The sequence below is a fragment of the Microbulbifer aggregans genome, from assembly GCF_020524005.1.
GTDB lineage: Bacteria > Pseudomonadota > Gammaproteobacteria > Pseudomonadales > Cellvibrionaceae > Microbulbifer > Microbulbifer aggregans_A.
Genome location: NZ_JAIVKK010000008.1, coordinates 115344 through 216353 on the forward strand (window position 1 = coordinate 115344; position 101010 = coordinate 216353).

At 57.3% G+C, this 101010-nt stretch carries 79 protein-coding genes and 5 tRNA genes (1 of these 84 cut by a window edge); 29 read left to right on the forward strand and 55 right to left on the reverse strand.

The annotated features are described in order from the left end of the window. On the forward strand, positions 1-163 hold the 3' portion of the coding sequence (locus LC093_RS15135; RefSeq protein WP_226666522.1) for an aminoacyl-tRNA deacylase. 314 nt of this gene lie to the left of the window's left edge; 163 of the gene's 477 nt are visible here — the last part of the coding sequence; the start codon falls outside the window, past its left edge; the stop codon is at positions 161-163. Positions 164-532: 369 nt separating this feature from the next. Then, a complete protein-coding gene (locus LC093_RS15140) occupies positions 533-2023 on the forward strand; it encodes an alkaline phosphatase PhoX (RefSeq protein ID WP_226666525.1) in 1491 nt (496 codons plus the stop codon). Positions 2024-2104: 81 nt separating this feature from the next. Here LC093_RS15140 and tuf (LC093_RS15145) read toward each other — a convergent pair whose 3' ends face one another. From tuf (LC093_RS15145) to LC093_RS15265, 25 genes are all read right to left on the reverse strand, one after another. After that, on the reverse strand, positions 2105-3298 hold the full coding sequence (tuf, locus tag LC093_RS15145; RefSeq protein WP_226666527.1) for an elongation factor Tu: 1194 nt from the start codon (positions 3296-3298) through the stop codon (positions 2105-2107). Positions 3299-3332: 34 nt separating this feature from the next. Further along, positions 3333-5438 carry an elongation factor G gene (fusA, locus tag LC093_RS15150; protein WP_226666536.1) on the reverse strand — a complete coding sequence of 702 codons (2106 nt, stop codon included), beginning with the start codon at positions 5436-5438 and terminating at the stop codon, positions 3333-3335. Between the two features lie 119 nt (positions 5439-5557). Then, on the reverse strand, positions 5558-6028 hold the full coding sequence (rpsG, locus tag LC093_RS15155) for a 30S ribosomal protein S7 (protein ID WP_010130334.1): 471 nt from the start codon (positions 6026-6028) through the stop codon (positions 5558-5560). 115 nt (positions 6029-6143) lie between these two features. Continuing rightward, positions 6144-6518, reverse strand: a complete 375-nt coding sequence (rpsL, locus tag LC093_RS15160; RefSeq protein ID WP_226666538.1) for a 30S ribosomal protein S12 — start codon at positions 6516-6518, stop codon at positions 6144-6146. 232 nt (positions 6519-6750) lie between these two features. Beyond that, on the reverse strand, positions 6751-10980 hold the full coding sequence (rpoC, locus tag LC093_RS15165; protein ID WP_226666540.1) for a DNA-directed RNA polymerase subunit beta': 4230 nt from the start codon (positions 10978-10980) through the stop codon (positions 6751-6753). 137 nt (positions 10981-11117) lie between these two features. Next, a complete protein-coding gene (rpoB, locus tag LC093_RS15170; RefSeq protein WP_226666542.1) occupies positions 11118-15191 on the reverse strand; it encodes a DNA-directed RNA polymerase subunit beta in 4074 nt (1357 codons plus the stop codon). 278 nt (positions 15192-15469) lie between these two features. Beyond that, positions 15470-15838, reverse strand: a complete 369-nt coding sequence (gene rplL, locus LC093_RS15175) for a 50S ribosomal protein L7/L12 (protein WP_226666544.1) — start codon at positions 15836-15838, stop codon at positions 15470-15472. Between the two features lie 80 nt (positions 15839-15918). Further along, on the reverse strand, positions 15919-16413 hold the full coding sequence (gene rplJ / locus LC093_RS15180) for a 50S ribosomal protein L10 (RefSeq protein WP_226666553.1): 495 nt from the start codon (positions 16411-16413) through the stop codon (positions 15919-15921). 280 nt (positions 16414-16693) lie between these two features. After that, positions 16694-17392: a 50S ribosomal protein L1 gene (rplA, locus tag LC093_RS15185; protein WP_226666556.1), complete on the reverse strand. Its 699-nt coding sequence runs from the start codon at positions 17390-17392 to the stop codon at positions 16694-16696. After that, positions 17393-17824, reverse strand: coding sequence for a 50S ribosomal protein L11 (gene rplK / locus LC093_RS15190; protein WP_226666559.1), 432 nt, complete (start codon positions 17822-17824; stop codon positions 17393-17395). Between the two features lie 166 nt (positions 17825-17990). Beyond that, positions 17991-18524 carry a transcription termination/antitermination protein NusG gene (gene nusG / locus LC093_RS15195; protein WP_226666569.1) on the reverse strand — a complete coding sequence of 178 codons (534 nt, stop codon included), beginning with the start codon at positions 18522-18524 and terminating at the stop codon, positions 17991-17993. A 10-nt stretch (positions 18525-18534) separates the two neighbouring features. Further along, the gene (gene secE / locus LC093_RS15200; protein ID WP_226666574.1) at positions 18535-18903 is read right to left on the reverse strand and encodes a preprotein translocase subunit SecE; all 369 of its coding nucleotides are present in this window, start codon (positions 18901-18903) and stop codon (positions 18535-18537) included. 117 nt (positions 18904-19020) lie between these two features. Next, positions 19021-19096 (reverse strand) — tRNA-Trp (locus LC093_RS15205). A 125-nt stretch (positions 19097-19221) separates the two neighbouring features. Continuing rightward, positions 19222-20445: an elongation factor Tu gene (gene tuf / locus LC093_RS15210; protein WP_226666576.1), complete on the reverse strand. Its 1224-nt coding sequence runs from the start codon at positions 20443-20445 to the stop codon at positions 19222-19224. 158 nt (positions 20446-20603) lie between these two features. Continuing rightward, a tRNA-Thr gene (locus tag LC093_RS15215) sits at positions 20604-20678 on the reverse strand. Positions 20679-20783: 105 nt separating this feature from the next. Further along, positions 20784-20857, reverse strand: a tRNA-Gly gene (locus LC093_RS15220). Positions 20858-20941: 84 nt separating this feature from the next. Next, positions 20942-21025: transfer RNA gene (locus LC093_RS15225), tRNA-Tyr, on the reverse strand. A gap of 112 nt (positions 21026-21137) precedes the next feature. Beyond that, positions 21138-21213, reverse strand: a tRNA-Thr gene (locus LC093_RS15230). Positions 21214-21389: 176 nt separating this feature from the next. Continuing rightward, the gene (locus tag LC093_RS15235) at positions 21390-22109 is read right to left on the reverse strand and encodes an SPOR domain-containing protein (protein WP_226666581.1); all 720 of its coding nucleotides are present in this window, start codon (positions 22107-22109) and stop codon (positions 21390-21392) included. Positions 22110-22218: 109 nt separating this feature from the next. Beyond that, entirely contained in the window at positions 22219-22998 is a 780-nt protein-coding gene (locus LC093_RS15240) for a type III pantothenate kinase (protein ID WP_226666587.1), read from the reverse strand. 6 nt (positions 22999-23004) lie between these two features. Beyond that, on the reverse strand, positions 23005-24021 hold the full coding sequence (birA, locus tag LC093_RS15245) for a bifunctional biotin--[acetyl-CoA-carboxylase] ligase/biotin operon repressor BirA (RefSeq protein ID WP_226666592.1): 1017 nt from the start codon (positions 24019-24021) through the stop codon (positions 23005-23007). A gap of 19 nt (positions 24022-24040) precedes the next feature. Further along, complete coding sequence (gene alr, locus LC093_RS15250) at positions 24041-25177, reverse strand: alanine racemase (protein WP_226666594.1); 1137 nt, start codon at positions 25175-25177, stop codon at positions 24041-24043. A 36-nt stretch (positions 25178-25213) separates the two neighbouring features. Then, positions 25214-26404, reverse strand: coding sequence for an ABC transporter permease (locus tag LC093_RS15255; protein ID WP_226666600.1), 1191 nt, complete (start codon positions 26402-26404; stop codon positions 25214-25216). After that, positions 26401-27150 (reverse strand): ATP-binding cassette domain-containing protein, encoded by a 750-nt coding sequence (locus LC093_RS15260; protein WP_226666609.1) that lies wholly within the window; start codon positions 27148-27150, stop codon positions 26401-26403. The genes LC093_RS15255 and LC093_RS15260 overlap by 4 nt, the downstream gene beginning before the upstream one ends. Further along, complete coding sequence (locus tag LC093_RS15265) at positions 27147-28697, reverse strand: alpha/beta hydrolase (protein WP_226666613.1); 1551 nt, start codon at positions 28695-28697, stop codon at positions 27147-27149. The genes LC093_RS15260 and LC093_RS15265 overlap by 4 nt, the downstream gene beginning before the upstream one ends. A 177-nt stretch (positions 28698-28874) precedes the next feature. Here LC093_RS15265 and LC093_RS15270 point away from each other — a divergent pair, with 177 nt between their 5' ends. After that, positions 28875-29831 (forward strand): hypothetical protein, encoded by a 957-nt coding sequence (locus LC093_RS15270; RefSeq protein WP_226666620.1) that lies wholly within the window; start codon positions 28875-28877, stop codon positions 29829-29831. A gap of 415 nt (positions 29832-30246) precedes the next feature. Here LC093_RS15270 and LC093_RS15275 read toward each other — a convergent pair whose 3' ends face one another. The 3 genes from LC093_RS15275 to LC093_RS15285 form a co-directional block, all read right to left on the reverse strand. Then, positions 30247-31161 carry an aldo/keto reductase gene (locus LC093_RS15275; protein WP_226666623.1) on the reverse strand — a complete coding sequence of 305 codons (915 nt, stop codon included), beginning with the start codon at positions 31159-31161 and terminating at the stop codon, positions 30247-30249. 96 nt (positions 31162-31257) lie between these two features. After that, entirely contained in the window at positions 31258-33195 is a 1938-nt protein-coding gene (locus tag LC093_RS15280) for a phytase (protein ID WP_226666637.1), read from the reverse strand. Positions 33196-33367: 172 nt separating this feature from the next. Then, complete coding sequence (locus tag LC093_RS15285; protein WP_226666640.1) at positions 33368-35968, reverse strand: TonB-dependent receptor; 2601 nt, start codon at positions 35966-35968, stop codon at positions 33368-33370. A 197-nt stretch (positions 35969-36165) separates the two neighbouring features. Here LC093_RS15285 and LC093_RS15290 point away from each other — a divergent pair, with 197 nt between their 5' ends. Next, positions 36166-38136: a PhoX family protein gene (locus tag LC093_RS15290; protein WP_226666642.1), complete on the forward strand. Its 1971-nt coding sequence runs from the start codon at positions 36166-36168 to the stop codon at positions 38134-38136. Positions 38137-38229: 93 nt separating this feature from the next. Here the strand turns inward: LC093_RS15290 and msrQ are convergent, their stop codons facing one another. After that, on the reverse strand, positions 38230-38859 hold the full coding sequence (msrQ, locus tag LC093_RS15295) for a protein-methionine-sulfoxide reductase heme-binding subunit MsrQ (protein WP_226666644.1): 630 nt from the start codon (positions 38857-38859) through the stop codon (positions 38230-38232). Further along, positions 38859-39851, reverse strand: coding sequence for a protein-methionine-sulfoxide reductase catalytic subunit MsrP (gene msrP / locus LC093_RS15300; RefSeq protein WP_226666645.1), 993 nt, complete (start codon positions 39849-39851; stop codon positions 38859-38861). The genes msrQ and msrP overlap by 1 nt, the downstream gene beginning before the upstream one ends. 340 nt (positions 39852-40191) lie before the next feature. Between msrP and LC093_RS15305 the strand changes: the two genes are divergently transcribed. After that, on the forward strand, positions 40192-40338 hold the full coding sequence (locus LC093_RS15305; RefSeq protein WP_226666647.1) for a lmo0937 family membrane protein: 147 nt from the start codon (positions 40192-40194) through the stop codon (positions 40336-40338). 33 nt (positions 40339-40371) lie between these two features. Here the strand turns inward: LC093_RS15305 and LC093_RS15310 are convergent, their stop codons facing one another. Beyond that, entirely contained in the window at positions 40372-40980 is a 609-nt protein-coding gene (locus LC093_RS15310) for a MarC family protein (RefSeq protein ID WP_226666649.1), read from the reverse strand. 67 nt (positions 40981-41047) lie between these two features. Between LC093_RS15310 and aceK the strand changes: the two genes are divergently transcribed. Together aceK and LC093_RS15320 are read left to right on the forward strand one after the other, a co-directional pair. After that, positions 41048-42820 (forward strand): bifunctional isocitrate dehydrogenase kinase/phosphatase, encoded by a 1773-nt coding sequence (gene aceK / locus LC093_RS15315; RefSeq protein ID WP_226666650.1) that lies wholly within the window; start codon positions 41048-41050, stop codon positions 42818-42820. Between the two features lie 81 nt (positions 42821-42901). Beyond that, a complete protein-coding gene (locus LC093_RS15320) occupies positions 42902-43414 on the forward strand; it encodes a hypothetical protein (protein WP_226666652.1) in 513 nt (170 codons plus the stop codon). 37 nt (positions 43415-43451) lie between these two features. Here LC093_RS15320 and ppk1 read toward each other — a convergent pair whose 3' ends face one another. After that, positions 43452-45500: a polyphosphate kinase 1 gene (gene ppk1 / locus LC093_RS15325; RefSeq protein WP_226666654.1), complete on the reverse strand. Its 2049-nt coding sequence runs from the start codon at positions 45498-45500 to the stop codon at positions 43452-43454. Between the two features lie 133 nt (positions 45501-45633). Here ppk1 and LC093_RS15330 point away from each other — a divergent pair, with 133 nt between their 5' ends. The 3 genes from LC093_RS15330 (at position 45634) to LC093_RS15340 (ending at position 49124) form a co-directional block, all read left to right on the forward strand. Then, entirely contained in the window at positions 45634-47112 is a 1479-nt protein-coding gene (locus LC093_RS15330) for a Ppx/GppA phosphatase family protein (protein ID WP_226666657.1), read from the forward strand. Continuing rightward, entirely contained in the window at positions 47109-48587 is a 1479-nt protein-coding gene (locus LC093_RS15335; RefSeq protein WP_226666660.1) for a protein adenylyltransferase SelO, read from the forward strand. Before LC093_RS15330 ends, LC093_RS15335 begins: the two co-directional genes overlap by 4 nt. A gap of 114 nt (positions 48588-48701) precedes the next feature. Continuing rightward, on the forward strand, positions 48702-49124 hold the full coding sequence (locus LC093_RS15340; protein WP_226666664.1) for a DUF2147 domain-containing protein: 423 nt from the start codon (positions 48702-48704) through the stop codon (positions 49122-49124). A gap of 362 nt (positions 49125-49486) precedes the next feature. On the opposite strand, the gene LC093_RS15345 is transcribed toward LC093_RS15340, so the two are convergent. From LC093_RS15345 to LC093_RS15370, 6 genes are all read right to left on the reverse strand, one after another. Beyond that, positions 49487-51013, reverse strand: coding sequence for a DHA2 family efflux MFS transporter permease subunit (locus tag LC093_RS15345; RefSeq protein WP_226666666.1), 1527 nt, complete (start codon positions 51011-51013; stop codon positions 49487-49489). A gap of 51 nt (positions 51014-51064) precedes the next feature. Then, positions 51065-52132, reverse strand: coding sequence for an HlyD family secretion protein (locus tag LC093_RS15350; protein WP_226666668.1), 1068 nt, complete (start codon positions 52130-52132; stop codon positions 51065-51067). Continuing rightward, complete coding sequence (locus tag LC093_RS15355; RefSeq protein ID WP_226666673.1) at positions 52125-52574, reverse strand: MarR family winged helix-turn-helix transcriptional regulator; 450 nt, start codon at positions 52572-52574, stop codon at positions 52125-52127. Before LC093_RS15355 ends, LC093_RS15350 begins: the two co-directional genes overlap by 8 nt. Before the next feature lie 227 nt (positions 52575-52801). Beyond that, positions 52802-54181 carry a DUF1329 domain-containing protein gene (locus LC093_RS15360; protein WP_226666675.1) on the reverse strand — a complete coding sequence of 460 codons (1380 nt, stop codon included), beginning with the start codon at positions 54179-54181 and terminating at the stop codon, positions 52802-52804. Positions 54182-54192: 11 nt separating this feature from the next. Further along, a complete protein-coding gene (locus LC093_RS15365) occupies positions 54193-56034 on the reverse strand; it encodes a DUF1302 domain-containing protein (protein WP_226666682.1) in 1842 nt (613 codons plus the stop codon). Positions 56035-56323: 289 nt separating this feature from the next. Then, the gene (locus tag LC093_RS15370; RefSeq protein ID WP_226666684.1) at positions 56324-57361 is read right to left on the reverse strand and encodes an AraC family transcriptional regulator; all 1038 of its coding nucleotides are present in this window, start codon (positions 57359-57361) and stop codon (positions 56324-56326) included. Positions 57362-57638: 277 nt separating this feature from the next. Between LC093_RS15370 and LC093_RS15375 the strand changes: the two genes are divergently transcribed. Both LC093_RS15375 and LC093_RS15380 read left to right on the forward strand, forming a co-directional pair. Next, positions 57639-58763 (forward strand): WD40/YVTN/BNR-like repeat-containing protein, encoded by a 1125-nt coding sequence (locus tag LC093_RS15375; RefSeq protein WP_226666687.1) that lies wholly within the window; start codon positions 57639-57641, stop codon positions 58761-58763. An 11-nt stretch (positions 58764-58774) separates the two neighbouring features. Further along, a complete protein-coding gene (locus LC093_RS15380) occupies positions 58775-61231 on the forward strand; it encodes an efflux RND transporter permease subunit (RefSeq protein WP_226666691.1) in 2457 nt (818 codons plus the stop codon). Between the two features lie 101 nt (positions 61232-61332). On the opposite strand, the gene LC093_RS15385 is transcribed toward LC093_RS15380, so the two are convergent. The 3 genes from LC093_RS15385 to parC all read right to left on the reverse strand — a co-directional run bounded on the left by LC093_RS15385 (position 61333) and on the right by parC (position 65761). Beyond that, the gene (locus LC093_RS15385; RefSeq protein WP_226666694.1) at positions 61333-62418 is read right to left on the reverse strand and encodes a hypothetical protein; all 1086 of its coding nucleotides are present in this window, start codon (positions 62416-62418) and stop codon (positions 61333-61335) included. Continuing rightward, positions 62415-63179, reverse strand: a complete 765-nt coding sequence (locus tag LC093_RS15390) for a hypothetical protein (protein WP_226666698.1) — start codon at positions 63177-63179, stop codon at positions 62415-62417. Before LC093_RS15390 ends, LC093_RS15385 begins: the two co-directional genes overlap by 4 nt. A 332-nt stretch (positions 63180-63511) precedes the next feature. After that, positions 63512-65761: a DNA topoisomerase IV subunit A gene (gene parC, locus LC093_RS15395; protein ID WP_226666702.1), complete on the reverse strand. Its 2250-nt coding sequence runs from the start codon at positions 65759-65761 to the stop codon at positions 63512-63514. A 241-nt stretch (positions 65762-66002) separates the two neighbouring features. On the opposite strand from parC, the gene LC093_RS15400 reads away from it, so the two are divergent. From LC093_RS15400 to LC093_RS15420, 5 genes are all read left to right on the forward strand, one after another. After that, positions 66003-66287: a DUF2214 family protein gene (locus LC093_RS15400; RefSeq protein WP_226666704.1), complete on the forward strand. Its 285-nt coding sequence runs from the start codon at positions 66003-66005 to the stop codon at positions 66285-66287. Between the two features lie 126 nt (positions 66288-66413). Further along, positions 66414-67853 carry a DUF6892 domain-containing protein gene (locus LC093_RS15405; protein WP_226666706.1) on the forward strand — a complete coding sequence of 480 codons (1440 nt, stop codon included), beginning with the start codon at positions 66414-66416 and terminating at the stop codon, positions 67851-67853. Between the two features lie 382 nt (positions 67854-68235). Next, complete coding sequence (locus tag LC093_RS15410) at positions 68236-68688, forward strand: DUF2214 family protein (protein ID WP_226666710.1); 453 nt, start codon at positions 68236-68238, stop codon at positions 68686-68688. 32 nt (positions 68689-68720) lie between these two features. Continuing rightward, entirely contained in the window at positions 68721-69326 is a 606-nt protein-coding gene (locus LC093_RS15415) for an ATP-binding cassette domain-containing protein (RefSeq protein ID WP_226666714.1), read from the forward strand. Then, entirely contained in the window at positions 69323-70120 is a 798-nt protein-coding gene (locus LC093_RS15420; RefSeq protein ID WP_226666717.1) for an ABC transporter permease, read from the forward strand. Before LC093_RS15415 ends, LC093_RS15420 begins: the two co-directional genes overlap by 4 nt. A 118-nt stretch (positions 70121-70238) precedes the next feature. Here the strand turns inward: LC093_RS15420 and LC093_RS15425 are convergent, their stop codons facing one another. The 3 genes from LC093_RS15425 to LC093_RS15435 form a co-directional block, all read right to left on the reverse strand. Beyond that, positions 70239-71291, reverse strand: coding sequence for an NAD(P)-dependent alcohol dehydrogenase (locus tag LC093_RS15425; RefSeq protein WP_226666719.1), 1053 nt, complete (start codon positions 71289-71291; stop codon positions 70239-70241). Between the two features lie 218 nt (positions 71292-71509). Beyond that, positions 71510-73447, reverse strand: a complete 1938-nt coding sequence (locus LC093_RS15430; RefSeq protein ID WP_226666724.1) for an aconitate hydratase — start codon at positions 73445-73447, stop codon at positions 71510-71512. Between the two features lie 15 nt (positions 73448-73462). Then, positions 73463-78898 (reverse strand): DUF748 domain-containing protein, encoded by a 5436-nt coding sequence (locus tag LC093_RS15435; RefSeq protein WP_226666727.1) that lies wholly within the window; start codon positions 78896-78898, stop codon positions 73463-73465. A 364-nt stretch (positions 78899-79262) separates the two neighbouring features. Here LC093_RS15435 and selD point away from each other — a divergent pair, with 364 nt between their 5' ends. Continuing rightward, on the forward strand, positions 79263-81554 hold the full coding sequence (selD, locus tag LC093_RS15440; RefSeq protein ID WP_226666733.1) for a selenide, water dikinase SelD: 2292 nt from the start codon (positions 79263-79265) through the stop codon (positions 81552-81554). Between the two features lie 221 nt (positions 81555-81775). Further along, positions 81776-83089: an NAD(P)/FAD-dependent oxidoreductase gene (locus LC093_RS15445; protein WP_226666736.1), complete on the forward strand. Its 1314-nt coding sequence runs from the start codon at positions 81776-81778 to the stop codon at positions 83087-83089. 69 nt (positions 83090-83158) lie between these two features. Here LC093_RS15445 and LC093_RS15450 read toward each other — a convergent pair whose 3' ends face one another. Beyond that, complete coding sequence (locus tag LC093_RS15450; RefSeq protein ID WP_226666743.1) at positions 83159-85087, reverse strand: hypothetical protein; 1929 nt, start codon at positions 85085-85087, stop codon at positions 83159-83161. 239 nt (positions 85088-85326) lie between these two features. After that, positions 85327-85803 carry a hypothetical protein gene (locus LC093_RS15455; protein ID WP_226666750.1) on the reverse strand — a complete coding sequence of 159 codons (477 nt, stop codon included), beginning with the start codon at positions 85801-85803 and terminating at the stop codon, positions 85327-85329. Positions 85804-86560: 757 nt separating this feature from the next. Here LC093_RS15455 and LC093_RS15460 point away from each other — a divergent pair. After that, positions 86561-87007, forward strand: coding sequence for a CBS domain-containing protein (locus LC093_RS15460; protein WP_226666761.1), 447 nt, complete (start codon positions 86561-86563; stop codon positions 87005-87007). A gap of 22 nt (positions 87008-87029) precedes the next feature. On the opposite strand, the gene LC093_RS15465 is transcribed toward LC093_RS15460, so the two are convergent. The 9 genes from LC093_RS15465 to LC093_RS15505 all read right to left on the reverse strand — a co-directional run bounded on the left by LC093_RS15465 (position 87030) and on the right by LC093_RS15505 (position 94789). Next, positions 87030-89009: an SLC13 family permease gene (locus LC093_RS15465; RefSeq protein WP_226666763.1), complete on the reverse strand. Its 1980-nt coding sequence runs from the start codon at positions 89007-89009 to the stop codon at positions 87030-87032. Between the two features lie 161 nt (positions 89010-89170). Next, on the reverse strand, positions 89171-90103 hold the full coding sequence (locus LC093_RS15470; protein WP_226666766.1) for an SDR family oxidoreductase: 933 nt from the start codon (positions 90101-90103) through the stop codon (positions 89171-89173). A gap of 22 nt (positions 90104-90125) precedes the next feature. Beyond that, a complete protein-coding gene (locus LC093_RS15475) occupies positions 90126-90527 on the reverse strand; it encodes a VOC family protein (protein WP_226666771.1) in 402 nt (133 codons plus the stop codon). Between the two features lie 72 nt (positions 90528-90599). Beyond that, positions 90600-90968, reverse strand: coding sequence for a DUF2750 domain-containing protein (locus LC093_RS15480; RefSeq protein WP_226666776.1), 369 nt, complete (start codon positions 90966-90968; stop codon positions 90600-90602). Positions 90969-91323: 355 nt separating this feature from the next. Next, the gene (locus tag LC093_RS15485; RefSeq protein ID WP_226666782.1) at positions 91324-92028 is read right to left on the reverse strand and encodes a M48 family metallopeptidase; all 705 of its coding nucleotides are present in this window, start codon (positions 92026-92028) and stop codon (positions 91324-91326) included. A gap of 14 nt (positions 92029-92042) precedes the next feature. Further along, positions 92043-92474 (reverse strand): hotdog fold thioesterase, encoded by a 432-nt coding sequence (locus LC093_RS15490; protein ID WP_226666790.1) that lies wholly within the window; start codon positions 92472-92474, stop codon positions 92043-92045. A 44-nt stretch (positions 92475-92518) separates the two neighbouring features. Then, complete coding sequence (locus LC093_RS15495) at positions 92519-93100, reverse strand: DUF2799 domain-containing protein (protein WP_226666791.1); 582 nt, start codon at positions 93098-93100, stop codon at positions 92519-92521. 80 nt (positions 93101-93180) lie between these two features. After that, the gene (locus tag LC093_RS15500) at positions 93181-93831 is read right to left on the reverse strand and encodes an MBL fold metallo-hydrolase (protein WP_319004936.1); all 651 of its coding nucleotides are present in this window, start codon (positions 93829-93831) and stop codon (positions 93181-93183) included. Between the two features lie 67 nt (positions 93832-93898). Next, positions 93899-94789, reverse strand: a complete 891-nt coding sequence (locus LC093_RS15505; RefSeq protein WP_226666794.1) for a hypothetical protein — start codon at positions 94787-94789, stop codon at positions 93899-93901. A 510-nt stretch (positions 94790-95299) separates the two neighbouring features. Between LC093_RS15505 and LC093_RS15510 the strand changes: the two genes are divergently transcribed. The 9 genes from LC093_RS15510 to LC093_RS15550 all read left to right on the forward strand — a co-directional run. Further along, positions 95300-95662, forward strand: coding sequence for a helix-turn-helix domain-containing protein (locus LC093_RS15510; protein WP_226666796.1), 363 nt, complete (start codon positions 95300-95302; stop codon positions 95660-95662). After that, positions 95656-96984, forward strand: coding sequence for a type II toxin-antitoxin system HipA family toxin (locus LC093_RS15515; protein WP_226666798.1), 1329 nt, complete (start codon positions 95656-95658; stop codon positions 96982-96984). Before LC093_RS15510 ends, LC093_RS15515 begins: the two co-directional genes overlap by 7 nt. 157 nt (positions 96985-97141) lie before the next feature. Continuing rightward, the gene (locus tag LC093_RS15520) at positions 97142-97621 is read left to right on the forward strand and encodes a DUF1851 domain-containing protein (RefSeq protein ID WP_226666801.1); all 480 of its coding nucleotides are present in this window, start codon (positions 97142-97144) and stop codon (positions 97619-97621) included. 128 nt (positions 97622-97749) lie between these two features. Further along, positions 97750-98391: a hypothetical protein gene (locus tag LC093_RS15525; protein ID WP_226666804.1), complete on the forward strand. Its 642-nt coding sequence runs from the start codon at positions 97750-97752 to the stop codon at positions 98389-98391. Between the two features lie 124 nt (positions 98392-98515). Next, positions 98516-98935, forward strand: coding sequence for a hypothetical protein (locus tag LC093_RS15530; protein WP_226666806.1), 420 nt, complete (start codon positions 98516-98518; stop codon positions 98933-98935). 121 nt (positions 98936-99056) lie between these two features. Then, positions 99057-99386 (forward strand): DUF2489 domain-containing protein, encoded by a 330-nt coding sequence (locus tag LC093_RS15535; protein ID WP_226666808.1) that lies wholly within the window; start codon positions 99057-99059, stop codon positions 99384-99386. 223 nt (positions 99387-99609) lie between these two features. Continuing rightward, positions 99610-99942: a hypothetical protein gene (locus tag LC093_RS15540; protein ID WP_226666812.1), complete on the forward strand. Its 333-nt coding sequence runs from the start codon at positions 99610-99612 to the stop codon at positions 99940-99942. A 123-nt stretch (positions 99943-100065) separates the two neighbouring features. Continuing rightward, complete coding sequence (locus LC093_RS15545) at positions 100066-100452, forward strand: hypothetical protein (RefSeq protein ID WP_226666818.1); 387 nt, start codon at positions 100066-100068, stop codon at positions 100450-100452. Positions 100453-100662: 210 nt separating this feature from the next. Beyond that, positions 100663-101010: transposase (locus tag LC093_RS15550; protein ID WP_226666823.1), on the forward strand; the 348-nt coding region annotated here is incomplete at its 3' end.

Consider the following 101010-nt stretch of genomic DNA (forward strand, 5'->3'; position numbering starts at 1 on the left):
GGCCTACGGACTCACAACCCTGGTAGACAGCGACCTCGACAGCCGTGACACCATCTACCTTGAGTCCGGTGACCATGAATCACTGGTCGCGATGGACGGGCGCGACTTCGACCGACTCATGAAAAACAGCGTGCACTGTAACCTCAGTAAGGACTGGTGGTAACGACGTTCACCAGTAGACGTTCAATGACCAAATCAGCGGGGCCGGTCTCGGCCCCTGAAGGGCTCCAGCAGCCCATGTGAGCGCACCCTACCCGCAGCCGCACATTCCCCGTTTGGGTTATTTTTTAACCAGCCCACCCCCTCCCCAGTAAGCCTCAACCCGCACCAAAACGGTCCGGCGCGCCAACCATCGAGAGATTGTGACCCGGCGCACCCAAGTGCACCCGGTAGCAAAACGTTCACAGCAATTGCATTGGCAGACAACGCGCACCCCCGAACCTAGCGCCCGGCAACAGGCCCGTGCCAGCACGAACCCGAGCTATGCACCCCGACAGCCGCCACTTACCAACAACTCTGGAGGACGCACTATATGAATAACGACGCAAGCCCCACCCCTACCGCTGATGCCGAAGAAACCAGCACCCTGAGCCGGCGCGGTTTTGTCCGCACCGGACTACTCGGCAGCGCCGCAAGCTTGGCGTTTGGCGCGCTGACCGCGCAGGCAAAAACACCACGCCAACCACCTGCCGCACCTGACCACGCACATAAACATCACACTAAAAGCGCCGATTACGGTCCACTGAAACCCACCAGGTGCCAGGTGACCGGACTGAGCCTCCTCGCCCTGCCCGCCGGGTTCGAATACCACTCTTTCGGCTGGACTGGCCAACTGATGGACGACGGCCGCCCGACACCAACCGATCACGATGGCATGGCCGTGTGCGGCAAACGGGGGCACACCATTGCGCTCGTACGCAACCACGAACTCTCAGCCGGCGAGAGCAACCAGTGTTATGTCGCTGGCGGCATGTATAACCCGGATGAATTCGGCGGTACCACCACCCTCGAGTTCGATCTGATCCAGGGCAAGTTCACCCGCAGCTATACCAGCCTCGGCGGCACCATCCGCAACTGCGCCGGGGGCCCCACCCCCTGGGACTCCTGGATCTCCTGTGAAGAAACCTTCCACACATGGCGCAACGAAGGATACAACCACGGGTACATTTTTGACGTACCCGCATTTGGCATCAGTAATGGCCAGCCCATTCGCGCCGCCGGTCGCTTCTCCCACGAAGCCGTAGCAGTGGACCCACACACCGGTGTCGTCTATGAGACTGAAGATGCGGGAAGCAGCGCTTTCTATAAATATGTGCAACCAGGTGCAGGAACCCCCGGCTGGCACAGCCGACATCACCGCGGAGAAGGCCTGAAAGATGGAGGAAATCTCTACGCGCTGGTGGTTAAAGACAGCCCATCAAAAGATTGTCGTGGCGGCTTCACCCCAGGTGACTCTTTTGCCGTTACCTGGGAGCTCGTGACCGACCCGGAAGGGATTCATGGTCGCGCATTTGACTCAGCCCCGAACGCGGCCATTTTTTCCCGCGGCGAAGGCTGCTGGGAGGACCATGGCAATATCTATTTCATCTCCACCAACGGCGGCGCGGCTAAACTCGGGCAGGTATGGATGTACGACCCGCGCAAAGAAACCCTCACGCTAGTCTATGAGTCCACGGACGCTTCGGATGTCGACGGCCCGGACAACATCGCGATCAGCCCGCGCGGCGGCATCATCCTGTGCGAAGACGGGCGTTCCGATCCCAAGAGAATGATTGGCCTGAGCCGCAGCGGCGAAACCTTCCCGTTTGCGGAGAACAGGATTCAGTTGGCGGCGGGGGACCTGGACAAAATCAACGCGATCTATCCCGGGGTTGTGGATAACTTCCATGATAGCGCGATCGGAGACTTTCGCTCGCGGGAATGGGCTGGCGCAACCTTTTACGGTGACTGGCTGTTTGCGAACATTCAGTCGCCCGGGGTGACTTTTGCCATTCGCGGGCCATGGAAGAAGGGCGCACTCTGAGGTTTCCGGAAGTTTTTCCGGGCAATAAAAAAGCCGCAGCGTTTCCGCTGCGGCTTTTCTGCTTCAGATCAGGAGTAAAGATTACTCGATGATCTTAGCTACAACGCCAGCACCAACGGTACGGCCACCTTCGCGGATCGCGAAGCGCAGACCATCTTCCATGGCGATCGGAGCAATCAGAGTTACAGTCATCTGAATGTTGTCGCCCGGCATTACCATTTCGGTGCCTTCCGGCAGCTCGCACGCACCAGTTACGTCGGTGGTACGGAAGTAGAACTGCGGACGGTAGCCTTTGAAGAACGGGGTGTGACGACCACCTTCGTCCTTGGACAGGATGTACACTTCCGCTTCGAACTTGGTGTGCGGAGTGATGGAGCCCGGCTTAGCCAGTACCTGACCACGCTCAACCTCGTCACGCTTGGTGCCACGCAGCAGCGCACCAATGTTCTCACCAGCACGGCCTTCGTCCAGCAGCTTGCGGAACATCTCAACACCGGTACAGGTGGTTTTGGTGGTGTCTTTGATACCAACGATTTCGATTTCGTCGCCAGTATTGATGATGCCACGCTCTACACGACCGGTTACTACGGTACCACGACCGGAGATGGAGAATACGTCTTCGATCGGCATCAGGAACGGCAGGTCTACCGCACGCTCCGGTTCCGGGATGTACTCGTCCAGGGTCTCAACCAGCTTCTTAACAGCGGTGGTGCCCAGTTCGTTGTCGTCTTCGCCGTTCAGCGCCATCAGAGCAGAACCAACGATGATCGGAGTGTCGTCACCCGGGAACTCGTACTGGTCCAGAAGCTCACGAACTTCCATCTCTACCAGTTCCAGCAGCTCTTCGTCGTCAACCATGTCGGCTTTGTTCAGGAATACCACGATGTACGGTACACCTACCTGACGGGACAGCAGGATGTGCTCACGAGTCTGCGGCATGGGGCCGTCAGCAGCAGAACATACCAGGATAGCGCCGTCCATCTGAGCAGCACCAGTGATCATGTTCTTAACGTAGTCGGCGTGTCCCGGGCAGTCTACGTGCGCGTAGTGACGGGTCGGGGACTCGTACTCAACGTGAGAGGTAGCGATGGTGATACCACGCTCACGCTCTTCAGGAGCGTTATCGATACCGTCGAAGGCAACGGCAGAGCCGCCCCATACTTCAGCACATACGCGAGTCAGCGCAGCAGTCAGGGTGGTTTTACCGTGGTCAACGTGACCGATGGTGCCCACGTTTACGTGGGGCTTGGAACGTTCAAACTTTTCTTTTGCCATTTTCAATGTCCTCTAGCTAAAAGAAGTTAGATGATTAAGCCTTGTTCTTCGCGATGATGTCATCGGCGACGTTCTTCGGCGCTTCCGCGTACTTCAGGAATTCCATGGTGTAGGTCGCACGGCCCTGGGTCGCAGAACGCAGGTCGGTGGCGTAGCCGAACATTTCGGCCAGCGGCACTTCTGCGTTGACGATCTTGCCAGAGGCGCTGTCGTCCATACCCTGGATCAGGCCGCGACGACGGTTCAGGTCGCCGACCACGTCACCCATGTTTTCTTCCGGAGTAACGACTTCCACTTTCATCATCGGCTCAAGCAGTACCGCGCCGCCAACCTGGGCCAGCTTCTTGGTCGCCATGGAACCGGCGATTTTAAACGCCATTTCGTTAGAGTCCACGTCGTGGAAAGAACCGTCATACAGGGTAGCCTTCAGGCCCAGCAGTGGGTAGCCGGCGAGTACGCCGTTTTTCATCTGCTCTTCGATACCCTTGGCAACCGCAGGAATATATTCCTTCGGTACCACACCACCAACGATGGCGTTTTCGAACACCAGCTTCTCTTCAGAAGTGTCTTCAGTCGGCTCGAATTTCACCCATACGTGACCGTACTGACCGCGGCCACCGGACTGACGAACGAACTTGCCTTCGATCTCAGAGGTGTTACGAATCGCTTCACGGTAGGCAACCTGCGGCTTACCGATGTTCGCTTCAACATTGAACTCGCGACGCATACGGTCAACGATGATGTCCAGGTGCAGCTCACCCATACCGGAGATAATGGTCTGGCCGGTTTCTTCGTCGGTCTTCACACGGAAGGACGGGTCTTCCTGAGCCAGTTTGCCCAGTGCGATACCCATTTTTTCCTGATCCGGCTTGGACTTCGGCTCTACCGCTACAGAGATTACCGGCTCCGGGAATTCCATGCGCTCGAGAACGATTTTCGCGTCTTCGGCACACAGGGTGTCACCAGTGGTCACGTCTTTCAGGCCGATCGCTGCCGCGATATCGCCTGCCAGTACTTCCTTGATCTCTTTACGATCGTTGGAGTGCATCTGCACCATACGGCCGACACGCTCTTTCTTCATCTTCACGGAGTTATATACCGCGGTACCGCTTTCCAGCTTACCGGAGTACACACGGAAGAACGTCAGAGTACCAACGAAGGGGTCGGTAGCGATTTTGAATGCCAGCGCTGCGAACGGAGCGTCGTCTTTCGCTTCACGGGTTTCAACGGTTTCGCCGTCATCCAGAGTACCTTCGATCGCACGAACTTCGGTCGGCGCCGGCAGGTATTCGATAACCGCGTCCAGCATGGCCTGTACGCCCTTGTTCTTGAACGCAGAGCCGCCCAGAACCGGTACGATTTCGTTTGCCAGGGTACGCTGACGGATTGCTGCCTTGATCTCTTCTTCGGTCAGCTCACCTTCTTCCAGGTACTTTTCCATCAGCTCTTCGCTGGCTTCCGCCGCCGCTTCAACCAGGAACTCGCGCATTTCTTCGCACTCGTCCTGCATGTCAGCCGGGATGTCGCCGTATTCGAAGGTCATGCCCATGTCGTCTTCGTTCCACAAGATGGCTTTCATCTTGAGCAGGTCGACAACACCCTTGAACTCGTCTTCAGAGCCAATGGTCATCTGCAGCGGAACAGCGTTCGCATTCAGACGGGTCTTCAGCTGACCGACAACCTTGCGGAAGTCCGCACCGGCGCGATCCATCTTGTTGACGAAGACCATGCGCGGTACTTCGTACTTGTTGGCCTGACGCCATACGGTTTCGGTCTGCGGCTGCACACCGGAAGAACCACACAGAACAACAACAGCACCGTCGAGTACGCGCAGGGAGCGCTCTACTTCGATGGTGAAGTCAACGTGTCCCGGGGTGTCAATGATGTTTACACGGTGCTGCGGGAACTGCTGCTGCATGCCAGCCCAGAAACAGGTGGTTGCTGCAGAGGTGATGGTGATACCACGCTCCTGCTCCTGCTCCATCCAGTCCATGGTGGCTGCGCCTTCGTGCACCTCACCAATTTTGTGGGACAGACCGGTGTAGAAGAGTACGCGCTCGGTAGTCGTGGTTTTACCGGCGTCTACGTGGGCGCAGATACCGATATTGCGATAGCGTTCGATAGGCGTTTTACGTGCCACAGTTGTATCCTCGATATAACGGCAAAAGGCAGCTGGGCCAAAGTTAAAAAACTAGCCCTGCTGCCTTTCGGTTTTAATTTCCGATGTGGGTAATCATCAGACTTAGAAGCGTCACTATCTTAGAAACGATAGTGAGAGAACGCTTTGTTGGCTTCCGCCATACGATGCACGTCTTCACGCTTCTTGACCGCGCCGCCCTTGTTCTGGGAAGCATCGATCATTTCATTGGCCAGACGCTGGGCCATGGACTTCTCACCGCGCTTACGGGAGAAATCTACCAGCCAGCGCATTGCCAGCGCGGTACGACGTGCAGGACGCACTTCTACCGGCACCTGGTAAGTAGCACCACCAACACGACGGGATTTTACTTCCACCATCGGGGCGATGTTTTCCAGGGACTCTTCAAAAATTTCAATCGGATCTTTGTTCAGCTTTTCTGAAACCAGATCCAGCGCACCATATACGATGCTCTCTGCCACGGACTTCTTACCAGAGATCATGACATGGTTCATGAACTTGGCCAGAGTCACGTTCCCAAATTTGGGATCAGGCAGCACTTCGCGCTTGGCGACTACTCGTCTTCTTGGCATGGGATTGCCTCTCTTCAGGGTTACTCTGAGACGCCGCCGTAAACAAATACAACTCGGCGAGCTCAGCCTTACTCCGGTTATTCGTTAAACCGAAACGCAAATTGACCTTTGGGGATTAACCCTTAGGACGCTTGGCACCGTACTTGGAACGGCCCTGCTTGCGATCGTTTACGCCTGCACAGTCAAGTGCACCACGTACAGTGTGGTAGCGCACACCCGGCAAGTCTTTTACACGACCGCCGCGAATCAGCACCACGCTGTGCTCCTGCAGGTTGTGGCCTTCACCGCCGATGTACGAAGTTACTTCGTAACCGTTGGTCAGGCGCACACGACAAACTTTACGCAGAGCGGAGTTCGGCTTTTTCGGTGTAGTGGTGTACACGCGAGTGCAGACTCCACGGCGCTGCGGGCAAGCTTGCAGTGCAGGAACGTCGCTTTTTTCAACTTTGCGTTTTCTCGGCTTACGAACCAACTGGTTGATCGTTGCCATTAAAAATCACTCCAAAATAAAACGCCCCCACCAGTTGTAAAAGCGGGGGCTTATCGTCAGTGCACACTGCCTTTCCAGCTCTATGAGCTTTCCTGACAGTCGTACCCCATTAGCGGGGGCCGCATTCTATAAGCGACGGCGCCCCTAGTCAATCACCGGTGATAGTGATCACTCACATTTACCGGTAATCGCGATCCACAGCGACCGGCGGAAACCCGCCGGTCTATGCGACTTATTCCCCGGAAGATTTCAGGGCTTCGGTCAATGCCGCTTCAACTTCTTCCGCAGATGGACCCTCGGAGTAACCGGTGGTCATCTGCAGGCTGCGCTTGCGCTTGCGCTCGGCGTGGTATGCCAGACCGGTACCCGCCGGGATCAAGCGACCCACAACCACGTTTTCTTTCAGGCCGCGCAGGCTGTCTTCCTTGCCGGTTACCGCGGCTTCGGTCAGTACGCGGGTGGTCTCCTGGAAGGAGGCCGCGGACAGGAAGGACTCGGTAGCCAGAGACGCTTTGGTGATACCCAGCAGCAGGCGCTCGAACTGAGCCGGCTGCTTGCCTTCGGCACGCAGACGCTCGTTCTCTTCCACAACGCGCTGGTATTCCACCTGGTCGCCTTTAATGAACTCGGAGTCACCCATTTCAAGGATTTCAACCTTACGCAGCATCTGACGCACAATGGTTTCAATGTGCTTGTCGTTAATGCCTACGCCCTGGAGGCGGTAAACCTCCTGGATTTCGTTGGTGATGTAGCGAGCCAGCTCCTCCACGCCCTTCAGGCGCAGTATGTCGTGCGGATTGGACGGGCCATCGGAGATAACCTCACCCTTCTCAACCGTCTCACCTTCGAACACAGTCAGCTGACGGTGCTTCGGAATCAGTACTTCGTAGTGATCCTTGCCGTTCGCCAGCGGTTTGCCGTCATTCGGGGTGATCTGCAGACGAACCTTGCCTTTGGTCTCTTTACCGAAGGAAACGGTACCGGAGATCTCCGCGAGGATGGACGGCTCTTTCGGCTTACGCGCTTCGAACAGGTCAGCAACCCGCGGCAGACCACCGGTGATGTCCTTGGTACCGCCGGATTCCTGCGGAATACGGGCGATAACGTCACCGACATTCACCTTGTCGCTGTCTTTCAGGCTGAGAATCGCACGCGGCGGCAGCGCGTAGTGCGCCGGCGCGTTTGAGTTCGCCAGGGTCAGTTCTTCACCGTTTTCGTCAACCAGAGTTACCGCAGGACGCAGGTCTTTACCTGCCGCCGGGCGTTCCGCCGGGTCGATGATCTCGATAGAAGACAGACCGGTGATTTCGTCAGTCTGCTTGCGAATCGACAGGCCGTCTTCCATTCCGGACAGTTTCACCCAGCCCGCAACCTCGGTAATGATCGGGTGCGTATGCGGGTCCCACTTGGCCACGATCTGGCCGCCGTCGACTTCCGAACCTTCGGCGACACTAATCTGCGCACCGTAAGGCAGCTTGTAACGCTCGCGCTCACGACCGGCAGGGTCTGCAACCGCCAGCTCACCAGAGCGGGAAACCGCAACCAGGTTGCCGTTTTCGGCTTTCACGGTCTTCACATTGTGCAGACGCACAGTACCGCCCAGCTTCACCTGGATGCTGTCAGCCGCAGAAGCACGGCTTGCCGCACCACCGATGTGGAAAGTACGCATGGTCAGCTGGGTACCCGGCTCACCGATGGACTGTGCAGCCACAACGCCCACAGACTCACCCGGGTTGGCGCGGTGGCCACGGGCCAGGTCGCGACCGTAACACTGGGCACAGATACCATGTGCAGTCTCACAGGTGATTGCAGAACGGACCATTACCTCGTCGATACCGAGACCTTCGATGCGCTCAACCCACTTCTCGTCGATCATGGTACCGGCCGGAACAGCGATTTCATCGCTGCCTGGACGGATGACGTCACGGGCCACAACTCGACCCAGGATACGGTCACCCAGAGACTCAATCACGTCGCCGCCTTCAATCACCGGCGCCATGGTCAGGCCGTCGTCGGTGCCACAGTCGATTTCGGTGATTACCACGTCCTGCGCAACGTCTACCAGACGACGGGTCAGGTAACCGGAGTTCGCCGTTTTCAGTGCGGTATCCGCCAGACCTTTACGAGCACCGTGCGTGGAGATGAAGTACTGCAGTACGCTCAGACCTTCACGGAAGTTCGCGGTAATGGCGTTTTCGATAATGGAGCCGTCCGGACGCGCCATCAGACCACGCATACCGGCGAGCTGACGGATCTGCGCTTCAGAACCCCGTGCGCCGGAGTCGGCGTACATGTATACGGAGTTGAAGGAGTCCTGCTCGGTCTCTTTACCTTCGCGATCGATTACCGGCTCTTTCTTGATACCGGCCATCATCGCCTGGGTTACCTTGTCGTTGGTACGGGACCAAACGTCGATAACCTTGTTGTATTTCTCACCCGCGGTTACCAGACCGGAAGCAAACTGGGATTCAATTTCCTTCACTTCGGCTTCTGCCGCAGCGATCAGGTCAGCCTTGGCTGCCGGGATCTCGAAGTCGTTCACACCGATGGAGGAACCGGACTTGGTAGAGAAGTCAAAACCGGTGTACATCAGCTGGTCAGCGAAGATGACGGTCGCTTTCAGACCAACTTTGCGGTAGCACTCGTTCAGAACGCGGGAAATCGCCTTCTTCTTCATCGGCTGGTTGACCATTTCGAACGGGAGGCCATCCGGAACGATGTTCCACAGCAGCGCACGACCAACAGTCGTGTCGTAAACGGTGCGGGTATTGGTCTTCTCGCCGTCTTCACCAATAACGGCTTCGTCGATACGTACCTTGATCTTCGCCTGCAGGCCAACCTGCTTGGCGTAAAACGCGCGGCTCACTTCCTTGATATCAGAGAAGGACATGCCCTCGCCTTTATCGTTCACGCGCTCACGGGTCATCCAGTACAGACCCAGTACCACGTCCTGGGACGGAACGATGATCGGCTCACCATTCGCCGGTGACAGGATGTTGTTGGTAGACATCATCAGCGCGCGGGATTCCAGCTGCGCTTCGATCGTCAGCGGTACGTGTACCGCCATCTGGTCACCATCGAAGTCGGCGTTGTACGCCGCACACACCAGCGGGTGCAGCTGGATCGCCTTACCTTCAATCAGTACCGGCTCGAACGCCTGAATACCCAGGCGGTGAAGCGTCGGTGCCCGGTTCAGCAGTACCGGGTGCTCGCGGATTACCTCGTCGAGGATGTCCCACACCACCGCTTCTTCGCGCTCGACCATTTTCTTGGCCGCTTTGATGGTAGTGGCCAGGCCGCGGGTTTCGAGCTTGCCGAAAATGAACGGCTTGAACAGCTCGAGAGCCATTTTCTTCGGCAGACCACACTGGTGCAGACGCAGGGTCGGACCTACCACGATTACGGAACGGCCGGAGTAGTCGACACGCTTACCCAGCAGGTTCTGACGGAAACGACCCTGCTTACCTTTGATCATGTCAGCCAGGGACTTCAGCGGACGCTTGTTGGAGCCAGTGATGGCGCGGCCGCGGCGACCGTTGTCCAGCAGTGCGTCTACAGATTCCTGCAGCATGCGCTTTTCGTTGCGCACGATGATGTCTGGCGCGTTCAGCTCGAGCAGGCGCTTCAGACGGTTGTTACGGTTGATCACGCGACGGTACAGATCGTTCAGGTCGGAAGTCGCAAAGCGGCCACCATCCAGCGGTACCAGCGGACGCAGATCCGGCGGCAGAACCGGCAGAGCCTGCATGATCATCCACTCCGGTCGGTTGCCGGACTTGTAGAAGGCTTCCAGCAGTTTCAGTCGCTTGGACAGCTTCTTGATCTTGGTTTCAGAGTTGGTCGCCGGAATCTCTTCGCGCAGGCGCTGGATTTCAGACGGCAGCTCGATATCGTTCATCAGCTCCTGGATGGCTTCCGCACCCATTTTTGCTTCAAACTCATCGGCGAACTCTTCCATCGCTTCAAAGTACTGCTCATCGTTCAGCAGCTGACCGCGTTCCAGAGTAGTCATACCCGGATCGGTTACTACATAGGATTCGAAATAGAGCACGCGCTCGATATCGCGCAGGGTCATGTCCAGCAGCAGGCCGATACGGGACGGCAGAGACTTCAGGAACCAGATGTGCGCAACCGGGCTTGCCAGCTCGATGTGCCCCATACGCTCACGGCGCACCTTGGCTTTGGTTACTTCAACGCCGCACTTTTCACAGATGATACCGCGGTGCTTCATGCGCTTGTACTTGCCGCACAGGCACTCGTAGTCCTTTACCGGGCCAAAAATCTTGGCACAGAACAGGCCTTCGCGCTCCGGCTTAAAGGTACGGTAGTTGATGGTCTCGGGCTTTTTCACTTCGCCGTAAGACCAGGAACGGATCATCTCTGGCGAAGCCAGACCGATACGGATCGCGTCAAATTCTTCCAGCTGTTCCTGGGCTTTCACCAGGTTTAACAAATCTTTCAAGGCCTTTCCTCCACTAGGGGGTGGTCATCCCGGCCATTGCACCTTGGGCCGGGAAGGCCGGCAGAAACGATCAGATTCTGCCGGCACTTTCATCAGTTCGCCTGCAAGCAGGCTCCTACACCTATTACCTTCCGGTCTTACTCGTTTTCCAGCTCGAAGTTCATACCCAGCGAGCGGATTTCCTTGACCAGTACGTTGAAGGATTCGGGCATACCCGGCTCCATACGGTGGTCGCCATCGACGATGTTTTTGTACATCTTGGTACGACCTTCAACGTCATCGGATTTGACCGTGAGCATTTCCTGCAGGGTGTAAGCGGCGCCGTATGCTTCCAGTGCCCACACTTCCATCTCACCGAAACGCTGACCACCGAACTGTGCCTTACCACCCAGCGGCTGCTGGGTAACCAGGCTGTAGGAACCGGTAGAACGCGCGTGCATCTTGTCGTCTACCAGGTGGTTCAGCTTCAGCATGTACATGTAACCAACAGTTACCGGACGCTCGAAAGAGTCACCGGTACGACCGTCGTACAGGGTGATCTGACCGGAATCCGGGATATCCGCCAGACGCAGCAGCTGCTTGATCTCGGACTCTGCCGCACCGTCGAATACCGGCGTTGCCATCGGTACACCGCGACGCAGGTTTTCAGCCATTGCCAGTACTTCGGTATCGCTCAACTCGTTGAGGTCTTCAACGCGCCCGCCAGTGGAGTTGTAGACCTCTTCCAGGAAGCCACGCACTTTCTGCGCTTCCTGCTTTTCCTTGACCATGCGGTCAATCTTGACGCCGAGGCCCTTGGCCGCCATACCCAGGTGCATTTCCAGAACCTGACCAACGTTCATACGGGACGGAACACCCAGCGGGTTCAGAACCACGTCAACCGGCTCACCGTTTTCGTCGTACGGCATGTCTTCCACAGGCTTGATCACGGAGATCACACCTTTGTTACCGTGACGGCCGGCCATCTTGTCACCAGGCTGGATACGACGCTTGATCGCCAGGTAAACCTTGACGATTTTCAGCACGCCCGGAGCCAGGTCATCGCCAGACTCGAGTTTCTTCTTCTTGTCTTCGAAGACCTCGTCCAGCTGCTTGCGACGCTCGCCCAGCTGCGCTTCTGCTTTTTCCAGCTGATCGTTCAGGCTCTCTTCAACCATGCGGAGCTTGAACCAGTCTTCGCGCGGCAGTGCAGACAGGATTTCAGCGTTCAGTACGTCGCCTTTCTTGACGCCTTTACCGCCGGCTACTGCCTGACCGTCCAGAGCGGCAGCCAGACGCTCGAAGGTCGCACCTTCAACGATGCGATACTCTTCGTTCAGGTCCTTGCGCACTTCATCCAGCTGCGCCTTCTCGATCGCGAGGGAACGCTGGTCTTTCTGCAGACCGTCACGGGTGAAGACCTGTACGTCGATCACGGTACCGCGGGTGCCGGAAGGCGCGCGCAGGGAGGTATCTTTAACGTCAGATGCCTTCTCGCCGAAGATCGCACGCAGCAGCTTTTCTTCCGGAGTCAGCTGGGCTTCACCTTTCGGAGTCACCTTACCAACCAGGATGTCGCCCGCGCCTACTTCTGCACCGATGTACACGATGCCGGACTCGTCCAGCTTGTTCAGCGCAGACTCACCGACGTTCGGGATATCCGCGGTAATTTCCTCACTGCCCAGCTTGGTGTCACGGGCAATACAGGTCAGCTCCTGAATGTGGATAGTGGTGAAGCGGTCTTCCTGTACCACGCGCTCGCTCACGAGGATGGAGTCCTCGAAGTTGTAGCCGTTCCACGGCATGAACGCGATACGCATGTTCTGGCCCAGAGCCAGCTCACCCAGGTCAACGGACGGACCGTCGGCCAGGATATCGCCGCGCTCAACCACGTCGCCGGTGTTAACGATCGGACGCTGGTTGATACAGGTGTTCTGGTTGGAGCGGGTGTACTTGGTGAGGCTGTACAGATCCACACCCGCGTCACCGGCCTCTACTTCGTTGTCGTGCACACGCACTACTACGCGGCTCGCATCAACACGCTCAATCACACCGCCACGCTTGGCAACGATACATACGCCGGAGTCGCGCGCCACGGTGCGCTCCATGCCAGTACCTACCAGTGGCTTCTCAGCGCGCAGAGTCGGGACCGCCTGACGCTGCATGTTGGAACCCATCAATGCGCGGTTGGCGTCATCGTGTTCCAGGAACGGAATCATTGCGGCCGCAACGGATACCACCTGCTTCGCGGAAACATCCATGTACTGGATTTCTTCCGGATTCTTCAGGGTAAATTCGTTGTGGTGACGCACACTGATCAGATCATCGGTAAAGCGATTGTTTTCGTCCATGGCAGCAGATGCCTGGGCGATTACGTAGTTCGCTTCATTGATCGCAGACAGGTATTCGATCTCGTCCGTGGCCTGGCCGTTGACAACCTTGCGGTACGGGCTCTCGAGGAAACCGTAGTGGTTGGCACGGGAGTAAGTTGCCAGGGAGTTGATCAGACCAATGTTCGGACCTTCCGGTGTTTCAATCGGACATACACGACCGTAGTGAGTCGGGTGTACGTCACGCACCTCAAAGCCTGCACGCTCACGGGTCAGACCACCCGGGCCCAACGCGGAAACACGGCGCTTGTGAGTAACTTCCGACAGCGGGTTGTTCTGGTCCATAAACTGGGACAGCTGGGAGGAACCAAAGAATTCCTTCACCGCGGCGGCCACAGGCTTGGCGTTGATCAGATCCTGCGGCATCAGGCCTTCGGATTCCGCCATGGACAGACGCTCTTTTACCGCGCGCTCTACACGCACCAGGCCCACGCGGAACTGGTTTTCGGCCATTTCGCCCACGGAACGCACACGACGGTTACCCAGGTGGTCGATATCATCGACCATGCCGCGACCGTTGCGGATCTCGATCAGGGTTTTCAGTACGTCGACGATGTCTTCTTTGCTCAGGGTGCCCTGACCGGTTTCGTCTTCGCGGCCCAGACGGCGGTTGAACTTCATGCGGCCTACCGCAGACAGATCGTAACGCTCGTCAGAGAAGAACAGGTTCTCGAACAGAGACTCCGCAGACTCCTTGGTGGGCGGCTCGCCCGGGCGCATCATGCGGTAGATTTCGACCAGCGCTTCCAGTTCGGTACGGGACGGGTCGGCACGCAGGGTATCGGAAACGAACGGACCGCAGTCCAGATCGTTGGTGTACAGCGTTTCGAAGCTCTTAACATTCAGAACACGCAGCTTGCCCAGGATCTCTTCGTTGATCTCGGCGTTACACTCAACCGCAATCTCACCGGTGGAATCGTCGATGATGTCATGAGCCAGTACACGGCCATGCAGGTAGCTCAGCGGTGCTTCCAGAGTTTCTACACCGGCCTTCTCCAGCTGGCGGATGTGACGCGGAGTGATACGACGACCCTCTTCCACGATCACCTTGCCTTTACCGTCCTTGATATCGAACGACGCAACATCACCGCGCAGACGGGATGGGATCAGGTCCAGGCTGACAGATTCATCGCCCAGCTCGAATTTGCTGGTTTCGAAGAACATCTCCAGCATTTCCTGGGAAGAGTAACCCAGCGCGCGCAGCAGAATGGTCGCCGGCAGCTTGCGGCGACGGTCGATACGCACATAAACCAGGTCTTTCGGGTCGAACTCGAAGTCCAGCCAGGAGCCACGGTAAGGAATCACACGCGCGGCGTACAACAGCTTGCCGGAAGAGTGGGTCTTGCCCTTGTCGTGATCAAAGAACACACCCGGGGAGCGGTGCAGCTGGGAAACGATCACACGCTCGGTACCGTTAACCACAAAGGTACCGTTATCGGTCATGAGCGGAATTTCGCCCATGTAAACTTCCTGCTCTTTGATGTCCTTGATGGACTTATTCGCAGATTCTTTATCGTAAATAATCAGGCGCACGCGAACCCGCAGCGGGCAGGCGTAGGTGACGCCGCGCAGCGTACATTCTTTAACATCGAATGCCGGCTTGCCGAGGGTATAGCTTACGAATTCCAGCGCGGCGTTGCCGGAATAGCTGACAATCGGAAATACAGACTTGAACGCGGCCTGCAGACCGATATCCAGGCGCTCATCCGGGCGCGTGTCGGCCTGTGTGAATTTGCGATACGAATCCAGCTGTATCGCAAGCAGGAAAGGTACGTCCATGACCTTAGGCAGTTTGCCAAAATCCTTGCGGATACGTTTTTTCTCAGTGTATGAGTAAGCCATTCATATTCCCCAGCTTGATCAGTGACAAGACTTCATTAGAGCTACGGCCGAAAGGCCGGCAGTACGTAACTCGTCCGGGCGAGAAGTCTCTGCATAGTGCAGCTACGCTTAATAAACAGGGTGTTTAAAGCGCTGCGCTGTGCGCAAACCTCTCTAACAAAAACCGTCGGTCAAAACGGCGGTGCCGCAAACGGCAAAAAGGCCGGCGGACAAAAGTCCACCAGCCTTTCCGCCAACGGTTGATTTAGCAGCCGTTGGCGGTGCAATGTAAAACCGAATTACTTCAGTTCTACAGATGCGCCAGCTTCTTCCAGCTCTTTCTTCGCTGCTTCGGCTTCTTCTTTGGTAGCGCCTTCTTTCAGCGGGCTCGGAGCGCCGTCTACCAGAGCTTTGGCTTCTTTCAGACCCAGGCCAGTGATGCCGCGAACAACTTTGATCACGTTCACTTTCTTTTCGCCAGCAGAGGTCAGGATTACGTCGAACTCGTCCTTTTCTTCTGCAGCAGCTTCGCCGCCAGCTGGGCCAGCCATAACAGCAGCAGCTGCAGTTACGCCGAACTTCTCTTCCATAGCTTCGATCAGCTCAACAACGTCCTTAACGGACATTTCAGCGATCGCATTGATGATATCTTCTTTAGTCAGAGACATGAGTTAGTACCTGATTTCGTGTGAGCAGCAAACTGCTCGTAAATTCATATAAAAACTGCTGTTTCGCTTTAGCGAAACAATTAAGCAGCTTCCTGCTCTTTTTGGTCGCGAACGGCCGCAATAGTGCGAACCAGTTTGCCAGCAGACGCTTCTTTCATGACGCTCATCAGCTTGGCGATAGCTTCGTCGTATGTCGGCAGGCTTGCCAACAGTGCGACGTCAGTAGCTACGCCTTCGAAGGCGGCACCTTTCAGTTCCAGCTTGTCGTTGCCCTTGGCGAACTCCTTGAGGATGCGCGCGCCGGCACCCGGGTGTTCGTTGGAGAAGGCAATGATGCTAGGACCGACGAATTTCTCGATGAGACATTCGAATTCGGTACCGGCCAGAGCGCGACGCGCCAGAGTATTGCGGACGACTTTCAACCAAACGCCGTTCTCGCGAGCCTCTTTGCGCAGGGCAGTCATGTCATTCACGGTTACGCCGCGGGAATCCGCAACGACCGCAGACAGAGCACCCTCAGCAGCCTGCTGGACTTCTGCGACAATCGCTTTCTTGTCTACGAGTCCAATAGCCATAGTGTCACTCCTGGATTTGAATGAAGGCCGGGAACTACATGTAAACCCGACCCGTTCCGGTGCATAAAGCTCAAATCCAGTAAAAATACTGGTTTGGGCGACACCGTCTGCGTAGGCTCAGAACCCTGTTGGCCAACCTGGCCGGATTCCGGATTAAGCGATGGACTTTTAAACCTCAAAACCCCACCGCACCTACGGTCTTTGACGGCCCGCCCGACGGCCGAAACAGCCGGGCGGACCCCAAAGTTCTTTAGCTGAACGTGCTAACTTTCAAAGAAAGTTATTTAACGTCCAGGGAAGCCTGATCGAGAGTCAGACCCGGGCCCATAGTGGTGCTCAGGGTGATCTTCTTCAGGTATACGCCTTTCGCGGAAGCCGGCTTGGCCTTTTTCAGGTCAGCAACCAGCGCTTCCAGGTTCTCTTTCAGAGAGTTGGCGTCAAAACTAACTTTACCGATACCACCGTGGATGATGCCGCCTTTGTCAGCGCGGAAACGCACCTGACCAGCCTTGGCATTCTTAACCGCAGTCGCAACGTCTGGCGTTACGGTGCCGGTTTTCGGGTTCGGCATCAGGCCGCGCGGGCCCAGGATTTGACCCAGCTGACCAACAACACGCATAGCGTCCGGAGAAGCTACAACGACGTCGAAGTCCATTTTGCCTGCTTTAACTTCAGCAGCCAGCTCGTCCATACCTACCAGGTCTGCACCAGCTTCTTTCGCTGCTTCGGCGTTTGCGCCCTGGGTAAATACCGCTACGCGAACGTCTTTACCGGTACCGTGCGGCAGGGTGGTCGCGCCGCGAACAGCCTGGTCGGATTTACGCGGATCGATACCCAGGTTGATGGCAGCATCAACGGTTTCCGGGAACTTAACGTTGGAGAACTCTTTCAGCAGCGCAACAGCTTCTTCGATGCTGTAAGCCTTGCCAGCTTCCACTTTTTCAGCGATTACACGCTGACGCTTGGTCAATTTAGCCACTTACAGACCCTCCACTTCGATACCAGCACTGCGGGCAGAACCAGCGATAGTACGTACCGCTGCTTCCATATCGCCAGCAGTCAGGTCTGCTTTTTTCATCTCAACGATTTCTTCGATCTGAGCGCGGGTTACCTTGCCAACCTTCTCGGTGTTAGGACGGCTGGAACCACTCTTGATCTTGGCAGCCTTGCGCAGCAGAACCGCGGCGGGCGGCGACTTCATGATGAAGGTGAAGGAGCGATCGCTGTATACAGAGATCACTACCGGTACCGGCAGGCCCGGCTCCAGACCCTGGGTCTGTGCGTTAAACGCTTTACAGAACTCCATGATGTTTACACCGTGCTGACCCAGTGCAGGGCCGACGGGCGGGCTCGGGTTGGCCTGACCGGCCTTAACTTGCAGCTTGATGTAAGCTTCGATTTTCTTAGCCATTACAGCTTCCTCTTTAACTGGGTGGTAACGCCTGCGCTGTACACTTATACAAACATGCAGCGCTCAGCTCCCCTGTTCACCCCGCAAAACTGACACTCAGTTTCCAGGGACGCGAAAGCCCCCTTCCGCTCAAGGCGAAAGAGGGCCGAATCCTTTCAGCTCGAAATCAGCTCTTTTCTACCTGACTGAATTCCAGCTCTACCGGTGTCGAGCGACCGAAGATCAATACTGCCACGCGCAGGCGGCTCTTCTCGTAATTGACCTCTTCAACCACACCGTTGAAATCATTAAACGGACCATCGATAACACGCACCATCTCACCCGGCTCAAACAGGGTCTTGGGCTTCGGCTTATCAACCGAATCGTCCATACGATTCAGGATTGCCTGTGCTTCGCGATCAGTAATCGGGGCCGGCTTGTCCGCCTTACCACCGATAAAGCCCAGCACTCGCGGCGTTTCTTTCACCAGGTGCCAGGTATCGTCATTGAGCTCCATCTCAACCAGGACATAACCCGGGAAAAATTTGCGCTCACTCTTGCGCTTCTGGCCGGCACGCATCTCAACCACTTCTTCAGTGGGAACCAGAACATCACCAAAAAGGTGATCCATCTCGTGCAGCTCAATGCGCTCTTTCAGAGAGGTCGCAACGCGCTTCTCATAACCGGAGTAAGCCTGAACTACATACCAATGCTTTGCCATGGATTAACCTTTAGCCAATGATCTTGGAGGCAGCCCAACCGAGACCGGAATCCAGCGCCCACAGAATGACTGCCATAAGCAGAACAAACACCACCACAATCAGGGTGGTCTGGGTCGCTTCCTGGCGAGTCGGCCACACTACACGACGAACTTCATTTTGCGCTTCGCGCAACAGGCTCCAGAAAGCGTGACCTTTGGCAGTCTGCACCGCCACAAATACCGCCGACAGGCAAAGCACAACAATTGCCAGCACGCGATACAGCAGGGGGATTTCAGCGTAGTAGGAGTTGCCCGCAACAGCAGCGCCAACCAGCAGCGCCACCAGCAGCCATTTCAGGCCGTCAAGACGAAAAGTTTTCGCCTCTACTTTAGCATTCATACAGAGAAGCCTTTAGCGCGCCTCTAATACCACTGGCGCCTTTTTTGCCCACGACCACAAAGAGCGACAGCAGTACAGGATAGCCCAACTGCAGGCCCCTTGCGGGCATCTTGAAGTTGGCAGGCCAGGAGGGACTCGAACCCCCAACAGCCGGTTTTGGAGACCGGTGCTCTACCAATTGAACTACTGGCCTGGAACACATTCAGGAAGACAACTTAATGCGCCACCCTGAAAAACGAGGAGCGGAGAATACCAGCATCCTCGAATTTTGCAAGTGTGACCGCAAGGTTTCGCTTGCGATCACACTGCAATTACCGATTACTCGATAATTTTGGCTACAACGCCAGCACCAACGGTACGGCCACCTTCGCGGATCGCGAAGCGCAGACCATCTTCCATGGCGATCGGAGCAATCAGAGTTACAGTCATCTGAATGTTGTCGCCCGGCATTACCATTTCGGTGCCTTCCGGCAGCTCGCACGCACCAGTTACGTCGGTGGTACGGAAGTAGAACTGCGGACGGTAGCCTTTGAAGAACGGGGTGTGACGACCACCTTCGTCCTTGGACAGGATGTACACTTCCGCTTCGAACTTGGTGTGCGGAGTGATGGAGCCCGGCTTAGCCAGTACCTGACCACGCTCAACCTCGTCACGCTTGGTGCCACGCAGCAGCGCACCAATGTTCTCACCAGCACGACCTTCGTCCAGCAGCTTGCGGAACATCTCAACACCGGTACAGGTGGTTTTGGTGGTGTCTTTGATACCAACGATTTCGATTTCGTCGCCAGTATTGATGATGCCACGCTCTACACGACCGGTTACTACGGTACCACGACCGGAGATGGAGAATACGTCTTCGATCGGCATCAGGAACGGCAGGTCTACCGCACGCTCCGGCTCCGGGATGTACTCGTCCAGGGTCTCAACCAGCTTCTTAACAGCGGTGGTGCCCAGTTCGTTATCGTCTTCGCCGTTCAGCGCCATCAGAGCAGAACCAGCGATGATCGGAGTGTCGTCACCCGGGAATTCGTATTGATCCAGCAGCTCGCGCAGCTCCATCTCTACCAGTTCCATCATCTCTTCGTATTCTTCAGAGCCAGCGCCGCCACAGTCTTCTGCGAGCAGGTCAGCCTTGTTCAGGAATACAACGATGTAAGGTACACCAACCTGACGGGACAACAGGATGTGCTCACGAGTCTGCGGCATAGGGCCGTCAGTCGCACCACATACCAGGATAGCGCCGTCCATCTGTGCAGCACCGGTAATCATGTTTTTAACGTAGTCAGCGTGACCCGGGCAGTCTACGTGCGCGTAGTGACGGGTCGGGGACTCGTACTCAACGTGAGAGGTAGCGATGGTGATACCACGCTCACGCTCTTCAGGAGCGTTATCGATGCCGTCGAAGGCAACGGCAGAACCGCCCCATACTTCAGCACATACGCGAGTCAGCGCAGCAGTCAGAGTGGTTTTACCGTGGTCAACGTGACCGATGGTGCCCACGTTTACGTGGGGCTTGGAACGTTCAAACTTTTCTTTTGCCATTACAGGCCTCCCAATATACGCGTGAGCCGAACTAGCGACCTTTACAAGAACAGCTCCCGCAGTCCTAGTCGGGAACCGGCGCATCCAGACCAACCGAAAAGGCAAATACCCTGGATACAAATAACCGCGGAGACACAGGTCACCGCGGTTATGAATAATGGAGCTCATGGGCGGATTTGAACCGCCGACCTCACCCTTACCAAGGGTGTGCTCTACCCCTGAGCTACATGAGCTTACTCCAAAACCGACACTTGCCTGCCGGCACACAAGCGGGGCCGCCTGCGCTACCACCCGAGAAAATCTCAAGCGGCTTTCCAACCAAGCTCCGCACTATAAAATGGAGCGGGCAGCGGGAATCGAACCCGCATCATCAGCTTGGAAGGCTGAGGTTCTACCATTGAACCATGCCCGCGCTATCGCGTGCGAAACATTCAAGACAGAAGACCAAACAACCTCTTCTACCTTCAACCTCGAGCCAAGCTCGAAGCCTGAATAATGGTGCAGGGGGGTGGATTCGAACCACCGAAGCTTGCGCGTCAGATTTACAGTCTGATCCCTTTGGCCACTCGGGAACCCCTGCCCTGAAAGTGGTGCGTATTCTCCACACCACCTTGTGACCTGTCAACAATTTTTTCTTTAAAATTCACACACTTAGCTAACTATTCTTTAGCGAGATGTGAACTGTAAGAAAATGGAGCTGGCGAGAGGAGTCGAACCCCCGACCGGCTGATTACAAGTCAGCTGCTCTACCAACTGAGCTACGCCAGCATCCAGTTACTGCGACCCGTAAGCCAGCAGTATCACCTAAGGGCTGTTGATCTCCCCCTTAAGTGGAGGCGGGATTCTAGGGGAACTGATCTTCACACGCAACAGGGTTTTTCGTTTTTTTCTTCCTGCAGTGGAGATACATTTACCCAGGCTCCCAACAACCCGACCGCTCGAGACTACTCGTCGGTGTCGGCCGGGCTACGAATCTCGCTACACAGGTTTTGACGCCGATCCAGATCTGGATAATCCAACTGAAGCTGCTGCCAGAATTCTTCCGCCAGCCGCTCCTCTCCTTCGAGAACAACCCAGCGCTCAAGATACGTTTGCGGCTCTTCCCGGTACTCGGCGTCAAATCCCTGCTCCAGCAGGTCGCCGGTCAGGGATTTCGCCCGCTCCATTTCGGAGAAAATACCAAACGAGATGCCATTCTCCAGCGACCCCTTGGGTATTACATAACTATCAATACCGGCGGCCTGTAGCTCGCGCAGTTTGCGGTAGGCTTCCCGACGAGACCCCAGCGGCGCCAGAAACACCCAGTAGCGCATCTGTCCCTGCATCTCGATTTCGCGCAGACTCGCCGGCACATCCAGTGCCCCCAAGCGCCGCGCAACATCTTCCCCCTGGTACGCCTCGGCAAACGGCCCCAGCAAGGTGCATAGTCCGGCATCAGCCTGCGGTGCGCTCACGCTCGGCGTTTGCGGCCCTGGCTTTTCCGGCGCAACCGGCGGCCTGGCCGGCAGCTGGGAAGGTGACGCCTCACCAACCAACACAATAGTGTCTTCCTCACCCCGCTCAGCAATCGGCTTGGCGGACCTGGAAGGCGTATTCCCAGCCGTCATAAACCAGGCCCCCAGCGCAAGGTTGGCCAGCACTAAAAATAAGACGATCCAGCGCATAGAAGTTCAGCTTCTTCCGACGTTGTAATTTAAAAGCGAATGCGATGACAAATTGTACAAACTAAGCAGCCAGTAATCTGTGAAGCGGTGACAGGTGCATACCGGTACATTACGGGTTGGTGAGTGCCAGCCCCTCCATGACCAGGTCATCGACTACCTGATGACGCAGGTAACTATTGAGAGGAGGCAAGGTTGAGAAGAATGCGGAATCACCACCGGTCATCCATATATTCGGCGCCGCCGATTCCGGACACACACGTCGCAGCTCTTCATAAGCCTGTTCAATCGTCCCCAGCACCATCAGCGACAGCCCACGGTTCACCGCCGCAGCCGTATCCCTTCCGGGAGACAATGTCATGCCTGGTACTAGCGACGGATCAACTTTGACCGCATCGGTATCGCGATAGAGTGCGCGACGCATCAGGCTGAGCCCCGGGACGATGTAGCCCCCAAGATGGGCGCCACCTTCACCAAGCAAATCCAGGGTTACCGCACTGCCGCAGTCCACCACCAGCGCAGGCCCCAGGTCGCGCTTGTGCGCCGCCAGCACTGCCAGCCAGCGGTCCACCCCCAGGCGCCCGGGCTCGGGATAGGCACAGGTCACCCCATAGCAGCGAGGGGTAACGCGGGCAAACTCGGGGGTTAACCCAAGATCTTCCGACAGCCTTGCGGCCATTTGTTTTTCCCGATTCAGGCCAGCCACATTCGCCACGCGTACGCGGTTGACCGCACTCGCAGTCCACAACTCGGGGAAAACACTATTCATCTGCCAGAAGTCGGCACTCAACACACCGCGCGCAACAACAGATGTGCCCTCCCCCCGGCCGACATCCAGCAGGCGCCACTTGCAGCGGGTATTGCCCTGATCGAGCTCAAGAATCACAGCCACACCCCATTAACTCCCTCCACTAGCAGGGCGTAAAGAAATTTCCCCGCCATGATATGCGCGAATTTCCCCGTCCGTCTCCAGTAGCAACGCACCAGTCTGATCAACCCCCCGCTCGATCCCACACCAGCGTTGCTGCGCGGACTGGAGACAGACCTCGGCACCGGCAAACTGGTCCAATGCCTGCCATGGTTCCCGCCAGGGGCCGAAGCCCGCTTTGGGGTATGACTCAAGCAGCACAAGCAGCTGATTAAGCATTTCAGAAACCAACTGGTTGCGGGAAATTCCCGGTCGCACCTGTTCGAGATCGATCCATGGCTGATCAATGGCATCTGCGGCAGCCGCAGGCAGGCGCATATTGAGGCCAATCCCAACCACAACCGCGCAACGGTCGGTCAGGTCACCACTCAACTCAAGCAACACCCCTGCCAGTTTGCGCCCCTGACACCAGACATCGTTCGGCCATTTCAGGCGGACACCGGGAACCGCAAACTTCTCCAGTGCGCGTGCGAGAGCAACACCCACAGCCAGACTGAGCCCCTCCAGTAATTGCACGCCGCCCTGGAACTGCCAGCCAATAGACAGGCTGATACCACCGGCAAAAGGGCTCGCCCAGCTGCGCCCTCTGCGCCCGCGCCCGGCAGTTTGCTGCTCAGCCAGCACGACCTGACCATGGCCAACTCCGGAATCCAACGCCGCGAGCACCCGCGCATTGGTGGAATCTGCCTGGTCGTACACCACCAGTTCACCCAACAGAGGTTTCGCTGCGGCGGAAAGACCGGACGAAATCGATTCCGCATCCAACAGGTCCAGCCCGCCAGGTAACTGATAACCGCGTCCTTTTACCGACGCTACCGCGAGTCCGAGCTGCTCCAGCTTCTGCAACTGCTTCCACACCGCCGCCCGGCTAACCCCAAGGGCTTCGCCGAGGGATTCCCCCGAGTGAACCTCGCCATCAGCAAGCAACTGCAACAGCGGGCGAATCTGGCTGAGCGCTTTGCTTTCAGCGGATTTGATAAGGGCCAAAACTCGTCACTCCAACAAATCAGCAGTAGCGGCGACAGTAACGGTGGCCGAGACTGGTAAGAATTTCATATCCGATGGTGCCTGCGGCAGCCCCCATCTCATCCACGGTCAGCTCGTCATTGAGCATTTCCACCGCTTGCAAGCGCGCACGCTGGGAATCACTCAGCGTACTGACGTCGAATACCGTGGTATCCATGGAAACCCGGCCGATCATCGGCACCACAATACGGCTTTCACCACCTTCCGGTTCAGCAACAACCGCCGCGCCGCACCCTCGCCCGCTCTGCGCGCGCAATACCCCATCCGCATAGCCGCCACGTACGACTGCGAGCCAGCTGCCAGACACAGCTGTCTGCGTCGCGCCGTATCCCACGGGCACATCCCCATCTACCTGCCGTAACTGCAGGATTGGCAGCCGCAAATTCACCACTGGCGTCATCGGGTTGTGCTGCCCGGGGCACGGGTTGATACCGTAGAGCGCGGAACCCGGTCGCGCGACGTCGAAGTGATATTCCTCGCCGAGGCAAATACCCGATGAATTCGCAAAACTGCTTTCCACCTGCGGGCATATCGCCCGCAACGCCTTTACCTCCCGAGCAAAGTTTTCGAGCTGGCGCCGATTCTGCGGGTGCTCCGGCTCATCCGCACAGGCAAGGTGACTGATCACCAGGCACAGATTGGCCGAGCGCAAAAGCTCCGGTTGCGCCAGTAAGTGAGCGAATTCGCTTTCGCCCATACCAAGGCGGGTCATGCCCGAATCCAGTTTTAGTGCGCAGGGCGCGGCCTGCCCATTGGCGGAGGTTTTCGCAACCCACTGCTGCAGTTGCTCCGTACTCACCAGCAAGGGAATCAGCCCGGCCTGCGCACAGGCCTTTTCCTGCCCGGGGCGCAGGCCGGTCAGCAAGGATATACGCACGTCATCAGCCAGCAGCGCGCGCAGGGCCAGGCCCTCCGCCAGCGTGGCAACAAAGAAGTCACGACATCCCTGTGCATACAGTACCGGCGCTACCTGCTCCACACCGAGGCCGTAGGCGTTGGCCTTGACCACCGCGCCGCAGCGGCTGCCTGTGCGCAGGCGCGCGCGCAGCGCACAGTAGTTTTCCGCCACGGCCGCGAGGTTAATGGTCAGCAGCCCTTCCGCTTCTTCGAGCGTCATGTTTCCACCACCCATATCAAGCTTCTGCGACCAGGATCAGGCCGCAGACAGTAAGGTTTCACGGCTCAATGAACGCGCACCGGCAATGACCGATACAGCCACCACGGCCAGGGTTACCAGGGAACCCGCCAGCATCCACGGCAGAGAAACGGAATCCCCCACCAGCAAGCCCTGGAGCCACTGCTGGTGACCAACCAGAGGCAGCAGTTGCCAGGCGCCAGCCAGATCTATCTGCGCCATGTCGATCGCCATTACCACCACCAGCGGTGCTATCTGGAAAATACTGAGCTGGGTCTGGGCGTCCTTGAAAGACTGCGAGCGCAGTGCCAGCAGAATCTGCAGGACTGCAACCAGCAGCGCCAATGGCAGTAATACCAGCCCCATCGCAATCACGCCACTCAGCGAAGTGGCAAGCTGAAACCCAAACTCTTCCAGGTGCATCATCGGCATCAGAGCCACCAGGACACCAATTGTGAGCAAGGTACCTACCCAGCCGATACTGGCAACCGCCAGCAGCTTGGAGACGATCACCTGCCACGCCGGCAACGGCTGCACCAGCAGCGTCTCGAGACTCAGACGCTCGCGCTCACCAGCGGAAGTGTCCACGGAAGTCGCGAGGCTGGCGATAAACAGAGTCATGATCAACACCCCGGGCACCATGGCCAGGATCAGCGCACCGCGGCTTGACGGGGTACTCATGTCGCGCACCTCAAGCTGCCATGGCGCAAGCACTTGCGGAGCAACTCCCCGCGCCGTCAAACGCTGTGCGGCTACCATCTGCTGCAACTGCGCGAGCCGCTCCTGTACCATGCGCTGGGCACGCCCGGCATCCGTATCTGAAGTGTCGACATAAAGGTAGAGCCGCGGGGCCCGGAAGTCCTGGTAGCGCTCGGCAAAGTTCTCCGCGGCCACCAGTACCACGTCGTAATCCCCGGCCAACAAAACCTGCGGATCGCCTTCCGCGAGCGCATCCATTTTGATCCCGGTGGTCGGCAGGTACTTCTGGATCAATGGCGCCGAGTCTCCACCAACCAGTGCCACACGCGCCGCCTCCTCGGACTGTTTTTTCAGCATGAATGTGGTGCCGCCGAGGATCATCGCCGGGAACAACAGGGCGAAACTGATCGCCGTGAGCAGCGCCCGGCGATCGCGCCAGGCTTCCAGCAGCTCCTTGCGCAGGAGCGGTACCATCAGACGCCAGCCAAGCGTTTTATTTCCGTTATTCATGCGATTTCTACCTCCCTGTGGGTATGCCGCTCGCCATAGGCCAGGGCTACGAAAGAATCTTCCAATGACTCACAGCCGGTTTCACTTGCCAGTTCAGCCGGTGTGCCGCGGCCAACAATACTTCCGGCCGACATAACCAGCACCGTATCGGACAATTCCGCCACCTCAGGCATGACATGACTGGAAAACAGAATGGTGGTTCCCGCGGCGCGCAACCGCAGCAGGGTTTTGCGCAGCAATCGCACAGCAAGCACATCGAGCCCCCTGGTCGGCTCGTCCAGGATCAGGTGTTGAGGGCGATGCACCAGCGCGCGGGCAAGGGAAACTTTCATCCGCTCCCCCTGGGAAAAACCACCCGTGCGCCTGTCCCACAGACCGTCAAGCTCAAGCTCTGCGCGCACTTCTTCCAGTGCCTGCTGCAGCGCTCCGCCGGTCAGTCCCTGCATCTGCGCAAACACTTTCAGGTATTCGGCTACAGTGAGGCGCTCGTACAGGCCTTCACGATCCCCAACCACCCCCAACTGGCGGCGCGCGCCCTGCGGGTTTTCCGCCGGGTCGACACCACCCACCAGCACCCGCCCGGACTCCGCCCGCAGCAGGCCGCAAATAATTCGCAGGCAACTGGTTTTGCCCGCGCCATTAGCGCCCAGCAGCGCAGTAATCTTGCCATCGGGCACGTCAAAACTGAGGTCCCGCAGCACCGCTTTGCCGGCAAAAGACTTGCCGATGTTTTCCACACTGATCACTGGTCACCTCCCGACTGCTCTGCGGTCTGCAGCTCCGTTTCCACCTCTGCCGTTTTTGGCGCTTCGGCCTCTTTCCCTGCTGCCGCCGTCACCGGCGATACCATGGCCGGCCCATAAGCCGCCGCCATAAAAGGTGGCCGCGCGATGCCATTCACGCACGCAGGATCCAGCGGGATTTCAGGTTCATCGAGAAATTCGCGAATCAAATCCGGGATACAGCCACGAACAGAATTGATATGCCCACCGCCCCTGACCACCAGATGCTGCTTGTTTGCCAGATATTCCAGTTGCGTATCGGCATAGCCCGGCGGGGTTATGGGATCGGCTGTGCCGGAGATCAGCAGCACCGGGTGCTCCCGCGGTTCTGGCACGCTATAGGGGCGCGGCTCTACCGGCCAGTGCTTACACCCTTCGACAAAGGTGCGAATGAAGTACTCGCCAATAAAGGTATTGGCGCTATCCGCCGCAATTTCTTCTGCGGAAACCCGGTTCATTTCTTCGGCGCACGCCACGGAAAAGGTCAGCCCCATGGCCATGACGCCCTCCATTTGCGCAAAGAGCCCGAACAGACCGGAGAGTGGCAACAGATTCCCGCGGTTGGCTTCGTGCACTGCAAATGGCAGTTGTGCCGAGGCTGACGGGTCGTAGAGGGCCGTGCGCACAGCGCTGGCGATCATCCACGACTCCACAGGCTCGTCGCTCGGCATTCCGGTCATTGGATCGGGAAAGGCCGCTGCCTGTTCATCACTCCAGGTCACAAGTAAGCGGTCGAGTTCACTGCGCCAGTCCCCGAACTCCACGCATACCGGATCTTCCGCGCAGGCCTCGGCCAATTGCTGAAGGGACGCTTCCGCTACCTGGGCGGTAAGGAATACTTTGGTATCAATTGGCGCGACGCCATCCAGAATGAGACTTTGCAGAGACTCCGGATACCACTGCTGGTACAGAAGTGCCGTGCGGGTACCCCAGGAGCCACCCCAGAGGGAGATCTTCCCGTGCCCGAGCGCCTTGCGCACGGTTTCCAGGTCGTCCACCGTCTGACGGCTATTGAGCTTTTTTGCGCGCTCGGGGGATGCCTGGTAACAGGCTGCGAGCTTTTCGACAAACTGATCCAGCTGCTCGGAGGCGTCTTCGCTCAGGCCACAATCAAACACGTCGGAGCGGCCTGCACCGCGACGGTCGACCATCACGATATCCCGTTCACGGTTGACCTTGCGCAGTGGATTCAGCAGCTTTGTCAACTGACTGGCCGCCTGCCCCGGGCCACCCGCGAGCATGTACAGGGGCTCGTGCTGTCCCGCATTGACGGCCGGCGCGACCAGCACGGACAGCGCCACGCCGTCATCCATCGCGACCTCGTAGCAGCGCAGCGATTCCGACCAGCCGTCGACATGGCAGGTTTCTGCAACCGGCGCCGGCGCGCGCTCTTCCGCGGACTGAGCCCATACGCTACTGCCCCCGGACACAATGCCGCCGAGCCAAGAAATTACCAGCACCAGCGCCGCCCGGCGCCACGGTGTGCCAGCAGGATGCTTCCTTACTTCCACTATTCACTCCCGGTTAGTCTGAATAAACTTCCGCAGTCTACCGAACTTTTCCCGCCACCGCTGCCGCCAAGAGCGCGTCTTCTGCAGCTCCTGTCCGCAATTGCGATAGCGAACGCTGTCACACAGTGGTAAGGTTTGCCGTCGCGATATTTCGAATAATTTATACACACCGACGCCATGAGCTTTTCAGATAGAGAAAAACAACTAGTTCGGGCGGCCTTTGCCTGGGGACAGATTACCCAGAAGGAAGGCTACACCCTGTCTGATCTGGAAATAGAAAAGTCGGTGCTGTTCCGCCGCCTGTTAGGCGGCCGCCCGCCACTCGCGTTCCCCCCTCCCCTGCGCCATGGTTTCCCCTGGTACGAAGTGATCGAGGGCCGCAGCGAGCATGTGGTCAACGCTTCCGAAGCCTCTCCGGAACACAGCATCATCGCCCCGGGCAGCAAGCCGGGCGATACATACATCCTGATTGATGGCGCTTTCTGGCGCGTGGCGGAAACACTGCGCGAACGGGAGGAATACCTGGTTGAGTGGGGCGAGTACCCGATCCAGTGGCGTCTGTGCAAACACTGGGAAGTCAATTACGAGATGACCCAGCAACTGCATACGTTCCGCAAGGAAAACCCGCAGGCAAACGTGAACCTGGCGAGCCGCAACGGCCAGCGTGAGTACAGTGAATTCCGGGTGGATGACGACCAGACGGTGTGGCTGTCTGAGTGGCACCTGTCCCGCATCGGCCTGCCGGGGTGGGTGTGGGTTGGCAATGAGGTGGAGGCCGAGCCTTCCACCCACGACCTGTCACCCCTGTGCCAGGATCAGCAGGGCCCACTAGTGCTCGGCGTAACCGGTGCCGAGCGTGGCCCAGGCTGGCTGCGCATCGAGCAGGTGGATGGTGAATCCCGCTTTATCAAGCTGGGTGACGAGCTGGAATACAAATCCCTGATCGCGTCGGCGGTTACCGAGTTTGATCGCCTGCTGCACAGCATCGCCGGCGACTCCCTCGACGTAATGGACTGGCGCGGCGACAACCTGCTGCGCTGCTACCGCGTCCCCATGCACCTCGCTCCCCTGGAGCAGTTCGACATGGGCGATGTGAATTACGATCTGGTACCTGAGAACGCTTACGCAGGTTAAATCTGGCTGCGCAAGTAGTGAGCTCTACTCTTACTTCAGTGGCGCTGAAGCACTGAGTATGTGCTTTTGAAACCGCTGTGAATACATCCCTGTACGCTGCGTCGGCGACGTCCCTGTCGCCGACGCTTTCAAAAGCACATACCCAGCACTCCAGCTTAAATTCAAATTACCGAGCTTCGTAAGCGAGCATCATCTCTGTCAATCCCTGCAACCTTACGAAGCTCGGCCGTGGAGTTAAGGCGATGACGCCGGGGATTGATCCGCGAGACCTTCCGCGAGAGGGACCTCGCGGAAGAGCCCCCAGGGATGGGTTAAGGGGGGGCGCCTAGCTCGTGTCTCGCGGATCAATCCCCGGCGGCAGCGCCGCCACACCAGCGGTTTAAGAGCGCATCCCCATACCCATAAAAGCCGAAGCTCAATCCACATCCCGCCCACGCCCAGCGCGCAGCAGTTCAAACCACTCTTCCCGATCCAACTCCAGATCCAGCGCCTTCAACGCCGCAACCAGTCGCTCTGGATTGCCGCTGCCAAGTACCGGAACCATCTGCGCGGGGTGCTTCAGCAACCAGGCCAGCGCCAACTGCATAACACCGGAATCCGCAGACAGCCCTCTAGCCTCAGACAGTAACCGCAGGCTCTGCTGTACCCTGGCCGCATCCACATCTTCGCCACTAAACAGACGGCCACCGGCAAACGGCGACCACGCCATGGGGATAATCTTGTGCTGCTGACAGTAGTCCAGCTGCCCATCAAACATCGGCTGTGAGTGCAGCAGTGACACCTCAATCTGGTTCGCCACCAGCGGCCGCGACAGGCGGGATTGCAGCAAATCGGTCTGGTGCGGCAGGTAGTTGGACACACCCAGGTGCTTTACTTTGCCCTCAGCGACCAGCTGCTCCAGCACTTCAGCCAGTGCTTCCGCATCCATCAACGGATCCGGGCGGTGCAACAGCAACAGATCCATCTGCTCAATACCCATATCGTGCAGGCTCGTCTCCACCGCGCGGCGCACGTGTGCAGGACTGGTATCGTAGTGATTAATACTCGCACCCGAGGCCTCCCCCGCAAGGCGGATACTGCACTTACTCACGATTTCCATACGCTCGCGCAATGCCGGCTTCAGCTTCAGCGCCTCGCCAAAAAACTGCTCGCAGCGGTAGCTACCGTAAATATCCGCAAGGTCAAACGTAGTAACCCCCAGGTCCAGCATCTGCTCAAACAGTGCCAGGCGCTCCTGCGGGCAATAACCCCAGTCAGTGAGACGCCAAAGACCGAATGCAATTCGGGAAAAGGAAAGGTCAGAATTCAGGGAGGAGTGGATACGCTGCATAAATACCGCCGGGACTGGAAAATAACCCGGCGGATTGTCGCATACCTGAGGAAAGAATCGGATCAGCCCCTCCATCTCCGGAGGGGCTGAAGGCGGTTACTGGAGGTTCAGGGTATCGGCAATATCCGCCCAGGACACCAGCTTGAAGTTCTGCGCCTGGCTCGGCATACGGTTGCGGCCGTCCTGCACCACCAACAAGCCACGCGGGTATTGATCCCCGAACGCGGCACTGGAGACTTCAAGGCCATCGGTTTCCGAGCTGCCGTCGAGGTTTTTATCCAGATTGATATCCACCTTGAAGTGGCCCACAAACTCGCTGCCATCGCGGCTGAACAGCGCGTAGCTGTTGTTGCCCTGACTGGACACCACCAGATAGCTCTTATCGCCCGCGTGATAGAGACCCATGCCTTCCACGTCGGCAGCAAGACGTTCGCCATCCACCGGTGCAATCAACTCCGGTTTCGCCTCACCACCCAGGAACGCGGCAATATCCAGTCGCCAGATACCGCCGTCTTCTTCACCGAAGAACAGGGTTTGCATTTCATCGTCGACCACACAGCCTTCCACCTGGCTGCTCACCTGAAGGTTGGCGCGCTTCTTCAGCGACCAGTCCACATCGCCCTTACCCGGAACAATCTGCAACAACTGAACGTTGCCTTCTTTGTCGGAAACCCAGGTCATCAGGTCCGCACCATTGCGGTACACACACAGGCCGTAGGGGTCTTCCATTTCCAGGTCACGCAGGCCCAGGTGTTCTACCTGGCCGGCAGCGGTAATACCGAACAGGCTCACACCGGGATCGGTACGATTGGAGGCCGCGGCAATGGCGACGAATTTGCCATGCAGGATCGGGCGCAGGTCAACGTTGTTGACGCGGCCTACCGCAAAATGCTCAAGCAGTTTGCCGTTCAGGTTGTATACGCTCAACCCGCTCTTCTTGTCAGTACCGAGAATCAGGCTCGCCGAAGGGTTGACCGGGTTGACCCAGATGGCCGGATCGTCGGCAGCATCGCCACCGGACTGAACCGGTGCCGTCTGGCCACTGGCGCGTACCCGGGGAATCTCCACCGGCCCGCGGAAGGCCTGCATTTCCGCTGCGGGTTGTGGCAGCTCAACCTGGAACTGCTGCACGCGATCACTCTCTTCCTCCAGCGCCAACAGTTGGCCCTGGTAGGTCACTGCTGATACTGGCTCAAGGTCCTGCAGCGCGCGCTTGAACCCGGCACCTTCTGCCGGAGTATTCATGTTGAACGCCAGTACTTTATCGTCCGCGGTCAACCACAGGTTACCGCTCGCGCTGTCCAGCCACAGGCCACCAAAGTATTTGCCATCCAGATCTGCCGGCCCGGCAAAAACTTCCCGGTCCTCATCCATTTCTGCATCGACATTCAGGCTCCAGATACCCAGAGGTGGTTGCGCAACCAGCAGCTTGCCAGTGCGGTCATCCACCGCGCAGCTGGATACCTGCTCGCCAAAATACATCGGGCGCACTTCGGTAAATTCCCAGGCCTGCTCGCGAGGGTGCACGACGTATTCCTGACCGAGACCATTTTCATCGATGGCAAACAGGTGCGTGCGCTCAGCCTGGCGGGAGAAGCACAGTGCCACCTGCGGTGCACTGGTCGCCATAGCGGCAAGATAACGAATCCGCGGGGCACCCTGATCGGTATCGAGCAGACGCAGTTGCAGCTCGGCACTGTCTTCGTCGAATACCGCGACCAGCCACTGGTCATCCGCGAGCTGCTGCAGGGCAAAGCGTTCTACCTTGCCGCCATCCAGCGCGAGCTTTTCACCGCCTTGCGCGTCTACCAGTACCAGTCCGCGCTTTTCGCTGGCGAGCAACAGGTAATCTTTACCGGAAAGGGTTAAGGGCGCCAGCTGGCTGGAGACGACATTGGACAATGCCATTTCATTGGATGGCGACAGCGCATCGCTTTTACGGGCTTGTTCCTGGTCAATCTGTGGACCGCAAGCACTGAGCAGGCTGGCAACAGCCAGGGCGGCAGCGGATTTCGAGAAATAATTTAACGCCATAGTCGTGTAATTTCTTGTTGGGTGGCCAACCGGAACGGCAATCAATGCTCTGAACATACGCTGCCAATATTGCAGTCATATGGCAAACAGGTGACCACGGAATCGAGAATAAAAAAATAGCAGAAAGCCCGGCCACCATAGGAACCGGGCTGTCTGCAGTTTTTGCGCGCTATTACAGGCTGCTGAAAGTCACACCCAGAACATAGCTGGGGCCGTACTCTTCGTACTGGCCGTTATAACCGCGACGGTTGGCGTAGAAAGGCTCATCCGTCAGGTTAACCGCGTTGAAGAACACCTGCAGACCGTTGTCGAAACGGTACTTGGCAGAGAGATCCATCTGCATGTGTTTGTCTTCGTACAGGTCGTAGGCTTCATCTTCCAGATCCACTTCCAGCAGGCGGTCCCCTTTGTAGGCAGTGGACAGGCGCAGGCTCAGGGCATCGCGCTCGTAACCAACGATAAAGTTCGCTACCACATCCGCCTGAGAAGGCAGCGCAATCTTGTCGCCGCGCTCGGCATCTTCGCCCAGTCCCAGGTTCGCTTCAGAATCGGTGAAGGTGGCATTGGCACGCAGCAGGAAGCCATTGTCGAAACCGCGGGTCCAGGACAACTCGGCACCGTTCAGGGTTGCCTGGTCGCCATTGATCGGCTGGAAGATTTCCGCTTCTTCCACTGCCAGGCTGCCCACGTACTGGCTGTAGTCGGCAATGCTGGAAACGTCAGCAGTCACCACAAAGTTGTCGATCTGCTTGTGGAAGGCGCCTACGGAGAACATGCCCAGTGCGTCGGCGTAGTACTCGAAAGACACATCGATGTTGCGCGCTTCATAGGGATCCAGCTGCGGGTTGCCCGCTTGTACTTCCAGCTCGCCGTCGTCGAATTCAATCTCCGCCGCTGACGGGTTCAGGTCACCAAAAGAAGGACGCGACAGCGATTCGGTGTAAGCGGCGCGCAGTACGATGTTGTCGGTGTAGTCGTACTTGAAGTTCACACTCGGGAACAGTTTGCTGTAGTCGCTCTTGTAGTTCACCTCGGTGACATAAACGTCTTCCGCCAGTTCTTCGGCGCCATCGATCGCTTCACCGGATTCGGCAACGCGGTAACCTTCAGCGCTGAAATCGGTGCTTTCGTAGCGCACACCGTACACCAGGTTGGCGCGACCAAAGTCGATGTCGTTCATCACGTACAGCGCGGAAATGTCTTCATTCATCACGTAGTCACGTGCGGAATCCAGCGCGGTATCAGTTTCATCGATTTCAAAGTTACCGATGTTGGCATCGATAAAGGCATTCAGCGCGCTCTGGTTGATACCCGGACCGAAGGTACCCAAACCATAATCGACATTGTTGTTGGCGAAGTCCGCCAGGGTGAAATCATCACCGAAACCGTCGTAGATGGTCGCGTTCAAGTCACCGGTTTTTTCGCGGCGACGCTCGTGCAGGCCAAATTTCAATTCAGAAGGATTGCCGGCAACTTCGATGTCGCGACGGAAATCGATGCGGAAGCTGACTTCTTCATCGTCGGTGTAGTTGTCTTCGACAACCAGCTCGTCCAGCTCATAGCTGGCGGCATCCATGGCACTGGCATCGGCAGCAAACATCTGCGGGATTTTACCGGCGCTGGTGTAACCCAGTTCCAGGCCTTCCTGTACGAAGGTGGTGTCGCGACGGTGCGGCTCGGATTCTTCCGCGTGGGAGAAGCCCAGCGCGTATTCCACGCCCCAGTTATTCAGGTCATGCTCGCCGCCCAGTACCAGGGACAGGATTTCCTGCTCCTCGTAACGGTCTTTCAGTTCTTTTTCCAGCGCGGCGTCAGACCAGGTTACAGCGTTTTCAGAAATGGTATCCGGATCGTCGTTTTCCTCGTCCAGCTTGTAGGAATTACGCTGGCGCTGTTCTTCATCGGAAAAATCCGAGTACAGGGAGTGCAGGTATACCCGGTGGCCAGCCGAGAGTTCGAGATCGAAGTTGGCTGCGAGACCGGTACGCTCACGGGTAACGGTGTAATCGCGCTGCTCGATTTCCGCGGCGGTAACGCCTTCGCTACCGTCCAGCGCGGTGAACTCTTCCCACACGCCATCAGTTTCGACATTTTCGGAACCGAATTTGCGCGTCTGGTGCGAGGCGGCCAGGGCAACCCCCAGGGTGCGGCCATTCAGGTCGAATTTATTGGTGTAGGTACCGGCGATTTTCGGGCTGTTTTCGCCCTGCAGCTCACCGTAGCCGTTTTCCACGGTGACCTTGTAGGTCTGGCCGTCTTTATCCAGTGCGTTGATGCTTTTGATTTCGATCGCACCACCGATGGAGTCGGCGCTCATATCCGGGGTCAGGGTCTTGAAGACTTCCAGGCTCGCCAGCAGATCGGAAGGAATGACGTCCAGGGCTACCGCACGGCTGTCGGTTTCCGGCGCTGGCAGGCTCATGCCGTTGATGGTGGAGGCATTCAGGTTCGGGTCGATACCACGCACACCAACGAAGCGGCCTTCACCCTGGTCGCGGGCGATAAATACACCGGCCATACGCTGCAGTGCTTCGGTAACATTCGCGTCCGGCAGTTCGCCGATGGCCTCGGAGGTCTGTACCGCAACCACTTTATTGGAAGCGCGCTGACGCTCGATATCACTGCGGGCGTTTGCCGCCTGGCCAGTGACGATGATGGTTTCCATCGGCTCGCTTTCTTTTTCTTGCGCCGTAGTTTGCGCACCAGCGTTGATGCTGATAATTGCTGCGGCGAGCGGTGCTGCCAATTTCAGGCTGAATACCGGCTTAGTCATGTTCCCCGTCCCGTTCGTGTTGTTGGCGGTAGTTTTGTTTGGGGCGGAGACTAGTCTCACAGTGTGACCATTGGGTTACCGTTTTTTTAAATTTGTCATATTCAGCAGCTAACCTTGCTAACGGAAAAGCAGCAGGCCGCCACGGGATTGTGGCGTCTGATTATTTAAAAAGACCGCTGTCACCGGAGGCGAGATTTATGTCGGAAGACCAACAGGCACAAGACCAGGCACAGGATCAGGGACTCGATGGCCCACAGGATTCCACACGGCGCACACTGTTCAAGGCCATAGGCGCCGCTGGTGTCGCCACTGCCGGTGCGGGGCTTCTCCCCGGTTGTGGACCACGCATCGAAAAAGAGCAAAGCAACCTAGGCTTCGCCGAAATTCCCCACCTGCTCGACCACAACCACCACGTACCGAATGAGTACACCACCGACCTGCTGTTGCGCTGGGGCGACCCCCTGGATGCTTTTGCCGGAGCTTTCGTGCCGGAGACACTCACGCCGGCAGAACAGGGCCGCCGCTTTGGCTACAACAACGACTTTATTGCGTTCATGCCACTGGATGACACAGCCGGCCCCGGGGAAGGCGATCGCCACTGCCAGAGCCACAATAGCGAGCGCGGCCTGTTATGCGTCAATCACGAGTACACCCAGCCGCATTTGATGTTCCCGGGTTACCCAGATGAGGACGCCGCCAACCGCAGTGCCAGTGCCGAGCAGGTCGCCATTGAGCAGCAGGCCTGCGGCCACAGCGTGGTAGAAATCGAAAAAACCGCCAGTGGCTGGCAGCCGATACAGGGCAGCCCTTACAACCGTCGTATTTCATTGACGACCGCGATGAACGCGGTGGGCCCGGCGGCGGGCGACGAACGACTCAAAACCAGTGCCGACCCCTCCGGCAGCCGCATCTTCGGCACCGTGGGTAACTGTGCCGGCGGCAAGACCCCGTGGGGTACCGTGCTGATTGCCGAAGAGGGGTTCGGCGGCGCATTCCAGGGCGATCCCGACGATGTCGCCGACGAGCGTGAAGCGCGCAATCACCACGCCTTCGGTATCGCCAAAAACAATCGCAACTGGGGAGATTATGACCGTCGTTTCGATGTCAGCGTGGAACCGAACGAGCCCAACCGCTTTGGCTGGATGGTGGAATATGATCCATACGATCCCAATGCCACCCCGCGCAAGCTCACCGGACTCGGACGATTCGAGCACGAGGGTTTTACCCTGGTCAGCAAGCCGGGCCAGCAGATCGCGGCCTATGGTGGCGACGATGACGAGCACCAGTTTGTTTACCGCTTTGTTTCGAACAATGTTTATCTCCCTGGCGAATCAGCACACAACCGCGCACTGCTGACCGAAGGCACACTCTACGCGGGACAATTCAATGAAGACGGTAACGGGCGCTGGCTGCCGCTGGTATTTGGCCAGGGGCAGCTCACCGAAGAAAATGGTTTCCGCAACCAGGCGGACGTACTGATCGACTGCCGCCGCGCGGCGAAACTGCTCGGTGCTACCCCCATGGATCGCCCGGAAGATGTGGAGACCAACCCGGTCAACGACTGCACTTATGTAATGCTGACCAAGAACAAAAAGCGCGAGGCCGGCGATGAGAACGCAGCCAACCCACGGGCGCGCAATACCACCGGGCACGTACTGGAAATCGTGCCGCCGGGCTTATTCGGCAAGCGGGATCACACCAGTGATACCTTCCAGTGGAATACCTTCCTGCTGGGCGGCAACCCCAATGCGGAAGATCCACGGGAGCGCGGCGCCTATGGACAGCAGCAGCCCGGGAACATTTCCGCGCACGGCTGGTTTGCCAACCCCGACAACGTCGCTTTCGACCCCAAAGGCAATATGTGGATAGCCACCGACGGCTGTGAAAGTTTCGACTTTCACGATGGCCTGTGGGCGATGGCAACGGAAGGGGAGCTGCGTGCGGCACCGAAGCATTTCTTCGGCTGCCCGGAGGGGGCGGAAATCTGTGGTCCGGAGTTCACCCCGGACGGCAAGACCCTGTTTGTATCCGTGCAGCACCCGGCAGATGGCCGCCACTCCAGTTACGACACCCCCATGCACCGCTGGCCGGACAATGACCCCGCACTGCCACCACGCCCGTCTGTGCTGGCAATCCGCCGGCTGGATGGCGGTGAGGTGGGCAGCTAGTCGCCGGTAAACACTGAAATCTGAAATCCGATAAAAGTGCCGGGCATCCGCGTCAGGTGACGCCGATCCGGCACTTGGTTTTACCAACGCTTTTCAGCGCTTGAAACTCCGCAACCAGCGGCTTACCCCTTCTCGCCGCCACAGTAACAGCAACAGCGCCACGCAAAGATAGATCGCCGGCTCGATCCAGCCGCTCTTCACCGACCACCAGAAGTGCCAGCAGGCCAGCAACACCACCACATATAAAAGCCTGTGAAGCTTTTTCCAGCTTTTACCCATGCGCCGCATAAGCGCCGGCAGCGATGTGATCGCGAGCGCCAGCAGCATCAGCCACGCCGAAAAGCCCAACAGGATATAGGTGCGCTTGACCAGCTCACTACCAATCAGGGACCAGTCGAACCCGAGGTCCAGCGCCATCCAGGCGCTGAAATGCAAAGAGGCCCAGGCGAAAGCCCACAGCCCCAGCGGGCGGCGCAGCCGATTCAGCTGCCCGTACCCCAGCCAGCGCGCCAGCGGTGATATCAGGAGTGTGAGTAGCAGCAAACGCAGGGTACCCAGGCCCAGGTAGTGGATAAGTTCCACCACCGGATCGCCGCCGAGGCGTCCGGCGTTTATCGCGTAAAACAACCACAGGAGAGGTAGCGCCGCGCCAATATGCACCGCCACCTGCAGTGCAAGCGCCAGCGGTTTGCGCCAGGCCGCACTCTTTGTCGATACCACCACTAGTAGAACTTCCTCAGATCCATATTGCTGTACAGCGCTGCCACTTCCTCGCCATAGCCATTGAACGGCAACGTGGCCTGACGTTTGACCGAGAACAGCCCGCCGGGACCAATAAACCGCTCGGTGGCTTGCGACCAGCGCGGGTGATCTACGGCGGGGTTCACGTTGGCATAAAAGCCATACTCTTTCGGCAGCAATCGATTCCAGCTGGTGGGCGGCATCTCTTCCACCAGGCGGATCTTGACGATGGACTTGATGCCCTTGAATCCGTACTTCCATGGCACCACCAGCCTGATCGGCGCGCCGTTCTGCGGCGGCAGGGTTTTACCGTAAAGTCCCACCGAGAGGATGGTCAGCGGGTGCATCGCCTCGTCGATGCGCAATCCCTCCACATAGGGATAATCAATGCCACCACCCACATAGCGGTTGCGCTGGCCCGGCATCTGCTCCGGGTCGTAGAGGGTTTCAAAAGCGACGTATTTGGCCCGGCTGGTGGGCGCGAACTGCTTGAGGAATTTCCCCAGTTCAAACCCCACCCAGGGAATCACCATGGACCAGGCCTCCACACAGCGCATCCGGTAAATGCGTTCCTCGAGCCCAATCTCGCCCATCAGTTTCCACACATCGACCGTGCCCGGTTTTTCCACCTCGCCTTCGACCGTGAGGATCCAGGGCTCGGTTTTGAGTCCCTGGGCGTTCTGCGCCGGATCCGTCTTGCCGGTGCCGAACTCATAGAAATTGTTGTGATTGGTCACCTTGCTGTCCGGGGTCAGGATCAGGTCCGGTGCCGGCTTTTGCGGTTGGAAATCCAGCGGCTTGCGCGGGGCCTCATCAGCCGCAAAGGCCAGGGAATGTCCTCCGAGCAGACCGATACCAGTGATACCAAGCCCGGCGCCCAGACCTTTGATCACGCTGCGGCGGGAAACATACGCCTGCTCGGGCGTCACCTGAGATTCCGCCACATCGCCGCGGCTACGGTTTTTTATCAACATCGTGCTCTCCCGTTGAGTCCACTTCCATCCCGGCACCGGCCGGGACTCACCCATTCCCGCCGACTGACGTGTAAAAGGGTAATGCGTTGTCGTGTGATCCCGACCATTTCTTACACCCGACAGCCAGTTATCGGGTGTATGAAAAGACCGTGAGTCTGATTTACGCGGGAAGCCGCGACTCAGATTCATTCCCGATATAGGAGCAGATACTTATGCGGATTGGAAATTCCGGGAAAACAGACTTGGTTGGACGCCTACCCGCAGACTAATGTTTCCAGGGTATACGGGACGTCCGCAGGTCATACGCGATCGACGGACTCACAGTGAAGAGGTAACTCGTATGCTCGAGACGATTATTGTCATTCTTGTGGTGCTCTGGCTGCTCGGTCTGGTGACTTCCTACACCATGGGCGGCTTCGTGCACATATTACTGGTGATCGCAGTGATACTCCTGATCCTGCGGCTAATACGCGGCCGGGGCCCCTAGCAACAAGGCTGCAGAGACGAACATAACCAGCGGCTACACCGCGAAAAACTGCTGAATCCCCAGCAACACGTTGGTCGTAGCCACTGAGGCCAGTATCAGCCCCATCACGCGGCTGACGATGCTGGCGCCGGCATTACCTATCCAGCGAAAGATCCAGTTCGCCGTCAGCAATATCACCAGCACTATGCCCAATACCGCCATCATCGCGCTGGCCGTGTTCAGCTGGTGCACCGAGTCAAAACGGTAATTGTCTGTCAGTACCACCGCTGCCAGCATGGCGCCGGGTGAGGCGATAGATGGCACGGCCAAAGGGAAAATCGCCGTTTCATGCCCCTCGCGGATGATTTCCACTTCCCGCTCCGGCTTGCCCTCACCGAAGATCATCGTCAGCGCAAACAGGAACAGAACGATTCCCCCGGCGACCTGGAATGCGGACAGTGGCACACCGATGGCCTCGAGCAGGTACTGCCCCAGCAGCAGAAAGAACAGCAGAATTCCCGTGGCCACAGCCACTGCGAGCAGGGCAATCTTGCGGCGCTGCCACTCACTGTGCCGGCTGGTGACCGCAATAAATACCGGCAAGGTGCCCACCGGGTCGATCACCGCAAAGAAAAAGACAAAGCTGCTGATCCAATCGTCCAAGTGCGCTCCCGAATGCCCGTGCTAACATCGGCTAAGAAGAAAAGCATGATCAAATTGAGTCTAGTGCATGACCAATCACTCTCCGACCGCACGCCGTATTGCCAAGACCATTCTCAATGGTTTCGATGCGTATTTCGCCGATTTCCAGAACATCACCCTGGGCGCAAAAGCCCGTTTTGAGACCGCCTCCTGGACCGGTGTACACGAGACCAACAAGGAGCGTATCGACCTGTATAAGGTCAAGGTCAACCAGGTACTGAAGCTCGTACACACGGTTACCAGCAAGGACACCAGCCAGCTGGACCTGTGGCGGCAGGCGAAGGAAACCTACGGTCAGCTGATTGCCAATCACAACAACTATGAGATTGCGGAAACGTTTTTCAATTCGATTTTCTGCAGCCAGTTCCAGCATGCGCATATTCACGACAGCCATATTTTCGTGAAATCCTCCCGCGCACCCGATGAAAAACCCCTGCGCGACTACAGCATTTACATAAGCTACAACGGCCGCGATGGTCTCGAGGCCATGATCGAAGACATCCTCGCCGACTATGAATTCTCCATTCCCTGGGAAGACAGTGCGCGGGATATTGGCCATATCTGTGCAGCCCTGCGTGCAGGGCCCCTCGCCCACCTCAATGGCGCTGAAGACGAACAGCGGCTGCGGGTCGACATGCTGGAATCCGTGTTCTATCGCAATAAAGCCGCCTACCTTGTCGGGCGCCTGATGTTTGCCGGTGAAGTCATCCCGTTGATCATGCCGTGCCTGAACAACGGCCGCAGCGGCGTGTTTGTGGATACGGTGATTTACGATAATGATTCGTCCAGCATCATCTTCAGTTTCACCCGCTCGTACTTCATGGTGGATGCACCAATTCCATCGCGCTTCGTGCGCTTCCTGTCCACCATCATGCCGCTGAAGGAAAAGTCCGAGCTGTACAACTCCATCGGCTTCCACAAACACGGCAAGACCGAGTTCTACCGCCACATACTCGCGCATATGAAGGTCAGCAACGACAAGTTCGTAATCGCCCCCGGGATCAAGGGCATGGTGATGAGCGTGTTCACGCTGCCCTCCTACCCGGTGGTATTCAAGATCATCAAGGACAAGTTCGATAATCCGAAAACAGTGACCGAAGAGATCGTAAAGGACAAATACAAGTTCGTATCCCGCTCCGACCGTGTGGGCCGCATGGCGGATACCCAGGAGTACACCAATTTCATTTTCTATCGCAATCGTTTCAGTGAGGAGCTGATCGAGGAATTGAAAACCCTGGCGCCATCGAAGCTGGAAATGGACGACAAGTGGATCATCATCAAGCACTTGTATGTTGAGCGCCGCATGGAGCCACTGAACCTGTACCTGGATCAGGCAAACGAGCAACAGACCATCGAAGCGATGGAAGAGTATGGCAACGCCATCAAGCAGCTGGCAGCGGCGAATATTTTCCCCGGCGATATGCTGCTTAAGAACTTCGGCGTCACCCGTCACGGGCGCGTGGTGTTTTACGACTACGACGAACTCTGCCCGCTCACCGAGTGCAACTTCCGCAAGATTCCCGAGCCTCGGACCATCGAACAGGAGCTTTCCGACCGCCCCTGGTATACCGTCGCCGAAGCCGATGTATTCCCGGAAGAGTTTCGCCTGTTCTTCTCCGGCAACCCGGTGGCCCGTCAGGCCTTTGAGGACCAGCACAGCGACCTCTACGACTACCGCTACTGGCAGCGCCTGCAGGAAAGGATCCGCGCCGGCCGTATCGAAAGCACCTTCCCGTATCGGCGCAAGATCCGCTTCCAGCGCCTGCCCATCAAGCGTACGCCACCGCGGGCCGGGAGTTAGACTACCGGCCCTGCCAGTTTCCATGGAGTGTCTATAGTTAAGGAAGTATTGCCTGGCAGGGAAAGTCCGCGGAGGTTAGCAGTGCGGTTTTTCAGATCGGTTCCGGTTTTGACGCTGTTCATTGCGGTGTTCGCTGCCCTGGCCACTGGTTGCGGCTACCTGCCCAGTGCGATGGAGCCAGAAACCAAGGCCGAAAAATCCAAGCCTGACGAAACAGACCAATCGGTGAAAGTACACACCGTAAGCTGTAAGACGCGCGCCAAAGGTTACAATCTCGCCAGCTTTGACGACCTGTTTGTCTTTTCCGGCGACGCCCGCGAGCCCTTTCACCCCGCCACCGGCCTGCCATCCAAGTACGACGTACGCGCCTATGTCTGGGGCTTTGACAATTGTATGGAGCGCGGCGTGTGCACCCAGGGAGACCACTACTGGCTGATCAAGCGCGGGCCGGAAGATGACTTCTCCACCTGGGTTGTCACCCCCCAATTTCCACGTATCACAATCAAATCAAGCTGCAAGAACACCTTCAAGGTCGGCGAGCGTTACCGCTTTTCTTTCAGCAAGGGCAAGCTCGTCGGCGTCAGTAAGAACTGAGCGTTCCTGCCGCCAGCCTCCCAGCAGTCTTCGCGCCTCAAACTTCACGCGTCTTCAAATACCGGCGGATCGCATCCTGGGCACGTACATTCTTACGGCTTTTGGGATTCGCGATACGGGTATTGCTCTGGTTTGCATCGAGCACGCGCGCTTTCTGATTGTCCTGCCATTGCAGCTCCAGGATATCCAGCACGGTCTTTCGATGTCGCGCATCCAACAGGGGAAAGGTGACTTCCACCCGGTGATCCAGGTTGCGTGTCATCAGGTCCGCAGAAGAGAGAAATACTTTCTGCTCGCCATCGTTGTGGAACATGTACACCCGCGCATGCTCCAGGTATTTATCCACCAGGCTGATTACCCTGATATTGTCTGATAGCCCCTTGGTCTGGCTCAGCAGTGCGCACATGCTGCGCACGATAATGCGGACCTTAACCCCTGCCGTGCTTGCCTGGTACAGGCGCTCGATCACTTCGGAATCCACCAGGTTGTTGCACTTGATAAAGATCTCAGCATCCTGCCCCGCCACCGCGGCACTGATTTCTTTATCAATCGCAGCGAGCAAGTTGGGCCGGTTGGTATACGGGGAAACCCAGATATGGTTGTAGTGCTGCTGCAGGTGCGTCTGCTTGATGAAATCAAATACCCGGAAGGCATCCTCTCCCATTTTTTCGTCCGCCGTCAGCAGACTGAAATCGCAGTAAAAACGCGCGGTACTCTCGTTGAAGTTGCCGGTGCCAAAGTGACTGTAATAGCGCGGTTTGCCATTTTCCTCGCGCACAATGGAGATCAGTTTGCAGTGTACTTTGAGGCCGGGCACACCGTAGATCACTTCGACACCGGCATCACTCAATTCGTTGGACCAGTGGATATTGGCCTGCTCATCAAAGCGCGCCTGTAACTCCACAACCGCGGTGACCTGCTTCTGGTTGCGCACCGCATTCACCAGCGCCGCCACCACGCGGGAATTTTTCGCCACCCGGTACAGATTGATCCGGATTTCTTTTACTTTGGGGTCCAGCGCAGCGGACGCCAGCAACTTGGTGATCACGCGGAAATCGTGGTACGGGTAGTAACACAGGCGATCGGCGGTATCCATCCAGTCGAAGATATTGGCGCTGTCGGGAATAGTCGGCAACGGCTCACGGGCGCGGTACGTGTGCGCCTTCAGGTCCGACGGAAAGCTCATAAAATCTTTGGAATTGTGATAGCGGCCACCGGGTGTGTAGCTGTCGTAGCGCCCCATGCTCAACTTTTTCTTGATCATATCCAGCAGCACTTCGGGCATGGTGGAATCGTACACCAGCCGTACCGGCTCGGCCTGCTTGCGCTTTTTCAGCGACTTGGCCACGCGATCAACAATATTCTGGGTCACATATTCACCCAGCTCCAGTTCCGCATCGCGACTGATCTTGAAGGTAAAGGCCAGGGCTTTTTCGATGGGCAGTACATGCCGGAACACATCGATCAGGCAGGCCCGGATGACGTTATCGAGCACGATATACACCCGCTCGTGCGTTTTCTCCCGCGGCGGAACCGCGATAAAGCGCGGCAGGGTATCCGTGGGAATTTCCAGGCCGGCAAAACGCAGGCTGCCATCTGCCAGTTCCAGGTAAATGCCAAAATAAAAACTCGCCTCGTTCAGAAGCGGCATGTTTTCCCGGTCATCGATAAAAAATGGTTCCAATTCCGGCAGCACTTCGCTCTGGAAATAGGACTCGACATACGCGCGCTGCTTTTCTGTCAGCTGATGCTCATTGATCAGATGGATATGATGTTCACCCAGATCCTTGAGCACCTGGGCATAGGCATTGCTGAAACGAGTCTGCAGGCGCAGCACCTTCTCGTTGATATTGGATAGCAGGGTAGAAAACTGCTCTTTCTTTTTGCTGCCTTTAGCAAATGTGGCAAGCCGCCGCACATCAGCTACCCGCACCCGGTAGAATTCATCCAGGTTGTTGGAAAAGATCCCCAGAAAGCGCACCCGCTCGATAATGGGCACACTTTGATCCTCCACTTCCTGAAGTACGCGCGCATTGAACGAGAGCCAGCTCAGTTCTTTGGGAAATAACGGAGTATCATTTGCCATATCGGTTGCTGCTATTGTCAATGGCGGATGAGAGAATTCAGCATCCAGGTTAAGCATACGGCCATCCTGCCGGCTCGGGGAAATGCGCGCAGTTTGCTACATTTTTGTTACAACAATTTGACATCAAGCATATATGACAACCGATACCGTCGCGGAACGTTACGCGGCCCTCGATCTTGGCTCCAACAGCTTCCACCTTCTGCTGGCGGAATTCCGCGACCAGCGCATGGTGCGCCTGCACACCGACCGTGCCATGGTGCGCCTCGCTGAGGGGCTGGATGCCCTGCGCAACCTGGACCCCGCCGTGGCCGAGCGCGCGCTCGAAGCCCTGCGGCGCTTCAGCCCGGTGTTACAGGACCTGCCTCTCGAACATGTGCGCGTCGTCGGTACCAACACACTGCGCTGCGCGGCGGACAACGCCGACGGCTTTCTTGAGGCGGCGGAAGCGATCCTCGGTGTGCCGATAGAAATCATCAGCGGCATCGAGGAAGCACGCCTGATTTACAGCGGCGTGATGGCCGCAGCCGAAGGACCACCGCGCTTGCGTTGCGTGGTGGACATTGGCGGCGGTTCCACCGAGCTCGTGCGGGGAGTAGAAACCCCTAAATTACTGCAAAGTGTCAACATGGGGTGCGTAGCCTTCACCCGGCAGTTTTTTGACAACGGCAAAATTGACGCCGGCAAGCGCAACAATTTTGTGCGCGCGCGCCGCGCCGCGCAGGCCGAATTGCAGGAGCTACGCCACCTGGCAGACGATGCCCTGGTGATGGGTGCCAGCGGCACGGTCAAGTCCGTCGCCCGGGTTCTGAACAATGGCGAGCTGGATCCGATATTGCGCGAGGATATTGATGCACTCGCCGACAAAGTTGCAAGTTGCAAATCCGTAGACAAGATCGACCTGCCGCACCTGGATCCTGAACGCCGACCGGTGTTCGCCGCAGGCCTCGCCATTCTCCACGGAATCTTCCGCGAGCTGGATATTCAGGAAATGCAGGTCTCGCCCTACGCCATCCGCGAGGGCATCGTGCACGACCTTTCCGGGCGCCTGCACGGTGGTGATCGCCGCGCCGACTCGGTGCGTGCGATGATGGAGCACGGCCAGATTGACGCCACCCAGGCCGAGCGTGTCGCCAATACCGCGCTGCAGTTTCTCGGCCAGTTAAACCCGCTCACCCCGGTCTCCCAGTGCCGCATCTTGCGCTGGGCCGCGGATCTACACGAAATTGGATTGGCGCTATCCCATTCCAGCTTCCGCAAGCTCGGCGCCTATATGATTGAGCACGCGGATCTCGCCGGTTTCGGCAAAAGCGAACAGGAAAACCTCGCCTATCTGGTGCGCAACCAGCGCGGCGATATCAAGGCAGTGCGGGAACACTACGGGTTCCATCCGAATAACGACCTGCTGCTGTGCCTGCGCCTCGCCTGTATCGTGCACCGCGACCATATCGACCGCAGTATCGATTCCCTGCAACTGTCCGCCGATGGCCCCGGCTATAAACTGGAGATTGCTGAAGACTGGCTTTACCAGTACCCCGCCATCGAGGACCTGTTAAACCTGGAAGTCGATTGCTGGGAGGAAAAGAACATCAAACTGAAGCTGAGTATCCAGTGACGACACTGAAAACCCTCGTACAGGTAAAACTTCACCACCACTACGCCGACCTCGGCGAGCCGTTTGGCACCGCCCTGCCGCCGACCCCGCTGCAAAATCCCCGCCTGGTGCACACCAATCCGGCCGTGCTCAGCCTGCTCGGCATCGATTCCGCTGAAGCAGACAATCCCCAGTGGGCACAGATTGCGAGTGGCGCGGTGTTGCTGTCCGGCAGCAAGCCTTTCGCCATGAAATACACCGGCCACCAGTTTGGCAGTTACAACCCGGACCTGGGCGATGGCCGCGCGCTGCTTTTGGGGGAAATCGAACACGACGGCCTGCGCTGGGACCTGCATTTGAAAGGTGCGGGCCAGACGCCCTATTCCCGCTTCGGCGATGGCCGCGCCGTATTGCGTTCCACCATTCGTGAATACCTGGCGGGCGAAGCGCTTACTGCGCTGGGTATTCGCAGTACCCGCGCCCTGTGCCTGGTGGACAGCGAGGAGCCGGTGGCGCGGGAGAAGCTGGAAACCGGCGCGGCACTTATCCGGGTGGCGCGCAGCCATGTGCGCTTTGGGCACTTCGAATACCTGTTCTACACCCGCCAGCTGGAAGCACAGCGCAAGCTGGTGCAGTTTGTGTGCGAACAGTTCCTGCCGGACAGCACCGACAGTGATGCGCAGGCACAGGCGGAGGCGCTGCTGCGCTTCACCGTGGCCCGCAGCGCAGAGCTGGTAGCGGGCTGGCAATCGGTGGGGTTTGCCCACGGGGTGCTGAACACCGACAACATGTCGATCATCGGCGATACGTTTGATTTTGGTCCCTACGGATTTCTGGACGACTACGAGCCGGGGTTTATCTGTAATCACTCGGATCACACTGGCCGTTACGCATTTGATGCGCAGCCAGGGGTGGTGCTGTGGAACCTGAATGCGCTGGCTCATGCCTTTTCTGCCCTGCTGGATACGGAAACCCTGAAAGATTGTCTGGGTCAGTACCAGCCGCTGCTGATCGAGGCTTATGCGGAGCGTATGCGGGCAAAACTCGGACTGGAGATTGAGGATGAAGGCGATCAGCAGCTGAGTGCCGATCTGTTACAGCTGCTGGCGGACGGCCCGGTGGACTATACGCTGTTTTTCCGCGCCCTGAGCCGGTATTGCGGCGAGCGGCCGGCTTCCGCACTGGAAGCGCTGGTACCGCCCGCCCAGCACCCGGCCCTGGCGCACTGGCTGGATCATTACGACCACCGGCTGCAGAAAGAGACCCGCCCGAGCGGGTTGCGCAGCAAGGCGATGCTGCACACCAATCCCAAGTTCATTCTGCGCAATTATCTTGCCCAGCGGGTGATCGAGGCGGCAGAACAGGGAGACTATCAGCCGCTGGACGATTTCCTGACTCTGCTGCAAAGCCCTTTCGATGAGCACCCGGAGTTTGAGAGCTGGGCCGCCGCACCATCGGAGTCGGGGAAACATCTGCCGATCAGCTGTTCGTCCTAGTCTCCTGCTGCCTCGTGGACGGCGCAGCAACTACACTGAAGCTGGACTCACGAGGCAGTATTTGACCAAGATTGATGATATGGTCACGCCCTATTTTCTGCGACGGATATCCCTATGAAATTACTTAGCAAAGCCTTTCTGATCGCCTGCGCCGGCCTGCTCTTTACCCAGTTCGCATTTGCGGATGTGGTGGGACGCTGGAAGACCATCGATGACGAGACCGGGGAGGCAAAATCCATCGTCGAGATTTACGAGAAAGACGGTAAATATTTTGGCCGCGTGGTGGATCTGTTGATGAAGCCAGACGATACCGTATGCGACAAGTGCCCCGGCAGCCGCAAGGGCCAGACGATTGTCGGCATGGATATCGTCACCAATATGGTGAAGAAAGGGGATGAGTTCGAGGGCGGCCAGATCCTCGACCCGGTAAAGGGCAAGGTATACGACTGCAAGATGTGGGAAGAGGACGGCAACCTGATGGTGCGCGGCTATCTCGGTTTCTTCTACCGTACCCAGACCTGGTATCCGGCCGAATAGCGACTTCCCATACGGAGGCTCGAAGCCGGCCAGGTGGCGATCCTGCTACTGCGAGTTGTTTTGCGGGACACGCCGTAAACCCATCCATGGGGGCTCGGCTGCGGCCATCCAGGCCGCAGACGGTCCCGCAAAACAACTCCCAGTATCAGAACCTTCAATTCAAACTTCAGTGCGATTAATCCGATAAATAATCTGCACCGTGCTTAAACGCGAAAGCCTCTTGGTGGCCCTGTGCGGAACGATTGCCGACGAGGTTGTGGAGCACAGGGCCACCAAGAGGCTGCCACTGCACTAGCTAAAACCACCCAGCTAAAACCACCTAAAACCACCTAAAACCACCGAGCGACAACGCCAGCTGATAACTAGCCCTTCCGATCCGGATTGGAAAGCAAAAACACCAGCGGCATCGCCGCGATATTGATCCACATCAGCATATAGAAATCGTTCACGTAAGCGATCTCCGCCGCCTGGCGGCTAACCTCCTGCATCAACACACCCGGCAATGCCGACAGGCTGTCTGCCGCGGGCAAACCGTCCAGCAGGCCCGGCGGTATCTGCACCCGCTCACCCAGCTGCTGCTGGTTCACCCACAGGTTGCGCGACAGCGCCGCCATCACGATAGACACACCAATACTACTGCCCAGGTTTCGCGACAGGCTGAACAGCGCCGTGGCTTCGCCCCGCAGGCGCGGTTCGAGTGTCACATAAGCCAGGGTTGAGATAGGTACAAACACCAACCCCAATCCAAGCCCCTGAACCAGGCCCGTGCGGATCAATTCTGCGCGGCTTACCTCAAGAGTGAACGCGGTCATTTCCCATAAGGAAAAAGAAATCAGAGCCATCCCCAGCAGGATCAGGTGGCGCGCATCGAAGCGCGTCATGAGTTTGCCTACCAGCATCATCGAAATCATGGTGCCGACACCTCGCGGCATCAGGACCAGTCCGGTAGTCACTACCGGGTAGCCCTTCCACTGCTGCAGGAAGGGCGGCAGCAGTGCCATGGTCGCCAGCAGGATGATGCCGACCACGAAGATGAACACCAGGCCCGAGGCATAGTTGCGGTCGCGGAACAGCTCTGGGGACAGGAACGGGTTCTGGGTTGTACGCGAGTGCACGACAAACAGGTAGAGACCCAGCCCGGCGGCAATGGCATACAGCTGGATTTCCAGCGCCTCGAACCAGTCCACATGCTCACCGCGGTCCAGCAGCATCTGCAGGGCTCCTACAGCGAGGGCCAACATCGCGAAGCCGAAGCCGTCAAAGCGCTGCTTGCGGGTTTCACTCTCTGGTACGTACAGGTAAATCCCCAACAGCGAGAGAATTCCGAACGGCAGGTTGATGTAGAACACCCAGCGCCAGGAGTAGTATTCGGTGAGCCAGCCGCCGAGCGTCGGGCCGAGGATCGGGCCGATCATCACCCCCACGCCCCAGATACCCATGGCTGAGGCGTGTTTCTCTTTCGGGTAGATATCCAGCAGGGTAGCTTGCGAAAGCGGTACCAGCGAGGCGCCGAACACGCCCTGTAACAGGCGCCACAGGATCATTTCATTCAGACTGTTAGCCTGGCCGCACAACATGGAAGTAAGGGTAAAACCCGCTACCGACCACAGGAACACCTGGCGGCGGCCGAAACGCTGGGCGAGGAAGCCCACCGGTGGTGTCATGATCGCCGCGGCGACGATATAGGATGTCAGCACCCAGGTAACCTGGTCGCTGCTGGCACCGAGGCTGCCCTGCATATGCGGCAGGGCCACGTTGGCGATGGTGGTGTCCAGTACCTGAATAATGGTGGCCAGCATAATGCTGACCGTGACCATCAACTCGCCGCCGGATGCCTTGGCCTGTGGTCCGGGTGCAGACAGCGCGCCGGGCTGTGTCGTCTGACTCATGTGCGCGGTGTCCTTTTGCTGTACACGCTCGCGAACAACTCGGGGAACAACTTAAAGTACAACGCGGCTTGCCTCAGCATCATCGCTGCGGGCGGAGACCAGCTTGTTGTCTTCCGTGGTATCGATGGACACTTCCGCGCTCATGCCTGCGCGCAATACCGGCGCGTCTTCCGCAGGCAACAGGCGCAGACGCACCGGTACCCGCTGCACCACTTTCACCCAGTTGCCGCTGGCGTTCTGGGGCGGGATCAACGCGAACTCGCTGCCACTGGCCGCACTCAGGCTCTCAACCAGCGCCTGGAATTTCACTCCCGGATAGGCGTCAACGGTAACCAGGGCCTGCTGGCCCGCGCGCACTTTTTCCAGTTGGGTTTCCTTCAGGTTGGCTTCCACCCACATGTTTTCGGTGCTGAGCATGCTGACCACTGCCAGCCCGGCTGGTGCCATTTCGCCGACCTGTGGGGCCTCGTTGGCAATCATGCCGGATACCGGCGCGGCGATCCGGGTGCGCGACAGCTGGTAGCGCGCCTTATCGAGCTTCGCCTGCGCCACTTTTACATCCGCCTGCTGCTCCGGTGGCACCTGGGAACTGCCGCCCAGTTCTGCACGCAGGCTGGCAAGTTTTTCGGTATTAATCGCGATCTTGGCGCGCGCCTGGTCCAGCTTCTGGCGGGATTCGTCCAGCTGGGACTCGGACAGCGCTACCTTACCGAGCTTTTCATTGCGCTCCAGCTGGCGGCGGTAGAAGTCGGCATCGGTCTGCGCCTGGTGCAGCTCCGCCTCGGCTTCGGCGTAATCCGCCTGGCGCGCCTGGATCTGGTTTTTCACCTGGGCCAGGTGGCCTTCGGCCTCGGCCACAGCGAGCTGAAACGGGGTGGCATCCAGCTGTACCAGCAGGTCCCCTTTGTTCACATGCTGATTGGCACGCACCGCCACTTCGGCGATCACGCCACTCACTTCCGGCGCCAGGGAGACCTTATCCGCTTTCACGTAGGCATTCTCCGTGTGTACGCTGCTGCCGCCCCCGATCAGGCACCAGCTGGCAACGGCCCCCGCAACCACGATACCCAGTGCAAATCCCATGCGTCGGGTCTTCAGTTTTTCCAGAACCTTAGCCACTCACGATCTCCTCACGGCCCAGGTTTTCGCGAACCCGGCTCAGTAAATTCAGTAATTGCAGTTGCTCTTCCATCGAAATCCCCACCAGTGCCTGGCTGCGCACTTCCTGGGCGAGGCCCCGTAGCGTCTCCAGTACCGGTTCGGCGGCCCCGGTAAGGAATACGCGGAAACAGCGCCGGTCCTGGGGATCCTGGCGGCGTTCTACCAAGCCCTCTCCTTCAAGCAGGTCGAGCTGGCGGGTCAGGCTGATGGGCGCCACGTCCATACGCTCAGCCAGCTCCGTCTGCTTCATGCCCTGGTCCTTGTTCAGGATCCAGAGCACCTGCCAGCGGGAGCGGGTGAGTCCGTGAGACTTCGCCTTGCGGTCGAAATTGCGTTTTAACAGGCGCGCAGCACCATGGAGTTCGAACCCCAGCTGCGCAGTAGCATCGGTTTTATTCACAGAACAACTTTATTGTCAGGCTTGTTTTAAGGGCGCTTATTGTAAGCTTGCTTATGATTTTCGCAAGGGGGTCTCGGTGATGACAGGCCTGTCGAGGGGGCCGGCGGGACTGGGGCGAAGGTATCAGGGGTGTCGGGGATATCGGGGATAAAGGCAGGCAACAAAAAAAGGGCCGGCAAAGCCGGCCCTTTTTTGTTTTTGGACGTTGTCCGGGCTAGCGCCCCGGATCAGCGACCGATACGGCGCAGTGCCGCAGAGGAGAAGTCGCGGCGATTGACCTTGCTGCCCCACTCCATGAACTTCGGCTCTTCGTTGGCCAGGCCGGTTACCAGGTAGCGGCCGGAATCCAGGTCGTGGAATACCTCTGCAGACATCCACGGCGTGCCCACGTCGTAGAACATGACGTTGTGGCCTTCACCCACGCGCCACAGGTTGCCACGGCCGTCGTAGTGATCGACGACAGAAACGCCCCAGGTGTCTTCGTCCAGGAACATGGTGCGCTTGGCGTAGATGTGGCGCTCACCTTCTTTCAGGGTCGCTTCCACTTCCCATACGCGGTGCAGTTCGTAGCGCAGGTACTCCGGGTTCAGGTGGCCCGCCTGTACGATATCGTCGTAGCCCAGTGAGGTGTCCATCAGCTTGTAATCGTTGTACGGGATGTACATCTCTTTCTTGCCGATGAGTTTCCACTCGTATTTGTCCGGGGCACCGTTGTACATATCCAGGTTGTCGGCGGTACGCAGACCGTCAACGCCCTCTGCCGGGCCGTCGTAGGCGACGTTAGGCGCGCGGCGAACACGGCGCTGGCCAGCGTTGTACACCCATGCACGACGGGCTTCCTTCACCTGGTCCACAGTCTCGTGTACCAGCAGGGCTGTACCAGTCAGACGCGCTGGCGCGGTGATCTGCTGCAGGTAATAGAAGAGTACGTTGTCGTCACCCTTGGCATCGCGGCCGCCCTGGAGGAATTCCGGCCATACCAGCTGGTCGGTGAATTTGACCGGCACAAAGGAGCCATCAGCCTGCACCGGGATCGCGGTGGTGTTGCGGATCGCGGAACCGCCGCGGTAGCGGGTGATGTGGTTCCACACCACTTCCAGCGCGCTCTCCGGCATCGGGAACGGGATCACGGTGTCGAAATTGGTCACACCATTACCGCCGGAAACCAGCTCGGCATTGACCGCGTTCTTCTTCACCACGTCGTACAGAGACTCCGGGTACGCTGCGGTACGGCGGGTCTGATACACCGGCATACGGTATTCCGGGTACTTCTTGAACATGGCGATCTGGCCCGGGCTCAGTTTGTCTTTGTACTGGGCCAGGTTTTCATTGGTGATTTCGAACAGCGGCTTGTCTTCCGGGAAAGGGTTCACCGGACGGCCGGGATCGCTATTGCCCTTCGCCACTTCACCGCCACTGATCAGGCCGCCGGTCCACGCCGGGATAGAGCCATCCGCATTGCCCGCTTTCACCGCGCCCAGCGGGGTCAGGGAGTCGCCCAGTTTGGCCGCGTCCTGCTCGGAAACCTTGGCGAATGCATTGCCGCCCATCAGGGATACCAGCAGCAGTGCCGCAGTGGTCATTTTCTTGTTCATGGTTGATTTCATATCGCTACCTCTTAGTAGGAAACTTTGAAGCTCAGGGAAACGAAATCCTTGTCTTCCAGAATGTTGTGGCTGCCGCCGTCAAACGCGGTGTAACCCAGGCTGGCGCTGTACTTCATCTTGTACACCGCTTCCACAGACAGGCCCAGGGACTTGGCGCCCTCGTGGAACTGCTGACCCGGCTCTGCGGAGTAGCCTTCCACGTCGTGGGACCAGGCCAGGGTCGGGTTCAGGGAAATACCGGCGAACACGTTCGGGTACTGCAGCGCGGCACGCGCGCGGTAACCCCACGCGGTATCGGTAACAAAGCCTTCAGAGCTGCAGTCGCCGTCGATCTGGCCAGCGGCTACCAGGTTGGTACAGTTCAGGCCATTGCCAAGGTCGAAGTCGCCGAGGCCGAATACGGTGTTGCGGCCGTAGCGCTGGTCGGAGTCTTCGACACCATCCAGCATGGACACACCGACTTCACCGATCAGCGCCAGGCGCGATGCACCCAGTACGCGGTCGAAGAACTTGATCGCAGTAACCTGCAGCTGGGTCTGGTCGAAGGTGTCGTAACCCTGAATCACCTCACCGTAACCAACCTCGTTCACGCGGTTGGTAAAGGCAAAGATCGGGTTTTCCGAAAGCGCACCATTGAGGATGTCGGAACCGTTGATCTGCAGCGGGGTATCCGGCTTGTAGGACAGTTCACCGGACAGCGCCACGCCGGCCACGTTGGTGGCGAAGCTCAGGCCATACACCTTCAGGTCTTCCGGGAAGCTGACCACGTAGCCCGGGTTATACGCAGAGAGCGCACCAGCTTCCGGGTGAGACGAAGGCACGAAGATCGGGGCACCTTCTCCGACAACTGCGGGGATGGTGGTTCGAATCGCACTAACGTACGGCACGCGCGAGTGGATGTTCATGAAGTAAGCACCGAACTCGGTATCGTTCAGTGCAGCGGCGTAGTAGCGCGCGGCGAAACCGTACTGGCCACCGTCTTCCGGCTCCATATCGTCCTGGCGCTCAGCGTAGTAACCCAGCTGTACCGCCAACGGATCTGGTACCCCGATGGTTACGCGATTACAACCATCCGCGGCATAGTCGGTGGAGGAGAAATAGGTACCACAGCCTTCGAGCTGGGTTTTCTCCCACTCGTACTGGTAAAAACCTTCAACGCTCAGGTTTTCGGTCACGCCGGCATTGAAGTACGCCATGCCCACTGGCAGCAGGCCTTCTTTCAGTTCCGCGCCCGGGCGGCGGAAAGCGCTCACATCCACAGGGTTGATGGCGTTGATGCCACCCTGGATAAAGGTACTCTCACCCCAGCTCAGCACCTGACGACCAAGGCGGAGGCTGACCGGCATCTCGGCGATGTCGGTGTCCAGGTAGGTGTAGGCATCCAGCAGCGCAACACCGGAGAATTTGGCGAATTCGGAAAAGCCTTCATCGGACAGCGGCGCGCCGGAGGCATAGTCATTGGAATTGGTACCGTGCGGACGGTTTTCGTCTTTTAGCTCTTTGTCGTTCCAGTACTTAACACGCATGAACACGCCGAAATTGTCTTTCGACAGTTCGATATCGTGAACGCCTTTGATGATCTTCGAGAAAGTCTCGCCTTGTTCGAAGTTCAGGTTGCCGTCGTCGGTGGTGCTGGTGAAGCCCTCGCCGCCGTTGAGGTAACCGATAAAGCGTGGATCCGCGTCTTTCAGACGCCAGCTTGCGCCGACGTCCAGCTGTGAAGTAACACGCAGCGCAATGCCGTCATCTTCACCAAAGTAGTATTCCGCCGCGTGGGCCGGTGCGAGCGCACCACCGATTGCCAGGGCAATCAGGGCACGTTTGAAACTGGATAAATTTATTGTTTTCGGCATAGATGCTCTCTCCCATACATGCGAGCAAAACTTGCCATGTAACCCCCAAGCGGTCGATGCAATTCCATTAGCGCAGTGCGCCAACTTCTTATCCGCTCGCGCCGGATTGCCGGATATCGGGGTGTAGAGATAATGGAAAGAGAGGTAATTGCGTCGCTTTGGGCGCCAGCAAACAGGCGACATATTACGTCCCATCGTGCGCGCCGATCGGGCAAGCCGACCTCTCGAAGAGGCCGGCGCTACAGGAAGCGGGAAGATAAGGACCGGGGCGGGAGCTGGCGAGGCGAGATCAGTTCAGGCGCGCGACCGGCTGGTTGTCCCGAAAGTCGCCGGGGGTCAGCCCGGTCCAACGCTTGAATGCGCGATTGAAATTGGTCACCGAAGCAAAACCCACCAGATAGCCGATTTCCCCCAGCGACAGGTGCGGCTGCTCCAGATAGTTGAGCGCCAACTTCTTGCGGGTATTTTCCAGAATTTCCTTGTAGCTGGTGCCCTGCTCGCTCAGTCGGCGCTGCAGGTTGCGCAGACTCATCCCCAGCACTTCTGCCACATCCCCCTGCGCCGGGGTACTGCCCGGCAGGTAGTCATAGATCTTGCAGCGAACCAGATTGACCAGATCATTTTTGTCCACGCGCGACAGGAACTCATCCAGCATGATCTCGTGGTTGCGGGCGATCAGCCCGTTGTGTGTGAACAGTTTGCGCGTGGCATGCTCCTCACGGAAGATCAGGGCGTTGTATGGGTGGCCGTAGTGCACCTCGCAGTTAAAAAATGCCTGCAGGGCATCGGGCTGCTGCTCGGGCGCTTCCGCCTCCAGGAAGACACACAGGGGTGTCAGGTCGCTCTGCACCAGGTCGCGGGCGAACTTGACCAGCGATGCAATAAACACCTCGGCCTCACGCAACCCGAGCCCCGGCACGATGCGCTGCTCGATACGCACCGGGCGGATACTGAACTCAACGCCACCGGGCACCTCGTTCAAACGCACATTACACAGGCTCGACACGATACGGCGATAACGCACGATGTAGTCGAGGCTGTCCTTCAGGGTTTCCGCCGACATCATCGCGTAGCCCAGTACATGCAGCATGCTGGGGTGGAAGTTCTCGGCCAGCCGCACCCGCAGGTCGTGACCGGGCGCGCGCTCGCTGGCGTAATTCAGCAATTTGATCAGCTTGGCGAGCGTGATCCGGGATTCCTGGTCACTCAGCTCATGCATATCGATGTCACAGGCCGCCAGGGCTTCCTGTATATCGATATCGCAAGACTGCATGATCCTGATAAAAGGTATCAGCCAGCCACCTATGACCGCGTGTTCAATATTCACTTCGTCACCCGAGTACAAGCATCGCGACGCCGACCGTTTGCACCGGCGTACTAATTGAAGCCAGAGTCTATCAAGAACTCCCGAATAAGCCGTAACTATTTAGCGCGCCACGAAAATCTGACCCAAAGCGGGGCAAAATTCACACCCCAAAATAACTGGTGGGAACGGCAGACCCTCGTGCGGGTTTGGATAATGAATTGGCGCGTATGACATATCGAGTCGCCAAGCTGCTGCCAGATAATCCAGTGGCCGAATAATAAGCACATGCAAGCGACTTATGAGACTTACCAGACTTTTTGTACCCCGGCTCCTGCTGCCGGCTCTGATTGCCTCCCAGCCCCTGCTGGCCAGTGCAAACGTAGAACTCTTACAAACACCCGCGCTGCACAGCACCCGCGCCGCACAGAGTGTTATCACCAACCTGCACCCCGCTAACGACGGCTACCTGCTGACCGGCGAGCGCGGCCTGCTGCTGCAGTGGCAAGCCGATGGCCAGTGGCAGCAACAGAATTCCCCTGTGAGCGTGGGCCTCACTGCGGTCACAACCCTGGCAGATGGCTCTGCGGTAGCCGTGGGCCACGACGCCGCGATCCTGCGCCGCGCCCCGCAAGGCGAGTGGCAGAAGATCTTCGACGGCTACGACCTCACGCGCCTGCAGATCTCCGCGCTGGAGAAGCGCCGCGATGACTTGCAGCAGACCATTGACAATGCCGCGGAAGATGCCGACATCGGCGAGCTGGAGTACCAGCTGGAAGAGCTCGAATTCAGCCTCGAGGACACTCAGGCCGAACTCGAAACCGGACCGAACAAGCCCCTGCTGGACATCGTTTCTGCTGGCGGCAAGCGCCTGTTTGCCGTTGGTGCCTATGGCACCCTGCTGTGCAGTGACGACGCCGGCGACAACTGGCAGCTGCACAGCGCCAGTGTCGACAACCCGGACCGCTTCCACCTGAACGCCATTACCCGCAGCGATGACGGCAGCCTGTATATCGTTGGCGAGAGCGGCGTTGGCTTCGTCTCCCGCGACAACGGTGACAGCTGGCAGTCCATGGACCTGCCCTACGATGGCAGCCTGTTCGGTATCACCGCGCAGGCTGGCGCGCCCAACCTGGTGGCCTTTGGCCTGCAGGGACATGTGCTGGTTTCCAGTGACGGCGGTGACAGCTGGCAGCACCACAAGGTAGAGGCCGGCGCCAGCTTCCTCGGCGGCACCATCGATCAGAACGGACAGGTAGTGCTGGTGGGCCACGGCGGTATTGTCGCCAGTTTCCCGGTGGCGCAGCCCGATGACATCACCGTGCGTAAACACCCCTCCGGCGCGGCGTTTTCCGCCGTAGCGGTAGACGGAAAACAATTGATTCTCGCGGGCCAGTTTGGTGTCACCGCCTGGGACATGAAGTGAGGTAGCCGCCAATGACCCAATCATCTACAAACAACACAAGCGCCCCGACCTCCCGCATTGAAGCCGCGTGCGAATCCGTGGTCTTCGGCCGTCGCCCGCTGGTACTGACGATACTCACCCTGCTGTTGCTGGTACTGACCTGGCAGGGCCTGAAGGTGCGCCCGGAAGCCAGTTTCACCAACATGATTCCGGGCAACCACGAGTTCATCAACAACTACATGGACTACCGCCAGGAGCTTGCTGACCTCGGCAACGTGGTGCGTATCGTGGTGGAGAGTAAAGAGGGAGATATCTTTACCCCCGAGTTCCAGGAAGTGCTGAAGCAGGTCACCGATGAGGTGTTCTATGTTCCCGGCGTGAGCCGTGATGGCCTCAAATCCCTGTGGACGCCGAATGTGCGCTGGCAGGAAGTGACCGAGGAAGGCTTTGTCGGCGGTGCCGTGATCCCGAACGGCTACGACGGCTCCGAGAAAATGGTCGCACGCGTGAAAGCAAACGTGTTCAAGTCCGGCCAGGTGGGCGTGCTCGTGGGCAACGACTTCCGCTCCGCGATCGTGCTTGCACCGCTGCAGGATGTGAACCCGGAAACCGGCAAGCCGCTGGACTACCGCGAACTGTCTGACTTCCTCGAACAGAACGTGCGCGACAAGTACAGCAGCGACCAGGTGCAGATCCGCATCGTCGGCTTCGCCAAGGTAATCGGCGACCTGATCGACGGTGCCGTGCAGGTGGTACTGTTCTTCGTCCTCGCGGTCCTGATCACCTTCGCCCTGCTGTGGCTCTACTCCCGCTGTCTGCGCAGTACCTTTACTGTACTGGCCTGCTCGATCTTCGCGGTGTTCTGCCAGCTCGGCGTACTCAACCTGCTGGGCTACGGCATCAACCCCTACTCCATGCTGGTACCCTTTCTGGTGTTCGCCATCGGTGTGAGCCATGGTGTACAGATCATCAGCGCGGTCATGCACAACAGTGTCAGGGGCGCCGACAAGGTAGCCGCAGCCCGTCTCGCTTTCCGCTCCCTGTACCTCGCCGGTATCACCGCGCTGGTCAGTGACGCTATCGGCTTCACCACCCTGATGGTGATCGACATCGGCGTGATCCGCGAACTGGCCATCGCCGCCAGTATCGGTGTAGCGGTAATCATTGTGACCAACCTGGTGGCGCTGCCAATCATTGCCAGCTACGTGGGCGTCTCAGCCCGCGGCCTCGCCTATGCCCGTGAACGCCAGGACCAGGCTTCCCTGGTGGAGCGCCTGTTCGCGCGTTTTGCCCGCCCGCAGCAGGCCAAGGCCATCCTGGCCGTTGCCCTGATCCTGTGTGGTGCCGGCGCCTACTACGCGCAGTTTATGAAAATCGGCGACCTCGATGCCGGTGCCCCGGAACTGCGCCCGGACTCCCGCTACAACAGCGACAACGCCTACCTGGTGGACAACTACAGCACCAGCACTGACGTGTTTGTGGTGATGGCGAAGACCAGTGCCGAGCAGTGCGTTGCCTATGAAAACCTGGTGTGGCTGGATCAGCTGGCGGCGCACATGGGCAACGTGCCCGGTGTGCAGAAGGTCTCGTCGGTGGCCGACGTGTCCAAGTTCGGCAACTTCGGCATGAACGAGGGCTCGCTCAAGTGGTATGGCCTCAACCGCAACCAGTTCATCACCAACGCCTCTGTGGGCAAAGCCCCGCCCGGGCTGATCAATGCCGACTGCAGCATGGCGCCGGTGCTGGTGTTCCTGAATGACCACAAGGCGGAAACCCTGGAACGGGTCGTGGCTGGCGTGCAGGCGTTCAAGGCCGAGCACACCCCGGACTCGGTCGAGTTCCTGCTGGCCGCCGGTAACTCCGGTATCGAAGCCGCGACCAACGACGTGATCGAAGACGCCCAGGTGGAAATGCTGATCTGGGTCTACGGCGTGGTCATCGCCCTGTGCCTGCTGACCTTCCGCTCGCCGCGTATCGTGCTGGCCGTGGTACTGCCGCTGATGCTCACCTCGCTGCTGGGCCAGGCGCTGATGGCGCTGATGGGGATCGGTGTGAAAGTCGCCACCCTGCCGGTGATCGCACTCGGCGTGGGTATTGGTGTGGACTACGGCATCTACATCTTCACCAAGGTGCGCGAAGCTCTGGCAGACGGCAAGAACCTGATCGAGTCCTACGCCTACACCCTGCACCAGACCGGCAAGGCGGTGGCGTTTACCGGCGTGACCCTGGCCATCGGTGTGGCCACCTGGGTGTTCTCACCGATCAAGTTCCAGGCAGACATGGGCCTGCTGCTGACCTTCATGTTCCTGTGGAATATGCTCGGCGCGCTGATGCTGGTACCGGCCATCGCCTGGCTGCTGCGTATTGATAACCTGGCGGCCAAGCCGGCTGCCGGTAACAGCGCTCCTGCTGAACCTGCTGAAAAGCAGATCAATGCCGCCGCCCAGTCTCCACGCGCTACCAAGCAAACGGAAACCGAGCCGGCTTGATTGCTTACGCAATAGCGTCGTAAAAAAAGTCGCAACAACAAAAAAGGGCAGCCAATTGGCTGCCCTTTTTTGTTGCCGAGGATCAGGTACCACAACCGCGGCTAAACGCCGCTATTTTCACTGTCTGGTTTTCGCTCAAATTCTTTCAACTTCTTGTGTATAGCGCAGGCGATGGAAAGCACAGCCACAATGGTTAGCACTTGCTCCCATCCAAGATATTCCACCGCTGCGTATGATCCGCGTATAAAACACACCACGCCGAGCAATACCCACCAACGCGAGACAAATCGCGGGGGACGCACTCTCGGCCTCGCCAGATCAAGCAAGTAGGGCATCCGCGCGGTCTCTTCCTCGAGAGCCAGGCGTTTGTCGAGCACATCTGGGGCAGTGGTACACGGCTCTACCGCTATGCTTCCAGGCCGCTCTATCTCGGTGTCGGGTGATTGGACGTGGAAGCGGCGCATACGCTCTTCGATGAATGTGCGCAGCTCCTGGAGTGCCTCACGCGACGGCAACGCCACGCTCATTCCATAGAGGCGAACTCGCATAAAATGCTTCTCCCCCAACGGCAGGAGCCAACTCTCGCCGAAATAACGACGACCGCAATATTCTTCATACACTTGCCAATGTCGCCCACACATTTCGCGTTGCCGCCAGTTGACCCCCTGCACCTCTTCACACTCACTCTCTTCATCGTCGAAGAGGTCCTGATGAACATCCTCACTATGCCCCTGTTCAGCAGCGGCACGCTTGGCCAGCGCATCCTGCGCAATATAGACCTCCGCCGCCCTGCGCAGGCTAGCAGGCTCACGCAAGTCACCGCAGTGGCCATTGCGATGCACCCAGATATCAAGAAACTGGCCGAGCTCGCTCGTCTCTTCGCAATGGACGAACCTGCGGCGCGCCAGAGACAGTGCATCAGAAATACCACTAGTGTCGCACTCAAGCTCGAGCGCTGCCCAAGCCGCGTCATTCAGAGACTCAGCGAGCACGGTACCCGTACGCGAATCATAGGCAGAATCGTAAAAAGCCAGAGCTTCCTCGCCACAGCAATTACTCACCGTGGGACAAAATGCCTGCACGTTGCGTTCGAACATCAGTCCACGACGAGGAACAGCAAAGCACAACTCATGGCCAAACAGATAACCCTTTTGCTTGATCCACGGCAGCCAACGAAAACGACTCATCCGATACGCTCCCGTGGCTCTTCGCGCATCGAAGGCAAGGGCGTACCAGGCGGTACACCAAAGCCAAAGCGGCCGATATTAAGATCCTTCCCGGTCTCACAGGATTCGAGCATTTTTCGGGCCATAGGGTAATCAATGTTACTGGGTGGAATCTTCGCCAGCTCGACGGCAAGATCACCGCGCTCTTCAGTCCCCATCATGTACTGGGCAGCCAGTGTGCTGAATTCCGGCGTGCCGGGATAATACGTATATGAAGGCTCTCCCGGCGTGATGGCACGGAGGAAAAAGACTATACCTGTCCCGGTAAGCCCGGAGCCCAGAGCGGCAAAGGCAGCTGCCACACCAACTCCCCACATGAAGTACGCGACGATTGCCGTCAACAGCAGCGCTAACCCCATCGCAATCACTGTCAAGGCGAAATCGATGTAACCCTCCTCGCAAGGGTAAATCGTTGCAAAACGAGTTGTCGGATCAAACTCCTCTCTCGTTCCGATGGCGTTATAGCGACGGTACCAGCGCGTGCAGAGCCGCAACAGGTATACCGATATCCAAAGGGTAAAAATTATGACTGCTACCTGAATGACGAGCAGGGCTGTGCCGCTCAGTTCGTTATGCCCTGCAACAACTAAAGTCCATGTAATAGAGACAAAGTCACGCAGGTTGAGATAGGCACCCAGTATGAGGAGTCCAATGAAAGACAGTGAGATAAGCGCACCGAGCAGACGTATGCCGATGTCGTAAAAAAATGCCGCCCGATTCACAACGGCACCATCATATGCGTATTAATGGAGTTCAAATGCGTTTTCCTTAACGCGTGGTTTCAATCCTTTCATCGCGCCTTATACGCGCTAATTAGGACGCCTGTTCCACGCTTATGGCGTCCTATAAGTGGCTGGGAACAATAAATATATTTTGCGAGTAAGTCCAATGCTCGGGTTACGGGAATCGACCGAAGGAAATCTCAAATGTAAACGGGCAGCAAACCGCTGAAGATTGCCTGTTACTGACAAAAAAATAGCGGCCCTCTCAGGGCCGCTATTTTTTCGCTTACGGAATCAGCGCACATTTTTTTCTTTCATGCACTTTTCTGTATTTATTTTTTCTGAACTTCCACTTTGTCCACTTTCTGGAAACCACGGGGCAGCTTGTTGCCGCGGCGACCGCGTTCTCCCTGGTAGTGCTCCAGCTCCGCGATCTTGATCTTGGTATGGCGCTTGCCAGCGTGGATCAACAGCTGGTCGTTGCCTTCCAGTACCGCGATACCGACGACAATTTCCTCGCGGCTGGCGGCGCGGGCGGAGGGGATATTGATGATCTTGTTGCCCTTGCCTTTTGCCAGCTCCGGCAACTCGGAAACCGGGAACACCAGCATGCGCCCTTCGCTGGTCACTGCGGCCAACAAAGCACCATCCGGGTTCTCGATCTCCTGCGGCGGCAGCACGCGGGCATTTTTCGGCAGTGACAACATCGCCTTACCCGCCTTGTTTCTGCTTTGCAGATCCGCGTACTTGGCGATAAAGCCGTAACCGGCATCCGAGGCCAGCAACACTTTCTGGTCGTCATTGCCCATCAGCAGGCCTTCGAAGGACGCACCGGAAGGCGGGTTGATACGGCCGGAAAGCGGCTCGCCCTGCCCCCGTGCTGACGGCAGTGAATGCGCGGCAATGGCATAGCTGCGCCCGGTGCTGTCGAGTAACAGCGCCGGCTGGTTGCTCTTGCCGCGGGCCGCGTACTTGAAGCTGTCGCCGGCCTTGTAGCTCAGCGAGGTCGGGTCGATATCGTGGCCCTTGGCCTGGCGAATCCAGCCCTTGTCCGACAGCACCACGGTAATCGGATCACTGGTCAGCAGGTCGGTTTCGCTGAACGCCTTGGCTTCTTCGCGGGTCACGATGGGCGAGCGGCGGTCATCACCGAACTCGTCGGCAGCTTCCAGCAGTTCTTTCTTGATCAGGGTCTTCAGGCGGCGCGCACTTTCCAGGGTCTGGGTAAGCATTTTGCGCTCTTTTTCCAGCTCGGCCTGCTCGCCGCGGATCTTCATTTCCTCGAGGCGCGCCAACTGGCGCAACTTGGTTTCGAGGACGTATTCCGCCTGCACGTCACTCAGTTCGAAGCGGCGCATCAACTCCTGCTTCGGCTCTTCGTGGGTGCGGATAATTTCGATCACTTCATCGATATTGAGGAACGCAACCAACAAACCGGCCAACAGGTGCAGGCGCTTCTCGACCTTGTCGAGGCGGAACTGCAGGCGACGGCGTGTGGTAACGGTACGGAAGCTCAGCCACTCGCCCAGGATTTTGTCCAGGGACTTCACCTGCGGGCGGCCGTCGATGCCGATCATGTTCAGGTTGACCCGATAGCTCTTTTCCAGGTCGGTGGTGGCGAACAGGTGGTTCATCACCTGATCCAGGTCCACGCGATTGGACTTGGGTACGATCACCAGGCGGGTGGGATTCTCGTGGTCGGATTCGTCACGCAGGTCCGCCACCATCGGCAGCTTCTTCGCCTGCATCTGCGCGGCGATCTGCTCCAGCACCTTGGAGCCACTGGCCTGGTAGGGCAGCGCGGTAATGACGATATCGCCATCTTCCCTGGTCCAAACCGCACGCATTTTTACCGAGCCCTTGCCGGTCTCGTACATCTTGTGCAGGTCCGCGCGCGGAGAAATGATCTCCGCCTCCGTAGGCATGTCCGGCCCCTGGATGAACTCACACAGCTCAGAAACCGTGGCCTTGGGGTTTTCCAGCAGGTGCACGGTGGCGTCAACAACCTCACGCAGGTTGTGCGGCGGGATGTCGGTGGCCATACCTACCGCAATGCCGGTGGTGCCGTTCAGCAGGATGTTCGGCACGCGCGCCGGCAGTACCGCCGGTTCGTCCATAGTGCCATCGAAGTTCGGCTGCCAGTCCACCGTGCCCTGCCCCAGTTCGGACAGCAGTACCTCGGAGTATTTGCCCATGCGCGATTCGGTATAACGCATGGCGGCGAAGGACTTGGGATCGTCCGGGGAGCCCCAGTTACCCTGGCCATCCACCAGCGGGTAGCGGTAACTGAAGGGCTGCGCCATCAATACCATCGCCTCGTACACGGCACTGTCGCCGTGCGGATGGTATTTACCAATCACGTCACCCACGGTACGGGCAGACTTCTTGTATTTGGCGGTGTTCTTCAGGCCCAGCTCGCTCATGGCGTAGACGATGCGGCGCTGCACCGGCTTGAGGCCATCGCCGATATTGGGCAGGGCACGGTCCAGGATTACGTACATGGAGTAGTCCAGGTACGCCTTCTCCGTGTATTCCGCCAGGTGCTGGCGTTCCGATGCTTCGTAGACAGAGGGCTCGGTCATACTGCGAGAGTCTCGTTATTTTGTTCGTAAAGAGGGGGACGATTATGGCGGCGAATGGCGGTCGGTTCAAAGTGGGGGAAGCAATCTCATGTAAGCGGCAGTCCATGAGGCCTTTTTCGTTCATTTTTCAGCCACCTGGCAAACGACGAGCGTCCTCTATCCGCCGCCATACTCTCGACCACCATATATGCTAACGTCTCCCGCACCCCGATAACATGACGCCAACCAACGGGAGACCTGTATGCCCGTGCTGTTCGCCTTCCTGCACCATCTCACTTTCATCACAATGATTGTGGTACTCACCATGCAACTGGTGTTGCTGGGTCAGCCGCTGTCGTTGCAGAGCGCGCGCAAGCTGCAAATTGTCGATCGGATCCTCGGACTATCCGCGGTTGCCCTGCTGGTGATCGGCTTTTTACGGGTGTTCCTGTTCGAGAAAGGCCCGGGCTATTACTTCCACAACGGCATATTTCACGCAAAGCTCACGCTGTTTCTCATCGCCGCGGTCCTCTCCATTGTTTGCTAACATGCGATTTAAAACCAACTTTGGTAATAATATCCAGAAGCTTAGGAAACAGGTTTTAAACTTACCCGTGCTGTGGTCTTATCATGATTGCGTTGTTTGCAAATTTCCCAGAATGAAAGGACCTGCATGAGCACTCACAGTTTCAATGAGTTAACCGCTCCCATCGACGGCCCTAACAAAGACCTCAACTTTGCCCTAAAAACCGGGAGTAAAAAGGTCTCAAGCGTGCTCACCAAGCTCACACAAAATGCTACCCAGTTGGCACCAAACGATGCATGCATCATCGTTATTCAGCTGTTGGTTTACACCGCACAGATCCATTTAGCTGACAAAAAGAGCAATCAACTACTCGCCACTATCGGCAAGTTTATCCTTAAAGCATGCCGTAACGAGTCAGTTGCCAATCTGGTGATTCAACAATGGCTCTATCGATTGTATGTAGTGGAATACACCAACCCAGCTCAATGCCAAGCCGCAGCCCAGTGGTTAATGCTATTTAACCAATCGGACGGATCTGCCAGTTCACCCGAGCCTTTACAAAAAGCATTCGACGCCGCACATGGCGCACTGAATGAAGTACAAAAAAAGATCGCCAACATCTGTCATGAGCAAAAAGTTTTTCAGGACAAGTCCGGTGAGCAATCAGGCTTTGCTCTGTTAGAGCTGTTTACCAACACCTGCTTTTATCATTCGAGCACTTGCCCACCTAACTATGAAAACTGGGTCATTGAGGCTGTTGAACACAATATCAATTTTGGTAATGGCCTTACGCTCGCTGTTCTGCAGCGCTCACAAAACCGTGCCAGGGTTGCGGCCAAACTAATCGATAAGTATGTGCGAGCGTCATCAGTGATTGACAATGTTGAATACAATCTAGGTGGAATGTCATGGGGGCTATTTTCCGATTTATTCGATATTGAAAGCTATAGCGCTAAGCAGGCAAACAATGTGGTCGATTGCATGGTTGAAAACAGTACCGCTAAACAATGGACAACAGAGCAAGCCATCTTTGCCAGCAAACATCTATTGGCAGTTAATGAAGTAGCGCAGTGCCGAAGGCTACTAACCAAATCAAAGGCAGCAAAAAAACTGGCAACACTTTTAGTTGAAATACATGGCGATGCACCAGCATTGCAGGTGTTAAAAGTCTTATTAGCTGGAAATACAAAGCCAAAATATAAACTGCCAACAGGTGGCGAAACACAGTTCAGCGATATTAACGTCAAACTAATCGTGCTGAACGAGTTAATGTACGTGCAACAATCACTCAAACCAGCCTTTGATATTCGCCAGTTTGCCAAAGAATATGATCACCGCGAAATTGCCGTTGCAGGCTACGATATTATTCCCGAAGCCCTAGCCTACATGCGCGGCATTCATATTCCACAGACACTGCTCAATTCAATAACTGAGATTAGCTACGATGCTTCGGATGAGATTTACGGTCAGCTCATGCCTTACTGGGATGGTGAAGACGATGACTTTAAGCCTACTTCGTTGGCTGATTTAGATAAGCTGCCGAACGTTAAGAGTATTGGTGGTTTGGATGAAGGACGTGAAGCATAATCATGATTGACCAAGCCGCTCGTACAAGACTATGTAAGCTAACAAGAGCACTCGCGGCAGGACATATAACTAACGACGAATTCGAGTACCAAATTCCAGAGACTAAAGATCGAGCGATTGCTGGCATTCCGATGCTTCGTAGACTGAGGGCTCGGTCATACTGCGAGAGTCTCGTTATTTTGTTCGTAAAGAGGGGGAGGATTATGGCGGCGAATGGCGGTCGGTTCAAAGCAATCTGATGTAAGTGGCAGCCCACGAGGCCTTTTTCGTTCATTATTCAGCCACCAGGAAAACTGCGAACGTCCTCTATCCACCGCCAGATATGCTAACGTCTCCCGCACGCCAACAACATGAACATGACTCCAACCAACCGGAGACCTGTATGCCCGCGCTGTTCGCCTTCCTGCACCATCTCACGTTCATCGCAATGATTGTGGTACTCACCATGCAACTGGTGTTGCTGGGTCAGCCGCTGTCGTTGCAGAGCGCGCGCAAGCTGCAAGTTGTCGATCGAATCCTCGGACTATCCGCGGTTGCCCTACTGGTGATCGGCTTTTTACGGGTGTTCCTGTTCGAGAAAGGCCCGGGCTATTACTTCCACAACGGCGCATTTCACGCAAAGCTCACGCTGTTTCTCATCGCCGCGATCCTCTCTATTTACCCCACCATTCAGTTCCTGCGCTGGGGCAAGGCCATAAAGCAACAAAAAATCCCACCGCTTGGTGACCGCAAGCGGCGCTGGATGCGCATCATCGTACATACTGAACTGACCGCCATCGTCGGCATGGCACTCTGCGCAGCGCTGATGGCGAAGGGCATTGGCCAACTCGGCTAGGCACGACACCCCTCACACAACAGGAACAGGTATTGGGGACACTGAAGCTATCCGGCGTAGCCGTCGGCACTCTGGAAAATATTGATCTGGAAGTTGCCCCGGGTGAAATCGTGTGCCTGTCCGGCCCCTCTGGCGGCGGCAAAAGCCGTCTGTTGCGTGCCATTGCCGACCTGGACCCCCACGGCGGCCAGGTGACCCTGGATGACATTAACCAGAGCGCCCTGCCCGCACATCTCTGGCGCGGTAAAGTGATGATGGTGCCGGCGGAAAGTGCCTGGTGGCACGACACAGTGGGGGAACACTTTCCCCAGTCGGTGGGAAATACACTGGCGCAAATAGGCCTGGATCCAGGCGCGAGTACCTGGCCTGTCACCCGTTTATCTTCCGGAGAAAAGCAGCGCCTGGCACTGGTGAGGGCCCTGTCTTACGAGCCCTCGGCCCTGCTACTGGACGAACCCACCGCAAACCTCGACAGGGACAGTACCGCCAAAGTGGAAGCCTGGCTGTGCGAAAGGATCCGCGCAGATAAACTGCCAACGATTTGGGTCGCGCACCACGAAGACCAGATTGCACGGGTCGCCAATCGCCACGTTCACATCACCGGCGCGGGTATTGAAGCGCTGGAGGTAGCAGGGTGAGTGTGATCGCCCTCTCCTGGTGGCAGCTGGCACTGGCGGCACTGCTGGTGATTGCGCTCGCCATCTGCACTTTCCTTGCGCGGCTGGACGTAGGCAAAACCCTGCTGATTGCGGCGGCGCGCACCGCGATCCAGCTCACACTGGTAGGGCTGGTACTGGAAGCGCTGTTCGCCGTTGGCAGCCTGCACTGGGTCGCATTGATGGGATTTGGCATGTTGCTGCTGGCCGGGCGCGAAGTGGTCGCCCGACAGAAATATCCCCTGCGCGGCGGCTGGAGTTTTGGCATCGGTACCCTGTCGATGTTTATCTCCGCGTTTGCCGTCACCGTACTCACACTGACCGCAGTGATCAGCCCCACGCCATGGTACACACCGCAATACGCTATCCCGCTGTTGGGCATGCTGCTCGGCAATACCATGACCGGCGTTGCCCTCGGCCTGGACCGGCTGACGGAGAGCGCACGCCGCTCCCGCGATATTATCGAGAACAGACTGATGCTCGGCGAAAGCTGGCAGCAGGCACTGGGGGATTTCCGCCGCGACGCCATGCGCGCGGGCCTGACTCCGATCATCAACGCCATGGCCGCCGCCGGCATTGTCTCATTGCCGGGCATGATGACCGGCCAGATACTCGCCGGCACACCTCCGGCGCTCGCGGTCAAATACCAGATACTGATTATGTTCACCATTGCCGCCGGTACCGGCTTTGGCACTTTTGCGGCAGTCGCGTTGTGTGCCAGGCGATTGTTTGACGGGCGCGAGCGATTGCGGCTGGACCGATTGCGCAGCACCTGAAGCAACAGCGTAACGTTATCAGTTCCTGAAAATAAAACGGGCCGCGGCATCAATGCGGCGGCCCGTATTTACGTTATGTAGCTACGTAAACTGACAGTAGTTTACTGACCGTCGACGATCAGCTATCCACAGACAATTCAGACATATCCATCACGTAACGGTGGGCAATATCTCCACGGCCCATGATCTCAAACGCTTCGTTGATCTGCTCCGGACGGATGATTTCACAGATCGGGTGGATATCGTGTTCGGCACAGAAATCCAGTACTTCCTGGGTTTCCTTGACACCACCGATCAGGGAACCGGCCACCCGGCGGCGGCCCATAATCATCGGCACGGTCATAAAGCCTTTCATCGGCCCCACCTGTCCCACAATCACCAGCGTGCCGTCTACATCCAGCAACGAGGCATACGGGGTCACGTCGTGCTCAACAGGCACGGTATCGATGATCAGATCCATGGACGCTGCCGCTTGGGCCATCGCCTCCGCATCGGTGGAGGCGAGAATGCCGCTGGCACCAATAGCTCTGGCCTCATCTTCTTTCTTGGTGGAGCGGCTCAGCACGGTTACTTCAGCGCCCATGGCCACCGCCAGTTTCACCGCCATATGGCCCAGGCCACCGAGGCCAATCACCCCTACCCGACTGCCTTTACCGATGTTCCAGGTGCGCAGCGGCGAGAAGGTCGTGATACCGGCACACAGGATCGGGGCAGCGCGCGACAGGTCCAGCGCTTCAGGGATACGCAGCACGAACTCTTCTCGCACCACAATATGCTTGGAGTAGCCGCCCTGGGTAATCTCGCCGGTGATGCGATCCGGGGCGCCATAGGTGGGCGTCATGCCATTGCGACAGAACTGCTCTTCACCATGATCGCACTGGTCGCACGCCTGACAGCTGTCGACCATACAACCAACACCCACCTGGTCACCCACTTGATACCGGGTGACCTCCGGACCAACTTCGAGTACGCGGCCAATGATTTCGTGGCCCGGTACCAGGGGGTAAGGCTGCGGGCCCCAGTCGCCATTGACCGTATGCAGGTCAGAGTGACAGACACCGCTGTACAGGATTTCAATAGCCACATCGTTTGCCCGCAAGGCACGACGTTCGAAATGGAATGGCGCCATTTCCGCGTCGGATGAATAAGCCGCATAACCAACCGTTTTCATGGAGACTCCTTACACAATGCCTCAGACAAATCTGGAAACAGACAACGGGATCACCGTCGTCTCTGTAATGCGGCCATTGTAAGGAGCTGGCACATGGGTTGGCCTACCCGATCCTTGCTATTGATTGCCTGATTCTCTGAGAACTCGTGATTTAAGGTGAACGCTGTCATCGAAGCGTGAAATTAAACGCCGAGATAACAGTGGAATGGGCAGTCAGTTCAGCTTTGCAGATGGTTGTCACGCACGTAATTGATCAGCCCGCCGGCAACCACTGTGGCCACTTCGTCGTCACTCATATTGTGTGTGAGTTCGAGGGATTTACCCGCACCGGTGATGGCCGTCACCACGTGGCCATTCTGCAGTTGGCTGGGAAGATCGCTGAAAGACAGCGTATCGTCCTGGTTCAGTTGACCCAGGTCATCGGCGTTTTTAAACAGCAGCGGCACTACGCCGAAGTTGATCAGGTTGCGCCGGTGAATACGGGCCATGGAGACCGCAATAACCGCGCGTACACCGAGATAGCGCGGAGCAATGGCCGCATGCTCGCGGCTGGAGCCCTGGCCGAAGTTTTCGCCACCGATCACAAAACTGTCGCCACCGTGCTGTGTCGCACGCTGGTAAAAGGTCTCGTCGATTCGGGAGTAGGTGTAGTGGCTGATTGCCGGGATATTGGAGCGCAGCGGCAGAATATCCGTACCGGCAGGAAGGATCTCATCCGTGGAAACATTGTCGCCGGCCTTGAGCAGGATGGGGCCGGAGAGTTTTTCCGGCAACGCTTCGAACTCCGGCAGCGGCTGGATATTCGGGCCTTTTTCCAGTTCTACTGCAACCGGGATTTCCTGTGGTGCCAACAGCAGCGGGCGCATATCCCGCAGTGACTCCGGTTCGCGGAACGCGGGATAGTCCATATCCATAGCCCGGGGGTCGGTAATTTTTCCATAAATCGCGCTGGCGGTGGCTGTTTCCGGGCTACACAGATAGACCTGATCTTCCTTGGTACCGGAGCGGCCGGGGAAATTGCGCGGTACCGTGCGCAGGCTGATGCGCCCACTGGCTGGCGCCTGGCCCATGCCGATGCAGCCATTGCAGCCGGTCTGGTGCAGGCGCGCGCCAGCCTCCAGTAAACGGTTGAGGTCGCCACTGCTGCTCAATGCTTCGAGCACCTGACGGCTGCTTGGATTGATATCGAGAGAGATTTCCTCGGGGACCTCGCGCCCTTCCACCATTTTTGCGGGAATAACAAAATCCCGCAGACCCGGATTGGCAGAGGAACCAATATAGCACTGGTATATCGGCCTGCCCTCAACCTCTCGCACCTTCACCACATTCCCGGGACTGGAAGGGCAGGCAATCATCGGTTCAATCTTCGACAGGTCGAGATTATCCAGTGCGTCATAATGTGCGTTTGCATCGGCGTGCAGTGCGACAAAGTCTTGTTCACGCCCCTGCTGTCTCAAAAATTCCCGCACCGTTTCATCCGCGGGAAATACGCTGGCGGTTGCACCCATTTCCTGTCCCATATTGGCAATGACGTGGCGATCCATTGCACTGAGGTTGGCCAGACCCGCACCATAATATTCAAATATTTTGTTGACTCCGCCTTTTACATCGTAACGGCGCAGCATTTCCAGAATCACATCTTTGGCACTTACCCACGGCGATAACTTTCCAGTGACTTCCACGCCGATGATTTGCGGCATGGTCAGCGAGAACGGCAGGCCGGCCATCGCCAGTGCTACCTGCAACCCACCGGCTCCCATGGCCAGCATCCCCAGTGAGCCACCGGCGCAGGTGTGGCTGTCGGAGCCGAGTAATGTCTTGCCCGGAATTCCGAAGCAGGCCATGTGTACCGCATGGCTGATGCCGTTACCAGGACGGGAAAACCACAGCCCCCACTTGCGGCAGGCGCTGCGTAGAAACAGGTGATCGTCGGCATTCTTGAAATCGGCCTGAATCAGGTTGTGATCTACATATTGTGCCGAGAGCTCGGTTTTTACCTTTGGCAGGCCCAGCGCCTCGAACTCCAGCATTACCATGGTACCGGTAGCGTCCTGGGCGAGGGTCTGGTCGATCTTGAGCGTCACTTCTTTCCCGGGCTGCATAACGCCACTCACCAGGTGCTGTTCAATCAGCTTGTGTGCGAGATTCTTGCCCATGGATTGCCTCCCTTGTCAGTTGGAAATTTCCACCCGCGGCTCGTCAAAATCAGTGCCGATGTAATCCGGCGCGCACTGGATAAAGTCCTGCGCGTCGAGACCGGCCTCAATCAGGTATTTCTGCACTTCCCTGCCCCGCTGCAGCGCCAGGTCGATCAACTCGTCGCGAATTTCCTTGGGTGGATTGCGCAGAAATTCGCGGCTGGCATCCCGACTGCCACCGTGCCTGGCCAGCTCCTCCGGGAAACGCACACGCATATCGCGCACGGTAGCAACGCCGCAGATACCCGGTCGTGCCTTCGGGTTGTCGCGCATCAATGCGACATTTGCGGTGAGTTCAGCCCTGGCCTGCGTATCCAGCTCGTTACTGCCGGGCCGGAACAGAATCGGTTCAAACTCTACCGAACGGAAGCGCGCCCAGGCGAGTTTGGCCAGGCTGTAGAATCCTACTGGAGTAAAATAGGCGAACAGTGCTTCCAGAATCGCACGCTGCAGCAGGTCGCTGAATATGTAGCTGAAATTGAAATCCGGATCGAACAGGTCGCCAGTTACCGGCATTTTGAACTTAACATCCCCATCGCCATCTTTTAACAGGGCCAGCGCCAGACTCAACGGAATAATGCTGCGTTCGACATTTAACTGATCGGTGTCTCGAACGCGACGCACTTTGATCTTGTTGAGGATCATATTGGCTTCGGCGTTCACATCATTGCTTTTAACGCCAAGGTCCAGCGTGGCATCCAGCTGCCCCTGCAGAATTTTGTATCCCAGTAGCTTTGCCATATAGGGCGTGGCCGGGATCAGATTCGCAGCCACCACGTAGCCCAGCAGGCAGGCATCCCAGCGACTATCGGATTTCAGGTCAATTGTGCCCGCCAGTTGCACGTCACCAATATTGCCCGGGCGCGCATTCAGCAGTACCAGTGCCGGCGGGTCACTGGCGTGACTGCTGACATTACGCAGCAGGATATTGATGTGCTGGAGCGGTAAATGTGCGGATTGCTCGTGATAGTCATCCAGCCACAAGAAGTGTCCTTCATCGACGACGGCTTCGCGGATGCGATAGTGAAAACGATTGGCTTCACGGCTTAAATCACCACGGCGGTAGCGTGGCCGCGCGTTCGGCTCATCATCACGCAGAAATTCCCAGGCACCGTAATCACCCGAACGTCCGCGCGCGACAATACTGCGGGGGCGTACCAGTTCAATGGTATCGATCTCCAGCTGTTTTGCTGCCGTGTCAAACTGGAATTGATTGAGCTGTAATCGCTCAAATTCCGAGTTCCACTGCCGTTTGCTGAACTCCTGCGCGTTTTCCCGGCGGCGCAGCAGTTTACCGTAGCTCATATCCAGCGAGGCAAAACTCACGCGATTCTTCATCACCTGAAACTGCGACAGATAAGATTGCGATACCTCTAGAAAGCCGCTGCCTTCAATATTGTCCACAAACAGTTCAAACAACTGCACCTGTGCAAGCGCCAGTACGCGCTCGTCAAAACGATAGCTGCCCGAAGTTTCAGCGACGGCCAGTTTCAGACAGTGGTTGATCCTGGAAAAATACCCTTCAGGAAGGCAGCCGTGGACATTTTGCAGCTGCAGGTTTTGTACCTGTAACTGCCTGCCGCCAGCCGCAAACAGTTCGGCATGTAACTGCGCAACCTTCAGTAGCTCAACCGGTTGGCCTTGCACGGCCGTGTCGCTCACCCGCAGCCCTTCGATACGGATATTTCGTAATTGGCGCTCCCCGGAAAGAAGGGGGGCGAGGTCCAGCTGGCGTTGGTTATCCATGGTTACGCGCTCGAACTCAACACAGGGCGACACCATTTTTTTCCCGAGCCTGAAGCCAGACAGGCAACCGCTGATGTGTTTTACCTCTCCCGCCTCGACAGTAAATCGGTTGCGCCCCACCGCCAGACTCTCAACCCCCAGGCTGCCCACTGCAAAGCGCTTCCGTCCATCCTGTGTTCCCACAAGGCCTTCAACTTCAAGACGGCCGCTGGTTTGTACGACAGGACCCAACTGCAGTTGCTGCCTGCCCGGCAGACCGAGGCGCGCCAGCTGTGCACACAGGCGCCCACCACTACCGGCCTGTGCAGCAGTTGCTGGCAGGCAACCGGAAAAACTGTTCGCATTGAGATCCGTGACGTCGAGTGTACGCCCGCCCCGCCACCGCAACGCCTGCCAGGAGAGATGTTCCAGGCTTGCCTGAGTTTCCTTGCCAGTACGGGTGCGCAGAGCCAGCCCCTTCACTTGCGCGGGCCCAAGGTCAACAATCGGTATACCCTGGTCGCGGTCCGGGGTGTGGGTACCGCGCCCGAACGCAATCAGGTTGTCGCCTGACAAACGAATATCGCCGCCGGCCAGACAGGTGCCCCACTGGCGCACATTTTTGTCCGCGGCTGAACGCGGGAGCCATGCGCCTGGCAGACAGCCATCCAGCGCGGCCATGCTCAACCCCTGCAGGTTGAGCTGTACCGGACCGAGTTCCTGTTGTGCCATGCCTACACGGTCCACACCCAGTTCGACGATTTCCAGCTGTTTGGCGCTGCCGGTAGCCGATTGCAGCGCGATACGCGCCACATCCAGGCCGTGCCCGCGGGAACGCAGGTTTTCTGCGATGGCGCAGCGGGGCAAGGCACCGGGGTTCTCACTCTGTGGCCAGCACACCTCCAGTTCCGCCGCCTGGAGGTTCAGCATCTGCCAGTCTGCACGCGCGCCCTGCAGCCGGGGCAACTGCAATTTAAGTTGCAGGCTTTCCAGTTTATTGACGTGCGCGGTGTAGTCTTTCGCTCCGCCAGTCAGGTCAAACTGCTCCACCATAAGATTGTTGAAATCTGTACTGAAACGCTCACGGTTGTAGTCGAGCTCAAAGCGCTCTCCGGTTTGCAGCGTGGCCGCGGTGACACAGCGTTCCGGGACCAGGCAAAAATGCGCGCGCTTAAGAGCAAACTCCGGCAAGCGCACTTTGGCCTGCACAGGGCTGGAGGCAAACGTCAGTTCGGCACTGGGTACCGCAAGGCCCTCCACACCGAGCAACTCATCTCCGGAGGCCGTGGATACACGCGCGCGCTCCAGACTGAGCTCTGCGGCATCGAAATGAAAATGTCGTTTTATTTCCGCGCGTGACGGATGGTCATTCATTGCCATCACGATATTAAGCGGCTGCTGCTGGCGCAGGTTGGCAACGCTGAAGCACTCAGGGGTTCTGCTGCGGTCCCGGTCACGATAAATAAGCCGCCCCCAGCTACCGGGAAGACAGCCATCGACCAACAGCAGCGACAGTGATTGCAGTTCACCCTCGGTGATCGAGGTCGCAGTGCCTGCAGAAACGATGTCTTCCACCCCAATTCCTTGAGTGCCGGCGATATCCTGTGACAGGGGCTCGGACAGCAGCCCCTTCTCTGCGGTTTCTTCGCCGCTGTCTTCGTCGTCGGCCATGCCATCTGAAAACCAGGCGCCGAAATCGGACAGACTGAGGGGTTCGTTGCCGTCTCCCTCACTGTGATGCGTTCGAAACAGGCCGTTGCCAACCAGTAATTCTCGCAGCAGTAATCCTTGCTGCTGTTTTGGATCCGCCGTGAGCTGATCGGCAAGCAGCAGGTTATCGACGCGCAGCTCCCCCAGAATCACATGGGGATCACTGCCGGTTTGTACGGCAAAGTTACCGTCGCCTTTCAAATTGTTTACCCGGGCACAGAGATCACCATCACGGTTTGAGTCTTTCACCCTCGGGGCTTTCACGTTCTGGTTTTCCACCTTCGGCAACCAGCGGCCCGGTACACAGCCGTCAACACGCAGCAGGCTGAAATCCTGCAGTTGCTGCGCAGCCTCCGCCGGGCCAATAGCCGCACGTGCCCAGTGCAGCTTTTGCAGGTCAAAGGTTTTTTTGCGTGGCGTCTTTCCCGAGGTCCGTCGCGGCAACAACTGCAGACGGGTCAGGTGCAGGGGGCCGCTATCCAGCCCCCACGCGCCCGGTTTGGTTTTTTGTGGAAAACGCAGCGCCAGGGAATCCGGCACTTGCAACTGTGACAGCTGCACGCACTGATCCGGGCTCTGCCACAGTTGGCCGGGGATACAGCCGGCGACGCCATCGAGAGAAAGCCTCTGTAATTCCAGCAGCCGTTCGCGACCGCCATAGGCCAGGTCTGCAATGCGCAGCTGGTTGGCAGTGACCGGATTTTCCGCCACTTTGGGTGCGGCACGATCGAGCAGACTGCCCTGCGAAAGTACCGCCTCCCGCGTTGCAAAGCGAAACCCGTCCGCCCAGGTAAATGCGGTCGGTTGAGGCAGGCGCAAGCTGCCGGCGCGGATGCAATAGTGTTGTTCCCGATTGCGCCAGCGGCTCGGGCACCAGGAAAAACCGCTGCTGCCACCGCTGCGCCAGGTCAGTTTTTTCTCAGCACGCAGATAATCGAAACTGTTCAGGGCAATGGTTTCCGCATGCCAGTTGGGTAGCGCGCGGTTAGCAAAACGCAGACGCACTTCCTGCCCGCTGACCCGGCGCCAGGCCACTTCGGCATTGCGGCCAAACGCAAAATTCATCGGCCCTTTTACTTCCAGACGGCGTGCACTACCGCAGTGTCCGATCAGCCGTGTCAGTCCCGGTACCGCATCCGCCCAGCGCTGTGGCGGGCAGCCAGCGAATTTACGCACAAAGCCATCATCCGCAGTAAAGCGGTTGCCCGGACGCTCGAACAGGCCGTCTTCGAGTTTCAGCAATACCAGCGCCAGCGTCGGGTCTTCAGCCCGCCCTCTGGCCATATTGCCTTCGCCAATACCCGGCCCGGTAGCGGCGCTATCGGCGGGCGTTTTTTCATCCCACGCCAGCAAATTTTGCAGAGTGAGGTCATCGGCACCAATGGAAAACTGCAGCGGTTCGTCGCCAGTGCGTTTGGCAGCGACAAAAAAATCCTGTAATTCGAGTTCGTCAATTCGGGCGCAACTGGCACTGGGCCACAGGGGCTTATGCTGATAGCAGACGACTCCTCTGCGCACTTTCGCCGCCGCCAGTTCCACGCGCCAGTTCTTGTCTTTTTTCGGCCCCTCCTCCATGCGCCAGCCACCGATCTCCCAGACACGGCCGCGCTTACCGGGCTCGGATTCCAGATCAAAGTGGACGTCTTCAAGTTCGACGAGTTTTACGCCGACTTTCCCGCGCAGTAGCGACCACCAGCTAAGCCCGAGTGTCGCTTCCTGTGCTCTGAATCCGCGACCGTACTGGTTGCGTACTTCCACACCACGCAGGTCTGCACGCAACCGGGGCAGTGACAGATCAATGTGCTCAACAGCCGCTTCAAGCCCGCGCTCATGCAACCAGCGCTGGATGGCCCCCGGCAGCCAGCTGGCGACAAAAAGGTTTAGCGCGCCGATCAACAACAACAGGAAAACCAGCAGCCACAGCAGGCGGCGCAGTCCCTTTATTTGTGCAGCGGAGGCGGTGGCAACGGACATCCAGACTCGACGCTATGAATTGTGCGCAAGCGCACATGGTGATAAGCGAAATGCAAACCTGGCGATCAATTCTGTTGATCCGCAGTCTAATGACGACACGGACAAACCAGGTTTTCAGTTATTGATGCTCAATAAGTAAAGACCAGCGCGCGTCGAGCCCGGCGCAGCATGCGCCAGCATTGCATCTTTTTCAGTCAGTATTGTTTTCGTCGTGTGCATTTTCGGCGCGCCATGTTGCGAAAGCGCATAGAGTCACCGTGCTAAATTCCGAAGCGCCATTACACTGTATATATTTCGACCAGACCGAACATTACCTGAGCGTTGTCGTGACTCTCTTGACAGAGTCCCTAGCGGTGAAAGATTTATGCAGGAGCATTCCCAATATCAGGACATCGTCCTGATTGGCGGCGGCCACAGCCACGCCATCGTGTTACAAAAATGGGCGGAGAATCCCTTACCCGGCGCACGATTGACTCTGGTTTCCCCGCTGATTCAGAGCGCCTACTCCGACATGCTGCCGGGAATGATTGCCGGCCATTACCGTTACAACGATATCCAGATTGATCTTCCCCGGCTGTGCCGGGCGGCTGGAGCCCGATTCATTCACGCCTGCGCGCATCAGATAAATCTCGCCGATCGCACGGTCTCGCTGCTCGGCCGACCCGACCTGCCATTTGACCTCTTGTCACTCGATGTCGGGGCAACCCCCAACCGGAACATTCCCGGTTCAGAGCTCGCAATCCCGATCAAGCCCATCAGCCATTTCCACCGTTACTGGCAGCAGCTCAAGCAACAGATTCACACCAACCATCAACCGTTCAAGCTCGGTGTGGTCGGAGGGGGAGCAAGTGGATGTGAACTCGCCATGGCCATGGCGTGGGCGCTGGAAGAGCAGGTATACAGCGGGCGGGTCGAGCTCCACGTGCTGCAGGCCGGACAGAAAATACCGCAAGACTACCCGCTGCTGGCAAGAAGCCTGGTGGCGCGCGAATTTGCACGGCTCAAGGTTCTGGCCCACCGCAACTGGCGGGTGTCAGAAATTACCCCTCACGGCGTGCACAGCGACGAGGGACAGTTTTTGGCGCTGGACAAAGTTGTACTGTGTACCGAGGCATCTGCGCCACCATGGCTGACGGAGTCCGAGCTCGTACTGGACGACAGCGGATTCCTGCTCACGGATGACTGCCTGCGTGCACAGGGCCAGCGCCATATATTCGCCTCCGGTGATGTAGCGTCCATCCACTCCAACCCGGCAGCCAAGTCCAGCGCCACCGCACTGCAGCAGGGGCGCGTGCTGTATCACAACCTGCGCGCCACGCTGCTGAACCGGCCGCTCAAACATTTTCGCCCGACGCGCGCCGCGCTCAGCGTGCTTTCCTGTGGTAACCGCCGCGCCATTGCCACGCACAGTGGCCTGGCAACCGTCGGTCGCCTGATATGGCTTGCCAAAGATTATTCCAACCGTGAGTTTGTACGCCGAATCAACGCCCAGGCCTCAACGCCAGCGCCAGTCAATTCCTGGCCGGACTTTTTACGCGGCAGCGCGCTGCGGCCCGGCCAACGGATCATTTCCCGCCGCCTGGCGATGGCGACCAATCAGCCGCTGGCCAGCGGTGCGAATGAATCGCTACCGCCCACCGCAACGCCGCTGAATGTTCCCGCAGGGAAATCGCTCATACAGCACTCACAACAATTGCGCGCGCCGGTTAGCGACCCCTGGCTGTTCGGGCGGCTGGCGGCACTGCATACACTTTCCCCCCTGTTTGCGGCGCAGGCACAACCGATCAACGCCCAGGCGCTGGTCACCCTGCCGCAGGGCGCACCTGAAATTGCCCGGCGGGATCTGCGGCAGTTGCTCGACGGCGCACAAAAAGAGCTTGATCGCTATCATTGCGCGCTCAGCGGTGGCAACAACAGTGAGGGCACCAGCCTGCAGCTGGGGTTGATCATCAACGCGCTTGCCGACCGGCAAGCGGTACCGGACGCCACGGGTGCACGGGCGGGTGATTGCCTGATCCTGAGCAAGCCCATTGGTAATGGCGCCCTGCTCGCTGCCGACGCTCAGGGACGCGGACGAGCCCGCTGGCTGCAACCAGCGCTGGACGCCATGCTGCAAAGCAATGCTCCCTCCGCCGAGGTATTTGCGAACCACAAAGCTTCCGCCGTAACCACCGTTGCAAACCTGGGACTGCTGGGCCATTTACTCGAAATCCTGCAGTGGCGACAAAGCATACGCAGCGACGAGCAGGGACACTCCCGTTTGCTCGGAGCCAGCCTGTTTGCCGATGCGCTTCCCCTGCTGCCCGGCGCGAGCTACTGCGCGGAAAAAGGGTTCCAGGCCACCTCTTACCGCGACAACGCGCGCGCGTTTGGCGCACTGCAAAATCCCGCGGCCTGGCAAGCAGATACCTATCTTCCGTTGCTTGCCGACCCTCAATTCTGCGGTGGCCTGCTGGCCACTGTACCGGCGGAATCTACCGATGCCTGCATCACGGCACTGCACGCAGCCGGCAGCTACCACGCCGCGGTTATCGGTTTTATCGATGAGCTACCCGTGGGCGGCGATCAATTCCATTGCGCACCACAGCCTGTGCATCTTGCACGCAATGGCGACTGGAAAAAAATGGCAGAGCGCTATTCCGAGCTGGTGCCATAAACGGACCAAGCCCGGTAATTGTCGCGGGAAAGTTCATTACAACCGAAACCAAAAACTCGTTGCGAAATTTTCGGTCCCCCGTGATACTGCTCGGTAATACACACGCAGTGTCAAACCCTACATTAAAAAATCTCCACTGCTGCAAGGTCTTCACAGAGACCGCTGCCCCGACGGGCGCGTAGAGAGCCAATTATTTTTTTGCTCTACAGGAAATCTCTGTCATGAAGAAAATTGTTATTGTCGGCGGTGGTGCCGGGGGCCTTCAATTGGCCACCAGCCTCGGGCGTTACTTTTCATTCACACCGTTCCTGCATCGCCGCCGCAGCGCTCCCGCCGCCCAGGTCACCCTGGTAGACAAAAACCGCACCCATATCTGGAAACCTCTGCTACACCAGGTGGCCACCGGCGCGCTCGACTCCAGCCTCGATGCCCTCAATTACCAGGTACATGCCCGCAGCAATGGTTTCAGTTTTGAACTGGGCTGTTTGCAGGGACTCGACCGCGAAGCCCGCACTATTGAACTGGCACCGGTATGTGATGATACCGGCCAGGAATTGGTGCCTGCACGCTCGATTGAATATGACATCCTGGTGTTTTCCCTGGGCAGCCAGAGTAATGATTTCAACACGCCTGGCGTGCGCGAACACTGCCAGTTTCTTGACAGTGCGGAGCAGGCGCAACGCTTTCATCGCAAGCTGCTCGACCAGTTCCTGCAACTGGAAAATCGCGTCGCCGACAAGGTTCATATCGCGATTGTCGGCGGCGGTGCTACCGGCGTGGAACTGGCGGCGGAGCTGGTGGATGCCGCGCACGAAATGGGGCACTACGGCCGAATAGCCAATGGCGATCTGAACGTCACCCTGATCGAAGCAGGCCCGCACTTACTGCCCGCCCTGCCACCGCGGCTGGGCAACAGTTCCGAGAAAGAACTCACCCGTCTCGGTGTTCGCGTGCTGACCGGCACCGCGGTGGCCGAGGCCAGCAGCCGCGGTTTTGTCACAGCCGAGGGCGAAACCATCACCGCCGCAGTGCGGGTCTGGGCCGCGGGCGTCAAAGCGCCAGACTTCCTGAGAGACCTGCCCGGACTCGAACTGAACCGGGCCAATCAGATCGAGGTCGAGGCAACCCTGCAGAGCAGGCAGGCCCCGCACATTTTCGCCCTGGGTGACTGCGCCGGCTGTATTGACGGTGCCGGAGTCAAAGTCCCACCCCGTGCCCAGGCCGCCCAGCAGATGGCAAAAACAGCGCGGGACAACCTGATCGCACTGGTTGAAACCGCAGACGCTCAGTTAAAACCCTTTGTATACCGGGATCGCGGCTCGCTGGTGTCACTGTCGAAATTCGATGCGGTGGGAAGCCTGATGGGAGGGCTGGTGAAGGGCAGTCTGACGATTGAAGGGCGGCTCGCCGGCATTGCCTACCGCTCGCTGTACCGCATGCATCTGGCCGCCCTTCACGGCTGGCCAAAAGCCATGCTGCTATACCTGGTAGGTCACGCTAATCGCTTTGTAAAACCGCGCCTTAAAATGCACTGAGTTTTTTCAGTTTTTATTTGATTGCCTGCTTCAGAGCCCGCATTGCGGGCTCTATGTACAAATTAACAATCAGTTCTGTGCTGCAACGGCCGGTATGCATACCAACGTATCACCAATATATTGCAGGGTCGCGCAGGGCACACCGGCATCCACTACTGCAACCGACTCCGTGCGATAGAAATCGATCAGGAAACGCAATCCATCATCGATCTCGCGATATACCCAGCGCTGCATAACAGGGGTATTGGAAACCTCGCTGCTGCCATCCGTATCGGTCAGGCGCGTCAGCGGTTCAGCAAAGTCACCATAGGTACGCCGCTCCAGGAAGCTGCGCTGTACCGCACCGGATGCATTGCGCAACACGCTCTCGAGGCGCAACAACTGGCCACGCTCGTTATAGCTATATTCGCTAATGTCAGTGCTATCGGCATTTTCATCGCCGTTATCGTCATACTGGATTTCCAGGCGTTCGAGAAGATCTTCATCATCGTAGCGGAAATCGAATTCCTGCCGGGATTCCACACTGCCATCGGCGAACTTGTCCCGCTCCCACGTTTCTTTCACCAGTAAATCGCGATTGTTGTACGTGCGACGAATAATCAGCTCACTATCAACAACACCATCTGCGTTGTCGTCCGAGCTCTGGACCTCGCGGGCCAGCCGCTGCTTGTTGTCGTATTCATAGCGAGTTTCCGTACGCGTATCGACCACTCCATCTGCCGCTGTTCGGGTACCATCCAGAGTATCGATCACGCGAGTCAGCAGTCCGTCAGAGGAATAGCGGAGCTCAAACCGGCGGCGCTGCTCTACCCGACCGTCACCATCGGTGTCGATTTCCTGCTCGCTGTCACGCAACAAGCCATCGTCATCGTAACGGCTGTCGACCTGTTCGATTTCATCGAGAATGCCGTTTAACCCGTCGTCACGCTCAAGGCGATAGCGGGTCTGGTTTCCGCCCTTGTCGTACTGGTAATCGATTTCAACCAGCTCATCCACGGCCTGTGTGCCGTTTTCTATTTCGGCGCGCTGTAAAAGTCCTGCCTCATCGAAAAAGCGTGAACGCCGGTAAATATCATCGAGGCGGTCGTCGCCATTGGTTTCGCGTTCTATTTCCAGCGAAACTTCGCGGCCGAGTTCGTCATAACGGAGGCGAACCCATTGATTCCAGTCATCGGCACTATTGGGGCTTTCATAACGGCGGATGATTTCAGGCAGGTCGAGATCGTTATAGCGGGTTTCAATTTCTTCCTCGATGCTACCGTTGTTTCCCGAATCGATGGTCTCCAGTACCGGCTGGTGCGCAGGCACCACGATTCCAAGCGCATCGTAAACAAACAGCAGGGGTACTGCGCTTGCCACTTCATAGTCGATATCGAATTCGGTACGGATGGCACGCAGGGCATCGGTCGCGCGGCGCTCGGGAAACAGAAACAGGTTATGCTCGAAATCAATCTGGTAATCCGCCAGATCGGTGTCCCAGCCGGTCAGGTCCAGCCCATTGTCCGGATTAACGTCGCGGTCGAGTGTGACCAGCAGCGTCGCCATATTGGCAACACGATCGAGAGCACCCACCCGTTCGCGATCTTGCAGTGCAGCCCGCAACTGGGCCTCGTCTGCCAGAGGCTCGCTACCCACCAGGTCAAACAGGTTCAGTGCCTCGGCGCCGGCAGCGGACCCCAGGATAACGCCCCCGAGGGAAAACTCCACGTCTTCACCATCCCGGTAGCGGAAAGTACCGCTGTTATCGAGCAGGCCGGAAAAGCTCGGCGCTGTGTAGCGCAGCCCCTCAATTGTTCCCGCGTTAAATATCCCCTCCTGTTCAGCACCACTGCCGCCACCGGAGCTACCGCCACTGGAGCTGCTTGAACTGCTGGAGCTCCCCGAATCAGAGTCGGTAAATGCGCCATCGAGATTACACCCTGCAAGCAGAGAAACCGCCAGGGCGAGCCAGTAGGGGCGCAACCTCCTGGTGGAGGTATTCCTGAAAATCGGGTGCACGGTATCTCCTTATCGTTGTACGAGCTTTCCGTAATCTAGTGCAGGAAGGTTTTGCAAAGCATAAATGAAAACACTGTTCGGATGAACGTCGCCTTAATAAATACCGAATGGAACCATGTGACGGCGTGGGGAAATTACGAGGCACTTAATCTCCCCTCAAATAAAAACGGCCCCAAAGGGGCCGTTTTCGCATTACGGGTATTTAACCCGGAATCTGGTAATTCACTGTGTGTGAACGATCAGATTTTCCAGCTTTGCACTTTTTCCAGTCCGTGCTCGGCAACCCACTGGTTCAGCTGCTTTGGATTGCGCTTTTTCTTTTCGATGGTGGCATTGGTATACGGATTGCGGTAGTGACCGGTTTCCAGCTTGGGCTCAGCGGGCTTGCTGCTGGCGACACGACCTTTACCACGGCGGGGAGATTCACCTTCGCGCTTCAGGTGACGGGCCACGCGCGCCTTGAGGGTACGGATGAACTCCGGAGCTTCTTCGCTATCCAGCTGTCCTACCAGCCACTCAACGATCTGCTCACCGCGCGCCACGTAGAGTTCTTCCTCATCCATTTCGTATTCAGCTGCCATGTTGACCAACGCCTTGTCGAACGCGATCACACCCTGCTTTTTACGCTCAGCCGCAGCCATTTGCTGTTGCAGCTCTTCAATTTTTGCCTGGTGTTCTGCAATCTGCTGTTCGATCTGGTCGAATTCCTGAAACATATTCTTTGAGCCTCGATTCAATTAAAACGTATTCGTTCTGATAGTGTTATAACGGCGATAGTCACCGTGGGATTTCTGCCGACCTGCAAAGACAGCCCGGCGGTAATTCTGTAGTCAACCAGGAATACCGGATACGAATGGCCGCGATCAAACAGAATATCTGTTCAATAAAACACGAACCCGTCTCGATACGGCTATTACGTCTATAGAGTATTTATATAGATGCATCCAACGCATAAAGCCACTGCAATAAGCTGTACTTGCAAACCTACTGGCAGTCCTGCTGGCCCTTACTGAAACGCTGCAATAATCCTGATTGTGTTCTACGCAGAAATAATCCTGTTGGATCAACGGTTTATTCCACATTGATTAGCTGGCAACCCGTTTATCCCACATCTAATCACCGGGACCGGTATCGATATGAGGTTGCCTGAGTATTCATCGCTGTTATCGGTTCATACCATACAGTTTATAACATACACCGCTTGCCGGCGCCCAGATATGGTAATGACGCGCATAATAACGATTCATTTTCAAATAGCAACTGGATATCCGATAAATGGAATGATCTTTTCCAAAGAGTCTCCGCACACGCTTTTCTTCCCGAATGCGGACCCGGATATAGGCAGTTAATGCGAAATAGCGCAATGCCGGATTTCGGTTGCTATCCTATCCTTGGTGCAGCGATCTGCGAGCCCCCATAACGCGCTTTGGCCACACACGAGCCATTCACGAATAGCTACGGAATAGTCAGACCATGTCCAAGCAGCGAGATATCCACCACATGCCGACGCTGGCGGCACTGATGACCCCTTTTCCCTACCATATCGAACTGGATGCCACGATCGAGGAAGCCCAGGCCCTGATGAGTGAACACGGCGTTCACCACCTGCCGGTCACCCGCGATGGTGACCTGGAAACCATTATTTCCCAAAGTGATATCGAACGCGCCACGTCCCCCGGACACCGCCTCGAAGAACAACAACTGTATGTACGCGACCTGTGCGCCCGCCGCCCCTATTTTGCAGACATGCATGACCCACTGGACAAAATCCTGCTGGCCATGGCGGATACCGGTATCGGTTCGGTTCTGGTGATGCGCGAAGGGGAATTGGCCGGCATCATCACGATTACCGACGTATTGCGCTTTTGCAGTAAATACCTCAATGAGGTTACCCAGCCGGTGGACGATTCAGTCGCCTGAGCGGGAAAATGCGCGCCGGCGCTTATAGCGGCCAAATCCACAGCAACATCGGTACCGCGACCGCGATAACCAGGAGTTCCATGGGCAGCCCCATGGGCCAGTAATCGCCGAACTTGAAACCACCGGGCCCGAGAATAAGGGTGTTATTCTGGTGACCTACCGGTGTCAGGAAGGCACAGGAAGCGCCGATCGCCACGGCCATCAGGAAGCTGTCAGGGTTTACTTGCAGCTGCGCGGCAGCGCTGATCGCTATGGCACACATTACCGCGGCCGTGGCGGCATTATTCATGAAATCCGACAGGGTCATGGTGACCACGAGAATAAGTACCAGCGCGACCACCGGATTGCCCTGGGCAATGTATTCAAGCATCGACTTCGCCACTACATCGGCAGCGCCCGTTGAATCCATCACGCCGGCCACCGCAATCAGTGCACCCAGCAAGACAATGACCGATCCGTCGATGGATTCGTATACGTTCCGCAGCGGAATGACTTTCATCACCATAAACGCCAGAGCACAGGTGGCAAAAGAAATCGCCGCCGGCAACAAACCGAATGCCGCACCCGCCACAGCCAGCCCCATGGCCACCAGCGCCACATAGGCCTTTTCTTTATTGGGAATGGAGATATCCCGCTGCGCCAGCGGTACGCAGTGCTGCTCGACGGCGAAACTGTTGAGGTTTTCCTCAGTGCCGATCATCAACAGCGCATCACCGGCCAGCAGTGGTGTGGAACGCAACCGCTTCACCGAGCGGCGCCCCTGGCGGGACAGGGCCAGCAGGTTGATTTCATAACGGCCGGCAAGGCGCAGGTTTTCCGCCGTGCGCCCCACCAGAAAAGAATCCGGCATCACCACCAGCTCGCGCAGTACCATTTCCTGCCGGTCGCGCCCGCGCTTTTCCTCCGGCTCTTTCTTCTCTTCCCGCTTTTCGCTGCGTTTTTCCTCTTTGGGTTCAGCACTTTCGCCAGAGTCGCCCAACTGTGCGAGTGAGTTTTCCGCCGCCTCAACCTGCGCACTGACCAGCCCCTCGGAAGGCACCGCTTCCTCCACAGGCTTGTCCTTGCGTTTATCTTCGTTGTCGCCGTTTTTTTCTTCCTTGTCTTCACCGTTTTCCGGATCCGCGGCCAGCGTCAGCCCCAGGTTGGAAAGCACCGCCGACAGGGATTCAGGTTCCGCTTCGATGATCAGGATATCGCCGGCGCGCACCCGCAACCCCGGCATCGCAGTGGAAACCCGCGCATTCTTGTACACTAGGCCGATAATCTGCGCGTCTTCCTCGCCAATCATCCTGACCAGCTCAGCCAGGGTTTTGCCGATCGCCGCGCTTTTTTCCTTGACCAGCGCCTCGGTCAGATAGGTACCCGTATCAAAGGTGGCAGCGCCAGCCTGGGTACGTGCCGGCACCAGGCGCCAGCCGATCAGCGCCACAAACAGAATGCCGACAATTGCTACCACCACCCCCACCGGAGTGAAATCAAACATGCCATAACTGCCGGCCCCGGCGCTGGCGCGAAACCCGGATACGATCAAATTGGGTGGTGTGCCGATCAGTGTGGTCATGCCCCCGAGGATGGTGCCGAACGACAGCGGCATCAGTACCTTGCCCGGCGGCAGTGAATAGCGGTCCGCAAGGTCTGTGGCAACCGGCATCAGCAGCGCCATAGCGCCGACATTGTTCATAAAGCCCGACATGCCTGCGCCCAGCGCAGTGAGCGCGCCGATCGCCAGTGTCACGCCTCCGCGCTTGGGTACGACTTTTTGTGCGAGCGCGTCCATAGCGCCGGTATTCTGTAAACCGCGACTGATAATAAGCACCGCGGCAACCGTCACTACCGCCGGGTGACCAAAGCCACTGAATGCCTCAGACGGCTTGATCAGGCCGGCAAACACGCATGCCAGCAGCGAGGCCAGCGCGACCAGGTCGTGACGCCAGGGGCCCCAGATAAACAGCCCGATGGTGACGGCGAGAATCAGCAGTATCGCAATCTGATCGAGTGTCATGGGTGGGTGAGATTCCTGGCTCCCGGGTAGCCGGCAGGCAAAAACCCGCCGCCGCACTTTTAAACATAGTGGATATGCGGCGCGCCGGGTGGGCAGGAAAAAGGAAAGTACAAATCGGCAGGGAAGCGCCGGAGTCAGGCACTCTGGCGGAACAGGTCGCGCTACTGGTTGACCAGCTGCAGCCGGCGCAGGCCAAAGCGCCGTGCCAGCAACCAGTCGCGCACACGGCGCGGCAGCCAGCGCGCCATCCACGGCAGCAGTTTACTTTTGTTGCCGTAGCGCAGAATCGGGCGCGGCCGCTTGCGCAGTAGTTCACCCGCCAGGCGTTTCGCCAGGTCCTTGGCCAGGGTCGCATTTTGCTGGGACTCGAGCGCGCGGGCGCGTACCTCTTCCTCATTGCGCTTGTACCAGGAATCCGGCGCCAGGATCCCGCGCAGCGAGGTTTCCGCATGGCGCCCAAACTCGGAAGCAATGGCCCCGGGCTGGACAGTGACCACACGAATACCGAACGGTCGCAGCTCCAGGCGCAGTACATCGGACAGGCTGTGCAGCGCCGCCTTGGAAGCGCAATAGGCACCGGAAAACGGCGTCGCCAATACCCCGGAGACGGAGCCGATATTGCAGATTACCCCGCGACCGCGGGATTTCAGCAGCGGCGCGCAGGCCCGCGCCAGCGCCATGGGCGCATACACATTGGTCTGGAACTGAGCCTCCAGCGAGCGGGTATCCAGCTCCAGCAGTGGTCCCATCTGCCCGTAGCCCGCATTGTTAACGAGGATATCCAGGCGACCGTAAGCGGTTTTGATAGCGTGAACCACGCGGCTGATATCCGCCTGGGAATTCACATCCAGCGCCTCGGTGGCTATCCCCAGGTCTGCCAGTTCCTGCAGGCTTTCCGCACGGCGCGCGGTGGCAATAACGATGGTGCCGCGCCGGTGCAGCGCCAGCGCCAGCTCGCGGCCAATACCACTGGAACATCCGGTAATCAGCGCCACCCGGTCGGGCACCACATAGCCGCGCCCGATCTGCGCGAGGCTCTCGGCGGCAAAGGTATGGTCAGAGGGACGGAATCGATTGGCGGGGGGCTTGCTCACGGTAACTGCTCCAGTACTGCGCTTACTCAGCGGTGGGCGCGGCGGCCCGAGTTTCGGTCAGTTGGAAATGGGGGTTTTCAATCAACCCGAAAATATTGCCCCAGGGATCCAGAAAACTGGCCATCAGGATCCCCTCACCCACGTCGACGATTTCGCTGTGCTGGCGTGCACCTAGGCCATTCAGGCGCTCGACCTGGGCACTGATGCTCTCCACCCCCCAGTACGCCACCACACCATCGGCGCGGCTGGTCACATTGCGGGCGTCCGGGTCCAGCCCGAGCTCAAAACCGCCAACGTTGAAGCCGACGTAGCACTCGCTATCGAAATAGGGTTCCTGCTCCAACAGCGCGATATACCACGCCTTGGCTTCGGCAATATTACTGACACCGTAAATCACGGTGCGCAGTCCCAAAAACTGACTCACTCTCAGACCTCCGCTTGGAGCAATATTTCCAGCACTGTCGCCGGCTTATTTTTGTCTGCGAACTGAGCAGGGTTACTGCAGCTCCTGCTCCAGTTGCTCAAGGAGGTCCAGAGGTTCGATCTCCTCGCCTTCCAATTCGTCATTCCAGTTGATACCGACCAGCAGCAGGTCTTCATGCATACCTTCCAGCCAGTCGTCCATAAATTCTTCGAGGTCTACTGCCACCACCTTGTAGTCGGCCCAGTCGTCGGCGATATGCGCTTCGGCAAATTCGCGCTGGGACCAGAACGGCATGACATCCACATCCTCATGGCGCTCGGACTCACACAGGGCAAAGCCCTCCTCGCCTTCAAGTGCCCACACACACCCCTGCTCTGCAGCTTCCGGCAGGAAGCGTTCGCAGTTTTCCTCAAAATCTTCTCCGAGTGGTTCGATATCCATACAGGCTTGCCTTGAAAGTAATTTCCGGAGTTTACGCCAGATTGGCTAAAAGAAGTAGAAACCTGCGCTGAGAGGCTCTGAATTGACGAGCAGATTGCAGTTGGGAAGTCTTATGACACTCGGAGCCCGAGCTTCGTCTCATTTTCAGCGCTTTTAGCGCGACGAAGTGCAAATCTCCAAATTGAAGCCAGAGTGCTGGGGAATTGCTTTTGGAACTGTCGCAAACAGGGATGTTTGCGACAGAGCGTACAGGGATGTATTTACAGGGGGGCGCCTAGCTCGGTTCCAAAAGCAATTCCCCAGTGCTCTGGCGCCACTGCGCCAGCTTCAAGCCACTGCCGCAAAACCACAGGGCTTAAAGCTGCAACCGATGCCCATTTTCTTTAAGCCAGCGCCGCAACTGTTTGTAGTCCGGGCAGAGCGTGCCGACAAGATCCCAAAAGGCGCGGCTGTGATTGTGGTGTTGCAGGTGACACACCTCGTGGATCACCAGGTAATCCACCACCGGTTCCGGCGCCAGGCATACCAGCCAGTTGTACTGCAACTCGCCGCGCAGGGTACAGTGCCCCCACTTACTCCTGGTGCGGCGCACCTTCACACTGGCAAATTCGAGCCCCAGCAAACCGGCAAAATAGCGGGATTTTTCCGTGAGCAGCGCCAGCGCCTCGCGCTGGTACAGCTTCTGCAAAGCCGCCTGCACCTGCGCCTCATCGGGCTCGCGGGTGCGGCAATAAAGCTGGATATAACCGCCATCGATGCGGCTATCTGCCGCGCGGGCAGCACGGTCCAGTTCCAGTGGTTTACCAAGCCACGGGAAACGTGCACCGAAGGCAAAATGATGATCGGGGACCTGCGACTGGCGCTGGACGGAACGCTTTAGCTGCTCGCGCACCCACTGGATATTCTCGCGCAGGAACTGGTGACCGTGACGCTCCGCGCAACGCTGCGGAATACGCACTTCCACGCCCTTTTCCGCCACCACCAAACCCAACCGCTTGCGGCGCGAGGAGCGCAGCAGGCGGTAGGTCACTTCTTCAAAGGTATGCAGATCCCCGCGCACTGGATGGCCGGGGATTATTGGGCGGGTACTGGCACGACGGCCATGGTGATGCGGGAGATACAGCTCAGTTTGCCGTTGGGCGCGTGGATGCGGATTTCCCACACTTGGCTGGTGCGGCCGATATGTACCACCGAGGCCTTGCCGGTTACCGTGCCCTCTGGAACCGGGCGCAGGTGGTTGGCATTGATCTCCTGGCCGACGCAATAGAACTTGCTGGTATCGACTACCAGGTTGGCCGCAACCGACCCCAGCGTCTCCGCCAGCACCACGCTGGCCCCGCCGTGCAGGATGCCAAACGGCTGGCGCGTGCGCTCATCCACCGGCATGGTGCCAACCAGGTAATCGTCACCGATCTCGGTCATCTGCATGCCGATAAAACCGGGCATACAGCCTTGCAGGTCCCGATTGATCTCTTCAAGGGTGGGTTCGCCGTGCCAAACCGACATTGGAATACCTCTCTGCTAACAACAGGAAATTGGATACGGGAATATCAGTAAAACAGTCCCGGATTGAAAGCACCAAACCCGCCAAAGCGCATCATCTCACCTTCCAGATGCCGCATTTCCCGGCGCAGGCTGCGGCGCTGGTTGCGCAGTGCACGCGCCTCTTCTTTGGTTTCCGCCTCTTCCAGCGCGGCCGTTACCCGGTGGTATTCCCGCTCCGCTTCGTAATAGCTCCGCTCCAGGGCCGCATACTGCTGCTCCGCCTGGTAGACCGCCAGCCCCTGCTGGTAGTTGGCCAGGAACAGGTCCGCGGTCGGGCCGGTGCACACGCCTTCGTAATCGCGGCCATTGCGGCCCTGCACAAAGCCGTTTTCCGGAGTGCAATACTTCTCGATGCCCTCCTCGTGGCCGCGCATCCAGGCTTCGGTATCCGTACGCACGCCATATTCGTGGCACTTCTGCGCAATCTTGTACACCGTGGCCTGGCTGCGACCGCGGGTACCGTCTTCAATACCGCGCTCGTACCAGAGGCCAGCCTGGCACTCGTTTTCCGAAATTACCGCACAACCGCTGCCCAGCCCGATCCCTGCCAACAGCGCCGTCGCGCCGAAAAGTTTCCAGATTTTCATGTGTTGTTCTCGCCGGTATTCCGGTCTTATTACATTGGACGGCCTGTGAACCGGGGCTGAACCAAAATGCGAATCCGGTCTCAACCGAAACGCTTGTCCGCCACAAAGGGATTGGTTGCCCGCTCCTGGCCAAACGTGGACATGGGACCGTGGCCGGGAATAAAGCGCACGTCATCGCCCAGCGGCCAGAGCTTTTTGGTAATGGAATCGATCAGCGCCTGATGGTTGCTCATGGGGAAGTCGGTGCGGCCGATGGAGCCGGCAAACAGCACATCGCCCACCAGGGCGAGATTTGACGGGCGGTGGAAGAAAATCACATGGCCCGGCGTGTGCCCGGGGCAGTGCACCACTTCCAGCACCTCATCGCCCACGGTTACCGTGTCGCCATCTTCCAGCCAGCGGTCCGGGGTGAAGGTTTCCACCGGCGGGAAGCCGTAGGCCTGCGCCTGCGCGACGATTTTTTCGATCCAGAACTGGTCTTCTTTCTGCGGACCTTCCACCGGCAATTGCAGCTGGCGCGACAGCGGTGCGGTACCGCCCACGTGGTCCAGGTGGCCGTGGGTGAGCAGGATCTTTTCCAGCTTCAGGTTGCGCTCTGCCACCGCGGCGAGGATCCGGTCGATATCGCCACCCGGGTCGACCACGGCCGCGCGCAGGCTGTCATCGCACCACAGCAGGGTGCAATTTTGCTGGAAGGGAGTCACGGGAACCGAGTGAAATTGCAGAGCCATGAGACCACCTGTTGAAAGTTCGCCGGCGATTATAACCGCCGCCGTCGCCGCACCCCAAAAGTGGTCTTCAGATCGCCGCCGCGGTCGCTTTCTGCAATGGGCTGGTGCGGCGCGCCTGGGTCTTTTTCAGCAGCTCGCGCAGGTCTTCCAGCAGGTTGCGCTGCACCAGGTCGCTCTGCCAGTAGCCATCGTGCGCCACCAGCTGCGGCCCCCAGCTCGCCGCTGACCAGTCTGCCAGCGGGCGGGTTTCGTAGTCGCGATACACCGCTTGGTTATAGGAAGGACTCAACGGCTTCAGCGGCCAGCCGAACAGGTCGTCCGGGTGGTAGAAGTTTTTCCAGCGGAAGCTGTAACCGCGGGTATCCGAGGTCACCGCCTGGATCTGGTCGCGGGGCATGCCCGCCGTCCACAGCGGATTACTCGCGCCCAAGGTGTACCAGTGCGCCATGGTTTTGCCGCGCAGGAACAGGTCTTTGGCGGAACCCTTGTGCACACCCTTGGGGCCGCCGTCGCGCCACACGCCGTGGTTGATACTCGGGCGCTGGGCATCCCAGAGGTAATTGGAGAGGATGCTGCAACCCACCGAATGGCTCAGCAGGATCACCGGGGCGGTATCGCCCGCGGCTTTGGCGGCGCGCTCAAACGTCTGGTAAATTGCCTGCTGGGTCTTGTCGTAGTTGCCGCCGCGCTGGTCGATATCCGCCAGCTGCGCCGCGGCTTCCCCCAGCCCGTAGAGCATAAACTTGCGCGCGCGCAGGTAGTCCATGTCGCGCTTCTGCATGGCCTCAAATACCCGCTCGAAATTGGATTGCAGGTGCCCCTGACAGAGGATGGTGTCGGCGTGAATACGAGACCAGTCGTCCCCCAGGGCAGACGCCAGTGATTCGAACAGTGGCTCGGCAAAACTCTCGTCCACTGCGCCCATCCCCGGTGCCGCCAGTATTACCAGATCGGCCATGTTCGCTCCCTGTATTTTTCTTATTTGATGCGATTGCGATTCCGGAGTTTGCCCGCGCATCGCCTTATGCTGAATTTTGTGGCCCCGTTCATACAACGGACGGGACCTCGCGCACCACAAGCGTGAAAAGCTACCACTGCACGGTCACAATGGGAAGAATCGCGCCAAACCGGCCAGTTCCGGGCAGATGAATAATTTTTTTGCACTTTTTACCCGCCAGCGGGAACTTAACCGCCAGAGCCCCCTCCAAGTAAACAGATTCCCTTGGATCGCGTTGAATTTGTAACCCCCATCGTAATACTGCCTAGAGCCGACCTCGCGTCGGCTTTTTTTTGCCTGCCCGCCGCGCCCCACACTCTCAAAGAATCCATAAAGTGATAAAAAGCGCACTTTATAACCACAAACAATCATAAAGTCCGATTTATGGCACTTAATAAAAACACTTAACAAAGTCCAAAAACAGGAACATAATCGAGCATAATTTGCTCAACATCCCCAAACCGGGACTTTATGGACTACACCAGCAAATCCCCTGCCAGTATCGCGGAAACCCTGGGGCAACGCCTGAAGCAGGCGCGCCTGAACCTCGACCTCACCCAACTGGAAGTGGCCGAGCGCGCGGGCGTGAGCCGCAAGGCGGTGCTCAATGCAGAAAAGGGCCAGGCCCAGCTGGAAGCGCTGGTCGCCATACTCCAGGCCCTCGACCTCACCACCCAGCTGGACAACTTCCTGCCCCCGCAGCCCCCCTCCCCGATCCAGCTGGCCAAATTGCAAGGCAAACAGCGCCAGCGAGCCTCCGGCCAGCGCGGCCAACACGACGGGGGAGAAGATGGGGAAGACGATGAAGAACAACAGGAGGAACCGGCATGGTAATGGAAGTCATCAGTGTGCATTACCAGGGGGAGACCGCCGGCGCTGTCAGCTTTGATACCGACACCGGCATCGGCGCCTTTGAATACACCCCCGCGTTTATCGACACCGGTATCGAACTCTCGCCCCTCAAAATGCCCCTGGGCAAACGCATCTACTCCTTCCCCCAGCTCAGCTTTGACACCTACCGCGGCCTCCCCGGCATGATCGCCGACTCCCTGCCAGACGACTTCGGCAACGCGGTACTCAACGCGTGGATGGCCGCCCAGGGCAAACAGCCCGCAGACATCACCCCACTGCAACGGCTGCAATACACCGGCAAGCGCGGCATGGGCGCACTGGAATACGCCCCCGCCACCCGCCTCAAAAACCTCAACGCCTCGCAGCATATTGCCATCAACGAACTGGTGGCCATTGCCCAGGAGGTGCTCGACAGCCGCGCCGGCTTCAGCGTGAACCTGGGGCCAAACGGCAACGACGAGCGCGCCCCCCACCCGGAAGAAATGCTCGCCCTGCTCTCCGTGGGCATGAGCGCCGGCGGCGCCCGCCCCAAAGCCGTGCTGGCATTCAACCGCGACTTCACCGAAGTGCGCTCCGGGCAGACCGACGTGCCCGAAGGCTTCACCCACTACCTGATGAAGTTCGATGGGGTGAGCGAGCACAACAAAAACAAACAGACCTTCGGCGACCCCATGGGCTTCGGTGCCATGGAATATGTGTACCACCGCATGGCCGAAGCCTGCGGCATCCACATGATGCCCTGCCACCTGCTCACCGAAGGCAACCGCCGGCACTTCATCACCGAGCGCTTTGATCGCCGCGGCAACGACAAGATCCATATCCAGACCCTCAACGGCCTCGCCCACGTGGACTACAAAGCTCCCGGCTCGTTTTCCTACGGCGAACTCTTCGCCGTGGCACGGCAACTGAAACTCAGTGCAAAAGAAGCCGAACAACTGCTGATCCGCATGGTGTTCAACATCGTCGCCCGCAACCACGACGACCATGCAAAAAACTTCGCCTTCCAGCTCAACAACAAAACCTGGCAACTGTCCCCCGCCTACGACCTCGCCTACAGCTACAAACCCGGCAGCCAGTGGGTGAACAGCCACTGGATGAGCCTGAACGGCAAACGGGACAACTTTACCCGCGAGGATATCTACAGCCTGGAAAAAATCAGCCCGCTATTCAGCCGCAGGAAGATCGACGGTATTGTGGATAACGTGGTGGAGCAGGTATCGCGCTGGCGAGATTTAGCGATTGAGTATGAGGTGCCGATTTCGCTGGTTGAGGAGATTGAGGGGAATCTAAGGTTGGGGCTGTGAGTGCCCAGAACACACACCAAGGAAGGTGAAATCTGCGCCGAAAACTGGCGTAAAACTGATTTCCATATTTAGGCATAATGGCTATATGTAGCCATTTTTATCCAGATATAGGCAGAATGCCTATATCTGGAGCTATTGAATAAACTGTTAAGTTCATATGAGTATCGAAGACATTTCAATACCGATAGACGGCGTAAATTGGCAGGCTTGCTTGCAGCACTGGTCATGGATTTTGAAGAAGTGCCCAGAGTTTAATATCTTGCTCGCAACAAAGTTCGGTGAAATTTTCGTCACTACAAGCGATGGAGCTGTCTGGTTCCTAAGTACTTCAAACGGAAGCTTTGAAAGGATTGCGGAATCTCAAGATCAACTAGTTGAAATCCTAAAACACCAAGAAAGTTATGATTACTACTTTATGCCGCAGGTGCTTGCAGTATTAGAGGATTCGTTGGGGCCTCTTGAGAGCGGCTACTGCTATGGGTTCCATGTGCCAATGGTCTTTGTAGAAAGCTCACTTGATCCAAGTAATTTCAAAATAATACGCATAGAAAATTACCTTGCAGGTTTGGGAGATATGCTTGGCAAGTTACAGGGTGTCCCAAATGGCCTAGAGGTGACCTTCAAAGCCGTGGATTAACTTAACAAGCAGCGGCAGAGCGACAGCCAACGCTACGCACCTTTTTTGTTACTAGCTGGCGCTCAAACATTAACACAAAATGCGCTCCGCGCTGGCTGCGCCTGCGCTGGGCGTTAAAAGTCAGAACCATGAACAAGCTTATTACCGCAGTCATACTTCTAACTATCAGTCTCTCAAGCTATTCCAGCGAAGAGCCTGAGGAGCGCTTAGTCTTCATAGGATCTCAAATTAATTTCAATGAATTCGACCCCAACGAAGAAAGCGACGGATGTGATGATGTGGTCGTAGATACGAGCAATGGTGAAGAGGGCTTAATGGAGTGCATCACAATCAGTTTGGATGCCGCATTTAAAGCTACATACTCCATTTCAAAGGTTGTGGAAGGCTCATACCTTGGGGATTCTATATCCTTCGAAGTTTACGATCATTACGGAACACCGGAGTTCTCAAAGTACGATGTTGCCATGATCTACCTAGAGAAATATGACGGCAAGTGGTATCACGAAAAGTACACTTGGAATAAAGTTTACGAAACCGTGGATGGCCAATATGCCGACTGCTCTCTTGATTACGTTAATGAGCACTTATACGAACCCGGCCTTCTTAAACCTGTCAAGTTTAAGAAAGTCGTGAACTTTGACATAAGGCACTACAACAGCACACTTAAAAATAGCTTCAAGTCAGCCCCAGCCTTTCTATCAAAAGGTAATCTTGTAACATGCCAGAAAGGTATCTACGCAAAGGATTTACTGGCTCTTGAGCGGGGATAAGGAGCTTTTAACAAACCAATGCAGCTGACAGCCAACACTCCGCTTACTTTGTGTTGCTCGCTGTGCTCACAAATTAACACAAAGTAAGCTCCATGCCGGCTGCAGCTGATTGGGGCGTTAAATTATGAAGCCAAAAACCGCACTTATCGCTAGCATTTTTATGCTTTCTGGCTGTGTCACCACAGTAACCTGGGATGGAGTTACTCCCTCAAAGAGCTACAAAATTACTTTTAAAGATCAAGATGCAAATCCTGTTTCCGGAGTAAGTGCTAGTTGCAACGGAAATGGAGTATGGCCAAGTGAGAAAATTGCCCAAGAAATAAATGAAGCTCACGAAAAATCCGACCCAACTGGATTGTTAAAGTTATCACACATTGGGTACGAAATGAGCGGGACCTATAAGGAGTTCGGGCCATTCACTTGGGGTGGCAATGAGTATTGGAAGGTGTATTGCACATTCATACATCGCGGTTCAATTATCGAGTCCGGGGAGCTGGCCAAGTTCAATCAGCCAGTAGAGATCACGGTGCCAAAACTAATTTAACAAAGCAATGCAGCCGACGTCTTACTTTGTGCACTTTTTGCACGGTCGCTGCGCTCCCATTTTTGGCAAAAAGCACACAAAGTAAGCCGCGGCTGATTGCGGCGTTAAGCAACCTATGAAAATGAGCCACGAAGAATACGTCGAGAAAAAACGCAAGAGGGCCGCAGAAGTTGCGAGCGGAATGCTCGATGGTTCTATTCATTATCTTGAGGGAGCAATAGAGTTGTCTTCACTTAGGTTTGAGGTCGACTTGCCTGAAGACGATAAAGATTTTCTTGCTTTTACTGGGGTTGCTTCGGAAATCGATCATTTGCCAATTGGTGAGACGAGGCAATATTGGTCAAAAGAAGCCCTCGAACGGCATGAGCCAGAAGTTCAGGAATCTATTAAGTGGGCAAAGGATTTCTCTTTGTCAGAATGCAAATCTATCGTGGCAAGGTTCAATGCTTAACAATGCGAGGCATTTCGTTCCGGCCCTGCGGGCCTCCACCGGACAGCTTACTTTGTGCTCTTTATGCGCAAGTCGCTTCGCTCCTATTTTCGCGCATAAAGCGCCCAAAGCAAGCTGCCGCTGCTCGCGGCGTTAAGTGATGATGACGATAAATTACCTCCTACTAATATTGCTTATCTCTTGCTCGTCTTCGGCGTACGCGCTCTCTATTTCATGTCCGCATGTGTATGATGAAACTAGCGAAGTCGCTCCAAAGGAAATCTTTAGTGTCATTCACGTTGGGGCTGAGCACAACACTATTGATTTAGAGGTAAGTGTTAAAAATAAATACAAAGGATTGGGATTCAAGAGTATTGGGGTTAGAAGAAAGGAAAACGAAAGCTATACGTTTGCTGCCATGCTTGAAACGGTAGAAGAAGAAGGCTCACGTAAGGCGTATTTATTGTCCGTCAGGTCTTCAGATTTGAAATTGTATGACTTTGTTGTTGTATACAGTCGTGGTGATGATGCGTGTTCTAAAGATGAAACCAGGTACCAATTCCCGCTTCTCACTTAACAAGCGCAAGCAAAGGGACGGCCAACGCTGTGCATATTTTGTGCGGTCGCTGCGCTCCAAAGTTTGCACAAAACATGCACAGCATTGTCCGCCCCTGTTGCGGGCGTTATCTACTTTTAAGAAATGAATATTTATAAGGTTGTTTTTTGGCTGCTTCTTTTTTGGGTTTTAGCAACAATCGCCCTTCGAATTTATTGGTTTAAAAAAGAACGCTACGGTTACGCCAGCTGGTTTTTTGAATGGCTCCTTGCTTGTTTTTCATGCGCTGGCGTGTACGTTGTTGCATTCAATCAACCCTTGCTTAAGCAAACGTTTTGGTGGTTCGTATTGCTCGTTGTTGTAGTATCGAGTGTCTACAGGCTGCAAAGCCAACGTTTCAAACAACAAGTGGAGCAACTTTCGTTAAAGCAATTTCTGTTCATAAAAATGTTAATGGCGCTTTTCACATTACCAGTTGCTATTATTCTATTTATAAATGCAAGCAACTATACTGGCGTATGGGGCACGTAGATAACAAGCGCAAGCAGTTTGCTCCGGCCCTTCGGGCCTCCGCGGGACGCCCAATCCTATACACATTTTGTGCGGGTCGCTGCGCTCCCATTTTCGCACAAAATGCGCATAGCATTGGTCGCCCCTGTTGCGGGCGTTCTGGCTGTAGAAAAACTCTAAAAACCTAGCATTTTTTGATAAAGTTGAGGGATCCAAACCGAGAATCCCTCCATGCCCAACTTCAAGCCCTACAATTACAGCCAGGATGCGATGGTTGTAATCAACTTCGAAGAGCAGCTTCAGCCAAATACCTTCGAATACACGCTCCATCACCTGATTGATAACTACATTAACCTGTCTGCTTTCCACGACAAGTACAAAAATGACGCGGGTGGACGCTCGGCATACGACCCAGCGATTCTTTTGAAAGTAATACTGTTTGCCTATTCCAAGGGGATTACTTCTAGCCGTGAGATCCAATGGCAGTGCGAACACAATATTATTTTCAAGGCATTATCGTGCGACAGCGTGCCTCACTTCACCAGCATCGCTAGCTTCGTGAGTAGCTATCCCGACGCC

What these genes read in the sequence shown, in the direction of transcription:
- LC093_RS15140 (WP_226666525.1), top strand. Translation starts at nt 533, where the DNA reads ATGAATAACGACGCAAGCCCCACCCCTACCGCTGATGCCGAAGAAACC.
- tuf (WP_226666527.1), bottom strand. Translation starts at nt 3,298, where the DNA reads ATGGCAAAAGAAAAGTTTGAACGTTCCAAGCCCCACGTAAACGTGGGC.
- rpsG (WP_010130334.1), bottom strand. Translation starts at nt 6,028, where the DNA reads ATGCCAAGAAGACGAGTAGTCGCCAAGCGCGAAGTGCTGCCTGATCCC.
- rpsL (WP_226666538.1), bottom strand. Translation starts at nt 6,518, where the DNA reads ATGGCAACGATCAACCAGTTGGTTCGTAAGCCGAGAAAACGCAAAGTT.
- rpoB (WP_226666542.1), bottom strand. Translation starts at nt 15,191, where the DNA reads ATGGCTTACTCATACACTGAGAAAAAACGTATCCGCAAGGATTTTGGC.
- rplL (WP_226666544.1), bottom strand. Translation starts at nt 15,838, where the DNA reads ATGTCTCTGACTAAAGAAGATATCATCAATGCGATCGCTGAAATGTCC.
- rplJ (WP_226666553.1), bottom strand. Translation starts at nt 16,413, where the DNA reads ATGGCTATTGGACTCGTAGACAAGAAAGCGATTGTCGCAGAAGTCCAG.
- rplK (WP_226666559.1), bottom strand. Translation starts at nt 17,824, where the DNA reads ATGGCTAAGAAAATCGAAGCTTACATCAAGCTGCAAGTTAAGGCCGGT.
- nusG (WP_226666569.1), bottom strand. Translation starts at nt 18,524, where the DNA reads ATGGCAAAGCATTGGTATGTAGTTCAGGCTTACTCCGGTTATGAGAAG.
- secE (WP_226666574.1), bottom strand. Translation starts at nt 18,903, where the DNA reads ATGAATGCTAAAGTAGAGGCGAAAACTTTTCGTCTTGACGGCCTGAAA.
- tuf (WP_226666576.1), bottom strand. Translation starts at nt 20,445, where the DNA reads ATGGCAAAAGAAAAGTTTGAACGTTCCAAGCCCCACGTAAACGTGGGC.
- LC093_RS15235 (WP_226666581.1), bottom strand. Translation starts at nt 22,109, where the DNA reads ATGCGCTGGATCGTCTTATTTTTAGTGCTGGCCAACCTTGCGCTGGGG.
- alr (WP_226666594.1), bottom strand. Translation starts at nt 25,177, where the DNA reads ATGACGCTCGAAGAAGCGGAAGGGCTGCTGACCATTAACCTCGCGGCC.
- LC093_RS15255 (WP_226666600.1), bottom strand. Translation starts at nt 26,404, where the DNA reads ATGAATAACGGAAATAAAACGCTTGGCTGGCGTCTGATGGTACCGCTC.
- LC093_RS15270 (WP_226666620.1), top strand. Translation starts at nt 28,875, where the DNA reads ATGAGCTTTTCAGATAGAGAAAAACAACTAGTTCGGGCGGCCTTTGCC.
- LC093_RS15275 (WP_226666623.1), bottom strand. Translation starts at nt 31,161, where the DNA reads ATGCAGCGTATCCACTCCTCCCTGAATTCTGACCTTTCCTTTTCCCGA.
- LC093_RS15280 (WP_226666637.1), bottom strand. Translation starts at nt 33,195, where the DNA reads ATGGCGTTAAATTATTTCTCGAAATCCGCTGCCGCCCTGGCTGTTGCC.
- LC093_RS15285 (WP_226666640.1), bottom strand. Translation starts at nt 35,968, where the DNA reads ATGACTAAGCCGGTATTCAGCCTGAAATTGGCAGCACCGCTCGCCGCA.
- LC093_RS15290 (WP_226666642.1), top strand. Translation starts at nt 36,166, where the DNA reads ATGTCGGAAGACCAACAGGCACAAGACCAGGCACAGGATCAGGGACTC.
- msrP (WP_226666645.1), bottom strand. Translation starts at nt 39,851, where the DNA reads ATGTTGATAAAAAACCGTAGCCGCGGCGATGTGGCGGAATCTCAGGTG.
- LC093_RS15305 (WP_226666647.1), top strand. Translation starts at nt 40,192, where the DNA reads ATGCTCGAGACGATTATTGTCATTCTTGTGGTGCTCTGGCTGCTCGGT.
- aceK (WP_226666650.1), top strand. Translation starts at nt 41,048, where the DNA reads ATGACCAATCACTCTCCGACCGCACGCCGTATTGCCAAGACCATTCTC.
- ppk1 (WP_226666654.1), bottom strand. Translation starts at nt 45,500, where the DNA reads ATGGCAAATGATACTCCGTTATTTCCCAAAGAACTGAGCTGGCTCTCG.
- LC093_RS15330 (WP_226666657.1), top strand. Translation starts at nt 45,634, where the DNA reads ATGACAACCGATACCGTCGCGGAACGTTACGCGGCCCTCGATCTTGGC.
- LC093_RS15340 (WP_226666664.1), top strand. Translation starts at nt 48,702, where the DNA reads ATGAAATTACTTAGCAAAGCCTTTCTGATCGCCTGCGCCGGCCTGCTC.
- LC093_RS15345 (WP_226666666.1), bottom strand. Translation starts at nt 51,013, where the DNA reads ATGAGTCAGACGACACAGCCCGGCGCGCTGTCTGCACCCGGACCACAG.
- LC093_RS15360 (WP_226666675.1), bottom strand. Translation starts at nt 54,181, where the DNA reads ATGAAATCAACCATGAACAAGAAAATGACCACTGCGGCACTGCTGCTG.
- LC093_RS15365 (WP_226666682.1), bottom strand. Translation starts at nt 56,034, where the DNA reads ATGCCGAAAACAATAAATTTATCCAGTTTCAAACGTGCCCTGATTGCC.
- LC093_RS15375 (WP_226666687.1), top strand. Translation starts at nt 57,639, where the DNA reads ATGAGACTTACCAGACTTTTTGTACCCCGGCTCCTGCTGCCGGCTCTG.
- LC093_RS15380 (WP_226666691.1), top strand. Translation starts at nt 58,775, where the DNA reads ATGACCCAATCATCTACAAACAACACAAGCGCCCCGACCTCCCGCATT.
- LC093_RS15385 (WP_226666694.1), bottom strand. Translation starts at nt 62,418, where the DNA reads ATGAGTCGTTTTCGTTGGCTGCCGTGGATCAAGCAAAAGGGTTATCTG.
- parC (WP_226666702.1), bottom strand. Translation starts at nt 65,761, where the DNA reads ATGACCGAGCCCTCTGTCTACGAAGCATCGGAACGCCAGCACCTGGCG.
- LC093_RS15400 (WP_226666704.1), top strand. Translation starts at nt 66,003, where the DNA reads ATGCCCGTGCTGTTCGCCTTCCTGCACCATCTCACTTTCATCACAATG.
- LC093_RS15405 (WP_226666706.1), top strand. Translation starts at nt 66,414, where the DNA reads ATGAGCACTCACAGTTTCAATGAGTTAACCGCTCCCATCGACGGCCCT.
- LC093_RS15410 (WP_226666710.1), top strand. Translation starts at nt 68,236, where the DNA reads ATGCCCGCGCTGTTCGCCTTCCTGCACCATCTCACGTTCATCGCAATG.
- LC093_RS15425 (WP_226666719.1), bottom strand. Translation starts at nt 71,291, where the DNA reads ATGAAAACGGTTGGTTATGCGGCTTATTCATCCGACGCGGAAATGGCG.
- LC093_RS15430 (WP_226666724.1), bottom strand. Translation starts at nt 73,447, where the DNA reads ATGGGCAAGAATCTCGCACACAAGCTGATTGAACAGCACCTGGTGAGT.
- LC093_RS15435 (WP_226666727.1), bottom strand. Translation starts at nt 78,898, where the DNA reads ATGTCCGTTGCCACCGCCTCCGCTGCACAAATAAAGGGACTGCGCCGC.
- selD (WP_226666733.1), top strand. Translation starts at nt 79,263, where the DNA reads ATGCAGGAGCATTCCCAATATCAGGACATCGTCCTGATTGGCGGCGGC.
- LC093_RS15445 (WP_226666736.1), top strand. Translation starts at nt 81,776, where the DNA reads ATGAAGAAAATTGTTATTGTCGGCGGTGGTGCCGGGGGCCTTCAATTG.
- LC093_RS15455 (WP_226666750.1), bottom strand. Translation starts at nt 85,803, where the DNA reads ATGTTTCAGGAATTCGACCAGATCGAACAGCAGATTGCAGAACACCAG.
- LC093_RS15460 (WP_226666761.1), top strand. Translation starts at nt 86,561, where the DNA reads ATGTCCAAGCAGCGAGATATCCACCACATGCCGACGCTGGCGGCACTG.
- LC093_RS15465 (WP_226666763.1), bottom strand. Translation starts at nt 89,009, where the DNA reads ATGACACTCGATCAGATTGCGATACTGCTGATTCTCGCCGTCACCATC.
- LC093_RS15480 (WP_226666776.1), bottom strand. Translation starts at nt 90,968, where the DNA reads ATGGATATCGAACCACTCGGAGAAGATTTTGAGGAAAACTGCGAACGC.
- LC093_RS15490 (WP_226666790.1), bottom strand. Translation starts at nt 92,474, where the DNA reads ATGTCGGTTTGGCACGGCGAACCCACCCTTGAAGAGATCAATCGGGAC.
- LC093_RS15495 (WP_226666791.1), bottom strand. Translation starts at nt 93,100, where the DNA reads ATGAAAATCTGGAAACTTTTCGGCGCGACGGCGCTGTTGGCAGGGATC.
- LC093_RS15500 (WP_319004936.1), bottom strand. Translation starts at nt 93,831, where the DNA reads ATGGCTCTGCAATTTCACTCGGTTCCCGTGACTCCCTTCCAGCAAAAT.
- LC093_RS15505 (WP_226666794.1), bottom strand. Translation starts at nt 94,789, where the DNA reads ATGGCCGATCTGGTAATACTGGCGGCACCGGGGATGGGCGCAGTGGAC.
- LC093_RS15510 (WP_226666796.1), top strand. Translation starts at nt 95,300, where the DNA reads ATGGACTACACCAGCAAATCCCCTGCCAGTATCGCGGAAACCCTGGGG.
- LC093_RS15515 (WP_226666798.1), top strand. Translation starts at nt 95,656, where the DNA reads ATGGTAATGGAAGTCATCAGTGTGCATTACCAGGGGGAGACCGCCGGC.
- LC093_RS15520 (WP_226666801.1), top strand. Translation starts at nt 97,142, where the DNA reads ATGAGTATCGAAGACATTTCAATACCGATAGACGGCGTAAATTGGCAG.
- LC093_RS15525 (WP_226666804.1), top strand. Translation starts at nt 97,750, where the DNA reads ATGAACAAGCTTATTACCGCAGTCATACTTCTAACTATCAGTCTCTCA.
- LC093_RS15530 (WP_226666806.1), top strand. Translation starts at nt 98,516, where the DNA reads ATGAAGCCAAAAACCGCACTTATCGCTAGCATTTTTATGCTTTCTGGC.
- LC093_RS15535 (WP_226666808.1), top strand. Translation starts at nt 99,057, where the DNA reads ATGAGCCACGAAGAATACGTCGAGAAAAAACGCAAGAGGGCCGCAGAA.
- LC093_RS15545 (WP_226666818.1), top strand. Translation starts at nt 100,066, where the DNA reads ATGAATATTTATAAGGTTGTTTTTTGGCTGCTTCTTTTTTGGGTTTTA.